At 65.4% G+C, this 113,706-nt stretch carries 108 protein-coding genes and 3 tRNA genes (1 of these 111 cut by a window edge); 81 read left to right on the top strand and 30 right to left on the bottom strand.

Annotated features, from left to right (window positions below; all coding sequences use genetic code 11):
* From pheA to cysM, 13 genes are all read left to right on the top strand, one after another.
* Positions 1-335 carry the 3' portion of a prephenate dehydratase gene (pheA, locus tag B3098_RS06545; protein ID WP_279973156.1) on the top strand. It extends 751 nt beyond the left edge of the window, so only the last 335 of its 1,086 coding nucleotides appear in the window; the start codon falls outside the window, past its left edge; it ends in the stop codon at positions 333-335.
* Positions 336-345: 10 nt separating this feature from the next.
* On the top strand, positions 346-1,467 hold the full coding sequence (gene hisC / locus B3098_RS06540; protein WP_191576641.1) for a histidinol-phosphate transaminase: 1,122 nt from the start codon (positions 346-348) through the stop codon (positions 1,465-1,467).
* Positions 1,464-2,366, top strand: coding sequence for a prephenate dehydrogenase (locus B3098_RS06535; protein WP_286893190.1), 903 nt, complete (start codon positions 1,464-1,466; stop codon positions 2,364-2,366). Before hisC ends, B3098_RS06535 begins: the two co-directional genes overlap by 4 nt.
* A 4-nt stretch (positions 2,367-2,370) precedes the next feature.
* Positions 2,371-3,693: a 3-phosphoshikimate 1-carboxyvinyltransferase gene (aroA, locus tag B3098_RS06530; protein ID WP_286893187.1), complete on the top strand. Its 1,323-nt coding sequence runs from the start codon at positions 2,371-2,373 to the stop codon at positions 3,691-3,693.
* A gap of 21 nt (positions 3,694-3,714) precedes the next feature.
* On the top strand, positions 3,715-4,395 hold the full coding sequence (gene cmk / locus B3098_RS06525) for a (d)CMP kinase (protein WP_414631265.1): 681 nt from the start codon (positions 3,715-3,717) through the stop codon (positions 4,393-4,395).
* 222 nt (positions 4,396-4,617) lie between these two features.
* Positions 4,618-6,330 (top strand): 30S ribosomal protein S1, encoded by a 1,713-nt coding sequence (rpsA, locus tag B3098_RS06520; protein ID WP_175122832.1) that lies wholly within the window; start codon positions 4,618-4,620, stop codon positions 6,328-6,330.
* Positions 6,331-6,333: 3 nt separating this feature from the next.
* Positions 6,334-6,696, top strand: coding sequence for an integration host factor subunit beta (locus tag B3098_RS06515; protein ID WP_056322254.1), 363 nt, complete (start codon positions 6,334-6,336; stop codon positions 6,694-6,696).
* 209 nt (positions 6,697-6,905) lie between these two features.
* Positions 6,906-7,220, top strand: coding sequence for a LapA family protein (locus B3098_RS06510; RefSeq protein WP_056567641.1), 315 nt, complete (start codon positions 6,906-6,908; stop codon positions 7,218-7,220).
* Positions 7,221-7,265: 45 nt separating this feature from the next.
* Positions 7,266-8,480 carry a lipopolysaccharide assembly protein LapB gene (lapB, locus tag B3098_RS06505; protein WP_175122831.1) on the top strand — a complete coding sequence of 405 codons (1,215 nt, stop codon included), beginning with the start codon at positions 7,266-7,268 and terminating at the stop codon, positions 8,478-8,480.
* On the top strand, positions 8,477-9,418 hold the full coding sequence (gene rfaE1, locus B3098_RS06500; RefSeq protein ID WP_286893176.1) for a D-glycero-beta-D-manno-heptose-7-phosphate kinase: 942 nt from the start codon (positions 8,477-8,479) through the stop codon (positions 9,416-9,418). Before lapB ends, rfaE1 begins: the two co-directional genes overlap by 4 nt.
* Positions 9,415-10,404: an ADP-glyceromanno-heptose 6-epimerase gene (gene rfaD / locus B3098_RS06495; protein ID WP_056567633.1), complete on the top strand. Its 990-nt coding sequence runs from the start codon at positions 9,415-9,417 to the stop codon at positions 10,402-10,404. Before rfaE1 ends, rfaD begins: the two co-directional genes overlap by 4 nt.
* Before the next feature lie 222 nt (positions 10,405-10,626).
* A complete protein-coding gene (locus B3098_RS06490; RefSeq protein ID WP_286893173.1) occupies positions 10,627-11,136 on the top strand; it encodes a ComEA family DNA-binding protein in 510 nt (169 codons plus the stop codon).
* Positions 11,137-11,212: 76 nt separating this feature from the next.
* Positions 11,213-12,121, top strand: a complete 909-nt coding sequence (gene cysM / locus B3098_RS06485; RefSeq protein ID WP_056569425.1) for a cysteine synthase CysM — start codon at positions 11,213-11,215, stop codon at positions 12,119-12,121.
* Positions 12,122-12,235: 114 nt separating this feature from the next.
* Here the strand turns inward: cysM and mltB are convergent, their stop codons facing one another.
* Positions 12,236-13,396, bottom strand: coding sequence for a lytic murein transglycosylase B (mltB, locus tag B3098_RS06480; protein WP_286893170.1), 1,161 nt, complete (start codon positions 13,394-13,396; stop codon positions 12,236-12,238).
* 10 nt (positions 13,397-13,406) lie between these two features.
* On the opposite strand from mltB, the gene B3098_RS06475 reads away from it, so the two are divergent.
* From B3098_RS06475 to B3098_RS06400, 16 genes are all read left to right on the top strand, one after another.
* The gene (locus tag B3098_RS06475; RefSeq protein WP_175124735.1) at positions 13,407-14,330 is read left to right on the top strand and encodes a histone deacetylase family protein; all 924 of its coding nucleotides are present in this window, start codon (positions 13,407-13,409) and stop codon (positions 14,328-14,330) included.
* A 72-nt stretch (positions 14,331-14,402) separates the two neighbouring features.
* Complete coding sequence (locus tag B3098_RS06470; protein WP_286893168.1) at positions 14,403-15,152, top strand: electron transfer flavoprotein subunit beta/FixA family protein; 750 nt, start codon at positions 14,403-14,405, stop codon at positions 15,150-15,152.
* 2 nt (positions 15,153-15,154) lie between these two features.
* The gene (locus B3098_RS06465; RefSeq protein ID WP_056567625.1) at positions 15,155-16,084 is read left to right on the top strand and encodes an electron transfer flavoprotein subunit alpha/FixB family protein; all 930 of its coding nucleotides are present in this window, start codon (positions 15,155-15,157) and stop codon (positions 16,082-16,084) included.
* A gap of 183 nt (positions 16,085-16,267) precedes the next feature.
* Positions 16,268-17,959: an aspartate-alanine antiporter gene (gene aspT, locus B3098_RS06460; RefSeq protein WP_286893165.1), complete on the top strand. Its 1,692-nt coding sequence runs from the start codon at positions 16,268-16,270 to the stop codon at positions 17,957-17,959.
* A 108-nt stretch (positions 17,960-18,067) separates the two neighbouring features.
* Positions 18,068-19,888 (top strand): bifunctional aspartate transaminase/aspartate 4-decarboxylase, encoded by a 1,821-nt coding sequence (locus B3098_RS06455; RefSeq protein ID WP_286893164.1) that lies wholly within the window; start codon positions 18,068-18,070, stop codon positions 19,886-19,888.
* 98 nt (positions 19,889-19,986) lie between these two features.
* Positions 19,987-21,687, top strand: coding sequence for an aspartate-alanine antiporter (gene aspT / locus B3098_RS06450; RefSeq protein ID WP_239212444.1), 1,701 nt, complete (start codon positions 19,987-19,989; stop codon positions 21,685-21,687).
* 220 nt (positions 21,688-21,907) lie between these two features.
* Entirely contained in the window at positions 21,908-22,549 is a 642-nt protein-coding gene (locus B3098_RS06445; RefSeq protein ID WP_175124722.1) for a peroxiredoxin, read from the top strand.
* Positions 22,550-22,762: 213 nt separating this feature from the next.
* Positions 22,763-23,791, top strand: coding sequence for a sulfate ABC transporter substrate-binding protein (locus B3098_RS06440; RefSeq protein WP_286893162.1), 1,029 nt, complete (start codon positions 22,763-22,765; stop codon positions 23,789-23,791).
* A gap of 24 nt (positions 23,792-23,815) precedes the next feature.
* The gene (cysT, locus tag B3098_RS06435) at positions 23,816-24,706 is read left to right on the top strand and encodes a sulfate ABC transporter permease subunit CysT (protein WP_279973142.1); all 891 of its coding nucleotides are present in this window, start codon (positions 23,816-23,818) and stop codon (positions 24,704-24,706) included.
* Positions 24,703-25,602: a sulfate ABC transporter permease subunit CysW gene (gene cysW / locus B3098_RS06430; protein WP_175124719.1), complete on the top strand. Its 900-nt coding sequence runs from the start codon at positions 24,703-24,705 to the stop codon at positions 25,600-25,602. Before cysT ends, cysW begins: the two co-directional genes overlap by 4 nt.
* A 27-nt stretch (positions 25,603-25,629) precedes the next feature.
* A complete protein-coding gene (locus tag B3098_RS06425; protein WP_286893159.1) occupies positions 25,630-26,694 on the top strand; it encodes a sulfate/molybdate ABC transporter ATP-binding protein in 1,065 nt (354 codons plus the stop codon).
* Positions 26,691-27,434, top strand: a complete 744-nt coding sequence (locus tag B3098_RS06420) for a phosphoadenylyl-sulfate reductase (protein WP_175137475.1) — start codon at positions 26,691-26,693, stop codon at positions 27,432-27,434. Before B3098_RS06425 ends, B3098_RS06420 begins: the two co-directional genes overlap by 4 nt.
* A gap of 39 nt (positions 27,435-27,473) precedes the next feature.
* On the top strand, positions 27,474-28,382 hold the full coding sequence (gene cysD, locus B3098_RS06415; RefSeq protein ID WP_175137476.1) for a sulfate adenylyltransferase subunit CysD: 909 nt from the start codon (positions 27,474-27,476) through the stop codon (positions 28,380-28,382).
* 42 nt (positions 28,383-28,424) lie between these two features.
* Positions 28,425-29,723 (top strand): sulfate adenylyltransferase subunit 1, encoded by a 1,299-nt coding sequence (locus B3098_RS06410; RefSeq protein ID WP_286893154.1) that lies wholly within the window; start codon positions 28,425-28,427, stop codon positions 29,721-29,723.
* 211 nt (positions 29,724-29,934) lie between these two features.
* Positions 29,935-31,473, top strand: coding sequence for a PA0069 family radical SAM protein (locus B3098_RS06405; protein ID WP_286893151.1), 1,539 nt, complete (start codon positions 29,935-29,937; stop codon positions 31,471-31,473).
* A 76-nt stretch (positions 31,474-31,549) separates the two neighbouring features.
* The gene (locus B3098_RS06400; protein ID WP_286893147.1) at positions 31,550-32,056 is read left to right on the top strand and encodes a hypothetical protein; all 507 of its coding nucleotides are present in this window, start codon (positions 31,550-31,552) and stop codon (positions 32,054-32,056) included.
* A 33-nt stretch (positions 32,057-32,089) separates the two neighbouring features.
* On the opposite strand, the gene B3098_RS06395 is transcribed toward B3098_RS06400, so the two are convergent.
* Complete coding sequence (locus B3098_RS06395) at positions 32,090-32,962, bottom strand: DMT family transporter (protein ID WP_175124716.1); 873 nt, start codon at positions 32,960-32,962, stop codon at positions 32,090-32,092.
* A 361-nt stretch (positions 32,963-33,323) separates the two neighbouring features.
* On the opposite strand from B3098_RS06395, the gene rplS reads away from it, so the two are divergent.
* Both rplS and B3098_RS06385 read left to right on the top strand, forming a co-directional pair.
* Positions 33,324-33,704, top strand: a complete 381-nt coding sequence (rplS, locus tag B3098_RS06390; protein ID WP_175124715.1) for a 50S ribosomal protein L19 — start codon at positions 33,324-33,326, stop codon at positions 33,702-33,704.
* Positions 33,705-33,827: 123 nt separating this feature from the next.
* The gene (locus B3098_RS06385; RefSeq protein ID WP_175137478.1) at positions 33,828-34,559 is read left to right on the top strand and encodes a CoA pyrophosphatase; all 732 of its coding nucleotides are present in this window, start codon (positions 33,828-33,830) and stop codon (positions 34,557-34,559) included.
* 96 nt (positions 34,560-34,655) lie between these two features.
* On the opposite strand, the gene rsgA is transcribed toward B3098_RS06385, so the two are convergent.
* On the bottom strand, positions 34,656-35,558 hold the full coding sequence (gene rsgA, locus B3098_RS06380; protein ID WP_175137479.1) for a ribosome small subunit-dependent GTPase A: 903 nt from the start codon (positions 35,556-35,558) through the stop codon (positions 34,656-34,658).
* Positions 35,555-36,805 carry a M48 family metallopeptidase gene (locus B3098_RS06375; protein ID WP_286893140.1) on the bottom strand — a complete coding sequence of 417 codons (1,251 nt, stop codon included), beginning with the start codon at positions 36,803-36,805 and terminating at the stop codon, positions 35,555-35,557. Before B3098_RS06375 ends, rsgA begins: the two co-directional genes overlap by 4 nt.
* Before the next feature lie 61 nt (positions 36,806-36,866).
* Here B3098_RS06375 and orn point away from each other — a divergent pair, with 61 nt between their 5' ends.
* Positions 36,867-37,412, top strand: a complete 546-nt coding sequence (gene orn, locus B3098_RS06370; RefSeq protein WP_105237948.1) for an oligoribonuclease — start codon at positions 36,867-36,869, stop codon at positions 37,410-37,412.
* A gap of 52 nt (positions 37,413-37,464) precedes the next feature.
* Positions 37,465-38,106, top strand: a complete 642-nt coding sequence (locus tag B3098_RS06365) for an NAD(P)H-hydrate epimerase (protein ID WP_286893137.1) — start codon at positions 37,465-37,467, stop codon at positions 38,104-38,106.
* A 19-nt stretch (positions 38,107-38,125) separates the two neighbouring features.
* On the opposite strand, the gene paaX is transcribed toward B3098_RS06365, so the two are convergent.
* The gene (gene paaX, locus B3098_RS06360) at positions 38,126-39,055 is read right to left on the bottom strand and encodes a phenylacetic acid degradation operon negative regulatory protein PaaX (protein ID WP_286893134.1); all 930 of its coding nucleotides are present in this window, start codon (positions 39,053-39,055) and stop codon (positions 38,126-38,128) included.
* 172 nt (positions 39,056-39,227) lie between these two features.
* On the opposite strand from paaX, the gene paaA reads away from it, so the two are divergent.
* The 9 genes from paaA to paaK all read left to right on the top strand — a co-directional run bounded on the left by paaA (position 39,228) and on the right by paaK (position 47,415).
* Entirely contained in the window at positions 39,228-40,217 is a 990-nt protein-coding gene (gene paaA / locus B3098_RS06355; RefSeq protein ID WP_175124709.1) for a 1,2-phenylacetyl-CoA epoxidase subunit PaaA, read from the top strand.
* Positions 40,218-40,407: 190 nt separating this feature from the next.
* On the top strand, positions 40,408-40,692 hold the full coding sequence (gene paaB / locus B3098_RS06350; protein ID WP_006388300.1) for a 1,2-phenylacetyl-CoA epoxidase subunit PaaB: 285 nt from the start codon (positions 40,408-40,410) through the stop codon (positions 40,690-40,692).
* Positions 40,693-40,708: 16 nt separating this feature from the next.
* Positions 40,709-41,473, top strand: a complete 765-nt coding sequence (paaC, locus tag B3098_RS06345; RefSeq protein WP_286893107.1) for a 1,2-phenylacetyl-CoA epoxidase subunit PaaC — start codon at positions 40,709-40,711, stop codon at positions 41,471-41,473.
* Positions 41,470-41,976: a 1,2-phenylacetyl-CoA epoxidase subunit PaaD gene (paaD, locus tag B3098_RS06340; protein WP_286893106.1), complete on the top strand. Its 507-nt coding sequence runs from the start codon at positions 41,470-41,472 to the stop codon at positions 41,974-41,976. The genes paaC and paaD overlap by 4 nt, the downstream gene beginning before the upstream one ends.
* Before the next feature lie 14 nt (positions 41,977-41,990).
* On the top strand, positions 41,991-43,079 hold the full coding sequence (paaE, locus tag B3098_RS06335; protein WP_175124707.1) for a 1,2-phenylacetyl-CoA epoxidase subunit PaaE: 1,089 nt from the start codon (positions 41,991-41,993) through the stop codon (positions 43,077-43,079).
* A gap of 47 nt (positions 43,080-43,126) precedes the next feature.
* Complete coding sequence (paaN, locus tag B3098_RS06330; RefSeq protein WP_175124706.1) at positions 43,127-44,791, top strand: phenylacetic acid degradation protein PaaN; 1,665 nt, start codon at positions 43,127-43,129, stop codon at positions 44,789-44,791.
* Positions 44,792-44,806: 15 nt separating this feature from the next.
* Positions 44,807-45,595 (top strand): 2-(1,2-epoxy-1,2-dihydrophenyl)acetyl-CoA isomerase PaaG, encoded by a 789-nt coding sequence (gene paaG, locus B3098_RS06325; RefSeq protein ID WP_239212411.1) that lies wholly within the window; start codon positions 44,807-44,809, stop codon positions 45,593-45,595.
* On the top strand, positions 45,595-46,065 hold the full coding sequence (paaI, locus tag B3098_RS06320) for a hydroxyphenylacetyl-CoA thioesterase PaaI (RefSeq protein WP_056569414.1): 471 nt from the start codon (positions 45,595-45,597) through the stop codon (positions 46,063-46,065). Before paaG ends, paaI begins: the two co-directional genes overlap by 1 nt.
* Before the next feature lie 36 nt (positions 46,066-46,101).
* Positions 46,102-47,415 carry a phenylacetate--CoA ligase PaaK gene (gene paaK / locus B3098_RS06315; RefSeq protein ID WP_175124704.1) on the top strand — a complete coding sequence of 438 codons (1,314 nt, stop codon included), beginning with the start codon at positions 46,102-46,104 and terminating at the stop codon, positions 47,413-47,415.
* 60 nt (positions 47,416-47,475) lie between these two features.
* Here the strand turns inward: paaK and B3098_RS06310 are convergent, their stop codons facing one another.
* The 6 genes from B3098_RS06310 to radC all read right to left on the bottom strand — a co-directional run bounded on the left by B3098_RS06310 (position 47,476) and on the right by radC (position 53,605).
* A complete protein-coding gene (locus tag B3098_RS06310; protein ID WP_286893083.1) occupies positions 47,476-48,876 on the bottom strand; it encodes an MATE family efflux transporter in 1,401 nt (466 codons plus the stop codon).
* On the bottom strand, positions 48,873-50,603 hold the full coding sequence (locus B3098_RS06305) for an ArnT family glycosyltransferase (protein WP_175124702.1): 1,731 nt from the start codon (positions 50,601-50,603) through the stop codon (positions 48,873-48,875). Before B3098_RS06305 ends, B3098_RS06310 begins: the two co-directional genes overlap by 4 nt.
* Positions 50,604-50,727: 124 nt before the next feature.
* Positions 50,728-50,994: a type B 50S ribosomal protein L31 gene (locus B3098_RS06300; protein WP_008164119.1), complete on the bottom strand. Its 267-nt coding sequence runs from the start codon at positions 50,992-50,994 to the stop codon at positions 50,728-50,730.
* A 221-nt stretch (positions 50,995-51,215) separates the two neighbouring features.
* On the bottom strand, positions 51,216-52,064 hold the full coding sequence (gene kynA, locus B3098_RS06295) for a tryptophan 2,3-dioxygenase (protein ID WP_286893073.1): 849 nt from the start codon (positions 52,062-52,064) through the stop codon (positions 51,216-51,218).
* 144 nt (positions 52,065-52,208) lie between these two features.
* Positions 52,209-52,835 carry an arylformamidase gene (gene kynB, locus B3098_RS06290; RefSeq protein ID WP_175124733.1) on the bottom strand — a complete coding sequence of 209 codons (627 nt, stop codon included), beginning with the start codon at positions 52,833-52,835 and terminating at the stop codon, positions 52,209-52,211.
* A 92-nt stretch (positions 52,836-52,927) separates the two neighbouring features.
* Positions 52,928-53,605, bottom strand: a complete 678-nt coding sequence (gene radC / locus B3098_RS06285; RefSeq protein WP_175124701.1) for a RadC family protein — start codon at positions 53,603-53,605, stop codon at positions 52,928-52,930.
* Between the two features lie 50 nt (positions 53,606-53,655).
* Here radC and B3098_RS06280 point away from each other — a divergent pair, with 50 nt between their 5' ends.
* From B3098_RS06280 to maiA, 3 genes are read left to right on the top strand one after another with little or no spacing between them, the layout of a single operon-like run.
* Positions 53,656-54,132: an FKBP-type peptidyl-prolyl cis-trans isomerase gene (locus B3098_RS06280; RefSeq protein ID WP_175184333.1), complete on the top strand. Its 477-nt coding sequence runs from the start codon at positions 53,656-53,658 to the stop codon at positions 54,130-54,132.
* Positions 54,132-55,109, top strand: coding sequence for a 4-hydroxy-3-methylbut-2-enyl diphosphate reductase (gene ispH / locus B3098_RS06275; RefSeq protein ID WP_175137485.1), 978 nt, complete (start codon positions 54,132-54,134; stop codon positions 55,107-55,109). Before B3098_RS06280 ends, ispH begins: the two co-directional genes overlap by 1 nt.
* 49 nt (positions 55,110-55,158) lie before the next feature.
* Positions 55,159-55,803, top strand: a complete 645-nt coding sequence (gene maiA / locus B3098_RS06270; protein ID WP_286893069.1) for a maleylacetoacetate isomerase — start codon at positions 55,159-55,161, stop codon at positions 55,801-55,803.
* An 11-nt stretch (positions 55,804-55,814) separates the two neighbouring features.
* On the opposite strand, the gene B3098_RS06265 is transcribed toward maiA, so the two are convergent.
* The 4 genes from B3098_RS06265 to B3098_RS06250 form a co-directional block, all read right to left on the bottom strand.
* Positions 55,815-57,260 carry a DegQ family serine endoprotease gene (locus B3098_RS06265; RefSeq protein WP_175124697.1) on the bottom strand — a complete coding sequence of 482 codons (1,446 nt, stop codon included), beginning with the start codon at positions 57,258-57,260 and terminating at the stop codon, positions 55,815-55,817.
* An 83-nt stretch (positions 57,261-57,343) separates the two neighbouring features.
* Positions 57,344-58,672, bottom strand: coding sequence for an ATP-binding protein (locus tag B3098_RS06260; protein WP_286893066.1), 1,329 nt, complete (start codon positions 58,670-58,672; stop codon positions 57,344-57,346).
* Positions 58,669-59,328, bottom strand: a complete 660-nt coding sequence (locus B3098_RS06255; protein ID WP_175124695.1) for a response regulator — start codon at positions 59,326-59,328, stop codon at positions 58,669-58,671. Before B3098_RS06255 ends, B3098_RS06260 begins: the two co-directional genes overlap by 4 nt.
* Positions 59,329-59,469: 141 nt before the next feature.
* A tRNA-Thr gene (locus tag B3098_RS06250) sits at positions 59,470-59,545 on the bottom strand.
* Between the two features lie 213 nt (positions 59,546-59,758).
* Here B3098_RS06250 and B3098_RS06245 point away from each other — a divergent pair.
* The 3 genes from B3098_RS06245 to B3098_RS06235 all read left to right on the top strand — a co-directional run bounded on the left by B3098_RS06245 (position 59,759) and on the right by B3098_RS06235 (position 62,019).
* A tRNA-Asn gene (locus B3098_RS06245) sits at positions 59,759-59,834 on the top strand.
* Positions 59,835-59,962: 128 nt separating this feature from the next.
* Complete coding sequence (locus B3098_RS06240; protein WP_286893062.1) at positions 59,963-61,012, top strand: CobW family GTP-binding protein; 1,050 nt, start codon at positions 59,963-59,965, stop codon at positions 61,010-61,012.
* Positions 61,013-61,113: 101 nt separating this feature from the next.
* Positions 61,114-62,019 (top strand): LysR family transcriptional regulator, encoded by a 906-nt coding sequence (locus tag B3098_RS06235; RefSeq protein WP_175124693.1) that lies wholly within the window; start codon positions 61,114-61,116, stop codon positions 62,017-62,019.
* A gap of 743 nt (positions 62,020-62,762) precedes the next feature.
* Here the strand turns inward: B3098_RS06235 and B3098_RS06230 are convergent.
* Positions 62,763-62,839, bottom strand: a tRNA-Met gene (locus tag B3098_RS06230).
* Between the two features lie 63 nt (positions 62,840-62,902).
* On the opposite strand from B3098_RS06230, the gene scpB reads away from it, so the two are divergent.
* The 8 genes from scpB to typA all read left to right on the top strand — a co-directional run bounded on the left by scpB (position 62,903) and on the right by typA (position 74,714).
* Positions 62,903-64,141 carry an SMC-Scp complex subunit ScpB gene (scpB, locus tag B3098_RS06225; protein ID WP_286893059.1) on the top strand — a complete coding sequence of 413 codons (1,239 nt, stop codon included), beginning with the start codon at positions 62,903-62,905 and terminating at the stop codon, positions 64,139-64,141.
* A 35-nt stretch (positions 64,142-64,176) separates the two neighbouring features.
* Positions 64,177-66,033: a pseudouridine synthase gene (locus tag B3098_RS06220; RefSeq protein ID WP_286893057.1), complete on the top strand. Its 1,857-nt coding sequence runs from the start codon at positions 64,177-64,179 to the stop codon at positions 66,031-66,033.
* Positions 66,034-66,546: 513 nt separating this feature from the next.
* A complete protein-coding gene (gene rimP / locus B3098_RS06215; RefSeq protein WP_175124690.1) occupies positions 66,547-67,047 on the top strand; it encodes a ribosome maturation factor RimP in 501 nt (166 codons plus the stop codon).
* Positions 67,044-68,522 carry a transcription termination factor NusA gene (gene nusA / locus B3098_RS06210; protein ID WP_286893054.1) on the top strand — a complete coding sequence of 493 codons (1,479 nt, stop codon included), beginning with the start codon at positions 67,044-67,046 and terminating at the stop codon, positions 68,520-68,522. The genes rimP and nusA overlap by 4 nt, the downstream gene beginning before the upstream one ends.
* A gap of 97 nt (positions 68,523-68,619) precedes the next feature.
* Complete coding sequence (gene infB / locus B3098_RS06205; protein ID WP_286893052.1) at positions 68,620-71,676, top strand: translation initiation factor IF-2; 3,057 nt, start codon at positions 68,620-68,622, stop codon at positions 71,674-71,676.
* Between the two features lie 21 nt (positions 71,677-71,697).
* Positions 71,698-72,099, top strand: coding sequence for a 30S ribosome-binding factor RbfA (gene rbfA / locus B3098_RS06200; RefSeq protein ID WP_175124688.1), 402 nt, complete (start codon positions 71,698-71,700; stop codon positions 72,097-72,099).
* 42 nt (positions 72,100-72,141) lie between these two features.
* The gene (gene truB / locus B3098_RS06195; RefSeq protein WP_286893050.1) at positions 72,142-72,894 is read left to right on the top strand and encodes a tRNA pseudouridine(55) synthase TruB; all 753 of its coding nucleotides are present in this window, start codon (positions 72,142-72,144) and stop codon (positions 72,892-72,894) included.
* Positions 72,891-74,714: a translational GTPase TypA gene (gene typA / locus B3098_RS06190; protein WP_175124686.1), complete on the top strand. Its 1,824-nt coding sequence runs from the start codon at positions 72,891-72,893 to the stop codon at positions 74,712-74,714. The genes truB and typA overlap by 4 nt, the downstream gene beginning before the upstream one ends.
* Positions 74,715-74,814: 100 nt before the next feature.
* Here the strand turns inward: typA and B3098_RS06185 are convergent, their stop codons facing one another.
* Positions 74,815-75,213 (bottom strand): tautomerase family protein, encoded by a 399-nt coding sequence (locus B3098_RS06185; protein WP_279973093.1) that lies wholly within the window; start codon positions 75,211-75,213, stop codon positions 74,815-74,817.
* Between the two features lie 106 nt (positions 75,214-75,319).
* On the opposite strand from B3098_RS06185, the gene B3098_RS06180 reads away from it, so the two are divergent.
* Complete coding sequence (locus B3098_RS06180; RefSeq protein WP_286893047.1) at positions 75,320-76,183, top strand: LysR family transcriptional regulator; 864 nt, start codon at positions 75,320-75,322, stop codon at positions 76,181-76,183.
* A 75-nt stretch (positions 76,184-76,258) separates the two neighbouring features.
* Here the strand turns inward: B3098_RS06180 and B3098_RS06175 are convergent, their stop codons facing one another.
* Positions 76,259-76,885, bottom strand: coding sequence for a TIGR00730 family Rossman fold protein (locus B3098_RS06175; RefSeq protein ID WP_175137516.1), 627 nt, complete (start codon positions 76,883-76,885; stop codon positions 76,259-76,261).
* Positions 76,886-76,937: 52 nt separating this feature from the next.
* On the opposite strand from B3098_RS06175, the gene polA reads away from it, so the two are divergent.
* From polA to B3098_RS06160, 3 genes are all read left to right on the top strand, one after another.
* A complete protein-coding gene (gene polA, locus B3098_RS06170) occupies positions 76,938-79,655 on the top strand; it encodes a DNA polymerase I (RefSeq protein ID WP_286893045.1) in 2,718 nt (905 codons plus the stop codon).
* A 107-nt stretch (positions 79,656-79,762) separates the two neighbouring features.
* Positions 79,763-80,599 carry a ZIP family metal transporter gene (locus tag B3098_RS06165; RefSeq protein ID WP_279973089.1) on the top strand — a complete coding sequence of 279 codons (837 nt, stop codon included), beginning with the start codon at positions 79,763-79,765 and terminating at the stop codon, positions 80,597-80,599.
* Between the two features lie 57 nt (positions 80,600-80,656).
* The gene (locus B3098_RS06160) at positions 80,657-81,445 is read left to right on the top strand and encodes a dienelactone hydrolase family protein (RefSeq protein ID WP_175124681.1); all 789 of its coding nucleotides are present in this window, start codon (positions 80,657-80,659) and stop codon (positions 81,443-81,445) included.
* A gap of 140 nt (positions 81,446-81,585) precedes the next feature.
* On the opposite strand, the gene B3098_RS06155 is transcribed toward B3098_RS06160, so the two are convergent.
* Positions 81,586-83,247, bottom strand: coding sequence for a Na/Pi cotransporter family protein (locus B3098_RS06155; RefSeq protein ID WP_286893042.1), 1,662 nt, complete (start codon positions 83,245-83,247; stop codon positions 81,586-81,588).
* Positions 83,248-83,422: 175 nt separating this feature from the next.
* On the opposite strand from B3098_RS06155, the gene B3098_RS06150 reads away from it, so the two are divergent.
* Positions 83,423-84,814, top strand: a complete 1,392-nt coding sequence (locus B3098_RS06150; RefSeq protein WP_175124679.1) for an L-serine ammonia-lyase — start codon at positions 83,423-83,425, stop codon at positions 84,812-84,814.
* Positions 84,815-84,916: 102 nt separating this feature from the next.
* Here the strand turns inward: B3098_RS06150 and htpX are convergent, their stop codons facing one another.
* On the bottom strand, positions 84,917-85,798 hold the full coding sequence (gene htpX, locus B3098_RS06145) for a protease HtpX (RefSeq protein WP_056567464.1): 882 nt from the start codon (positions 85,796-85,798) through the stop codon (positions 84,917-84,919).
* Positions 85,799-85,951: 153 nt separating this feature from the next.
* Here htpX and B3098_RS06140 point away from each other — a divergent pair, with 153 nt between their 5' ends.
* Positions 85,952-86,806, top strand: coding sequence for a DMT family transporter (locus tag B3098_RS06140; RefSeq protein ID WP_175124678.1), 855 nt, complete (start codon positions 85,952-85,954; stop codon positions 86,804-86,806).
* Between the two features lie 37 nt (positions 86,807-86,843).
* Entirely contained in the window at positions 86,844-87,695 is an 852-nt protein-coding gene (locus B3098_RS06135) for a sulfurtransferase (RefSeq protein ID WP_286893036.1), read from the top strand.
* A 55-nt stretch (positions 87,696-87,750) separates the two neighbouring features.
* Here the strand turns inward: B3098_RS06135 and B3098_RS06130 are convergent, their stop codons facing one another.
* The gene (locus B3098_RS06130; protein WP_175124676.1) at positions 87,751-88,320 is read right to left on the bottom strand and encodes a phosphonate degradation HD-domain oxygenase; all 570 of its coding nucleotides are present in this window, start codon (positions 88,318-88,320) and stop codon (positions 87,751-87,753) included.
* A gap of 52 nt (positions 88,321-88,372) precedes the next feature.
* Complete coding sequence (locus tag B3098_RS06125) at positions 88,373-89,236, bottom strand: LysR family transcriptional regulator (protein ID WP_279973079.1); 864 nt, start codon at positions 89,234-89,236, stop codon at positions 88,373-88,375.
* Positions 89,237-89,381: 145 nt separating this feature from the next.
* On the opposite strand from B3098_RS06125, the gene B3098_RS06120 reads away from it, so the two are divergent.
* The 5 genes from B3098_RS06120 to B3098_RS06100 all read left to right on the top strand — a co-directional run bounded on the left by B3098_RS06120 (position 89,382) and on the right by B3098_RS06100 (position 95,464).
* Positions 89,382-90,455, top strand: coding sequence for a putative 2-aminoethylphosphonate ABC transporter ATP-binding protein (locus B3098_RS06120; RefSeq protein ID WP_286893032.1), 1,074 nt, complete (start codon positions 89,382-89,384; stop codon positions 90,453-90,455).
* Positions 90,433-92,247, top strand: a complete 1,815-nt coding sequence (locus tag B3098_RS06115) for a putative 2-aminoethylphosphonate ABC transporter permease subunit (protein WP_286893029.1) — start codon at positions 90,433-90,435, stop codon at positions 92,245-92,247. Before B3098_RS06120 ends, B3098_RS06115 begins: the two co-directional genes overlap by 23 nt.
* Before the next feature lie 17 nt (positions 92,248-92,264).
* Entirely contained in the window at positions 92,265-93,095 is an 831-nt protein-coding gene (phnX, locus tag B3098_RS06110) for a phosphonoacetaldehyde hydrolase (protein WP_414631263.1), read from the top strand.
* Between the two features lie 127 nt (positions 93,096-93,222).
* Entirely contained in the window at positions 93,223-94,245 is a 1,023-nt protein-coding gene (locus tag B3098_RS06105) for a putative 2-aminoethylphosphonate ABC transporter substrate-binding protein (RefSeq protein WP_279973072.1), read from the top strand.
* 88 nt (positions 94,246-94,333) lie between these two features.
* Positions 94,334-95,464 (top strand): TIGR03364 family FAD-dependent oxidoreductase, encoded by a 1,131-nt coding sequence (locus B3098_RS06100; protein WP_279973070.1) that lies wholly within the window; start codon positions 94,334-94,336, stop codon positions 95,462-95,464.
* A 103-nt stretch (positions 95,465-95,567) separates the two neighbouring features.
* On the opposite strand, the gene B3098_RS06095 is transcribed toward B3098_RS06100, so the two are convergent.
* From B3098_RS06095 to B3098_RS06085, 3 genes are all read right to left on the bottom strand, one after another.
* A complete protein-coding gene (locus tag B3098_RS06095; RefSeq protein WP_286893023.1) occupies positions 95,568-96,713 on the bottom strand; it encodes an aromatic ring-hydroxylating oxygenase subunit alpha in 1,146 nt (381 codons plus the stop codon).
* Between the two features lie 290 nt (positions 96,714-97,003).
* Positions 97,004-98,014 carry an acyltransferase gene (locus B3098_RS06090; protein WP_175138797.1) on the bottom strand — a complete coding sequence of 337 codons (1,011 nt, stop codon included), beginning with the start codon at positions 98,012-98,014 and terminating at the stop codon, positions 97,004-97,006.
* A 213-nt stretch (positions 98,015-98,227) separates the two neighbouring features.
* Positions 98,228-99,196 (bottom strand): Bug family tripartite tricarboxylate transporter substrate binding protein, encoded by a 969-nt coding sequence (locus tag B3098_RS06085; RefSeq protein WP_175124668.1) that lies wholly within the window; start codon positions 99,194-99,196, stop codon positions 98,228-98,230.
* 168 nt (positions 99,197-99,364) lie between these two features.
* Here B3098_RS06085 and B3098_RS06080 point away from each other — a divergent pair, with 168 nt between their 5' ends.
* The 12 genes from B3098_RS06080 to B3098_RS06025 all read left to right on the top strand — a co-directional run bounded on the left by B3098_RS06080 (position 99,365) and on the right by B3098_RS06025 (position 109,468).
* Entirely contained in the window at positions 99,365-100,219 is an 855-nt protein-coding gene (locus B3098_RS06080) for an IclR family transcriptional regulator (protein ID WP_286893017.1), read from the top strand.
* A gap of 82 nt (positions 100,220-100,301) precedes the next feature.
* Entirely contained in the window at positions 100,302-100,568 is a 267-nt protein-coding gene (locus tag B3098_RS06075; protein ID WP_056567431.1) for an exodeoxyribonuclease VII small subunit, read from the top strand.
* Between the two features lie 7 nt (positions 100,569-100,575).
* Positions 100,576-101,487, top strand: a complete 912-nt coding sequence (locus tag B3098_RS06070) for a polyprenyl synthetase family protein (protein ID WP_286893012.1) — start codon at positions 100,576-100,578, stop codon at positions 101,485-101,487.
* 54 nt (positions 101,488-101,541) lie between these two features.
* Entirely contained in the window at positions 101,542-103,404 is a 1,863-nt protein-coding gene (gene dxs, locus B3098_RS06065; protein WP_218345111.1) for a 1-deoxy-D-xylulose-5-phosphate synthase, read from the top strand.
* Positions 103,405-103,613: 209 nt separating this feature from the next.
* Positions 103,614-104,411: a GTP cyclohydrolase FolE2 gene (gene folE2 / locus B3098_RS06060; RefSeq protein ID WP_175124663.1), complete on the top strand. Its 798-nt coding sequence runs from the start codon at positions 103,614-103,616 to the stop codon at positions 104,409-104,411.
* A 6-nt stretch (positions 104,412-104,417) separates the two neighbouring features.
* Entirely contained in the window at positions 104,418-105,341 is a 924-nt protein-coding gene (locus tag B3098_RS06055; RefSeq protein WP_175138793.1) for a DUF817 domain-containing protein, read from the top strand.
* A 186-nt stretch (positions 105,342-105,527) separates the two neighbouring features.
* Positions 105,528-105,902, top strand: coding sequence for a 30S ribosomal protein S6 (rpsF, locus tag B3098_RS06050; protein WP_056322467.1), 375 nt, complete (start codon positions 105,528-105,530; stop codon positions 105,900-105,902).
* 50 nt (positions 105,903-105,952) lie between these two features.
* Entirely contained in the window at positions 105,953-106,276 is a 324-nt protein-coding gene (priB, locus tag B3098_RS06045) for a primosomal replication protein N (protein ID WP_175124661.1), read from the top strand.
* 99 nt (positions 106,277-106,375) lie between these two features.
* Positions 106,376-106,648, top strand: coding sequence for a 30S ribosomal protein S18 (gene rpsR / locus B3098_RS06040; RefSeq protein WP_006218308.1), 273 nt, complete (start codon positions 106,376-106,378; stop codon positions 106,646-106,648).
* A gap of 14 nt (positions 106,649-106,662) precedes the next feature.
* Positions 106,663-107,118 carry a 50S ribosomal protein L9 gene (gene rplI, locus B3098_RS06035; protein ID WP_175124660.1) on the top strand — a complete coding sequence of 152 codons (456 nt, stop codon included), beginning with the start codon at positions 106,663-106,665 and terminating at the stop codon, positions 107,116-107,118.
* A gap of 131 nt (positions 107,119-107,249) precedes the next feature.
* Positions 107,250-108,089 carry an RIO1 family regulatory kinase/ATPase gene (locus tag B3098_RS06030; protein ID WP_175124659.1) on the top strand — a complete coding sequence of 280 codons (840 nt, stop codon included), beginning with the start codon at positions 107,250-107,252 and terminating at the stop codon, positions 108,087-108,089.
* A complete protein-coding gene (locus B3098_RS06025) occupies positions 108,086-109,468 on the top strand; it encodes a replicative DNA helicase (RefSeq protein ID WP_056322477.1) in 1,383 nt (460 codons plus the stop codon). The genes B3098_RS06030 and B3098_RS06025 overlap by 4 nt, the downstream gene beginning before the upstream one ends.
* Positions 109,469-109,531: 63 nt before the next feature.
* Here B3098_RS06025 and B3098_RS06020 read toward each other — a convergent pair whose 3' ends face one another.
* From B3098_RS06020 to B3098_RS06000, 5 genes are all read right to left on the bottom strand, one after another.
* Positions 109,532-110,509 (bottom strand): bile acid:sodium symporter family protein, encoded by a 978-nt coding sequence (locus B3098_RS06020; protein WP_175184354.1) that lies wholly within the window; start codon positions 110,507-110,509, stop codon positions 109,532-109,534.
* Positions 110,510-110,647: 138 nt separating this feature from the next.
* Positions 110,648-111,628, bottom strand: a complete 981-nt coding sequence (pdxA, locus tag B3098_RS06015) for a 4-hydroxythreonine-4-phosphate dehydrogenase PdxA (RefSeq protein ID WP_286892951.1) — start codon at positions 111,626-111,628, stop codon at positions 110,648-110,650.
* A gap of 18 nt (positions 111,629-111,646) precedes the next feature.
* A complete protein-coding gene (locus B3098_RS06010) occupies positions 111,647-111,955 on the bottom strand; it encodes a hypothetical protein (protein ID WP_175138789.1) in 309 nt (102 codons plus the stop codon).
* Positions 111,956-112,037: 82 nt separating this feature from the next.
* The gene (locus B3098_RS06005) at positions 112,038-112,496 is read right to left on the bottom strand and encodes an Lrp/AsnC family transcriptional regulator (protein ID WP_175124655.1); all 459 of its coding nucleotides are present in this window, start codon (positions 112,494-112,496) and stop codon (positions 112,038-112,040) included.
* Between the two features lie 79 nt (positions 112,497-112,575).
* Entirely contained in the window at positions 112,576-113,181 is a 606-nt protein-coding gene (locus B3098_RS06000) for a hypothetical protein (protein WP_279973055.1), read from the bottom strand.
* Between the two features lie 205 nt (positions 113,182-113,386).
* On the opposite strand from B3098_RS06000, the gene B3098_RS05995 reads away from it, so the two are divergent.
* On the top strand, positions 113,387-113,632 hold the full coding sequence (locus tag B3098_RS05995) for a hypothetical protein (protein WP_056567399.1): 246 nt from the start codon (positions 113,387-113,389) through the stop codon (positions 113,630-113,632).
* Positions 113,633-113,706 lie beyond the last annotated feature (74 nt).

Raw genomic sequence — 113,706 nt, 5'->3', positions numbered from 1 at the left:
TCGCCGCCGGCATCCAGGATGACCCGCACAACCGCACCCGCTTCCTGGCAATCGGCAACATCGAGCCCCTGGTCAGCGGCAAGGACAAGACCAGCCTGATCCTGGCGGTGCCGAACCGCGCGGGCGCCGTTTATGAAATGCTGGCGCCCCTGGCCGCCAACGGCGTGTCGATGACGCGCTTCGAGTCGCGCCCCGCGCGTACGGGCCAGTGGGAATACTATTTCTACGTCGACGTCCTGGGCCACCGGAACGACCCGAATGTCGAGCGCGCCCTGGCGGCCCTGCAGGCGCAGGTTGCCTACCTTAAAGTGCTGGGCTCGTACCCGGCGCAGTGAATCCCACATCATGACCCACGCATCCAAGCCCCTCGTTGCCCCCGCGCACGTCAGCGCCATCGCCCCGTACCAGGCAGGCAAGCCGATCGAAGAACTGGCCCGCGAATTCGGGCTGGATCCGGCGACCATCGTCAAGCTGGCGTCCAACGAAAACCCGTTGGGCATGCCCAAATCGGCGAAGGCGGCCATGCTGGCTGCGGCCGAATCGCTGGCACGCTACCCGGACCCCAACGGCTTTGACCTGAAGGCGGCGCTGGCTGAACGCTACGGCGTGCCGATGAACTGGATCACGCTCGGCAACGGCTCGAACGACATCCTGGAAATCGCCGCGCTGGCGCTGCTGGAGCCGGGCGCTTCCGCGGTGTACGCGCAGCACTCGTTTGCGGTCTACCGCCTGGCCACGCAGGCGCGCGGCGCGCGCCACATCGTGGTGCCGGCCGTGGACCACGGCCACGACCTGGATGCGATGTTCGACGCGATCGCCGACGACACGCGCCTGGTGTTCATCGCCAACCCGAACAACCCCACCGGCACCTTCGTGCCGGGCGACAAGGTCGCGGACTTCCTGGAACGCGTGCATGCCGCGCACGGCGACCGCGTCACGGTCGTGCTGGACGAGGCCTACAACGAATACCTGGATCCGGAGCTGCGCTTTGACAGCACCGCGCTGGCGCGCCAGTACCCGAACCTGATCGTGTCGCGCACGTTCTCCAAGGCTTACGGCCTGGCGGGCCTGCGCGTCGGTTTCTCGGTGGCGCAGCCCGGCCTGACCGACCTGCTCAACCGCGTGCGCCAGCCGTTCAACGTCAATACGCTGGCCCAAGCCGCAGCCATCGCAGCGCTCGGCGATGCCGAATACCTCGAGGAAGCCTACGCTTCCAACAAGGCAGGCAAGGCCCAGTTGTGCGCCGCGTTCGACAAGCTGAATCTGCGTTACGTGCCCAGCTATGGCAACTTCGTGCTGGTTCACGTGGGCGACGCGCCGCGCATCAATCTTGAACTCCTCAAGCGCGGCGTCATCGTGCGTCCCGTTGCGGGCGACGGTCTGCCGGAGTGGCTCCGCGTGTCCATCGGACTGCCTCAAGAGAACGCCCGATTCATCGACGCCTTGACTGCCATCCTGACCGCATGAACGACGCGTTACCTTCTTCAGATCAGGGGGCCGCGGGCCCCCTGATTCCTGTATTGGCAGTGGTTGGCGTCGGTTTGATCGGCGGATCGTTCGCGGCGGCCTTGCGGCAGGCAGGGCAGGTGGGCAAGGTGCTGGGCGTGGGGCGCAATGCGCAGTCGCTGGAACGCGCTGTCGCGCTGGGCCTCATCGACGAGGCCGTGACGGCCGAAGCCGCGGCGGCCCAGGCGGATCTCATCATGCTGGCCACGCCGGTCGGCGGCCTGACAAACGTGCTGTCGCAGATGCGGACGCACCTCTCGCCGCACGCCGTGCTGACCGACGGCGGCAGCACCAAGGCCGAAGTGGTCGAGGCGGCGCGCGATGCGCTGGGCGATCGCATCGGGCAGTTCGTGCCGGGCCATCCCATCGCGGGCGCCGAGCGCACCGGGCCGGAAGCCGCGGATGCGGACCTCTACCGCGGACGCACCGTCATCCTCACGCCCGTGCCTGAAAACGGCGCGGCGGCCATGGCGCTCGTGCGCCAGGCTTGGCAGGCTTGCGGCGCGCACGTGATCGACATGGACGCCGACGCGCACGATCGCGTGCTCGCGTCGGTCAGCCATCTTCCGCATCTGCTGTCGTCGGTGTATATGGAACAGGTGGCCACGGCCGCCGACGCCGCGACCCGGCTGGAACTGGCGGGCAGCGGCTTTCGTGATTTCACCCGTATTGCCGCCGGATCGCCCGAGATGTGGCGCGACATTTTTTTGTCCAATCGCGACGCGATGCTGGCCGAGCTGGCCGCTGTGCGCGGCGTGCTGGACCGAGCCGAGCGCGCCATTGCCGATGGCGACGGCGAGGCTTTGCTGACGCTGCTGGACACGGCGGCGCGCGCGCGCCGCGGCTGGCGCAAGGAGTAGTTCAATGGGCGCTTTGTCTTACCTCGATCTGCCGCGCGTGCGGCGTGCGCAGGGCGCGATGGCCTTGCCGGGATCCAAGAGCATTTCCAACCGCGTGCTGTTGCTGTCGGCCATTGCCGAAGGCACGACGGTCATCACCGGCCTGCTGGACTCCGACGACACTCGCGTCATGCTGGCGGCGTTGCGCCAGTTGGGCGTGCAGGTGTCCGACCTGGACGCCGGGCGCGTCACGGTGCAGGGCGTGCGCCGATTTGCGGTGGAAAGCGCCGACCTCTTCATGGGTAATGCGGGCACCGCAATCCGTCCCTTGACGGCGGCACTGGCCCTCATGGGCGGCGACTACCGCCTGTCCGGCGTGCCGCGCATGCACGAGCGCCCGATCGGCGACCTGGTCGATGCCCTGAACGCGCTGGGCGCGCGTATCGACTATCTGGGCCAGCCGGGCTATCCGCCGCTGCACATCGGCCGCGGCGACATCGCTGAAAACGCCGTGACCCGCGTGCAGGGTTCGGTCTCCAGCCAGTTCCTGACCGCCTTGCTGCTGGCCGCGCCTTTGCAGGCTGCTCGCAGCGGCAAGCCCGTCACGATCGAGGTCGTGGGAGAGCTGATTTCCAAGCCCTACATCGAGATCACGCTGAACCTGATGGCGCGCTTTGGCGTGCTGGTGCAACGGGACGGCTGGAGCCGATTCGTTGTGGACGCGGGCGCCGCCTATCGCAGTCCGGGGCAGGTCGCCGTGGAAGGGGACGCATCGACGGCGTCGTATTTCCTGGCGCTGGGCGCCATTGGCGGCGGCCCGGTGCGCGTGACCGGCGTCGGCGCCGACAGCATCCAGGGCGATGTGGGATTCGCGAGCACCCTGGCCGACATGGGCGCCAAGGTTACCTACGGTCCGGACTGGATCGAGGTGTCGGGCGTGCAGGTTGCCGACGGCGAGCGCCTCAAGGCCTTTGATACCGATTTCAACCTGATCCCCGACGCGGCGATGACAGCCGCGGCGCTGGCCCTGTATGCCGACGGTCCTTGCCGGCTGCGCAACATCGGCAGCTGGCGCGTCAAGGAGACGGACCGCATCCATGCCATGCAGACTGAGCTGGAAAAGCTGGGCGCGCAGGTGGAGTCCGGCCCCGATTGGCTGCGCGTGACGCCGCCGGCGCAGGACGCCTGGCGCGATGCCCACATCGGCACCTGGGACGACCACCGCATGGCGATGTGCTTTTCGCTGGCGGCATTCGGACCGGCGGCGGTCCGCATTCTTGATCCCGGATGTGTCAGCAAGACGTTCCCGGGTTACTTTGACGTCTACGCCGGCCTGGTTTCGGCCTAGCGCTGCATCGCATCCATGACTTTGACTGCTTCAACTTCCGCCTCCCTGGCCCCGGTCATCACGATCGACGGTCCCACCGCGTCCGGCAAGGGCACCGTGGCTCATCGCGTCGCCAAGGCGCTGGGCTGGGCGGTGCTGGACAGCGGCGCCCTCTACCGGCTGACTGCGCTGGCTGCCATCAACCGCGGCGTTGCCGCCGACGACGAGCCCGCCGTGGCGCGCGTGGCCGAGACGCTGGATGTAAGGTTCGACGGACCGCACGTTTACCTCGAGGGGGCCGATGCCGGCCATGACATCCGCCGCGAGGAAGTGGGCAATTTCGCATCTCGCGTGGCGGCTTTCCCGGGGGTGCGGCAGGCCTTGCTCGAGCGCCAGCGCGCCTTCCGGCTGCCGCCCGGCCTGGTTGCGGACGGCCGCGACATGGGCACCGTCGTGTTCCCGGACGCGTCCCTGAAGGTCTTCCTGGTCGCCGACGTGGTCGCCCGGGCGGAGAGGCGGCGTAAGCAGTTGATCGAAAAGGGAATTTCTGCTAATCTAGACGACCTTTTGCGGGATATGCGCGAGCGTGACGCGCGCGACACCGGGCGCGTCACTGCGCCGCTGGCTCCCGCAGCAGATGCACACGTGCTGGATTCGTCCAATCTGACGATCGCGGAAACGGTGCAGGCAATCCTGGATTTCTGGCAGCAAGCCAACCCGTGAAGTTAAGTGAAGTTAACTGAATTTACGGGCAGTGTTGCTACAGGCAGTATTGCTACCGGCAGTTTTTAGCATTTTTGATTAGGCCCTGCTCAAGCCAGGCGACTCCCCCACGGGCCACCCCGCAAGGGTCAGCCAGCCGGCAGGTATTTTGACTCCACTGTGGCGGGCAATCCGCTGCGGTGTGTTCTTAACGGCCATTTCGGCCCAATGGATTTCAACCCCATGTCTTCCGTTTCCACTACTGCCACCGGCGGCGAAAGCTTCGCCGACCTTTTCGCACAAAGCCTCAAGAGCCAGGACATGAAGTCCGGCGAGGTCATCAGCGCCGAAGTCGTGCGCGTCGACCACAATTTCGTCGTCGTCAACGCCGGCCTGAAGTCCGAAGCGCTGATCCCCCTGGAAGAGTTCCTGAACGACCAGGGCGAGCTCGAAGTGCAACCCGGCGATTTCGTCTCGGTGGCCATCGATTCCCTGGAAAACGGCTACGGCGACACCATCCTGTCGCGTGACCGCGCCAAGCGCCTGTCGGCCTGGCTGCAACTGGAAAAGGCCCTGGAGAACGGCGAACTGGTTACCGGCACCATCACCGGCAAGGTGAAGGGCGGCCTGACCGTCATGACCAACGGCATCCGCGCGTTCCTGCCGGGTTCGCTGGTGGACCTGCGTCCGGTCAAGGACACCACCCCGTACGAAGGCAAGACCCTCGAATTCAAGGTCATCAAGCTCGACCGCAAGCGCAACAACGTTGTGCTGTCGCGTCGCCAGGTGCTGGAAGCCAGCATGGGCGAAGAGCGTCAAAAGCTGCTCGAAACCCTGCACGAAGGTGCCGTGGTCAAGGGCGTGGTCAAGAACATCACCGACTACGGCGCGTTCGTCGACCTGGGCGGCATCGATGGTCTGCTGCACATCACCGACATGGCCTGGCGCCGTGTGCGTCACCCCTCCGAAGTCCTGCAAGTGGGTCAGGAAGTCGAAGCCAAGGTCCTCAAGTTCGACCAGGAAAAGAGCCGCGTCTCCCTGGGCGTCAAGCAGCTTGGCGAAGATCCGTGGGTGGGCCTGGCTCGCCGCTACCCGCAAGGCACCCGCCTGTTCGGCAAGGTCACGAACCTGACCGACTACGGCGCGTTCGTTGAAGTCGAAGCCGGCATCGAAGGTCTGGTCCACGTGTCCGAAATGGACTGGACCAACAAGAACGTCGACCCGCGCAAGGTTGTGACCCTGGGCGAAGAAGTCGAAGTCATGGTCCTGGAAATCGACGAAGACCGTCGCCGTATTTCGCTGGGCATGAAGCAGTGCCGCCAGAACCCGTGGGAAGAGTTCGCCACGAACTTCAAGCGTGGTGACAAGGTCCGCGGCGCCATCAAGTCGATCACCGACTTCGGCGTGTTCGTCGGCCTGCCCGGCGGCATCGACGGCCTGGTTCACCTGTCCGACCTGTCGTGGGCGGAATCTGGTGAAGAAGCCGTGCGCAACTTCAAGAAGGGTGACGAAATCGAAGCCGTGGTTCTGGGCATCGACACCGACAAGGAACGCATCTCGCTGGGTATCAAGCAGCTGGAAGGCGACCCCTTCAACAACTTCGTCGCCACGTTTGACAAGGGCGCCGTCGTTCCGGGCACCATCAAGTCCGTCGAAGCCAAGGGCGCCGTCGTGACGCTGTCCGTGGACGTCGAAGGCTACCTGCGCGCTTCCGAGATCTCCTCGGGCCGCGTCGAAGATGCCACCACCGTGCTGTCCGCCGGCGAAAACATCGAAGCCATGATCGTCAACATCGACCGCAAGACGCGTTCGATCCAACTGTCGATCAAGGCCCGTGACAACGCCGAAACCGCCGACACGATCCAGCGCATGTCCGATGCCAGCGCTTCGTCCGGCACCACCAACCTCGGCGCGCTGCTGAAGGCCAAGCTGGACCAACAGCGCAACGACGGTTAATTCGTGACCAAGTCGGAGCTGATCGCCGCCTTGGCGGCCCGCTATCCTCAGCTGGCCGCCCGCGACACCGATTACGCGGTCAAGACCGTACTGGATGCAATGACTCAGGCCCTGGCCTCGGGTCAGCGCATCGAGATCCGCGGTTTTGGCAGCTTCTCGTTGTCGCAACGGTCACCCCGTATCGGTCGCAATCCCAAATCCGGCGAGCAGGTGCTGGTGCCTGGTAAACAGGTGCCGCACTTCAAGGCAGGCAAGGAATTGCGCGAGCGGGTGGACCTGGTCGGCGGCAATGACGAGGACGCTCAATCCTCTGGGTCGAGCGAGTCGATGCCGTCTTCCATGGCAGGTTTGCACGCCATGCACTGACGGGTCGGCCAGGCAGGGCTGCCTTCGGGCAGATCGGACCGCGAGCAAAGCCCCTTGAGAAATCAAGGGGCTTTGTTTTTGTGGCGCCGATTCATGCGGGCGCTCGGCTTGCGCAAGGGCGTGCCGTGCTCCGCCTTGGGGCTTTTTTTTCTCTCGTCATGAAGACGTCGCTTACAATTGACGGTCTCGAATCATCTGGAGCATGCGCCATGCGCTATCTCGTCTGGGCCCTGCGATTGCTCGTCTTTGTTGCGGTGTTGATGTTCGCCTTGAAGAACACCGACCCCGTCGCCGTGAAGTTCTACGCCGACTACGTCGTCCAGGATGTCCCGCTGATCGTCGTCATGCTGGTCGTGTTCGTGCTTGGCGCGCTGTTCGGCCTGCTGCTGACCGTGCCCGCCGCGCTGCGCCGCCGCCGCGAGGCCATCCGCCTGCGCCGCGAACTGGATCGCATCCAGGCCGCCGCCAATGGCACGACGCCCGTCGTGCCCCCCGAAGCCGTCGCTCCCATGTCGCCGCTGTGACATCGCGCCGCCTTTTTGCACCGAATTACCGCATGAGTCCGAATAGTGGATTTTGAACCTTGGTGGTTGATATTCGTCCCGGTGCTGTTCGCGCTGGGCTGGCTGGCCGCGCGATTCGACATCCGGCAGATGCTGCGGGAAACGCGCAGCCTGCCCGACTCCTATTTTCGCGGGCTGAATTTCCTGCTCAATGAAGAGCCGGATCGCGCCATCGACGCCTTCGTCGAAGTCGCCAAGCTGGACCCGGAAACCACGGAGCTGCACTTTGCGTTGGGCAGTCTGTTCCGCCGCCGCGGCGAAATGGAGCGCGCCATCCGCGTGCACCAAAGCCTGCTGAACCGTTCCGACCTGCCGCAGGCCGAACGCGAACACGCGCAGCACGAGCTGGCGCAGGACTTCCTGAAGGCCGGGATGCTGGACCGCGCCGAAAGCGGTTTCGAGCAGCTCAAGGACACGCGCTACGCCTTGCCCGCGCTGCGCTCGCTGATCCGCATTTATGAATCCGAGCACGATTGGCCGCGTGCGATCGAGGCCGTGAAGACCCTGCAGGGCCTGGTCGACGAGCCCGTCCCGCAAATCGTGCATTACTACTGCGAACAGGCCCAGACCGCGTTGGCGGCCAAGCCCGCCGACGTCGAGGCTGCGCACAAGGCGCTGGACGCGGCGGACCATGCGCTGTCCACCACCGAAGCCGCCTCGAGCAAGGGCGCCAAGGTGCGCACCGCCATGTTGCGGGCGCGCCTGGCGCTGATCGAACAGGATCCGAAGCGCGAACGGCTGTATCTCGAGTCGGTCATGACCGACGCGTCCGAATACGCCGGGCTGGTGGCCGAACAGTTGCTGGCCAATTACCGCAATGCCAATCAGGTGGCGGAGGGCTTGGATTTCCTGCAAAAGCAGTATGGCCGCCATGCGTCCCTGGACCTTTTCAATGTGGTGTTCCGGGAGCTGCGGGTGCAGCAGGGCGCCGCGACCGCGTGGGCCTTTGCCCGCGGCGCGCTGCGCAGCCATCCTTCGCTGTTGGGGCTGGATCGCCTGCTGGAAGCCGAACTCGCCAACGGCGACAGCGACGGCGATCACGGTCCGGTGCCGGGCGCCGATCTGACGCTGCTGCGCAGCCTGATTCACAAGCACACGCAACGGCTCGATCGCTACGCATGCCGCAATTGCGGTTTTCAAGCGCGTCGTTTTTACTGGCAATGTCCCGGCTGCAACGCCTGGGAAACCTATGCGCCGCGCCGTCTGGAAGAACTTGAATGAACTCTTTTCCCGCCGAAGCCATTTCGCGTAGCCGCGTGCTCGTGGTTGGCGACGTCATGCTGGACCGCTACTGGTTCGGAGAAGTCGAACGTATCTCGCCCGAAGCGCCGGTGCCGGTCGTGCGGGTCGCGCGACGCGAAGACCGTCTGGGCGGCGCCGCCAACGTCGCGCGCAACGTCGCAGCCCTGGGTGGCCACGTGACCCTGGTCGGCGTGCTGGGCCAGGACGAAGCCGGCGACAGCGTCCGGCGCCTGGCCATCGAGGCCGGCATCCAGGGCGACCTGATTGCCGACAACGAACTGCACACCACCCTCAAGATGCGCGTGCTGGGCCGTCAGCAACAGCTGCTGCGTGTGGACTTCGAACAGCATCCCACCCAGCCATCGCTTGACGCGGTGGACGCCGCGCTGGCCCGGCATCTGGCCAACCACGACATCGTCGTTCTGTCGGACTATGCCAAAGGCGTGCTGACCCGGGTCGAGTCGCTGATTGCGCTGGCGCGCAGCGCGGGCATCCCGGTGCTGGTGGACCCCAAGGGCGACGACTATTCGCGTTATCGCGGCGCGACGCTGGTCACGCCCAACCGCTCGGAAATGCAGCAGGCAGTTGGCCGCTGGACGTCCGAAGCCGAATTGACCGATCGTGCGCAGCGCCTGCGCGCCGATCTGGACCTTGAAGCCTTGCTCGTGACGCGGTCCGAGCAGGGCATGACTTTGTTTTCCGACGCGGGACGCGACCACACCGACGCGCAAGCGCATGAGGTGTTCGATGTGTCCGGTGCGGGCGACACCGTGCTGGCCACGCTGGCGGTTACGCGCGCCATCGGCTTGCCGTGGGCCGAAGCCATGGGCTGGGCCAACAAGGCCGGCGGCATCGCCGTGGGCAAGCTGGGCACGTCCATCGTCACCGCCGCGGAACTGGCAGGAGAATCCTCATGATCGTCGTTACCGGAGCCGCGGGCTTCATTGGCAGCAACCTGGTTCGCGGACTCAACCGCCGCGGCATCGAAGACATCATTGCCGTCGATGACCTGACCGAAGGCGACAAGTTCGTCAATCTGGTCGATTGCAAGATCGCCGACTACATGGACAAGGACGACTTCCGCCGGCGCGTCGCCGATGGCAGCCTGCCCGAAATCCGCGCGGTGCTGCATCAGGGCGCGTGCTCGGACACGACCGAGCGCAACGGCCGCTACATGCTGGACAACAACTACCGCGTCACGCTGGAACTCTTCGAGTTCTGCCAGGCGCGCCGCGTGCCGTTCCTGTATGCGTCCTCGGCGGCCGTGTACGGCGGTTCGACGACCTACGTCGAGCATCCCGACAACGAAGGCCCGCTGAACGTCTACGGCTATTCCAAGCTTCTGTTCGACCAGGTGCTGCGCAAGCGCATGGACAGCCTGACGGCGCAGGTCGTCGGTCTGCGGTACTTCAACGTGTACGGTCCGCACGAGCAGCACAAGGGCCGCATGGCCTCGGTGGCGTTCCACAACATGAACCAGTTCCTGGAGCACGGGCACGTGCGCCTCTTTGCGGGCTGGGACGGCTACGTGGATGGCGGCCAGAGCCGTGACTTCATTTCGGTCGAGGACGTGGTGGCGGTGAATCTGCATTTCCTGGACCACCCTGAGCAATCGGGCATTTTCAATTGCGGCACCGGCAAGGCGCAGCCGTTCAACGACGTGGCGGCCGCGGTGGTGAACACGCTGCGCGCCGAGCGGGGCGAAGCCGAGCTGACGCTGGCTCAGTTGGCCGAACTGGACCTGATCCGCTACATCCCGTTCCCGGACGACCTCAAGGGGCGCTACCAGAGCTATACGCAGGCGGACGTCACGCAGCTTCGGGCCGCCGGTTTTGCTGCGCCGATGCGCGATGTGCAGACGGGCGTGGCCGAGTACGTGCGCTACTGGCGCGCCCGGAAGTAATCCGCCGCGCAGGCAAGGCGACAACGAAGGCCACCGCGACGCGGTGGCTTTTTTTTGCCCGCGACGTTGCCTGCCATTGGCCGGGGACATTGCCGGGGTATCTGCACGCGTAGTTGCCGGGGTGGATGTTTTGGTTCACCGGACCGGCGCTGCGAACCGCCCGCCCCGATGATGGCAACGGGGCGCGGCAACCGTCGCGTCCGTAACTGTCAGGAGAACCCCATGAATCCCTTCGTCCATCCCACCGTTGCCCGCAACCTGCCTCTGGCCTCGTGGCGCCGCGCGCGTCCCGCTGCCATGACCGCATGCCCCCGCGAGCGGCACCGCATCCTGCGGCGGGCGCTCGGCGCGTTGCTGCTGTCCGCTGGCCTGGGCGTGGCCGCGCCGCCCGCGCATGCGGTGGACATCAACCAGGCCACTGCAGCCCAGCTAGAGGGCGTGCGAGGCATCGGCCCGCGCACCGCTGAAATCATCGTCCGTGAACGCGAGCGCGGCGGCGGCTTTGAGTCGCTGGACGACCTGACCGAGCGCGTGCGGGGCATCGGTCAGAAAAAGGCTCAGGCGCTGCAGGCGGCGGGGCTGACAATCGGCGCGGCGGGTGCGGCCGCCAAGCCGTCGGCAGGCCAGTCCGGCGCGGCGCCCGGAGCCCGGCCCGCGCCCGGCAAGGCCGCTGCGCCAAAGCCGGCGCCGCCTGCCGCCAGTGCGCCGGCACAGGTCCGCGCAAAGCCCTGAGCCGGGTTCTGGCTAACCCTGGCGTGTGCGCGGCTTTTGCGGCCGCGCGGCGCCGGGCGGAGTTATGATCGACCGCATGACTACTACCTACCCCACTATCGAGCAGACCGTCGGCAACACGCCCCTGGTGCGCCTGCAGCGCATTCCTGGGGCGGCGGGCGACGCGCGCGGCAATGTCATCCTGGCTAAGCTGGAAGGCAACAACCCGGCGGGATCCGTCAAGGATCGTCCCGCCTTGTCGATGATCCAGCGCGCGGAAGAGCGCGGCGACATCAAGCCCGGCGACACCCTCATCGAGGCCACCAGCGGCAACACCGGCATTGCGCTGGCCATGGCGGCCGCCATGAAGGGCTACCGCATGATCCTGATCATGCCGGACAATCTTTCCGTCGAGCGGCGCGCGGCCATGGCCGCCTATGGCGCTGAGCTGATCCTGACGCCGGCCGACAAGGGCGGCATGGAATACGCCCGCGACCTGGCCACCGAGATGCAGGCCGATGGCCGTGGCGTGGTGCTGGACCAGTTTGCCAATCCCGACAATCCGCGCGCGCACATCGAAACGACGGGCCCGGAACTCTGGAATCAGACGGAAGGACGCATCACCCACTTCGTCAGCGCGATGGGCACTACGGGCACGATCATGGGCGTGTCCACCTACCTGAAGTCTCGCAATCCCGCCGTGCAGGTGGTGGGCGCGCAGCCGGCCGAAGGATCGCAGATTCCCGGCATCCGCAAGTGGCCCGAGGCCTACCTGCCCAAGATCTTCGACCGCAGCCGCGTGGACGCCTACGAGTCCATCCAGCAATCCGAGGCCGAAGTGATGGCACGGCGGCTGGCTGCCGAAGAAGGCATTTTCGGCGGCATTTCGTCGGCCGGTGCGCTGGTCGCGGCGCTGCGGGTTGCCGAACGCGTCAACGATGCGACCATCGTGTTCATCGTGTGCGACCGCGGCGATCGCTATCTGTCGACGGGCGTGTTCAACTGACACGCGGGGCCCCCGGCCGCCCCGGCCAGCAGGGCACCCAAATGAAAAACGCCCTGGCGGTTGAACCTGCCAGGGCGTTTGTCTTTCGGCGCGGGCGTGTCCGCGCGAGGGCGCTCACCGCGCGACGCGGGCCTCGATCTCCGTTGCCAGATCCGCCACCGACGTCGCATAGAAGTAGCTGCGGTTGTACTTGGTCAGTGCAAAGAAGTTGGGCGTGCCCACGCGATACTGCGCCGTGCCCCGCATTTCTTCGACCAGATCCACCACGCCCAGCGGCTGGCTGCTCCAGCCATCGCTGGTCGCGCCAGGCTTGAGCTGCGAGCCGGCCGCCGACAGCGTGGTCCAGCTTTGCTTGGGCTCCAGGCCGCCATCCACCAGCGCGGTGGGATCGGCGGGCAGCACCACGGGCGCGAACACCGGCAGGCCGCGCTGCCAGCCGTGCTGCGCCAGGAAGCTGCCCACGGACATGATCGCGTCCTGCGTGTTGTTGGTCAGGTCGATATGGCCGTTGCCGTCGCCGTCCACGGCGTAGTGCATTACGCTGGTCGGCATGAATTGCGGCATGCCGATGGCGCCGGCATAGGAGCCCTGCGTTTCCAGCTCGAGCTTGTCGTTCATGACCAGCGTCAGGAAGTCCGCCAATTGGGTGCGGAACATGGTGGCGCGCTCCGGCTTGGCGGGGTCGGGGTAGTCAAAGGCCAGCGTGGCCAGCGCGTCCAGGACGCGGAAGTTGCCCATGTTGCGGCCATACAGCGTTTCGACGCCGATGATGGAGGCAATGATGGGCGCGGGCACGCCGAACCGTTGCGCGGCCTGGTTCAGGAGATCGCGGTTTTCGTTGTAGAACTCGACGCCCCAGGCGATGCGCTTGGGCTCGACGAAGCGCGAGCGGTAGGTCAGCCAGCTGCGCCAGACCTTTTTGCCCGGCGGGGAGGGCGCAATCAGCCGCGCGACCGTCGCGTTGTAGCGCGAGCTTTCCAAGGCGGACACCATCGGCGCCAGCGGCAACTGCCGTTCGGTGGCCAGGTTCTCGACGAAGGTGCGGACCTCGGGGCGCAGCGCGCCCGACGGCGTCAGCGTGGCGGGCGCGTCGTCCGCCAGTTCGGGGCCGAGCGTCGGCGTGCTGGGCCCGATGCGGATGGGGGTTGTCCCTGAAGCCTGGGCCGTTTGGGGAGCGAGGGACGTGGAGGGTGCTGCGGTGGGAGTGGTGGTGGAGCACCCCGCCAGCAGGGCGGAAAGCGCGCCGAGTTGCAGTATTCGCCGACAGATGAACATAATCTTCCTTATGGAGACCATGTATCTTACCCACCCGGCATGCCGCTTGCATGAAATGGGAAGCTGGCATCCGGAAAGCCCCCAGAGGCTGGACGCCATCTCCGATCAGTTGCTCGCAAGCGGATTGATGCCTTATCTGGATGACCGGCAGGCGCCGCAGGCGTCCCGCAATGACCTCTTGCGCGTGCACACTGTCCAGTACCTGGACAGTTTGCAGAAACATACGCCGGACCAAGGGTATTACCCTATCGATCCCGACACCCTCATGAACCCGCACACCTACGAAGCCGCGCTGCATGCCGCGGGCGCCGGGGTGGCCGCGGTCGACGCGGTGCTGGGCGGCGAGGCGCGTACGGCCTTCTGCGCGGTGCGTCCGCCGGGGCATCATGCCTGCCGATCGCAGGCCATGGGATTCTGCTTTTTCAATAACGTCGCCATTGCGGCGCAGCACGCCATGGACTTCCACGGCCTGACGCGTGTGGCGATCGTCGATTTTGACGTTCACCATGGCAACGGCACGGAAGACGTCTTCGCCGGCGATGACCGGGTGCTGATGTGCAGCTTTTTCCAGCATCCGTTCTTCCCCAACAGCGGCGCGAATCACCCGGCCGCCAACATGCTGAATGTGCCCGTGCCTGCCTACACGGCGGGCGCCGCGGTCCGGACCATCGTCACGGACACGTGGCTGCCGCGGCTGGAAGCGCACCGCCCCGAACTGATCCTCGTGTCGGCGGGCTTTGACGCCCACCGCGAGGACGACATGGGGCAGATGGGGCTGGTCGAGGCGGACTATGCCTGGATCACCGAGCAGCTTGTCGACGTGGCTGACCGCCACTGTCAGGGCCGGATCGTGAGCACGCTCGAGGGCGGTTACAACTTGTCGGCCCTGGGCCGCAGCGTGGTCGCGCACATACGGGCGCTGGCGAAGCTGTAGAATCAGGAAAAAATTGTGCAATGCGATCCCGGCGCAAAGCCGGGTCATTATTTTCCAATTGGAGGCAGCGGGATGAAGGTGTTGGTACCTGTCAAGCGCGTCGTTGACTACAACGTCAAGGTGCGCGTCAAGTCTGATCAGACCGGCGTGGATATCGCCAACGTGAAGATGTCCATGAACCCCTTTGACGAAATCGCCGTCGAAGAAGCCACCCGCCTGAAGGAAAAGGGCGCGGTCGCTGAAGTCGTGGCGGTTTCTTGCGGCGTTGCGCAATGCCAGGAGACACTGCGCACCGCCATGGCCATCGGCGCCGATCGCGGCGTGCTGGTCCAGACCGATGCCGAGCTGCAACCGCTGGCCGTCGCCAAGCTGCTCAAGGCGCTGGTCGACAAGGAACAGCCCCAGCTCGTGATTCTGGGCAAGCAGGCCATCGACGACGACGCCAATCAAACCGGCCAGATGCTCGCCGCGCTGCTGGACTGGCCGCAAGCCACGTTCGCCAGCAAGGTCGACCTGGCCGACGGCAAGGTCACCGTGACGCGCGAAGTCGACGGCGGCCTGGAAACGCTGTCGCTCAAGCTGCCCGCCATCGTGACCACCGACCTGCGCCTGAACGAGCCGCGCTACGTCACGCTGCCGAACATCATGAAGGCCAAGAAAAAGCAGCTGGACACCGTCACGCCGCAAGACCTGGGCGTGGATCCCGCGCCCCGCCTGAAGACGCTGAAGGTCAGCGAGCCGCCCGCCCGCAAGGCCGGCATCAAGGTTGCCGACGTCGCGGCGCTGGTGGACAAACTCAAGAACGAAGCGAAGGTGGTCTGATCATGACGACGCTGGTTATTGCCGAACACGATAACGCCCAACTCAAGGGCGCAACCCTGAACGCCATCGCCGCCGCCGCCAAGATCGGAGGCGACGTGCACGTGCTGGTCGCCGGCGCCAACGCGCGCGCCGTGGCCGACCAGGCTGCCCAAGCCGCTGGCGTGGCGAAGGTGCTGTTGGCCGATGCCCCGCATCTGGCGGACGGTCTGGCCGAAAACGTCGCGGCGCAGGTGCTGGCCGTGGCCTCGAACTACAGCCACATCCTGTTCCCGGCCACCGCGTCGGGCAAGAACGTGGCGCCGCGCGTTGCCGCCAAGCTGGACGTGGCCCAGATCTCCGACATCATCGGTGTCGAATCCGCCGACACGTTCCAGCGCCCGATCTACGCCGGCAACGCCATTGCCACCGTGCAATCGGCCGACGCCGTCAAGGTCATCACCGTGCGCACGACCGGCTTTGACGCCGTCGCCGCCCAAGGCGGTTCCGCCTCGGTCGAAGACGCCGCTGCCGTGGCCGATTCCGGCCTGTCCACGTTCGTGGGCCGCGAAGTCGCCAAGAGCGATCGTCCCGAACTGGCCGGCGCGCGCGTCGTGGTCTCGGGCGGCCGTGGTCTGGGCAGCGCCGAGAACTTCAAGATCCTGGATCCGCTGGCCGACAAGCTGGGCGCCGCACTGGGCGCTTCGCGCGCCGCGGTCGACGCCGGCTACGCGCCGAACGACTGGCAGGTTGGCCAGACCGGCAAGATCGTCGCGCCGCAGCTGTACGTGGCCGTCGGCATCTCGGGCGCCATCCAGCATCTGGCCGGCATGAAGGATTCGAAGGTCATCGTTGCGATCAACAAGGACGCCGAAGCGCCGATTTTCGGCGTCGCCGATTACGGCCTGGTGGGCGACCTGTTCACGGTCGTTCCCGAGCTGACGAACGCGCTGTAAGTTTCAGCCGGTTCGATCAAAACCGCGGGCCTTCGGGTCCGCGGTTTTTTTTGTGCGGACGCGCCGCGCATTTATTTCAGATATTCGAAAATCTTTGATTTTCTGAAGGACTCTGATAACGTACTTCGCGCTACTCACCGTTTGCGATTGTGCTTGACCTGTACAGAACGAAGGAGATTCGTGATGGAATGGTTCTTTGACACGCTACGTAAGTACCCGGAGCTGGCGATTTTCTTGACCCTGGGCCTGGGTTATTGGATCGGGGCCAAGAAGATCTTCGGATTCAATCTGGGCGCAGTGACCGGGACATTGTTGGTGGGCGTGCTGGTCGGCCAGCTCAACATCTCGATTGCTCCCATTCTCAAGCAGGTGTTCTTCCTGCTTTTTCTTTTTGGTCTTGGCTACGGCGTCGGACCGCAATTCTTCCGCGGCATGAAAAGCGATGGCCTTCCGCAGGTCATCTTTGCCGTCATCATCTGCGTGCTCTGCCTGCTGGTCACGTGGGTGACCGCCATCGGATTCGGCTTTGATGCCGGCACCGGCGCGGGGCTGCTGTCCGGCGCGCAGACGATATCGGCGGTCATGGGCGTGGCGACCGACACGATCAACGGCCTGTCCGTCGACGCGGCGACCAAGAAACAGTGGATCGACAACATTCCCGTCGCGTACGCGGTCTGCTACATCTTCGGCACGGTCGGCAGCGCCTGGCTGCTGGCGTCCCTCGGTCCCAAGCTGATGCGCGTGGACATCGTGAAGGAATGCAAGGACTACGAGGCCAAGATGTCCGGCGGGGCCGATTCGATGGAATTGTCGGGCTACCGCAAGTTCACGGCGCGGGCCTACCGGCTGGACAACGCAGAATACGCCGGCAAGACGGTGGGCGAACTGGAAGCAAAGTTCGTGGACGCCCGGGTCTTTGTCGAGCGCATTCACCGCGGCGACCAGATCATCGACGCCGACTCGACCACGATGCTGCAGGCCGGCGACGTGCTCGGCGTGACGGGCCGCCATGACGCGCTGGTGCTGCAGGCCTCGGGCCTCATCGGCACCGAGGTCGAGGACCGCGACGTCATCAACCTGCCGGCTGAGATCGTCGAAGTCGTGCTGACCAACAAGAACGTGGCCGGCAAGACGCTCAAGGAACTTGCCGAAAACGAGACCGTGCGCCAACTGGGCCGCGGCGTGTTCCTGCGCAAGGTCGTGCGCGGCGGTCACGAGATGCCGGTCAACTGGGGTCTGAAACTGGACCGAGGCGACCGCCTCTTCATCCTTGGTGCCACACGCGACGTTGAACGGGCGGTCAGCAAGCTGGGCTATGTGGACCGCGCCACCAACCAGACCGACATGGTGTTCGTGGGCTTCGGCATCTTGCTGGGCGGCCTGTTCGGCACCCTGGTGCTGACGGTGGGCGGCATTCCGATCACGCTGTCGACGTCCGGCGGCGCGCTGATCTCCGGGCTGATCTTCGGATACCTGCGGTCCGTGCATCCGACTTTCGGGCGCGTGCCCGAGCCGGTGCACTGGTTCCTGACATCGGTGGGCCTGACCGCATTCGTGGCGGTGGTGGGCATCGTGTCGGGGCCGGGCTTTGTGCAGGGCTTCCAGCAGCTGGGCGCAAAGCTGTTCATTGCGGGCGTCATCGCCACCAGTATTCCGATGATCCTGGGCGTGCTCATTGCCCGCTACGTCTTCAAGTTCCACCCCGCCATCTCATTAGGCGTGTGCGCGGGGGCGCGGACCACCACCGCGGCGATCGGCCAGATCACCGAGACGGCAAAGAGCCAGGTCCCGGCGCTTGGCTACACGGTGCCTTACGCCATCGGCAATACCCTGCTCATCATCTGGGGCATTGTCATCGTCATGCTCATGGCTTAGCAGGATTGCCCGCAAGCGCCGGCTTGCGGGTGCTGGATAGAAGCGCGGCAATCGTATCGGCGCTCGACTTGATGGCGCCTGTCAACACGCACACCAGGAGTACACAAAATGGCTTCCACTGCGCCTGTCACCGTCAGCCTGGCCTCGGCCCTGAAGACCACGCGTTCCCACCAACGCGACCTGGAGCAACTCTCACCGTTCGAACTGAAGGACTACCTGATCACGTTGGCCAAGGACAGCCAGCAGTCTGCTGCGGCGTCCATGTTGAATGCGGGCCGCGGCAATCCCAACTGGATCGCCACGGAGCCGCGGGACGCCTTCTTCCTGATGGGCCGGTTCGCCATGAAAGAGGCGCGCCGGGTGCGCGACGAGGGCATCCTGGCGGGCATGCCGGCCAAGAAGGGATGCGCCGACCGGCTGCGCAAGTTTCTGTCCAAACACAAGAGCGAGGACGGCTACGATTTTCTGGTCGGGGTGCTGGAATACGGCGTCAAGATCAAGGGGTTCGATCCGGACGAGTGGATTCATGAATTGACCGACAGCATCATCGGCGACCACTATCCCGTGCCGCCGCGCGCGCTGGTGCACACCGAGCAGATCATCCACGACTACCTGATCAAGGAAATGTGCGACGGCCGCCCGCCCAAGGGCAAGTTCGACCTCTTCCCGGTGGAAGGCGGCACAGCCGCCATGTGCTACATCTTCGATTCGCTGATGGTCAACGGCCTTTTGAAGCAGGGCGACACCATTGCGCTGTTCCTGCCGACGTTCACGCCCTATATCGAAATCGCGCACCTGGAGCGTTTCCAGTTCAATATCGTCGGCATCAACGCCAGCAGCCTGCGCGCCGACGGCACGCACGATTGGCATTATCCGGCCTCGGAAATCGCCAAACTGGAAGATCCCAAGATCAAGCTGGCGGTCACGGTGAACCCCAGCAACCCGCCGTCCGTGGCGTTCAGCCCTGCCGAGATGAAGCAGATCGTGCGCATCATCCGCAAGAATCCCGACCTGGTGCTGGTGACCGACGACGTGTACGGCACCTTCGTGCCGAACTTCCGCTCGCTGATGGCGGAGGTGCCGCAGAACACCATCTGCGTGTACTCGTTCTCAAAGAACTTCGGCTGCACCGGCTGGCGCCTGGGCGTCATCGCCACGCACGAAAACAACACGATGGACCGGCGCATCGCCGAGCTGCCCGCGTCCTGGAAAAAGCGCCTGGACAAGCGCTACGGCGCCATGACGATGGAGCCCGAAAAGCTGAAGTTCATCGACCGCCTGGTTGCCGACAGCCGCGAGGTGGCGCTGAACCACACAGCGGGGCTGTCCTTGCCGCAGCAGGTGCAGATGGGCTTTTTTGCGCTGTCGCACCTGCTGGACCTGAAGGACGCCTACAAGCACCTGACCATGCAGATCGTGCGCAGCCGGCGCGACGCGTTGTGGCGCGGGCTGGGCATCCCGATGCCGCCGGAAGATCCGATGCGCGGCTGGTATTACGTCGAACTGGACTTCATGGTCTGGGCCAAGATCATGTACGGCGATGCGTTCTGCAAGTACATGATCGACAACTACGAGCCGGTGGACTTCCTGTTCCGCCTGGCGGAGAAGACGGGCGTGGTGCTGATGGACGGCGGCGGGTTTGGCGGGCCGCCGTGGTCGATCCGGATCTCGCTGGCGAACCTGGACGATGCGGACTACGCCAAGATCGGCAAGTACATGGTCGAATCCGCGACCGAGTACGTCGAAGCGTGGAAGGCGTCCGAGCTGGTGCGCTCCGGCCCGACCGCGGGCAAGGGCCAGACGGTCAAGGCATCGGCCGCCAAAAAACGCACGGCCGCCGGCAAGACTGCGGCCAAGAAGGCCGTGAAGAAGGCCGTGAAAAAGGCAGACACGGCAGCCAAGTCGGCCAAGAAGGCGACCGCGAAGTAGGAAGCCGTGCGGGGGGAACCGTGAAGCAGGAAACTGCGACGCGGTTGTTCGCAGCGCAGGCCATTGCACAATAGGCAACAACAGGGCGGCGTGGACTCATGACGTGTTCGGTCGGGTTTTTCAATAGCGTTCCCATCGCGGTGCTGTTCGTCACGGTGGGTTTGGGATACCTGATCGGCAAGCTGAAGGTCGGGCCGATACAGCTAGGCGGCGTGTGCGGCACGCTCATCGTCGCCCTGCTGATCGGCCAGACGGGCTGCCAGATGCGCGGCGACCTGAAGGAGGTCGCGTTTGCGCTGTTCATCTTTGCGATGGGCTACTCCGGTGGCCCGCAGTTCTTCGCGAACCTTAACCGGTCCAGCCTGCGCTATGTCGTCCTGCCGCTGATCGAGGCGGTGCTGGTGCTGACGATCGTGCTGGCGGCCGTGCCGCTGTTCGGGCTGGATGCCGGTACCGCCGCGGGCCTGGCGGCGGGCGCTGCGACCGAATCGGCCGTGGTGGGCACCGCCGCCGAGGCGCTCAAGCACCTGGGCCTGCCGGACGCGGAAGTGCAGCGCATGGAGGCCAACATCGCCACGGCCTACACGCTGACCTATCTGGTGGGCCTCATCAGCATCGTGTTCTTCACCAGCCAGGTGGCGCCCGCGTTGCTGCGCATCAATTTGCGCGAAGCGTCCAAGGCGCTGGAGGCCAAGCTGGGTGCGGCGCCCGGCGACAACGACGAGGCCAGCCTGCCGACGCTGCCGCGTCTGGTGGGACGCGCCCACGTGGTCAAGGACGTGGATGGCAAGCGGGTGGGCGACGTGGAGGCGCAACTGGGCGGGCGCACCGTGATCAGCCGCGTCCTGCGCAACGGCGAGGCCGTCGACGCCACGCCCGACTACGTGCTTGCGACGGGCGACATCGTGGTGGTGCTGGGGCTGCGCCGCTTTGCCCTGCGCGCCGGATCGGTGATCGGTCCGGAGATCCAGTTGCCCGAAGCGCACGCGGACGACCTGCAATTGAGCGAGCTGCAGGTCATCGTCAGCAAGAAGGCCGTGAACGGCCACACGGTGGGCGAGCTGGCTTTGCGGCCCAATGCCCGGCGCGCGCGAGGCGTGTTCCTGCAATCCATCTCGCGCTCCGGCCACGTGCTGCCCCTGACGCCGGCGACCGTGGTGCAGTTCGGCGATCTGGTCACCCTGGTGGGGGCGGAGCCCGAACTGTCCGAGGCGGGCGCCGCGCTGGGTTCCGAATTGCGCCGCAGCGGGGTGACGGACCTGGTGTTTCTGGCGTTTGGCATTCTGGCCGGGCTGATGATCGGCAGCCTGGGGGCAAGACTGTGGGGGATTCCGGTCTCGCTGGGCAGCGGGGGCGGGGCGCTGGTCAGCGGTCTGGTGTGCGGCTGGATCAACGCCAAGCGGCCGTCGATCGGGCACATGCCGGCCCATGCGGTGCAACTGCTCAAGGACCTGGGTCTGGCGATCTTCGTGGCCTGCGTGGGCTTGTCCGCCGGACCGGATGCGCTGTCGCTGATCCGCGAGCATGGGGCGGTGCTGCCGCTGATCGGTCTGCTGGTGTCGCTGGGGCCGGCGTGCCTGTCGCTGTGGGTGGGGCACAAGCTGTTGAAGATCGAGGGACCGCTGCTGGTGGGCGCCATTGCCGGGCAGCATGTCAGCACCCCGGCCATCAGCGCCATCCTGACCGCCAGCGGCAGCTCGGTGCCGCTGCTGGGCTACACGGTGACATACGCGATCGCCAATGTGCTGCTGCCCGTGCTGGGACCGATCATCGTGTCGCTGGCCTATCACCTGAGCTGACCCGGTGGCGGGGGCCGCCAGCGCTCGCCGTTAAGACGGCTGCGAATATTGCATAAGGTTATATGACTTGCGTATTTCCTCGCCTAAAGGTTTGATGGAAGAATCGTTTCACACGCGGTAACGTCACACGGCAACCTCCGCCACGAAACGCGATTGCCCGCTGCAGTCCATGCCGGACCGTCAGCCGGTCCCTACAACTGAATCCCGTACAGGAGACATCATGAGTCAACTACGCCTGGGCGACGTCGCCCCCGATTTCGAGCAGGAATCCTCGGCTGGCAAGATCCGCTTCCACGAGTACCTGGGCAACAGCTGGGGTGTGCTGTTCTCGCATCCGGCCGATTTCACGCCGGTTTGCACGACCGAACTGGGCTACACGGCCAAACTGGCCGACGAGTTTGCCAAGCGCAACGTGAAGGTCCTGGCCCTGTCGGTCGACGGCGCCGATTCGCACGCCAAGTGGATCGAAGACATCAACGACACGCAATCGACGACGGTCAACTTCCCGATCATCGCCGACAAGGATCGCAAGGTTTCCGAGCTTTACGACATGATCCACCCGAATGCCAGCGCCACGGCGACCGTGCGTTCGGTGTTCGTCATCGATCCGAACAAGAAGGTCCGCCTGACCATCACGTATCCCGCCAGCACGGGCCGCAACTTCAATGAAATCCTGCGCGTCATCGATTCGCTGCAGCTGACCGACAGCCACAGCGTGGCCACGCCGGTCAACTGGGAAGACGGCGACGACGTCATCATCGTTCCGTCCCTGCAGGACGAAGCGGTGATCAAGGAAAAATTCCCGAAGGGCTACAAGGCCGTGCGTCCGTACCTGCGCATCACGCCGCAACCGAATAAGTAAATTCGAAAAATGGGGGGTTGGCCCCCCGGCTTGAACGCGGTCCCGCGCCGCCCGAACCGCCGCGATCTTCATAGAGGATCGCGGCGGTTTTTCGTTGTTGGGATGCCTGTCCTATATGCCTCTTGGCGATGAGCAACCAAATAATGATTCGTTCCGTTCAGATCGGCCAACACGCAAACTTGCCTCCACATTGCAGATCACAGGGAGCAAGGGATGTCTTTCAGGAAAGCCGGTTGGTTGGCCGCCTTGGCCGCAGTGACGGTCTCATTTGCCGCGATCGCGCCGGCGCAGGCGCAGCAGAAACAGACGCTGCTGAACGTGTCCTACGATCCGACGCGCGAGCTCTACCGCGCGATCGATGATGCCTTCATCAAGCAGTACAAGGACAAGGCGAACGTCGATCTGACGATCCGCCAGTCGCACGGCGGTTCCGGCCGCCAGGCGCGCTCGGTGATCGATGGGCTGGAAGCCGATGTCGTGACGCTGGCGCTGGCCTACGACATCGACGCCATCGCCGACCGCGGTCTCTTGCCTAAAAACTGGCAGGCCCGCCTGCCGCAGAACAGCTCGCCGTACACGTCCACCATCGTGTTCCTGGTGCGCAAGGGCAACCCCAAGCAGATCAAGGACTGGGACGATCTGCTCAAGGACGGTGTGCAGGTCATCACGCCCAATCCCAAGACCTCGGGCGGCGCCCGTTGGAACTATCTGGCCGCCTGGGCGTATGCGCTGGAGAAGAACGGCGGCAGCGAGGACAAGGCGCGCGCCTTCGTCGGCGATCTGCTCAAGCACGTGCCGGTGTTGGATACCGGGGCGCGCGGCGCCACCACGACGTTCGTGGAACGCGGCGTGGGCGACGTGCTGCTGGCGTGGGAGAACGAGGCCTTCCTGGCGCTGGAAGAACTGGGTCCGGACAAGTTCGACATCGTTGTGCCGTCGCTGTCCATCCTGGCCGAGCCGCCGGTGGCAGTCGTTGACAAGGTCGTGGACAAAAAGGGCACCCGCGCCGCCGCGCAGGCCTATCTGGAATTCCTGTACACCCCGGCCGCGCAGGAAATCATCGCCAAGAACTACTACCGGCCGCTGGACAAGACGGTCGCCGCCAAATACGAAGCCAAGTTCCCCAAGGTCAAGCTCGTCACCATCGACGACAAGATCTTCGGCGGCTGGCGCAAGGCGCAGAAGGATCACTTCAGCGACGGCGGCACCTTTGACCAGATCTATCAGCCGCAGAATAAGTAACTGCATAACGTTCGGACGACGGCCATGACTTCAGCCTCGAACCCGGCGGCAATCGGCGCGCAAGCGCCTTTTGCCGTTCGGCGCAACAGCCCGGGCGTACTGCCCGGATTCGGCATTTCCATGGGCTACGCGGTGCTGTATCTCAGCGTGCTCGTGCTGATCCCGCTGGCCGCCTTGCCCATCAAGAGCGCCGGCCTGGGATGGCAGGGTTTCTGGGACGCGGTGACCGCCCCGCGCGTGGTGGCCTCATACAAGCTGACTTTCGGCGCGTCGTTCATCGCCGCGCTGGTGAACCTGGTGTTCGGCACGGTCGTCGCCTGGGTGCTGGTGCGCTATCGCTTTCCCGGCAAGAAGATCCTGGATGCGCTGGTCGACCTGCCGTTCGCGCTGCCGACGGCCGTGGCAGGCATCGCGCTGACCGCGCTGTATTCGCAGAAGGGCTGGCTGGGCGGGCCGCTGTCCGACTGGTTCGGGCTGAAGGTGGCGTTCACGCCGCTGGGCATCGTCATCGCGCTCATCTTCATCGGGGTGCCGTTCGTCGTGCGCACGGTGCAGCCGGTGCTCGAAGACGTGGAGCGCGAGATCGAAGAGGCCGCCGCCAGCCTGGGCGCGGACCGCTGGCAGACCTTCCGGCGCGTGTTGCTGCCGACGATCATGCCGGCCCTGATGACGGGCTTTGCGCTGGCGTTCGCGCGCGCGGTGGGCGAGTACGGCTCGGTCGTGTTCATCGCCGGCAACATGCCGATGGTGTCCGAGATCACGCCGCTGCTGATCATTTCCAAGCTGGAGCAGTTCGACTACGCCGGCGCGGCCGCCATCGCGACCGTGATGCTGGTGCTGTCGTTCGTGCTGCTCCTCATCATCAACCTGTTGCAGGGCTGGCAGGCGCGCCGCGGCCTGGGGAGGCAGTCATGAGCGCACCGGATCGTCCCGCGCATTTGACCGAGCCGCGCTGGGTGCGCGGCGTTTTGCTGTTCATCGCGCTGGGATTTCTGGCGCTGTTTCTGCTGGTGCCGCTGGCGGCCGTGTTTGCCGAGGCCTTCCGCAAGGGATGGGCGCTTTATCTTGAAGCGATCGTCGAGCCAGACGCCTGGGCGGCCATCCGGCTGACGTTGCTGGTCGCGGCCATCGCCTTGCCGGTGAACCTGGTGTTCGGCGTCGCCGCCGCGTGGGCCATCACCAAGTTCCAGTTCCGCGGAAAGCAGTTCCTCATCACGCTGATCGACCTGCCGTTCTCGGTGTCGCCGGTGGTGGCGGGCCTGGTGTTCGTGCTGCTGTTCGGCTCGCAGGGCTGGTTTGGCGAATGGCTGCAGGCCCATGACATCAAGATCGTCTATGCGGTGCCCGGCATCATTCTGGCGACGTTGTTCGTGACCTTTCCGTTCGTCGCGCGCGAGCTCATCCCGCTGATGCAGGCGCAGGGCAGCGAGGAAGAGCAGGCGGCGCTGACGCTGGGTGCGAGCGGCTGGCAGATCTTCTGGCGCGTGACGCTGCCGAACATCAAGTGGGGCCTCCTGTACGGCGCGATCCTGTGCAATGCGCGGGCCATGGGCGAGTTCGGCGCGGTGTCGGTCGTGTCGGGCCAGATCCGCGGGTTGACCAACACGATGACACTGCATGTCGAGATTCTCTACAACGAGTATCAGTATTCCGCGGCGTTCGCCGTCGCCTCGCTGCTCGCGCTGCTGGCGCTGGTGACGCTGGTGGCCAAGAACGTGGTCGAGTGGCGCAACGCGCGCCTGCAGCAGAACGCGGACCAGCCGGTGGAGTATCCCGGCGCCGCGGTAGCCATCAAGCCGGCGGTCGCCTGACGTGACCGGCCGGACAAGGAGACAGGCATGAGTATCGAAGTACGCAATCTATCCAAGCGGTTCGGACAGTTCCGCGCGCTGAACGACGTGTCGCTGCACATCGAAACCGGCGAACTCGTGGCGCTGCTGGGCCCGTCGGGCTGCGGCAAGACGACGCTGCTGCGCATCATCGCCGGGCTGGAATCGGCCGATTCGGGCAGCGTGCTGTTCGCCGGCGAGGACGCCACCGCGGTGGACGTGCGCCAGCGCCAGGTCGGATTCGTGTTCCAGCACTACGCGCTGTTCAAGCACATGACGGTGTTCGAGAACGTGGCGTTCGGCTTGCGCGTCAAGCACCGCTCGCAGCGCCCGTCAGAGGACCACATCAAGCGCAAGGTGCACGACCTGCTGGGCCTGGTGCAACTGGACTGGCTGGCCGACCGCTATCCGGCGCAATTGTCGGGCGGACAACGCCAACGCATTGCCCTGGCGCGTGCGCTGGCGGTCGAGCCGCGCGTGCTGCTGCTGGACGAACCGTTCGGCGCCCTGGACGCAAAGGTCCGCAAGGAATTGCGCCGTTGGCTGCGGCGGCTGCACGACGAGTTGCACGTGGCCAGCGTGTTCGTCACGCACGATCAGGAAGAGGCGCTGGAAGTCTCGGACCGCGTGGTGCTGATGAACGCCGGCCGCATTGAGCAGGTGGGCACGCCCCGCGAGGTCTGGGAAGGTCCGGCCACGCCGTTCGTCTACGGCTTCCTGGGGGACGTGAACCAGCTCCAAGGCACCGCCACGCGTGGCGTGTTTGAAGGCGCCGGCCTGTCGCTGCCCGCACCCGAGCTGGCGCAGGCCGATGCGCAGCGCGCCACCGCGTACGTGCGCCCGCACGAGTTCGAGGTCGAGCGTTATCGCGCTGGCGCGGATGGCATTCCGGTGCGCCTGTCGCACGCCTATCTGGCCGGTCCCAGCGCGTATCTGGAACTGGCGCGCCAGGACACGGACGCGATCATCGAAGCCGAGGTGCCCGAGTCGCTGTATCAGGAGCTGAATCTGCGGGACGGCGAAATCCTGCTCGCGCGTCCCCGCCGGGCGCGCATCTTTGCGGTGCAGCCATGACGACGACCGATACCTCCGTTGAACTGACCCCGGCGCTGGCGGCGCGCTGGCGCGACCTGACTGAGCGCCTGGCGGACATCCAGCGCCGTTATCCGGACGCCGCGCTGGCGTCGTCGCTGGCGGCCGAAGACATGGTGCTGACCCACGCCATCTACGACGGCGGCCTGGACCTGGAGGTCTTCACGCTGGACACGGGCCGCCTGCACGCCGAGACGCTGGGCGTGCTGGACGCCGTGCGGGAGCGCTATGGCCGTGAGGTCACCGTGTACCGGCCCGTTCAGGCGGCGGTCGACGAGCACGTCGCGGCGCACGGCGCTTATGCGTTCTACGAAAGCGTCGATCTGCGCAAGGCCTGTTGCCAGATCCGCAAGGTCGAGCCCTTGAAACGCGCCCTAGCCGGCCGCGGCGCCTGGATCACCGGGCAACGGCGCGCGCAGTCCACGACGCGCGGCGAGCTGCTGCTGGAAGAGGACGACGCGACCTTCGGCCTCTACAAGTTCAACCCGCTGGCCGAGTGGAGCGAGGACGACATCTGGTCCGCCATCCGCGCGCTCGGCATTCCCTACAACCCGCTGCACGACCAGGGCTACCCGTCCATCGGTTGCGAACCCTGTACGCGCGCCATCCGCCCCGGCGAAGACCTGCGGGCAGGGCGCTGGTGGTGGGAGTCGTCCGACTCGAAGGAATGCGGCCTGCATGCGGGCAACCGGGTCATCACCATTGCGGCGCGCGCCGATTGAGCGCGGCCATGAATTCAAAATTGTTTTAGGGGAATATCTATGTCTGCCGTGATCCAACGCAGCCACCTGGATTGGCTGGAATCGGAAGCGATCTTCATCCTGCGTGAAGTCGCCGCCGAATGCGAAAAGCCCGTCCTGCTCTTTTCGGGCGGCAAGGACTCCGTCGTGCTGCTGCGCCTGGCCGAAAAGGCTTTCCGGCCGGGACGCTTTCCGTTCCCGCTGATGCACATCGACACCGCTCACAACTTCGACGAGGTGATCGCCTTTCGCGATGCCCGCGCGGCCGAGCTGGGCGAAACCCTGATCGTGCGCAGCGTCGAAGACTCGATCAAGCGCGGCAGCGTCGTGCTGCGCCGCGAGACCGATTCGCGCAACGCGGCGCAGGCGGTGACGCTGCTGGAAGCCATCGAGGAATTCGGGTTCGACGCCTGCATCGGCGGCGCGCGCCGCGACGAGGAAAAGGCGCGCGCCAAGGAACGCATCTTTTCGTTCCGAGACGAGTTCGGGCAGTGGGATCCCAAGGCTCAACGCCCCGAACTCTGGAACCTGTTCAACACCCGCGTGCATCGCGGCGAGAACATGCGCGTCTTTCCGATCTCGAACTGGACCGAGCTGGATGTCTGGCAGTACATCCAGCGCGAACAGCTGGCGCTGCCGCCGATCTATTACGCGCACGAGCGCGAGGTGGTGCGCCGCAAGGGCCTGCTGGTGCCGGTCACCCGCCTGACGCCGCCGGCGGAAGGCGAACAGGTTGAGCGCCTGTCCGTCCGGTTCCGCACGGTGGGCGACATCTCGTGCACCTGCCCGGTCGCCTCCGACGCCGCCGACACCATGGCCATCATCGCCGAGACCGCCGTGACGGACATCACCGAGCGCGGCGCCACGCGTATGGACGACCAGACTTCCGAGGCCTCGATGGAGCGCCGCAAGAAGGAAGGCTATTTCTGAATGAGATGACGCGCCGGCGCAAGCCGGCGCCTGGGGAACCACATGAATGCACTGAACGATTCCTTTCTTTCCGGCGCCGACACCGGCGTGCTGCGGCTGATCACGGCGGGCTCCGTCGATGACGGCAAATCCACGCTGATTGGCCGCCTGCTGTACGACAGCAAGGGCGTCTTCGCCGACCAGCTCGACGCGATCTCGCGCGCCAAGCACAAGCGGGTGGCGGGCGACGGCATCGACTTTTCGCTGCTGACCGATGGCCTGGAAGCCGAACGGGAGCAGGGCATCACCATCGACGTCGCCTACCGCTACTTCTCGACGCCCACACGCAAGTTCATCATCGCCGACGCGCCGGGCCACGAGCAGTACACGCGCAACATGGTGACCGGCGCGTCGACTGCGGACGTTGCCGTGATCCTGATCGACGCGACCCGCGCCGCCGACGGCAAGCTGCTGCCGCAGACCAAGCGGCACAGCACCATCGCGCGTCTCTTGGGCATCCGCCACATCGTCGTGGCGGTCAACAAGATGGACCTGGTGGACTGGGACCGCGCGGTGTTCGAACGCATCCGCGATGCCTATGCGGACCTGGCGGTCAAGCTGGGCATCCCGCACTTCGACGCGCTGCCGCTGTCGGCGCTGAGCGGCGACAACGTCGTCACGTTGTCTGCCAAGACGCCTTGGTACGAAGGGCAACCGCTGCTTGCGCTACTGGAATCGCTGGACCTGTCGGGCGACGGCCGCACCTTGCCGCTGCGCTTTCCGGTGCAATGGGTGGCGCGTCATGGCGGCGATCGCGCGGATGATTTCCGCGGCTATGCCGGCCGCGTCGCCAGCGGCGTGCTGCGCCCCGGCGACGAAGTGACGGTGCAGCCGTCGGGCGTGACGGCGGTGGTGCAGGAAGTGCGTGCGTTTGATCGTGCGCTGGATGAAGCGGTGGCTGGCGATTCGATCACGCTGGTGCTGGACCGCGACGTCGACGTGTCGCGCGGTGACGTGATCGTGCACACCGCCGCGCCGGCGCAGGTCTCGCGCGAGTTCGAAGCCGAACTGTGCTGGCTGGATGCGCAGGCGTTGAATCCTGCGCGCAAGTATCTGCTGAAGTCGGGCACGCGGCTGACGTCGGCGAAGGTGCGCGCGGTGTTGTCGCATCGGGACATCCATGAACTGCAGGAGGTCGAGAACACAGAAGGCACCTTGCGCATGAACGACATCGGACGCGTGACGTTGACGACGCGCGAGTCGCTGGCGGTTGATCGTTATGACGATGTGGCGGCGACCGGCGCGTTCATTCTGATCGACGAAGCCACACATCAGACGGCTGCGGCGGGCATGCTGCGGTAAACCGCAATTTCGGATGAAAGGCGGGCCCGCGCGGCCCGTTTTTCGTGTTGTTTTTCGTCCAAACCCAATGCTGGCGCGGATTTCCGGGCCATATCGCAAGATGAAATCGAATTGTTCAGACGATGTCTTCTTCTTGCGGTAAAGTTGGGCTGTCTTACGAAAAGGCTTTTGGTGCTTGTCAAAACCACTGTGTTTTTGTACAGTGGTTTTTATGGCACGCACCGATCATTCTTTTCCCGCCGGTTCTGGGTCCCCGGCTGCCGCCCCCGCCGCCTTGCGCGGTCGGGGTGCGGTTACTAATGTTCGGCATCGCTTTCAGCGCGATGACCGCGTGCAGGTCGACGACGGCTGGTCCGCTTCCGGTCTGCCTGCCGACTTCGTCGATTCTGTCCCCGATTCCTTTCCCGATATTTCATCGTCTGCCGGGCAAGCCGCTGCGGTTGAACAGACTGCAGGCGCTGCTGCCCGCGCCACGGTCATCCCCATCCTGCCCGACACGCGCTCCACGCCGGCCGCCCCTAAAACCACGGTCACTGCAGAAGAGGCGCGCAAGATCCTGTCGCGCAACGATTCCCCTGACATTCCCTTTGAAGTGGCTGCCAATCCGTACCGCGGTTGCGAGCACGGTTGCGTGTACTGCTATGCCCGGCCCACGCATTCCTACCTGGGTTATTCACCCGGGCTGGACTTCGAAACCCGGCTGGTCGCCAAGGCCAATGCGGTCGAGGCCCTGCGCGCCGAACTGGCCCGCCCCGGCTACAAGCCGTCGCCCATCAATATCGGCTCGGCCACCGACGCCTACCAGCCCATCGAGCGCGACTGGCGCCTGACGCGCGGCATGCTCGAACTGGCGCTTGAAACCCGCCACCCGGTCACCATCGTCACCAAGAACGCGCTGGTTGCCCGCGACCTGGACCTGCTGGCGGCTCTGGCGCAGCAGAATCTCGTGGTGGTCTACATCAGCATCACCACGCTGGATGCCGGCATGGCGCGCACGCTGGAACCGCGCGCCGCCGCGCCGTGGCGCCGCCTGGAAGCGGTGCGCAGCCTCACCGACGCCGGCGTGCCGGTGGGCGTGCTGGTGGCTCCGGTCATTCCGTTCATCAACGACGAATCCATGGAACACATCCTCCAGGAGGCCAAGGCGGCCGGCGCGCATTACGCCAGCTACACGGTCCTGCGCCTGCCCTGGGAGGTCAAGACGCTGTTCGAGGACTGGCTCAACGCCCATTACCCGGACCGCGCGCAACGCGTCCTGCATCGCATCGAAGACCTGCGCAACGGCCGCCGCAACGATCCCAACTTCGGGTCGCGCATGAGCGGCACGGGCATCTGGGCTGACCTGCTGCGCCAGCGTTTTGCGGTTGCCACGCGCAAGCTGGGGCTGAACCGTACCCGCCTGTCGCTCGATTGCAGCCGGTTCGTGCCGCCCGCGGGGCCCGGTGCCTCAGCGTCGCTATTCGATGGCGCGGCGTCCGGAGCTGCAGGGGTTGACGCAGCGGGTGCTGCAACCGGCATAGCCGCAACGCCGTCGGGATCAACCAGCGTTGCTGGCGATGCCCGCTCGGCTGGCGCCGACAACGCGGCCGGCTCCGCCAATGCCGCTACCGATTTTCAATCCCCGGTTGGCGCGAAAGCGTCTTCAGGGGTCCCTTTTCCTGGCGGTTTGCCCGCGGTCAGCGGCGCATACGGGCGCGGGGCGCGCCAGTTGCGCGCCATGGCGGCCGGCCAATTGTCTTTGTTCGATTGACCGCAGGCTGCTGTTGCCTCGGGTGCATGCCAGGGCGATTTGCCTCGGCGCTGGAACGTTTATCCAAGGAGTTCCCATGAACACCGCTGATTTTTCCGTCCTGCCGGATGAGCTTGTCGTTTCCCTGAATCCGCTGCGCCGCGGCGCCAACCGCGCGCGCACCTTCTGCGCCCGGCTGACCGGCATGGACATGCCCTGGAGCGGCACGATGTCCGGCCAGCCCGCACGGGCGACGCGCATGCCCGCCCGCTGGCCGTTCCCGCCGGCGCCCACCCCCGAGGAAGTCTCGGGCGCGGCAGGGAAGGCCGTCGCGCCGGCGGCCAGTGCTCCAGCGGTTGGCGTCCCGGCGGCTGGCCTTCCGGCGGCTGGCGTACTGGCGGGTCTGCCCGTTGCCGACGCCGCCACTTCCACGCCGGCCGCGCCCGTCGCTGCGGCGCGCAATCACAGCATCGGAGACGCCAAGGCGCAGCCGGTGGCCAATCAGCTCACGATGAAAGCCATGATTACGGACGTAGTGCTGGTGTTGGCCTGGGGCGCGATGATTCCCGGCCTGATGTGGTTGGGCGTGGCTGGCGGCTTCTGATGGCCGCTGGCTTCTGACGACCCGCGGCGGCGGTCAGCTTGATCCCAGCAAGATCACGCCCGCCAGAATGGACACGCAACCAGCCAGACGGCCCACGCCCACTTTTTCGCGCAGCAGGAACATGCCGGCCAGGGTGCCGAGCATCATGGACATTTCCCGGGCAGGCGCCACCAGGCTTAGCGGCGCGCCGTTGCGCAGCGCATACAGCACCAGGATGTACCCCAGCGGCGACAGAAACCCCACGGCCAGTGCCAGATGCCAATGGCCGCGCATGGATTCCCAAGATTGGGTGGGGCGGCGCAGCATATGCGGGGTCATCATGGCGGTGCGGGTCACACAGGTAAACCAGTCGAACAGCACCGGACTGATTAGCAGCACTTTCACGCCGTACGCGTCCACCACCGTATAGGCCGCGATGAACAGGCCGATCACCACGCCCCAACGCACGCCGATCCACGCCTGCGCCTGCTTGAAGATGGCGAGCCGACCCTGGGTGGCGATCAGCAGGACGCCGGCCACGACGCACAGCATGCCGGCGATGCCGGTGCTGGTGGCGGGTTCGCCCAGCAGCAGGAAAGCGCCTGTCGTCGACAGCAGGGGGCCGGTGCCCCGCGCAATCGGATACACCACGGACAAATCGGCCACCTGATAGCCGCGCTGCAGGCACAGGCTGTAGCCCAGATGCAACAGGCTGGATGTCAGGATGGCGCCGACTACGGGCCAGGTCCAGTTCATGCCGTCGTGCATCAGCACCCAGATCACCCACGGCGCATACAGCACCGTCGCGCACAAGCCGTAGGCAAAGACGAACGGCGCGCCCACCATGGCCGCGCGTTTGGCAAGGAGGTTCCACGTGGCGTGGGCCATCGCCGCCAGGACGACCAATATCAGGGACGAGTACGACATGAGGGAACAGCGTCAGATGACGTGTTTGTTACAGTGAGTTGGAAGGGTACCGCAAACCGTGCTCAAGGCGCACATGTTACCCGAGGCTCTGGGGAATTTTTGGTGTAGAATCATCGGTTTGCCAAATCTCATCCTCTGCTTGCGGCATAGCATCGCAATACACGCCATCAGGAAAACCGCATTGCGGCTTACGCATTGCGGCTTACCTAGCGGACAGGTTGCCATGCACACGCACCAGGCCGGATGTGGCCGAAATCTTGATTCTTCAGTCTGGAATCCTGGGCCACGCGAAAGCCGGGCGTGAACAACATCGATCGGCAAAAGTTTTAGTCCGCAAAGACATGATGATCTAGGAGTTCACATGAACCTCATCGCTATCCTGGAACAGGAAGAAATTGCCCGTCTGACCGGCGGTCAAGCCAAGCCTGAATTTGCTCCTGGTGACACCGTCATCGTGAGCGTCAACGTCGTTGAAGGCACCCGCAAGCGCGTGCAGGCTTTCGAAGGCGTTGTTATCGCCAAGCGCAATCGCGGCCTGAACTCCGCGTTCACCGTGCGCAAGATTTCGTCGGGTGAAGCCGTGGAACGTACGTTCCAGCTGTACTCGCCGCAAATCGCCAGCATCGAAGTGAAGCGCCGCGGCGACGTGCGCCGCGCCAAGTTGTACTACCTGCGCTCGCGCTCGGGCAAGTCGGCTCGCATCAAGGAAAAGCTGGTCAGCAAGCAAGCCCCCGCGGCTTGATCGCTTATCGGTACACGGCCCTGACAGTGTCGGACGTTCACGCCAATCCGCGTTTCCGTCCGGCACGGTTTTCCGGGTTAAAAAGGCACCTGCGAGGGTGCCTTTTTTCTTACTTCTGAGCGTATGTCTGAAACCTCGTCCTCCGCGCGGCCTCGACGGCCGCTGGCGCGCCCCGGATTCGATCCGGCGACGCAACCGTGGGTGGTGGCCAACGAATCGCTGCCGCCCGTGCCCACCCGCCTGCTGACGCCGGATTCCCTGCGCGGCACGCTGAGCCAGCCGTCCACCTGGACGCTGGAGCTGTCGCGCGACAACGATCTTCGCTATCCCGGCCGCGAGGGCACGCCTGTGCCCGCTGCCGTGTTGATCCCGCTGGTGACGCGCGACGAGGGCGTGAACATCATGCTGACGCAGCGCGCGGCGCATCTGCACGACCACGCGGGCCAGATCAGCTTTCCCGGCGGTCGCATCGAGACCAGCGACGCCACGCCGGTGGACGCGGCGCTACGCGAAGCCCAAGAAGAAACGGGCCTGCCGGCCAATCATGTCGAAGTCCTGGGCAGCATGCCGCCGTACCTGACGGCGACCGGCTTTTCGATCATTCCCGTGGTGTCGCTGGTGCGGCCGGGTTTTGAACTGGCGCCCGACGCGTTCGAAGTGGCCGAGGTGTTCGAGGTTCCGTTGTCGTTCCTGATGGACCCGGCCAATCATCGCCTTTATGAAGCCCGGCTCGATGACGGACGGGTGCGCCAGTATTACGGCATGCCGTACGGCAAGCACTTCATCTGGGGCGCCACTGCGGGCATGCTGCGCAACCTCTATCATTTGCTGCGCCACGGATTCACGCCGCGCTGATTGGCCTTTGAATCCGCTTCGGAACGATCGGGCGTGCAGGCCCGCACAAGCAAACGGCCCCGATGGGGCCGTTTTCAATGGGGGGCGCGGCAAGCGTCAGTAGCGCTGCTGGCCCGCCAGGTTTTCTTCAAGGATGCGTTCGTACAGCGCGTAGCGCGCCGGATCGATCCTGCCGCTCTGCAGCGCCGCCACCACCCCGCACCCGGGTTCGTGGCGGTGCGTGCAGTTGTAGAAGCGGCATTCCTCGATGGGCTGCGTGAACTCCGGAAACCCGCGAATGATGTCATCCCGGGTCAGGTGATGCAGACCGAAAGCCTGGAACCCCGGTGAATCGATCAGGTCGCCCCCCGGCGCCGGCAAATGGTAGAGCCGGGTGCTGGTGGTCGTGTGCTTGCCCATGTCCAGCGCGGTGGAGTGCTCGCGCGTCGCTGCGGCGGCATCCGGCACCAGCGCGTTGAGCAGCGTGGATTTGCCCATGCCGCTCTGTCCCAGCAGCAGGTTCGTGCGGCCGGCCAGGCGCGGCGCCAGCAACGTGTGGACTTTCTCGGGCTCGAGCGCGCTTAGTTCGATGATATCCACGCCCAGCGCCGCGATGGGCGCGAGCCGCGCGCGCGCGGCCGGCAGCTCGTCGGTCAGGTCCGTCTTGTTCAGGATGATGAGGGGCGCGATGCCGGCGCTCCATGCGCCCGCCAGCGCGCGGCCGGTCAGGTCGTCCGAAAAGGTGGGCCGGACAGCCACGACGATCAGCAACTGGTCGACGTTGGATGCAAACTGCTTGGACCGCATTTCGTCGGAACGATAGAGCAGGTTGCTGCGGGGCAAAATGGCGTCGATGGCGCCTTCGTCCTTGCCTTGCGGCGTGATCTTGACCCGATCGCCCACTGCGGCGCCGGTTTTCTTGCCGCGCGGGAAGCACTTGCGTAGGGCCCCATCGGCCAATTCCACGGTGTAGTGGCGGCCATGCGCGGCGATGATGCGGCCTTCCATCGGCGCGCTCATGCGGCGGCCGCCATCAGGTGGCGGATGCGCACGGCGGCAGGAGGGTGACTGTCGTAAAAGGCGGAATGCACAGGGTCGGGCGTCAGGGTTGCAGCGTTGTCGTCGTACAGCTTGACCAGCGCCGAGACCAGACGGTCCGGCGAGCTTTGCTCGGCGGCATAGCGGTCCGCTTCGAATTCGTCGCGGCGCGAGTACCAGCTGGCCAGCGGCGTCAGCATGAAGGTGAATACAGGAATGACCAGGAAGAACAGCAGCAGCGCCATTGCGTCGTTGCGGCCGCCCAATTGCGGCATCACGCCCAGGCCCACATAGAACCACGGTTGCTGCGCGATCCAACCCAGGATGGCAAAGAACACCAGCGCGGCGGCAAAGCTGAAGATCACGCGCTTGATGATGTGGCGCTTGGCGAAATGCCCCAGCTCGTGCGCCAGCACGGCCTCGATTTCGTCGGCGTTCAGGCGGGCCAGCAGGGTATCGAAGAACACGATGCGGCGGGATTTTCCGAAGCCCGTGAAATACGCGTTGCCGTGGGCCGAGCGGCGCGAGCCGTCCATGACGAACAGGCCATTCAGGGCAAAGCCGCAGCGCTGCGCCAGACGCTGGATGCGGCCGGCCAGTTCAGGATCGGACAGCGGCGTGAACTTGTTGAAGAGCGGGGCGATGAACATCGGGTAGATGATCAGCAGGGCCAGGTTGAACACGGTCCATAGCGCCCAGGCCCAGATCCACCAGTAGGCGCCGGCGCTGCCCATCAGCCACAGCACCGCGGCGGCCAGCGGCAGGCCCAATACCGCCGCAACAAGGAGACCCTTGGCGGCGTCGGCGACGAACAGCCCCGGCGTCATGCGGTTGAAACCAAAACGCGCCTCCAGCTTGAACTGCCGCCAAAGCGTGAAGGGCAGACCGAGCAGGCCCAGCACCAGCGCAACCACCACCAGCAGCAGCATCTGCCGCACGAAGTCGTTGCTGGTAAGCTGGCTGACCGTCAGGTCGATGAACTGCAGGCCGCCGAGCAGCGTCAGGGCGACCAGCACCAGGGCGTCATAGGTGCGCTCGAGCATGCCCAGCCGAACCCGCGCCACGGTGTAATCCGCCGCCCGCTGATGGCTGGTCAGCCCGATGCGATGGGAGAATTCCGCAGGCACCTGGTCGCGATTGCGGGCGACATGGCGGATCTGGCGTGACGCCAGCCACATGCGCACGGCAATATCGGTCAGCAGGAAGGCAACGAACAGCAGTGTGAACATGGGCAAAGCGTTTTGCTCAAGAAGGGATGTGCGAAAATCGCGCGTTTTAAAGGCAAATTATATGGCTGCGAACGAAAACCGCCTGATCTGGCTCGACATGGAAATGACGGGGTTGGACCCCGAGAAAGAACGCATTATCGAGGTCGCCGTCGTGGTGACCGAACCCGACCTGACGGTCGTGGCCGAAGGTCCGGTGATCGTCGTGCACCAGTCCGACAGCCTGCTCGACGCGATGGACAACTGGAACAAGTCGACGCACGGAAAGAGCGGGCTGATCGACAAGGTCAAGGCGTCCACGGTGACCGAGGCAGAGGCAGAGGATACGCTGTTGGCGTTTCTTGCGCAGCATGTGCCGGCGGGCAAATCGCCCATGTGCGGCAACACCATCAGCCAGGACCGCCGCTTCATGTTTGCCTACATGCCGCGCCTGGAACAGTTCTTCCATTACCGCAACCTGGACGTCAGCACGCTCAAGGAGCTGGCGCGCCGTTGGGCCCCCGCCGTCTACAAGGGATTCGAGAAAAAGAGCCGCCACGAAGCGCTGGCCGACATCTACGAGTCCATCGACGAGCTCAAGTATTACCGCGAGCATTTCCTGAAGGTCTGAGACCGTCGGGGCACCGCCCGGTTCCCACGGACTTTGGCCGCACCCGACTGTCATGCCGTCCTACTCCGTCGCGCAGATCCGCCAAGCCGAACAGCGCGCCCTGGCAACGGGGCGTGCGCTGATGCCGATGGCCGGCGCGGCGGCGGCCGGCTTCGTCGCGGCGCGGGCGCCGGCCGGCACGTCGATTCTGGCGCTGGCCGGGCCCGGCAATAACGGCGGGGACGCATTGGAAGCGGCTGCGCTATTGCTGGCGCGCGGCCTGGATGTCCTCGTGGTGCTGCCGTCGGGGCCAGACAGGCTGCCTGCTGATGCAGCGCGCGCCTGGGACCGCTGGCTGGCCGAGGGCGGAGCATCCCGGACGCACGCCGTGTTGCCGGCCGGGCCGTTTCAGGGGCTGGTCATTGACGGGCTGTTCGGCATCGGCTTGAACCGTCCGCTCGATGCCGCGTGGCAATCCCTGATCGACACGGTCAATGCGTGGCAGGTTCCGGTGCTGGCGCTGGATGTGCCCAGCGGCATTGATGCCGACACCGGGGTGGCGCTGGGCCGCCCGATCCGGGCGCGATGGACGTTGTCGTTCATTGCGGCATGCCGTGGACTCACGCTCGCCGGCGCAGGACGCGAGGCGGCGGGCGAATGCCACATCGACACGCTGGGCGTCGTCATGGCCGGCGAGGACAGCCCGGGCCGCTAAACCCGCAACGCGCCGGCCGTCAGGCTGGCCGGCCGCCAAAGCGCGATTCGACTTCGGACGACAGGGGGCGGTAGCGTTCGTTGTCCTGCCCGGCCAGGGCATTCAGGTGGGTTTCGGAGGGATCGAACACCTTCCAGTAGAGCCGTCCGCACAATTCCCGCGCGGCGTGGCCGGGCCAGTTGTCGGGCAGCATGGGGGCGGGCAGTTGCGGATCGTGCAGCACGATCCGGCGCCAGTTGTGCAGCACCATGACGCGGACGGTGAACGCCTCGGCGGGCGAGGGCGCCTCGTCCAACAGCTTTTCAAGCGGTCCGAAGTTGCGCGAGAACTGGCGGTATTGCTCGGCCACGTCGTCCAGGTTCCAGCATTGCGTGGCCAGGCTGGCGATCGGCAGCCCGCCGGCGCCGGCCAGGTCGCGGGCCGACAGCACCAGCGCCCGGTCCGGGATACCCAGCTTTTCAAGAATGTCGTGCGCGGCGCGCGCCTCGGTATGCGGATGCGCAAACAGCCCCGGCGCGATCATGCCGAAGCCTTCCCACGTCAATTCGCGGCGCAGCTCGCCGCGTTCAGCCAGTCCGTTGCCTGTGCGCGGCAGCGCGACCAGCGTCCATTCCCCGTTCCATTCCTTGGCGCCGCCCACGTAAATGCGCTGCGACGCGTGCGACGTGTGGCGCAATCCCTGCTCGGAAATCAGGTAAAGGCTGCGCCGGCCATGGCGTTCGGATTGCAGCCAGTTCTGCGCCACCAGACGAAAGACGCTGGTGCGCAGCAGGCGTTCGTTGATCCCGAGCGGGGCCAGAAGTTCGATCAGGCTGCCCAGCCAGATGGCGCCGCCGTGCGGGGCCAATGCATCGCCCAGCACGCTGACGCAGAGCGATTTCGCGCGGGGCGGATCGCTTTTCAATAAGCGGGACAGAGCGCGTTCCAGGGTCGACTGAGGGTTTGCCATGAGGAGGGCCGCGGACGGCCGATATCGGGATGCCGGATATGATACATAAATCCAATGTGATACAGATTTGAGTTTGACAATGATTTTTTTGTATTAAATAATCGTCTCATGACATGACGGCACTGCGCAGCGTTTGCTTTGCGTTTTCGCAAACCGTCTCAAGGAGACAACTATGTACGCTCAACTCGTCGAAACCGGCGTCAAGCAGGTCAAGACCGCGGACCAGCTTGAAGGCCTGGAACAGACGTTCCAGCGGCGCATCGACGACGGCGTCCGCATCGAGGCCAAGGACTGGATGCCCGAGGCCTACCGCAAGACGCTGGTGCGGCAGATTTCGCAGCACGCGCACTCGGAAATCGTGGGCATGCTGCCGGAAGGCAACTGGATCACCCGCGCGCCGTCCCTCAAGCGCAAGGCCATCCTTCTGGCCAAGGTGCAGGACGAGGCGGGCCACGGGCTCTACCTGTACAGCGCCGCCGAAACCCTCGGCGTGTCGCGCGACGACCTGATCGACGACCTGCACGCCGGCCGCGCCAAGTACTCCAGCATCTTCAATTACCCCACGCTGAGTTGGGCCGACATCGGCATGATCGGCTGGCTGGTCGACGGCTCGGCGATCATCAACCAGATCCCGCTGTGCCGCTGTTCCTACGGCCCGTATGCGCGCGCCATGGTGCGCGTCTGTAAGGAAGAGTCCTTCCATCAGCGCCAGGGTTACGACCTGCTCATGCAGATGTGCCTGCACGGCACGCCCGAACAGAAGGCGATGGTCCAGGATTCGCTCAACCGCTGGTGGTGGCCCGCGCTGATGATGTTCGGTCCGTCGGATGCGGATTCGCCCAACAGCGCCCAATCGATGGCCTGGAAGATCAAGCTCTTCTCCAACGACGAGCTGCGCCAGAAGATGGTGGACCAGACCGTGCCGCAGGCCGAGTACCTGGGCCTGACCGTGCCGGATCCCGATCTGAAGTGGAACGCCGAGCGCGGTCACTACGACTTCGGCGAAATCGACTGGACGGAGTTCTACGCTGTGCTCAAGGGCAACGGTCCGTGCAACCGCGAACGGCTTGCCGCGCGCGTGAAGGCGCACGAGGACGGCGCCTGGGTGCGCGACGCGCTAGTCGCCTACGCCGACAAGCAGTCCGCCCGTAAAGCCGCCTAGAGGTCCCCCCCGGAGCGCTGCGCGCTTCCCCCCCAGGGGGGCGCCGCAGCGGACCGGCGGAGCCCGGATCCGCGCGGCCCCGCTGGCCCTCGCTGCGCTTCGGGATTGGGCACATCAGGCATTCGCAGTCCTAATTCATTTATTGCAGACCGGCCGTGCAATGCGCACCCGGCACTAGAGGAAATCCATCATGAGCAAAGACTGGCCTCTGTGGGAAGTCTTCATCCGCAGCCAGCACGGCCTGGCGCACAAGCACGTGGGCAGCCTGCACGCGCCGGATGCGGAAATGGCGATCAATCACGCCCGCGACGTGTACACGCGCCGCAACGAGGGTCTGAGCATCTGGGTGGTGCGTGCGTCGGATATTTCGGCCAGCAGCCCGGGCGACAAGGACCCGCTGTTCGAGCCGGCCAACAGCAAGGTCTACCGGCATCCGACCTTCTTCCCGATGCCCGAAGAAATCAAGCACATGTAAGGCGGGTGGGGGAGACATGGATAAAGCATTGTTTGAATACCTGCTGCGCCTGGGCGACACGTCGCTCATCCTGTCGCAGCGGCTGGGCGCCTGGACGGGCCACGGTCCTATCCTGGAAGAGGACCTGGCGCTGACCAATACCGCGCTCGACCTGCTGGGCCAGGCCCGCATGTGGCTGACGCTGGCCGGCGAGGTCGAAGGCGCGGGCCGCGACGAGGACGCGCTGGCCTACCTGCGCGACACGCACGAGTTCCGCAACGCGCTGCTGGTCGAGCGCGACAACGGCAACTACGCCGACACCATGGCGCGGCAGTTTCTGTTCGACGTCTGGCACTACTTCCTTCTGCAGCGCCTGGAGACGTCCACGGATGAGCGTGTCGCGGCCATCGCGGCCAAGTCGCTCAAGGAAGTGACCTATCACGTGCGCCGCTCCTCGGACATGGTGGTGCGCCTGGGCGATGGCACGGCGGAAAGCCACGCCAAGATGCAGGCCGCTATCGATGACGCGTGGCGTTTCACGGGCGAGCTCTTCACCGACGACGCCATCGACCAGGACCTCGCGGCGCGCGGTATCGGCTGTGCCCTGTCCGCGCTGCGCCAGCCGTGGCTTGCACACGTGCGCGAAGTGCTGGAAGAAGCCACGCTGACCGTTCCCGACGAAGCCGCCGGCAACCACGCCGCGCATCGCGGCGGCCGCCAGGGCAAGCACACCGAGGCGCTGGGCTACGTGCTGGCCGAGATGCAGCATCTGCACCGCGCCTACCCGGGAGCCACGTGGTGAACGCGCTGGCGCCCATTTCCGCCGACCAGGTCTTTGCCTGGCTGCAGGAGGTCCCGGACCCCGAGATCCCCGTGCTGTCCGTGGTGGACCTGGGCGTGGTGCGTGAAGTGTCGTGGGACGGCGAAGCATGCGTCGTCGTCATCACGCCCACCTATTCGGGCTGCCCAGCCATGCGCGAGATCACGCAGGACATCCGCCAGACGCTCGAACGCCACGGCGTGTCCGAGGTCCGGGTGGAGACGCGTCTTGCGCCCGCCTGGACGACCGACTGGATGAGCGAAAAAGGGCGCGAGGCGCTCAAGGGCTACGGCATCGCCGCGCCCGCTGAACGCGCCATCGACATTTCGGGCATCAGCCGCCGCACGGCGGCCCCGGCCATCGCCTGCCCGCGCTGCGGCTCGCGCGACACGCGGCTGGTCAGCAATTTCGGGTCAACGTCGTGCAAGGCGCTGTATCGCTGCGTTTCGTGCCGCGAGCCCTTCGATTATTTCAAGACTCACTAAAGAGTGGTTTCGAGATGAGCCAGAACCAATTCCATGCTTTGAAGGTGGCGTCCGTGGCGCGCAATACGCGCGATGCCGTGGTCGTGACCTTTGATCTGCCCGACACGCTGACGAACGAGTTCGCCTTCCTGCCCGGCCAATACCTGACGCTGCGCACCCAGCTCAATGGCGAAGAACTGCGCCGTTCGTATTCGATCTGTTCGGCGCCGCACGACAAGCTCTTGCGCGTGGCGATCAAGAAGGTCGACGAGGGCGTGTTCTCGAGCTGGGCCAATCACGAATTGCAGCCCGGCCAGACCCTGGAGGTCATGGCGCCGGCGGGCAACTTCACGGTGGACTTCTCGCCCGAGAACCAGCGCCACTATGTGGCGTTTGCCGTGGGCAGCGGCATCACCCCCGTGTTTTCGCTGGTCAAGACGGCGCTGTCGACCGAGCCGCGCAGCAAGTTCACGCTGTTCTTCGGCAATCGCGCCTCGTCCGCGGTGCTGTTCCGCGAGGAAATCGAGGACCTGAAGAACCTGTACATGGACCGCTTTTCGCTGGTCTACGTGATGAGCCGCGAAACGCAGGACATCGAGCTCTTCAACGGCCGCCTGGATGGCGACAAGGTCGACCAGCTGATGTCGGCCTGGATGAGCCCCGAGGATATCGATTACGCTTTTGTGTGCGGTCCGCAGACCATGACCGAGAGCGTGGTCGAACGGTTGCAGGCGCGCGGCATCCCCAAGTCGAACATCAAGTTCGAGCTCTTCGGCGCACCCAAGGGTCCGCGCGCGCTGCGCACCGGTCAGGACGCCCCCCAGGCGCCCGGCAAGGGACAGTGCGAAGTCACCGTGGTGCAGGACGGACACAGCCGCATGTTCGTCATCGACAAGAACAAGGACAGCGTGCTGGATTCGGCGCTGGCGCAGGGCATCGAACTGCCGTATTCGTGCAAGGGCGGGGTGTGTTCCACCTGCCGTTGCAAGGTGATCGAAGGCGAGGTGGACATGGACGCCAACTTTGCCCTTGAAGATTATGAAGTCGCGCGCGGGTTCATCCTGAGCTGCCAGAGCTTCCCGGTCAGCGACCGGCTGGTCATCGACTTCGACCAGGAAACCTGACCCGGCGCACGCCAGGCAAGCATTCAAAACTTATTGGAGAGACGAGCGTGTCCCAGAAATTCTTCGAACGTCACCAGCCCCTGCTGGAACAATCCCTGGCTGCCGCCGCGCTGCGCGGCTACTGGAGCCCGTTTGCCGAGTCGCCCAGTCCGCGCAACTACGGCGAGACCGCCAACGACGAAGGCCGCGCCGCCTTCGAAGCGCTTCAGGGCAAGCCCTTTCCGCTGAACCTGCATGATGCCGACGGCGTCGTGGGCGGCGAAAAATCTCCCTATGGTTTCGACCTGGGCATCACGTATCCCCGCGTGCCGGCGGACAAGCTGATCGCCGCCTCCAAGCGCGCGCTGGAAGACTGGCGCCGCGCCGGTCCCCACGCCTGGGTGGGCGTGTCGCTGGAAATCCTGGCGCGCCTGAACAAGCTCAGCTTCCAGATCGCCTACGCGGTCCAGCACACCACGGGCCAGGGCTTCATGATGGCCTTCCAGGCCGGCGGCCCGCACGCGCAGGACCGGGGCTTTGAAGCCGTGACCTACGCCTGGCAGGAAATGTCGCGCATCCCGGGCATCGCCGTCTGGGAAAAGCCGCAGGGCAAGAACGATCCCATTCGCATGGAAAAGCAGTTCACCGTCGTGCCGCGCGGCGTCGCGCTGGTGATCGGCTGCTCGACCTTCCCGACGTGGAACGGCTACCCGGGCCTGTTCGCCAGCCTGGCGACGGGCAACACCGTCATCGTCAAGCCGCACCCGGGCGCGATCCTGCCGCTGGCCATCACCGTGAAGGTGGCGCGCGAAGTGCTGCAGGAAGCGGGCTTCGATCCCGACGTCGTGCAACTGGCCGCCCACGAGGCAGGTGACGACACCGCGCAGAAGCTGGCGCTGGACCCGGCCGTCAAGATCGTTGACTTCACCGGCAGCACCGCCAACGGCGACTGGCTCGAAAACAATGCGCGCCAGGCTCAGGTCTACACCGAGAAGGCCGGCGTGAACCAGGTCATCATCGATTCGACGAACGACCTGAAGGGCGTGGCCCGCAACCTGGCGTTCTCGCTGGCCCTGTATTCCGGTCAGATGTGCACCGCGCCGCAGAACATCTACGTGCCGCGCGACGGCATCAACACGCCGGAAGGCCGTGTCAGCTTCGACGACGTGGCCGCCGCGCTGGGCGTGGCGCTGGAAAAGGTGGGCGCCGACGCCGCCAAGGCCGTCGAACTGACGGGCGCCATCCAGAACGAAGGCATCGTTGAGCGCATCGAGAAAGCCCGTGCGCTGGGTCTGCCCGTTGTGGCGGACAGCAAGACGCTGGCGCATCCCCAGTTCGAAAACGCCCGCGTGCGCACGCCGCTGCTGCTGCGCACCGAGGCCGGCAATGCGGCGCTGGGCCAAGAGTGGTTCGGCCCCATCGCGTTTGTCGTCGCCACGGATTCCACCGCGCACAGCATCCAGCTGGCGCGCGACAGCGTCATCAAGCACGGCGCGCTGTCGCTGTCGGCCTACACGACGGATGATCGCGTGGCCGAGCAGGTGCAGGACGCCGCCGAAGTCTCGGGCGTGTCGCTCTCGCTGAACCTGACCGGCGCGGTGTTCGTCAACCAGACCGCCGCCTTCAGCGACTTCCACGGCACCGGCGCCAATCCGGCGGCCAATGCCGCGCTGTCGGACACGGCGTTTGTCTCGAACCGCTTCCGCGTGGTGCAAACGCGCCGTCACATCTAAGCCGGGCGATCGCAGATGAGCTATCAGGATATTCAATTCGACCTGTCCGGCGGCGTTGCGCGCCTGACGCTGAACCGCCCGGACAAGCTGAACAGCTTCACGGCCAACATGCACGCCGAAGTGGCCGACGCGCTGACCCGCGTCGAAACCGAAGGCGCGCGCGTGCTGGTGCTGACCGGCGCGGGCCGCGGCTTCTGCGCCGGCCAGGACCTGAGCGAGCGCAAGCCCGCGCCGGACGGCACGCCGCCCGACCTGGGCGAGACCGTCGACAAGTTCTACGGCCCGCTGGTGCGCCGCCTCAATGCCCTGCCCATGCCGGTCGTGGTGGGCGTGAACGGCGTCGCGGCAGGCGCGGGCGCCAATCTGGCCTTCGCGGGCGACATCGTCATCGCCAAGGCCTCGGCCAGCTTCATCCAGTCGTTCTGCCGCCTGGGCCTCATCCCCGACACGGGCGGCACGTTCGTGCTGCCGCGTCTGGTGGGCCGCGCGCGGGCCATGGGTCTGGCGATGCTGGGCGACAAGCTCAGCGCCAAGCAGGCAGAAGAGTGGGGCCTGATCTGGCAATGCGTGGCTGACGAGGAATTCGACGCCACGCTCGATCGCCTGGCCACGCACTTCGCGGCCGCGCCCACCAAGGGCCTGGCGTTCACCAAGCGCGCCCTGCAGGCCAGCTTGTCCAATGATCTGTCCACGCAGCTCGACCTGGAACGCGACATGATGCGCGAACTGGGCCAGAGCGCGGATTACGCCGAAGGCGTCGCCGCGTTCCTTGGCAAGCGTGAACCGCAGTTCAAGGGGCAATGATGAGCGTGCACGTTCCCCCCGTTGAAGTGCCGACCGACCCGCAGGCGCTGGCGCAGGCCGTGGGCTCGGTGATGTATGCCGGCGACGCGGCCACGCAAGGCCTGGACATGAAGATCGAGGAAATGGCGCCGGGCTATGCGCGGCTGACCATGCGCGTTCGGCCCGACATGCTGAACGGCCACAAGACCTGCCACGGCGGTTTCATCTTCGCCCTGGCCGACAGCGCGTTCGCGTTTTCGTGCAATTCGCGCAACGTCAGCACCGTGGCGTCGGGCTGCACGATCGACTATCTGGCGCCGGGCTTCGAAGGCGACCTGCTGACCGCCGTCGCCCAGGAGCGTTCGCTGGCCGGCCGCACCGGCGTCTATGACGTCACCGTCACCAATCAGGATGGACGCAACGTGGCCTTGTTCAGGGGGCGCTCCTACCGCATCAAGGGCCAGATCGTCGGGACGCCCACGGACGCCTGACTGCTGCACCGTACCAAAGAGAAGAGAGACATCATCATGCCCAACACCATGAGCAAGCCGGGACTGGATCCTATCGAGCATGCCAGCCAGGACGAGCTGCGGGCCCTGCAGCTCGATCGCTTGAAGTGGACCCTCAAGCATGCGTACGAAAACGTCCCGCACTACAAGAAGGCGTTCGACGAAGCCGGCGTGCATCCCGACGACCTGAAGCAGTTGTCGGATATTTCGAAGTTCCCGTTCACGACCAAGAAGGAACTGCGCGAGAACTATCCGTTCGGCATGTTCGCCGTGCCGCGCGAGCGCATCTCGCGCATTCATGCGTCCAGCGGCACGACCGGCAAGCCGACCGTGGTCGGCTACACCCAGGGCGACCTGGACAACTGGGCCAACCTGGTGGCGCGTTCGATCCGTGCCGCAGGCGGCAAGCCCGGCGACACCGTGCACGTGGCCTATGGGTACGGGCTGTTCACCGGCGGCCTGGGCGCGCACTACGGCGCCGAGCGCCTGGGTTGCACGGTCATTCCGATGTCCGGCGGGCAAACCGAAAAGCAGGTGCAGCTGATCAATGATTTCCGTCCGGACATCATCATGGTCACGCCTTCCTATTTCTGCAACATCCTGGAAGAGCAGCGCCGTCAGGGCATCGACCCGCGTCAAAGCTCCCTGCGCATCGGCATCTTCGGCGCCGAGCCGTGGACCGGCCAGATGCGTGCCGACATCGAAGCCGAAGCGGGCATCGACGCGGTCGATATCTATGGGCTGTCTGAAGTGATGGGCCCGGGCGTGGCGAGCGAATGCGTCGAGACCAAGGACGGTCCGGTGGTCTGGGAAGACCACTTCTACGCCGAGATCATCAACCCGGATACCGGCGAACCGGTGGCCGACGGCGAACCGGGCGAACTGGTGTTCACGTCGCTGACCAAGGAAGCGATGCCCATCGTGCGCTACCGCACGCGCGATCTGACCCGCCTGTTGCCGCCCACCGCGCGCAGCATGCGCCGCATCGGCAAGATCACCGGCCGCAGCGACGACATGCTGATCGTGCGTGGGGTGAACATGTTCCCCACGCAGGTGGAAGAACTGGTCCTGAAGATCGCGCAGCTTGCGCCGCACTATCAGCTGGTGCTGTCCCGTTCGGGCAACATGGACGAACTGGAAATCCTGACTGAAGTGCGCGCCGAGTTCTCGGGCCTGTCCGACGCCGAGCGCGCCAATCTGGGCAAGCAGCTGCAGCATGCCGTGAAGACGCACATCGGCGTGAGCGCGCGGATCCAGGTGTCGGATGCCGGGCATGTCGAACGCACCTTGACCGGCAAGGCACGCCGGGTGATCGACAAGCGTCCGAAGTAGAGGGCGCGTCCCTACGCAAAAAAGGCAGCCAACCGGCTGCCTTTCTTCATTTCGCGACCTTTATCGCCCCACCGTCCGCAGTATGCGCCGATACCAGAGGTGCAGCAGGACCGCCGACAAAGCCAGCCCGAACATGGCCATCAGCCACATGCTGCCGGCCCCCTGCGGCGAGCCCGGCACCAGCACTTCGCGCAGACCGTCGATGCCGCCCCGGCCGGGACCAAACCCAAACCACCAGCCCCCAACCAGCCCCACGCCCGCCAGCGCGACCGTCTGCAGGATCAGCGGCACGACCGCGATCTTGTACGCGCGCAGCAGGTACGAGTTGATGCACTGCATCGAATCGAACAGGTGAAAGAGCGGCAGCACGGCGAGCAGCGTGGTTGCGACGGCGGCAACCGCGCCGTCGTCCGTGTACGCGGCCAGGATCAGCGGACGGCCGATCAGCAGCACCGCAGCCGTCATCAGCGCGCCGATCAGACCCAGCGCCAGACCGGCCATGCCGGTGCGATGGGCGTGCGCATAATTGCCCGCGCCGATGGCCTGCGCCGTCAGCGCAGCGGTCGCCACGCCCAGCGCCATCGGCATCATGTAGCAGAGCGCGGCCAGGTTCGACATGATCTGATGCCCGCCGGTCACGAAGGTGCCCTCGCGCGCCACCAGCAGCGCCATGAACGTGAACGCTGAGACCTCGACCAAGTACGAGCCGCCCATCGGGATGCCCAGGCGCAGCAGTTCCTTGAGCGCCTTCCAGTCCGGCTTGCCGATGCGAAGCTGGAAGCGGCGGTAATAGCGATCGTGCGTGATCACCCACAGACCCAGGCCCAGGCTCATCCACGACACCACGGCCGTCGCCAGCCCCGCGCCGGCTGCGCCCATCGCCGGCAGGCCCAGCTTGCCGTAGATGAAGAGCCAGTTGAACAGCGCCTTGAACCCGATGATGGACAGGTTGATGGCCATCACGAGCTTGGGCCGCGACACCGCGGTGCCCAGCGCGTAGATGGTGCGGAACACCAGCGCGGCGGGCAGGGCCAGCACCAGTGCCTGCAGGTACGACGCGATGCGGTCGCGCACGCCCGGGGCGACGTCCCCCGACATGAAGAGCCACATGTCCGGAAACAGCATCAGCGCGGCGCCCACGACCGACAGGCCGAGCGCCAGCCACACGCCTTGGCCCCAGCTCTTTCCGACTTCCGCGTTGTTGCCGGCGCCGAACTGCTGCGCCAGGATCGGGATCAGGGCGTGCACGACGCCCATCAGGCCGACGAAGACGGTGATGTAGATGGAAGCGGAAAGCGCCATCGCCGCCAGATCGTCGGGGCTGGAGTGTCCCGTCATGGCGGTGTCCAGCACCCCGAAAGAGATGCTGGCCCACTGGCTGATGAGGACGGGCCAGGCCTGCTTGGCGATGCCGCGCAGGGTGGCGCCGAAGGTCATCGGCGCCCCGATCGCGGCGGTCATGGCTTGACGCCGGTTCGCAGCAGGCGGAAGACTTCGGAACGGTCGGCGCGGCGGCCGCCTTGCCAGAGGACTTCGGCGCCTTCGCTGTACGCGGCCGTGCCGTCGCGCAGGCTCTGGTTGGTGGTCTGTTGCAGGACCAGCGTGCAGCGCGTGTCGAACGGGAACGACAGGTTATTGAAGATCAGGAACGAGGCGCGCTGCCCGCTGCCCAGGCTGAGCCCCCGGATGCACTCGCCCGGGCGCTTGTGCTGCGCGATGGCCTGGGCCAGTTGGCCGGACACCGTGCGATAGCTGCGTGCGTAGTCCACCGCGGGTTGCCACAACAGCACGAGCAGGATCCACGTCACGGTCAGGCCGCCGGCCGACAGCACGGTGCCGCGCCACAGCGCCTGGGGGCGCACGCGCAGCCGCCAGACGACCAGGACGATCCAGCCCAGAGTGAAGAGCACCGCCAGCGCAAAGGCGACCCACGAGATCACGGGTTCATAACCGGTGGTCTGGCGGGCGATGTTGCGGGAAATCTGCGCCGGCCAATGGAAGTGCAGCGCCACCCAGCCGAGCCAGGCGGTGGCCACCGTCAGCGAAAAACACATGACGGCAAACCAGTCCAGCGTGTTCACCACGCCGCGGCGCAGCGTGGGCAGCGAGAACGCGCCCAGCACCGCGCACGGCACGGCCAGCAGCACGAATTCGGAATCGCTGGCCTCATCCACGAAGAACAGGATCACTGCCGAGCACACCAGCAGCATCAGCGGCACCCAGATGTGCGGCGCGTAGATCCAGGCGCGCCACCGCCAGATCGCCAGCAGCGCCAGCGGCCAGGTCGGCCACAGGTACCACGGCAGGTCGCGTAGCGTGCGTGCGGCGTCGTGCAGGCCAGGGATGGCGAAGGACGACAGATTCCAGGTCTTCCAGTTGCGGATCCAGTACTCGCTGCCCTGGCTGGCGGGAATCCACCAGGCAAGGATCAGACCGGTAGCCAGCACCGCGGCCCACAGCATCCAGCGCTTGCACTTCCAGAGCTGGCTGCGCGGATAGAAGGCCAGCGCGACGCCGACCATGATGGGCAGGGCGCCCACCCAACCGCGCGTCAGGAAGCTGGCAGCCAGCGCAATGCCAAGCGTGGTCGAGCCGGTGACGGGACGATCCACCGTGCGCGCCAGCGAATAGAACGCAAGCGCCTGGCAGGCCATGATGGCGGGGATGACGGTGGTTTCGTGGGTGCGCTGCAGGATGCCGACCGTGGCAAGCAGCAAAAGGAGGGCGGCGTCGGCCAGCATGCGGCCGTAGTCGCGCGGTTCGGGTTCCCCGCCAAAGGGCAGCGCCAGCGGCTGGGCTTCGGCCCGGCGGCCGAGCAGATACGTGCCGTACCAGACGCTCGAGGCCGTGATGCCGAACCACAGCAGATTGGGCAGGCGGCCGGCAGTGATGTCCCCGATGAATGGCCCGAACAGCCAGATGCTGATGGCGCCCACCCAGGTGATCAGCGGACCTTCCTCGGCGTGGGCCAGGTGCCCCACCTGCGGCAGCAGCCAGGTCAGGCCGCCTTCGCGGATCGCGGTGATCATCGTCGCCAGTCCGACGGCGTCGTCGGTTTTCCACGGGTCGCGCATGAACAGCCCGGCCACGATGTAGGCCAGGGACAGGCCCAGCAGGATAAGGCGGGGCAGTTTTGCGGTGGCTACCGACGTAAGCCGGGCCGGCGTGGAAATGGAAAGTGGGGACACGGGCGTTAATGTAACCGAGTGGTCGGGATGCGCCACCCCCTGACCGGCCTTCTGGCGTCGAGGGGGGAAAAAAAAGCAGCCCGAAGGCTGCCTTTTTGCTGTGACTCCCGTAGGAGCAACAGGATCAGGAAGCGGACTTGACCGTGCCAGCCGTGCGGGCGAAACGGGCGCGGAACTTTTCCACGCGGCCGGTTTCGACGATGCGGGTCTGGGCGCCAGTGTAGAACGGGTGCGATTCGGAGGTCACGTCGCACTTGAAGAGCGGGTACGTCTTGCCGTCGAGTTCAACGGTTTCGCGCGTTTGGACGGTCGAACGGGTGATGAACTTGTTGCCCGTTTGCAGGTCGGCGAAGACGACTTCGCGGTATTCGGGGTGAATGCCTTCTTTCATGGTGCTTTCCTAGACTCGGTCGAGTCTTTTTCAAGTGTTAGGGTCGCCAGCTACAGCTGCCTGGTTCCGCTGCCGCGGTTCGCTACCAAATCTTGGCGCGACAGGCGCTAGCCACGTATCCAAAAAGTAACCCCGCATTCTAGCACGCGATCCCGCCTGCGGCCAGCCGCAAATGGGCGCCCGGGCTGTCATGCGGCCCGGGTTTCAGCGCGACGCAAATGTCAGAGATCCGTGCGCAGTTTCCAGATCTCCGGAAACAGCACCACTTCCAGCATGCGCCGCAGGTAATCCACGCCCGACGTGCCGCCCGTGCCCCGCTTGAAGCCGATGACGCGTTCTACCGTCGTAACGTGGCGGAATCGCCACAACCGGAAGGCGTCTTCCAGGTCGGTCAGCTTTTCACCAAGCTGGTAAAGCGCCCAATAACGGTCCGTGTCGCGGTAGACCGTCAGCCAGGCGGCTTCGACCGCCGCCGACGCCTGATACGGCTGGGTCCAGTCGCGTTCCAGGTGATTGGCTGGGATATCCAGGCCGTTGCGCGCCAGTAGCCGCAGTGCCTCGTCGTACAGCGACGGGGCCTCGTAGGCGCTCTGCACCTGGGCCAGCAGGTCGGCGCGGTGCGAATGCGGCTTGAGCATGGCCGCGTTCTTGTTGCCCAGCAGGAATTCGACCTGGCGGTACTGGTAGCTCTGGAATCCGCTGGAACGCGCCAGATAGGGACGCAGCGCAGAGTATTCAGGCGGCGTCATGGTTGCCAGCACGTCCCAGGCGTGGACGAGCTGCTCCATGATCTTGCTGACGCGCGCCAGCATCTTGAAGGCCGGCTGCAGGCGGTCCTCTGCGACGCTGGCGATCGCGGCCCGCAGCTCGTGCAGCATCAGCTTCATCCAGAGCTCGCTGGTCTGGTGCTGGATGATGAACAGCATCTCGTTGTGCTCGGGCGACATCGGGTGCTGGGCGCCAAGCAGTTCATCAAGATGCAGGTAATCGCCGTAGGTCATGTCGCGCGCGAAATCGAGTTGCGCCTTTTCCTGGTGGACGATGTCTTCGGGGCGTTCGTTCTGGCTCATGCGCGGCCTCCGTGGCAGGGCGGCGCAGCGCGGCGGGCGGATGCGGGCAGGGCGCGCCAGTGGGGCGCGAATAGGAATTGCATGGTCGATTCTCCAAGCGGGGCGGCTGCTGTCGGGCAGCCGCGCCCGGGCCGGCAAATCAGCCTACAGTTCGCGCAGGACCGCGCGGACCGGGCTGGCATCGGCCTGGATCAGCGCCAACGGCAAGGCGATCAACTCGTAATCGCCTTCCGGCACGTCATCGAGCACCAGGTTCTCCAGTACCCGCATGTCGTGCCGCAAGATCGTATGGTGGCTGTCCAGGGTCTTGCTGGAAGCGGGGTCGATGCTGGCGGTGTCCAGACCGATCAGCATGACGCCGCGTTCGGCCAGCCATTCGATGGTCTGGGGCGCGTAGGCGGAGAAGTCATCCGTCCACCAGTCCTGCGCGGCGTGCTTGGCGGTGCGCACCAGCACGCGGGGCGGCAGGTTGTGCGCCGCATGGGCTAGATGGTCGATCGTGATGAGATCGCCGCAGTCGATCGCATGGATTACGCGGCAAGGACCCAGGAAGGGTTCAAGCGAAACCGCGCCGATGGCTGCGGCCCCGTTCTGGTAGTGCAGCGGGGCGTCGGCATGCGCGCCGATGTGCGGCGACATCGTGATTTCGCTGACGTTGACCGGACAGCCGGGCGTGAGCGTCCACTTCCATTGCTGGCGGTACGGCGTGTCGCCCGGAAAGACGGGAGATGCCGTCGAGACGGGCGGGGAAATGTCCCACAGGCGTTTCATGGCGGGCAAGGAAAGGTCGCGAGGGCCGGAATTAGGTTAAGCCTAAAACAATATCGGGCGGTAGTCTAACGGAATTCCGGCGCTTGTAGCGGTCAGAGGCAGCCCAGTTCAGCCAGCGACACCGCCGAGCCTCCCGCGACGATCAGGTGGTCGATCAGTTTGATGTCCACGAGCGCCAGGGCTTCCTTCAGGTGCCGCGTGAAGCCGTGGTCTGCCGCGCTGGGCGAAGCCACGCCGGACGGGTGGTTGTGCGCCACGATGAGAGCCGCCGCGTGGTGGCGCAAGGCCTCGCGCACGACCTCCCGCGGGTAGACCGCCGCCTGCGAGAGCGTGCCCCGCGCCAGTTCGCCCGTGGCGATCAGGCGCAGTTGGGCGTCCAGGTACAGGGCGATGCAGTGCTCCACTTGCAGATGGCCGAGCGCCGCCTTGCAATATTGTTTCACTCGGGTGGGGTGGTTCATGGCGGTGTCCCGGACCAGGTCTTCTTCCATGGCGCGGCGGGCCAGTTCCAGCAGCGCCGCCAGGGTGCAGGCTTTGGACGCCCCTAATCCGGCGATGGACATCAGGTCCTGGGGCGAGGTGCTCAGCAACCCGCGCAGCCCGCCGAACCGGTCCAGCAATTGACGGCACAGATCCACTACATTCAGCCCTGGAATCCCCGTGCGCAGCGCGACGGCCAGCAGCTCGGCATCCTGGATCGATGCGGCCCCGTGACGGAGCAGACGCTCTCGGGGACGGTCTTGTTTTGGCAGCCGGACGGACAATTTCATAAGAGGCTCTAAAATCAGGGTTTACTCAAATACCCATACGGTGGCAGATCGTGAGCATCGCCTCTAATGAAGTGAACGTTTTGGTCCGTCCGGATTCCTACCTGACGCTGCATTACCGCATCACCCTGGCCTCGGGCCCGGGGGCGGGTTCCGTGTTCACCGACACCTTCGACGGCCGTCCCGGCACGTTGCAGATGGGCGGCGGGCAGTGGGCGCCTGGCCTGGAGGCCGCGTTGGTCGGCCGCGCCGAGGGCGACAAGTTCAGCGTCACCATCGAGCCGGCAGACGCCTACGGCGACCGCAATCCCGAACTGATCCAGCGCGTGACGCGCGCCATGCTGGCGCAGCACGCCGGCGAGGACGCCACGTTCGAACCCGGCGACCTCGTGGAATTCACCGCGCCCAACGGCGGCCGCTATTCGGGCGTCCTCAAGGAAATCAACGACGAATCCGCGCTATTCGATTTCAACCACCCGCTGGCAGGCATCAGCCTGAAAGTGGACGTGGCGCTGCTGGGAGTGCTTTGATGAGCCAGGCTGTCACCGCCTCCGACGCCGAAGTCCTGCTGGCGCAGCCGCGCGGCTTCTGTGCAGGCGTGGATCGCGCCATCGATATCGTCGAACGGGCCATCGAACTGCACGGCGCGCCCATCTATGTGCGTCACGAGATCGTTCACAACCGCTACGTCGTGGAAGACCTGCGCGCCAAGGGCGCCATCTTCATCGACGAGCTCGACGATGCGCCCGCGGGCGCCATCGTGGTGTTTTCGGCGCATGGCGTCTCCAAGGCCGTGCGCGCTGAAGCGGAAGCGCGCGGGCTGCAGGTCTTTGACGCCACCTGCCCGCTGGTCACCAAGGTTCACATCGAAGTCGCTCGCATGCGCGCCGCCGGCCGCGAGATCATCATGATCGGCCACAAGGGGCATCCCGAGGTCGAAGGCACCCTGGGCCAGGCGCAGGGCGGCATGTACCTCGTCGAAACCGTCGAAGACGTCGCCAGCCTCGAAGTCACCGATCCCGAAAACCTGGCCTACGTCACGCAGACCACGCTGTCGGTCGATGACGCGGCCGCGGTGTCGCAGGCGCTGAAGGCGCGCTTTCCCAGCATCGCCGAGCCCAAGAAAAGCGACATCTGCTACGCCACGCAGAACCGGCAGGATGCGGTCAAGATCCTGGCGCCGGAATGCGATCTGGTGCTGGTCGTGGGCAGCCCCAACAGCTCGAACTCCAATCGCCTGCGCGAAGTGGCCGAGCGCAAGGGCGTCGCGTCCTATCTTATCGACGGCGCGGAATCCATCGACCCCGCCTGGCTCGTCGACCGCAAGCGCATCGGCGTGACCGCGGGCGCCTCGGCGCCGGAAGTGCTGGTGCAGCAGGTGATCGCGCGCGTCAAGGAACTGGGCGCCGTCTCGGTGCGCAAGATGCCGGGGCTGGAAGAAAACGTCGCGTTCCCCCTGCCCAAGGGCTTGTCGCGCAAGGCGGCCCAGACCGAATCGCTGGAATGAACAAGCGCCGCCCACGCGGGCGGCGCCACAAGAATACCGAGGAGACACCATGCAGCTTTACAGCTACTTCCGCAGCTCGGCCGCGTATCGCGTACGCATTGCCCTGAACCTGAAGGGCCTGCCGTATGAGACCGTGCCCGTTCATCTTCTGAAGGAGGGCGGCCAGCAGTTGTCGGCCGGCTACCGCAAGGTGAACCCGACTGCGCTGGTTCCCACGCTGGTCGACGGCGATGCGGTCATCGGCCAATCGTTGGCGATCATCGAATACCTGGAAGAAACGCACCCGGAAACGCCGCTGCTGCCTGCCGACGCCATCGGCCGTGCGCGTGTGCGCGATCTGGCGCTGGGCATCGCCTGCGATACGCACCCGCTGAACAACCTGCGCGTGCTGAAGTATCTGAAGCACACGCTGGGCGTGGATGAAGCCGCCAAGACGGCCTGGTACAAGCACTGGGTGCATCAGGGGCTTGAAGCGTTGGAAACCCAACTGGCTGCTTCCCGCGCCACGGGTAAGTTCTGCCACGGCGACACGCCGACCATCGCTGACCTGTGCCTGGTGCCGCAAGTGGCGAATGCGCAGCGCTTCGAGTGTGACCTGTCGGCCATGCCCAATGTGCTGCGCATCGACGCGGCGTGCCGGGCCCTGCCGGCATTTGAAGCGGCCGCGCCGGGCAACCAGCCCGACGCGGAGTGATGCCCGGCTGATCAGCCGATCTGCACCGGCACGAAGATCTTGTCTTCGCCGCGTTGCACCAGCAAGGCTACGGTCTTGCCCGCCTTCGACAACTCGGCCTTCACCTGGCCGACGTTGTGTACCGGCACCCCATTGAGGGACAGCAGCACGTCGCCGGGCTGAATGCCAGCCTTGGCGGCGGGGCCTGCAGAACGCTCGATGAGCAGGCCTTCCGCACCCGACTCCTGCTGCTCCTGCGGGCTCAGGGGGCGCAGCGCCAGGCCAAGCTGGCCGCGCTGCACTTCCTGGCCGTCGGCCGACGCCTGGGTCTTGTCCTTGGGCACGCCACCCAGCGTTGCGACCATCTCCTTCTGCCCGCCGTTGCGCCATACGTCCAGCTTGATCTTCTCGCCGGGGGCGGCCATGGTGATCGTCGAAGCCAAGTCGCCGGAAGACACGATGGTCTTGCCGTCGATCTTGCGCACCACGTCGCCCGGCTGCAGGCCGGCCTTTTCGGCGGCGCTGCCCTTTTCGACGCTCGACACCAGTGCGCCCGACGGCGAATCCAGCTTGAACGAGTCGGCCAGGTCCTGATTCACTTCCTGCACCGTCACGCCCAGGCGCGCATGCTGCACCTTGCCGTGCTCAAGGATCTGGTCCTTGATCTTGTAGGCCAGGTCGATGGGAATCGAGAACGACAGGCCCTGGAAGCCGCCGGTGCGGCTGTAGATCTGCGAGTTGATGCCCACGACTTCGCCGCGGTCGTTGAACAGCGGACCGCCCGAGTTGCCGGGGTTCACGGCCACGTCGGTCTGGATGAACGGCACCGAGGTGTCGTCCGGGAGCGAACGGCCCTTGGCGCTGACGATGCCGGCGGTGGCGGTGTTCTCCAGGCCGTAGGGCGAGCCGATGGCCAGCACCCATTCGCCCACCTGCAGCTTGTTCACGTCGCCCACCTTGATGACCGGCAGGTTCTTCGCCTCGATCTTGATGACGGCGACGTCGGTCTGCGGGTCGGCGCCCAGGACCTTGGCCTTGTATTCGCGGCGGTCGGTCATCTTCACGGTCACTTCCTTGGCGTCCTGGACCACGTGCGCATTGGTCAGGATGATGCCGTCGGAACTGACGATGAAGCCCGAGCCTTCGCCGCGCATCGGGACTTCACGAGCCGGCGCGCGGCCACGAGCGCCGGGCACCTGGCCAAAGAACTGCGCGAACGGGTCGTCGCTTTCGGCGGCCGACACCTTGCGCGTGCCGCTGACGCTGATGTTGACGACGGCCGGACCGGACTCGCGCGTGATCTGCGCGAAGTTGGGCGGCACGGACGCGCTGATCGGCTGGGACGCAGCGGTGGCGGCGGGGGCTTCGGCAGCCATCGAAACGCTGCCGGTCAAGGCGGTTGCGCCTGCGCCGCCAATGGCGCCGGCTGCCAGCAGCGCCAGGACGAGGCGCGAGGGTTTGATTTGCGTGGTCTTCATGTCGGCTCCTGCGATCATGTTGGGAACATGGCGCTATCTTCGGGCCGCACACTTAGGGGAAACTTAAGCGCGAAAAATCCAGGCTAAGCGGGAAAATTGACGCGCGCCCGCAGGCCTTGGCCGGACGGCGCGTCTTCAAGGGTGATGGTTGCGCCGTGGCGGTCGGCAATGGTGCGTGCGATGGCCAGTCCCAATCCGCTGCCATGCGTCGTGTTGCCTTCGGCCCGGTAGAAGCGGTCGAACACGCGTTCGCGCTCATGGACCGGGATGCCGGGTCCCTCGTCGTCGATCATCAGCGAAATGCGGCCCGGGCCGTGTTCCAGACGCATCCCGATGCGGCCACCGGCAGGCGAGTGCTTGATCGCGTTGTCCAGCAGATTGCGCACCAGCAGCACCAGCGCATCGCGATTGCCCTGCATCTGCGCTTGCGTATCGCCGTCCAGCGCGACGTCGATGGATTTGGCGTTCGCCTCGGGTAGTGTCTCGGACAGGGCCTGGCGCAGCACGTCCGCCAGATCCACCGGCGCCAGCGGCGTCTGCTCCTGGGCGCCTTCCTGGCGCGCCATCGACAGCAACTGTTCGACCAGCCGCGTAGCGCGGTCGATGCCGGCAGTCAGGCGCTGTTCGGCAAGCTGGCGCGCGGCGGGGTCTGCTGCGCGCTGCAGCGCCTGCATCTGCAGGCGCAACGCCGCCAGCGGCGAGCGCAGTTCGTGCGCCGCGTCGCCCACGAATTGCTTCTGCTGCGCAAAAGCGCCGCGCATGCGTTCGAGCAGCAGATTCAGTTCCTGCACCAGCGGGCGGATTTCATCAGGCAGCCCGCGTACGCTGACGGGCGACAGATCTTCGGGCTGGCGCGCGGCCACCTGGGCGCGCGCGCGCTTGACCGGACGCAGCGACCAACTGACGACGCACCAGATGATCAGCATCAGCAGCGGCGCGGCGGCGGCGATCGGCGCGACGGTGCGCAGCGCAAGGGCGCTGGCCATGTTCTTGCGCACGCGCATGTCCTGCGCCACCTGAATCACCTGGAAGGGCGTGGCCAGCGAATACACGCGATAGGTTTCGCCTTCCAGCTTCGCGTCGGAAAATCCCAAGACGATCTGGCTGGGCAGGCGCAGGCGCGAGCGTGAGTTGAAGACGCGCAAGCCGTCCGGCGTCCAGATCTGGATGATGAGGTCATCGGCAACTGGCGATCCGGCGCCGCGCGCATGTGTGGGGCCGGTGCTCAGCAGCCCGTCGCCGGTGCCCAACGACAGGGCGGTGCGCTGCAGCAGCGAGTCGAAGATGTCGTCGGCCTGCGCCAGGGTGCTGCGGTAGGCGATTGCGCCTTGCACCAGCGCACCGACCGCGATGGCGGCCAGCAGAAAGAAAAGCAGCCGGGCTCTCAGCGAATAGCTAAGCGGAATGCTCATGTTTTGGGGATGACATAGCCGACGCCTCTGACGTTCTGGATCAGGTTGGGACCCAGTTTCTTGCGCAGGCCATGAATATAAACCTCAACGGCATTGCTGCTGATGCTGTCTTTCCAGCTATAGAGTTTTTCCTCGAGCTGTGCGCGCGAAAAAATCATGCCGGGCCGCGCGATCAGCGGTTCCAGCACCGCCCATTCGCGCGCGGTCAACGCCACCGGCGCGCCGTCGACCATGGCGGCGTGCGATTGCGGGTCGATGGTGACGCCGTCGTGCTCGAAAATGGGCTCGGCCCGGCCCGCGCTGCGGCGGATCAGTGCCCGCATGCGCGCCAGCAGTTCGTCCACGTCATAGGGTTTGACGATGTAGTCGTCGGCACCAGCGTCCAGCCCGGCGATCCGGTCGCTGACCGCGTCGCGCGCAGTGGCGATGAGCACCGGCGTGCGGTCCTTGCGGGTGCGCATGTCGCGCAGCAACGTCAGTCCGTCCCGCTTGGGCAGGCCCAGGTCGAGCAGTACAAGGTCGTAAGGATCGGTGCGCAGCGCAGAGTCCGCCGCGCTGCCGTCCCGAACCCAATCGACGGCGTAGTGTTCCGCGCGCAGGCAGTCCAGTACGCTTTCGCCGATCATCATGTCGTCTTCCACGAGAAGAATGCGCATGGTTTATTCCGCTGGGATGGTCCAAGGGGGTTGGACGCGCGGCGATCAGCGCGAGTTCCCGACCAGGGCGGCGGGGTGGGGGTGAGGGCGGGCAGGGGTGAAATGAAAAAAGCAGCCCGAGAGGGCTGCTTTTTGGAAATCTGGTGCCGGCAATAGGAGTCGAACCTACGACCTTCGCATTACGAATGCGCTGCTCTACCAACTGAGCTATGCCGGCAAGACCATTTGCTTTTGTTTCTGGACCAAGCCGGAAAGCGCTAGCAAAACATCTTTTTTCTTCCAGTTCGTCGGCTTTTTTAGGGCCCGATCTGGAAAGACCGAAACTATATCAGAGTTTTTTCGCGATGGGCAACAAGAAGCGCAAAAAATTCAGAAAAAAACGAGATTTGCATGCGCCGAATTTTTAGTTCATAATTTCGGTCTTGGCAGATCCCCGATAGCTCAGTCGGTAGAGCGACGGACTGTTAATCCGCAGGTCGCTGGTTCGAGCCCAGCTCGGGGAGCCAAAAGAATTTTGGGCCGCTCACGCAAGTGAGTGGCCCTTTTGGTTTTTGCGGTGGTGTTCGCGTCTCTGTGCGTGTAGGCCACAGCATGGGTATTTACCAAGTGCGCATCGACAACTAAGGCGATCGGCATGAATGACGACAAGCGCGGCCGCGATCAAGGCGGGCAGGGCGACCGGCCGGTGCAAGACAAGCGCATCGGTGTCACCGTCATCTCGGGCTTTCTGGGCGCCGGCAAGACGTCGCTCTTGAACCGGCTGCTGCAAGCGCCTGACTATGCCGACGCGGTGGTCATCGTCAATGAATATGGCGATATCGGCGTGGACCATCATCTGGTGCGTCTGGCGCCGGACAAGGTCGTGCTGGTCGAGGGTGGGTGCCTGTGCTGCGTGGTCAGCGGTTCGGTGGTCGACACCCTGCGTGATCTCTTCATGCAGGCGCTCGCGCGCAAGATCAAGCCGTTCCGGCACGTCATCATCGAAACCAGCGGTCTTGCCGATCCGGCGCCCATCCTCTTCACACTGAAGCACGAACGCTTTCTGGCCGAGCGCTACGCGTATCGCGGCGCAATCGTCGTGGTGTCGGCTGCGCACGGCGCGGAACAACTGCGTGCGCAGCCCGAGGCGGCCCGGCAGCTTGCGCTTGCTGATACCGTCGTAATCAGCAAATCCGATCTTGTCGATGCGGCGCAATTGCACGAAGTCGAACTGGCGATCGAGGCCATCAATCCTGGCGCGCGGCGCGACGTGCAACGCCCGGATGCCCCGTTGGCCGATGGCTTGCTCCAAGGGTCTGACCTGCTTGCTCGTCGCGACGGGAAGGCCGCGGCAAAGTGGCTTGGCGCATTCTCGTCATCGGCCGCTGTGCGGCATGCGGACGTAAGCAGTTTTTCGCTCACGCTGGAAACGCCGCTGAGTCGAGCGGCGTTTCTGGCAGGCATCGCGCGTATCCAGGAGCGCTATGGGCAGGGCGTGCTCCGGATGAAAGGCATCGTGTGTTTCGCCGGTGAATCAAGTCCATGTGAAGTGCATGGCGTGCATGGCGAGTTGTATCCGTTGCAGTCCTTGAACGAATGGCCGGATGATGTGCGCGTCTCGCGGCTGGTGTTCATCGTTCGCGGCTTGGTCGTGCCGGACGTGGCTGCCGCTGTGCGCCACGCATTAGGCCAATCGTCCGCGTGATCGCGCCGAAGGACCCCGTTTCATTGATCGATATTCCGTTGCGGATGCTGCACGGAAATACGGTATAACCGGTACGGTCTGATGCACTTGCCGAGACAGTGATGGATCGACTGAAAGCCATGCAGGTGTTCGTTGAGGTTGCCGATCGGGGCAGCCTGTCGGCGGCCGCCGTGCATCTGGACATGTCTCGCGCCATGGTGTCGCGTTACCTGGCCGAGATGGAGCAATGGGTTGGGGTGCGCCTGCTGCATCGCACGACGCGGCGCCTGAGCCTCACGCCGGCTGGCGCCGAAACCCTGCCGCGCTGCCGCCAGATGCTGGATATGGTCGGCGATCTGCACAGCGCCGTCGCCACGCCCGAGGATACGCCGCGCGGCCTGCTGCGCATCACGACGAGCATGTCGTTTGGCGCCCGCCATCTGGCGCCGGCTGTCACCGACTACGTCAAACGCCACCCCGGAACGTCCGTGGATCTGATGCTGGTCGAGCGCGCGGTCAATCTGGTGGAAGAGCGGGTCGACCTCGCGGTGCGCATCACCAATGATTTGGATCCCAATCTGATTGCGCGCAAGCTGGCGGTGTGCCGATCGGTGGTCTGCGCCTCCCCGGAATATCTCGCGCGCGAAGGTGTGCCTGCGCGCGTCGAGGATCTGTCGTTGCGCAACTGCCTGACCCATTCGTATTTCGGCAAGAGCCTGTGGCGTTTCGAGCGCGATGGCGAGCCGGTCGACGTGCCCGTGGGGGGAAGCATCAGTGCCAACGAAGTCTCGGTGTTGTGCAGTGCCGCTGTGGAAGGGGCGGGTATCGCGATGTTGCCCACGTACTATGCGGCCGAATACATCGCGTCGGGCAAGCTGCAGGTCATCCTGCCCCAATGCAAACCCCAGGAGCTAGGCATTTATGGTGTGTACGCCTCGCGCCGGCAGATGCCCCTGATTTTGCGTTCGATGATGGATTATCTAGCCGAGCGGCTGGGGTCGGCGCCGTGGGACAAGCCGGCGGGCTGAGCGGCGGACGGGTGAGGGGTAGGCTGGCGCGGCGGGTTGGCGGGCCGATAACGGGTACGCCGCAGCTTGAGGCCTGAATAGATGGCGGTATAATTTGCCAGCTTTTGACCCAAAAAATACCTAACAATCGTTCCGGCCTGGTGGCAGGCCGGCGCAATCCAGAGCCCGGCTCGGTTTGCGCAAGGGGGCGAGCCGGTCTGGCAGCGGCGTTCGGCCGCACGGCAATGGCCGATGCCCGTCGGTTCTAGTCTTTGCTATCAATCTTCGCGGAAAGGGTTGGTGCCGGAGGTTCCGGCGCGTTCCGCGGCCATATTGGCGACAGGCGTCAGCGTTGCTGGCGCCAGCTTTTCCAGAATTTGCTCAGACGTTTTGCCGCAGCCGCGCAGCCGCGCAGCCGCGGCAGGCATTCCGCCTTACGGGCGCTAGTGTGGTGGTTTTAGCGCAGGGCGGCGCCATGAGGTGTGGGCGTGGCGGTAAACAGGAACCCAGTGACAATTTCGCATGCCAACATTGACTGTTGCGTCGCCGCTTTTGCGGCGGCTCGGCGGTTTGCGGGCGAGCGTCGCGTTGGGATATCCGGTTTGAGCTGCGGTGCGGGATTGAATCGCGGCGTGCGTTTGAATCGCGGCACGAATTTGAACTGCCACGCGGGTTTGAATTGCCACGCCGATCGCTCGTTTATTTATTTTGAATCCGGCGCCGCAAATGAAAAAGGCCCGGCGAATGCCAGGCCTTCATCAAATTGGTTGCGGGGGCAGGATTTGAACCTACGACCTTCGGGTTATGAGCCCGACGAGCTGCCAGACTGCTCCACCCCGCGTCTGAGAAAAGAATATTAACCTTATTTCCAACCAAGCGCAAGTTAGCCCATTTTTGAATTTGGATGTCGATGAACGATAGCGAGGCAATACTCGTGCTGGAAACCGCGCTGCTGTGCGCGGTTCAGCCGATGCAGATTTCCGATATGCGCAAGCTGTTCGGGGATGATGAACAATTCGACAGCGGCACGGTGCGCCGGCTTCTGGAGACCTTGCAAGGCAACTGGGCCGACGGCGGGCTGGAGCTTGTACAGCTCGCCTCCGGCTGGCGTTTCCAGAGCCGCCCCAGCATGCAGCGCTACCTTGAGCGCCTCAGCCCTGAAAAGCCGCCCAAGTATTCGCGCGCCGTGATGGAAACGCTTGCCATCGTCGCCTGGCGCCAGCCCGTGACGCGCGGCGACATCGAAGATATCCGCGGCGTGACGGTTTCGTCGCAGATCGTGAAGGCCCTCGAGGACCGCGGCTGGATCGAAGTCATTGGCCACCGCGACGCGCCGGGTCGTCCCGCGCTGTTCGGCACTACGCGCCAGTTCCTTGACGATCTGGGGCTGCGTGCGCTGGACGAGCTGCCGCCGCTCGAAACCGCGCACGCTGCCGCCGCGCTCGCCGGGCTGGATCTGGGCGAGGTGCAGCAGGTGCTGGGCGAGACGCCGGAACCGGCTGATGGCGAGGGCGGTGCGGACGCGTTGCCGGCGGAAGATGGCGCGCAAGCGTCCGTTTCCGGGGCGGACGACATCGTCCAGGACGGGGCGGACGCCCCACAACAAGCGTCGCAAGAAGACGAAAATCCGCTTGCCGCCGATCCTGATGCTGAATCCTCCGAGATTTTCCCCGTTGCGGAATTGTCTGTTTCGGAAGACGATGTCCCCATAGCGGCCATCGATAGCGTAGAATCCCAGCTTTCGCGCACAGAAGAAGGCGCGGATCCCGCCGACGAATCCACCGTCCGGGAGCAAGCCGAAGGCTTGTCCAATACGCCGCTCTCGTCCGATCTTCCCGACGACAGAGCTGGCAACGACATTTCCGATATGGCCGCCGATGCCTCCGAGGCCGGTGCTGCAAAGGAAAGAGTCGAGAACGCAAAACACGCGGAACCGACTGACCCGACTGACAAGACCGATGCCGAGGCCCCTGGCGACGCCAGGCGTGAGCCCGTTCATGGTCTTGACGAGGCCGTTCAGCCCGAACCCGATGCTGCCGCCGCGGCCTCGGAACAGGCAGACCCCGACCGGTCCGGGTCTGAACCGGATTCGGCGTCCCCAGATGATGACGAGCCTGCTCCCGGCAGGCCTACCCAAGTTTGAAATTCGGAGCTGTCCCAGTGACAACGAATACAGCAATGCAGGACGACACCCCCCGTTCGGATGACGCCGCTGCCGGCGCGCAGCCGGAATCCTCCGCCGCGCGCGAACCGGCCGCCGAAGGCGAAGCCGGCGCCCGCAGCCGCGGCCGCAAGCTGAGGACCCCGTTCCGTCGCCGCCGTGGCGACGCTGCCGCCGAACAGGCGCCCGCCGCCGAAGGGCAGGCCACTGCGCCCGCCGCACCGGTCGAGTCCGTGGACTCCCGGGGTGGCGAGCAGGAAGCCGAGCAGGCGCTGTCCTACCTGGATACGGCTGACCGCATGGAGCAGCGTCTGGGCAAGTACCTGAACAGCGAAGCGGTCATGCCCAAGCTGCACAAGGTGCTGGCCGACGCAGGCATCGGGTCGCGCCGCGAAATGGAAGAGCTGATCGTCGCGGGCCGGGTGTCCGTCAACGGCGAACCTGCGCATATCGGTCAGCGCGTGGGGCCTAATGATCAGGTGCGTGTCAATGGCAAGCCCATCATGCGCACCAACACGAAAAAGCCGCCGCGCGTGATCCTGTATCACAAGCCCGCCGGCGAGATCGTCAGCCACGACGACCCCGGTGGCCGCGCCAGCGTGTTTGCCCGGCTGCCCAAGCTGCGTACCGGCAAGTGGCTCTCGGCGGGCCGCCTTGACCTGAACACCGAAGGCCTGCTGATTTTCACGACGTCGGGCGACATGGCCAACCGGATCATGCACCCCCGCTATGGCACGGAACGCGAGTACGCCGTTCGTGTCCTGGGCGAAATGGACGAGGCGCAGCGCCAATCGCTGGTCGACGGCATCGAACTCGAAGACGGCTTGGCCGCGTTCGGCGCGCTGGACTACCTGGGCGGAGACGGCAGCAACCGCTGGTACCGTGTCACGCTGCAGGAAGGCCGTAACCGCGAAGTCCGCCGCATGTTTGAAGCGGTCGGCGTCACTGTCAGCCGCCTGATCCGCACGCGCTTCGGAGATGTCGTGCTGCCGCGCACGCTGCGCCGTGGCCGCTGGGACGAACTGGACGCTTCGCTGGTGACCGCGCTGATGGTCCAGTTGGGACTGTTGCGCGATGACGACGATTCGTCGGGCAACCGTCGTCGCTCCAAGCAGCCGCAATCGCACGACAGCGCCTTGCCTCCCGGATTCGGCACGCTCGACCGCAATGGCATGAACGGCGCCCGCATCGGTCGCCGTGGCAAGTTGCAGGGCGGCGGCCTGGGCAGTGCAGGGCAGGCTGCGGCGTGTCCTTCTGATCCTTTCGGCACCGGGCTCATGATCGCCGGTGGTTACGCCAACGGCCACCCGCTTTCGGGCGAGCCCGGCCTGGGCAATCGCAAGGGCAAATCGGGTCCGCGCTCCGCGGGCGCCGGCAAGTCCGGTGGCAAGCAGGGCGGCAAGGCCGGCGGCAAGCCGGGTGGGCGCGCGGGCGGCAATGCGCGCGGTCCCCGCGCCGCAGCGAACGCCGCGGCCGGCCATCCGATGGCGAGCAGCCCGGTGGTCGGCAACCCCGCAGCGGGCGGCATGGGCGATGCGCCGGCTGGCGCTGGCCGCCGTCCTGGCGGCAAGTCCGGTGGCAAGCCCGGCGGCGGCAAGCCGGCTGGCGGCAAACCGGCAGGCGCGCGTAGCGGCAATCCGGGTCGTGGCGGCAAGCCCGCTGCGGGCGGTCGCGGCGGCAACAAGGCCGAAGGCGCGCGCACCGGCGGCAACAACAAGGGTCCGGGCGCCGGTGGCAAGCCGCGTGCGCCGCGTAGTGGCGGTCCCCGCGCCGACGGCGGCCAGCGTGGCGACGATTGGCAACCCCGCAGCGCTTCGGCTCACGAATCGCGGCTGGGCGTCATGGGCGGTGGCCGGGGACGTCAGGGTCGCTGATCCCCGCAGGGCGGCCCGCAGACTGCGCCGCCGCCCCGCATCCGTCCCATATAAACGTAAGCCCGTGACGAATCAGGCGATTTTCCCGTTTATCTGGTAAAATCAATGGTTTTCATGGCTTCGCGTCATGGCTTTTTGCTGGAAGCACTGGATTCTTTAAGTGCGCTTTACCGCAAAAAGCTCGTCGGCTGCGTGCTTGTTGGCTGCATTTGGGCCGATCGGGCGCACGGCCTTGTGCTGGCGTGTTGCTGGCTGGCGTGTGGCCGGGCGCTGTTTGCAGCAATCTCCTTGGCGCGTACCGCTATTCGCGGAAGGCGCACAGGCGCCTGAGTACCCAGCCAAGTCCGGCGAAAGCCGGGTCCGGCACCGGGTCGGGAATCAGGGCGGCGCAAGCCAAAAATTAGGTCGCAATATAGGGCACTGCCCAGCATTGCTCCTTACGTGTAGTAGGGAAGCGGCTGGGCTCTGTGCAATATCGGTGGGCTGGGCGTACAGCCCATTTTTTTTGAGTATATGGCTGATTTATTCGCATTGACCGAAGAGGCTCTGGCCGGCATGGACGTCGAACTTGTCGACGTGGAACGTGCCGCCCTGGGCCTTTTGCGCGTCACGATCGATCGGGTCGGCGGTGTGCGCATCGAAGACTGCGAGCAGGTGTCCCGCCAATTGTCGCGGGTCTATGAGGTCGAGAACATCGACTACAAGCGCCTCGAAGTGGGTTCGCCGGGTGTTGACCGCCCGCTGCGCACCGAGGCCGAGTTCCGCCGTTTCGCAGGCGAGCGCATCGAAATCAAGCTGCGTGAGGCATTGGACGGCCGCAAGGTCTTCTCGGGCACGTTGACCGTGCCGGAAGACGAGGCCGCAGCCGACGCAGCTGCTGGGATGCACAAGACCGTGTTCGGTCTCGAATTTGAGGCAAAAAAGAACGAAGTCCAGGTGTTGAATTTCACGGTCGAAGATATCGAGCGTGCAAAACTGGATCCCGTTCTGGATTTCAAGGGCAAAAAGCGATGAGTCGCGAAATTCTTCTGTTGGTCGATGCCTTGGCGCGTGAAAAAAACGTCACGCGTGACGTCGTGTTCGGCGCTCTCGAAAGTGCGCTGGCCTCGGCCATGAAAAAGCGCTTCAAGGATGATGCGGACATTCGTGTTTCCATCGATAGGGAAACGGGAGACCACGAAGGCTTCCGCCGCTGGCTGGTCGTGCCCGACGAGGCCGGTCTGCAAGAACCCGACAAGCAGGAAATGCTGTCGGATGCCGAGGAAATCGTCCCCGGCATCAAGGAAGGCGAGTACATCGAAGAGCCCCTCGAACCCATCGAGTTCGGCCGTATCGGCGCCCAGGCGGCCAAGCAGGCCATCCTGCAAAAGATCCGCGACGCCGAACGCGAACAGGTGCTGAACGACTTCCTGGACCGTGGTGAAACCATCGTGTCCGGAACGATCAAGCGCATGGACAAGGGCGACGCCATCGTCGAAACCGGCAAGATCGAAGCGCGCCTGCCGCGCTCCGAAATGATCCCCAAGGAAAACCTCCGGGTTGCCGACCGCGTCCGTGCCTTCGTGTTGCGTGTTGACCACGCCGCGCGTGGCCAGCAAGTGATCCTGTCGCGCACGTCGCCCGAGTTCATCCGTCAGCTGTTCGAGAATGAAGTGCCCGAAATCGAGCAGGGTCTGCTCGAGATCAAGGCTGCCGCCCGCGATGCCGGCGTGCGTGCGAAGATCGCCGTCGTGGCATACGATAAGCGTATCGATCCCATCGGGACGTGTGTGGGCATGCGCGGTTCGCGCGTGACCGCCGTGCGCAACGAACTCGGCGGCGAGCAGGTCGACATCGTGTTGTGGTCCGAAGACCCCGCGCAGTTCGTCATCGGCGCGCTGGCGCCGGCCAACGTCGAATCCATCGTCGTCGATGAAGACAAGCATGCGATGGACGTCGTGGTGGACGAGGAAAACCTGCCGAAGGCCATCGGCGCCAAGGGCCAGAACGTGCGCCTGGCGTCCGAACTGACCGGCTGGCAGATCAACATCATGACGCCGGAAGAAAGCCTGAACCGCCAGGAAGTCGAGCGTTCGGGTCTGCGCGCCACGTTCATGAGCAAGCTGGACGTCGACGAGGAAGTCGCTGACATCCTGATCGACGAAGGATTTACCGGTATCGAGGAAATCGCCTACGTTCCCATGCAGGAACTGCTGGAAATCGAGGCGTTTGACGAAGACACCATCAACGAGTTGCGCGCCCGTGCCCGCAATGCGCTGCTGACCGAGGCAATCGCCCAGGAAGAGCGCCTTGAGACCGCACAGGATTTGCTTGAACTCGAAGGCATGACGCCGGAACTGGCCGCCAAGCTGGCCGAGCGTCAAGTGCATACGCGTGATGATCTGGCCGAATTGGCAACGGACGAACTGGCGGAAATCGCCGGTCTGACCGAACAGGAAGCCAGCGATCTCATCATGCGTGCCCGCGCCCATTGGTTCGACGAAGAATAACCAAAAGGACACGGGTCTGCGGTGGGCGCTGCAGCCGCTTCATCCGCCGCAAGTTCACGTTGTTTGTAATAGCTGCCTATAGGGAAGAGAGAGCCTAATGTCGAGTAATACCGTCGCCCAGTTCGCTACCGAGCTGAAAATGCCTGCCAACGTGCTGCTGGATCAGCTGCGTTCGGCTGGCGTTGACCTCAAATCGGTCGACGACTCCGTCACCGACAGCGACAAGGCGAAATTGCTCGAATCGCTGCGTCGCGCACACGGCGCAACCGAAGGCAAGAAGATCACGCTGACGCGCCGCCAGACTTCCGAGATCCGGCAAGCCGACGCCACCGGGCGTTCGCGCACGATCCAGGTCGAAGTGCGCAAGAAGCGCGTCTTCGTCAAGCGCGACCCGTCCGAACTCGCCGCCGAACAGGCCGCCTCGGCCCGTCCCGAAGAAGAAGTCGCGGCAGACGCCGCTCCGCAGGTTTCCGCACCGGCTGCACCCGCAGCTCCCGCGGCGCCTGTCGCCGCAGAAGCTCGCGAAACGGCGCCTGTAGAGGCCGAAGCTCCCGCCCAGGCCGAAGCGCCGCAGCAGGAGCCCGTCGCAGCCGAAGCCGCCGCCCCGGCAGAAGCGCCCGCGGCAACCGAACCCGTCGCGGCCGAAGCGCCCGCCCCCGTCGAGGCCCAAGCGCCTGAAGTCCAGGCTCAGCCTGAACCCGAACCGACGCCGGCGCCTGCTCCTGCCGAGCCCGTGGCCGAAGAGGCCAAGCCCGAAATCAAGACTGAAACCACCGAGCCTCTGGCTGAAGAAGCCAAGCCGGAACCTGCTGTGCTAGCCAATAAGTCCGAAACATCTTCCTCCCAGGCCGCCGCGCCTGTCGCCCAGGCGCAGCCTGCCGCGAAACCCGAATCCGTGAAGCCCGCCGCCGCCGCGCCCGCCGCTGCGCCCAAGGTGGGTGGTCGCGTCGACAACCGCCGTGCCGCGCCGCCGCTGGCCGCTTCCGCCACGACCGCAGGCCGCGACGAAGCCCGCCGCGCCGCCGAGGCCGAGGCCGCCGCGCTGCGCGAAATGCTGAACCGTCCCCGCAAGGTGCTGCGCGCGCCCGAGCCCGAGGCGCCTGCCGCCGCACCGATCTCCGGCACGCTGCACAAGCCCGCCGGCAAGCCCGGCGCCGCACCCGCGGCCAAGAAGGACGCCAAGCCGGCCGCCCCTGGCGCCAAGAAAACCATCAAGACCGCCGAAGTCGCTTCGACCTGGTCCGATGATTCGTCGCGCAAGAAGCCGGCCGACAAGCCGGCAGCCCCGGCCAGCCGTGACGGCTGGCGTGCGGGTGGCAAGGGCGGTGGCAAGTCGGGCGGCCGTGGTGGCCGCAACCAGCAGAACGACCGCCGCAACGAGCCGGCGCCGCAGGAATTCATCGCACGTGAAGTTCACGTCCCGGAAACCATCAGCGTGGCCGACCTGGCTCACAAGATGTCCGTCAAGGCCGCCGAAGTCATCAAGCAATTGATGAAGCTGGGCCAGATGGTCACCATCAACCAGGTGCTGGATCAGGAAACGGCCATGATCGTGGTCGAGGAACTGGGCCACGTGGCCATCGCCGCCAAGCTGGACGACCCGGAAGCCTTCCTGGACGAATCCGCCACCCAATCCGAAGCCGAGCAACTGCCGCGCGCGCCGGTCGTGACCGTCATGGGCCACGTCGACCACGGCAAGACCTCGCTGCTGGACTACATCCGCCGCGCCAAGGTTGCCGCGGGCGAAGCCGGCGGCATCACGCAGCACATCGGCGCCTACCACGTCCGCACCGAGCGCGGCATGGTGACCTTCCTTGACACCCCGGGGCACGAGGCGTTTACCGCCATGCGTGCCCGCGGCGCCAAGGCGACCGACATCGTGATTCTGGTGGTTGCCGCCGACGACGGCGTGATGCCGCAGACGCGTGAAGCCATCCACCATGCCAAGGCCGCAGGCGTGCCCATCGTGGTGGCCGTGACCAAGATCGACAAGCCCGCCGCCAACCCGGAACGCGTCAAGCAGGAACTGGTTGCCGAACAGGTCGTGCCGGAAGAATACGGTGGCGACGTGCCGTTCGTGGGCGTGTCCGCCAAGACCGGCCAGGGCATCGACGACCTTCTCGAAAACGTGCTGCTGCAAGCCGAAGTGCTGGAACTGAAGGCGCCCGAAGACGCACCCGCCAAGGGTCTGGTCATCGAAGCCCGTCTGGACAAGGGCCGCGGCCCGGTCGCGACGATTCTCGTGCAAAGCGGCACGCTCAAGCGCGGCGACGTCGTGCTGGCCGGCGCAAGCTTTGGCCGTGTGCGCGCCATGCTCGACGAAAACGGCAAGCCGATCCAGACGGCCGGTCCCTCGATCCCCGTTGAGATCCAGGGCCTGACTGAAGTGCCGGCCGCCGGTGACGAACTGATGGCACTGTCCGACGAGCGCAAGGCGCGCGAAATCGCGCTGTTCCGCCAAGGCAAGTTCCGCGACGTCAAGCTGGCCCGCCAACAGGCTGCCAAGCTGGAATCGATGTTCGACAACCTCGGCGAAGGCACCCAGACCCTCACCCTCATCGTCAAGACCGACGTGCAGGGTTCGCAGGAAGCCCTGGTGCAGTCGCTGGTCAAGCTGTCCACCGACGAAGTGCGTGTGCAAGTCGTGCACGCCGCGGTTGGCGGCATCTCGGAAACCGACATCAACCTGGCCATCGCCTCGCACGCCGTCGTCATCGGCTTCAACGTGCGTGCCGATGCCAGCGCCAAGAAGCTTGCCGAGAACAACGGCATCGACGTGCGCTACTACAACATCATCTACGACGCCGTGGATGAGGTTAAGGCCGCCATGTCGGGCATGCTGGCGCCCGAGAAGAAGGAAGAAATCATCGGCCTGGTCGAGATCCGCGAGGTGTACAGCATCTCCCGCCTCGGCAACATCGCCGGTTGTATGGTGCTCGACGGCATCGTGCGCCGCGATTCCCAGGTCCGCCTGCTGCGCAACAACGTGGTTCACTGGACGGGGCACCTCGAGTCGCTGCGCCGCTTCAAGGACGACGTCAAGGAAGTCAAGTCGGGCTTCGATTGCGGTCTGACGCTGCGCGGCAACAATGACATCCAGGTGGGCGACCAGCTGGAAGTCTTTGAAATCAAGGAAATTGCGCGCACGCTGTAAAGCACGCGCCAGGCATTGTTAATGAGCCGTCACAAGTCCAAAGCCATTCCCGGCCGCAATCTGCGGCTGGCCGACCAGATCCAGAAGGATCTGGCCGGGATCATCCAGCGCGAAATCGACACGAAACGCGCTGGACTGATCACGATTTCGGGTGTGGAACTGTCGACCGACTACGCGCATGCCAAGGTGTGGTTCACGGTTTTGGGCGCCGAGCCCGAAGCCGCCACCACCTTGCTGAACGAGAAGGCCGGCTGGCTGCATTCGCAGCTCTACAAGCTTCTGCACATCCACACCGTCCCCACTTTGCGCTTCTTCCACGACGAGCAAGTCGCCCGTGGCATCGAAATGTCGATCCTCATCGACCGCGCAAACCGCCCTGGCCCGCACTCGGGCGTACCCGACGAGCCTGAAGACAAGTCCTGATCGGGCTGTCGTCACTGCTTCATTTTTTTCCGGATTTCGACGATGGCTAAACGACGCGGGCTTGCGCTCGACGGTGTGCTGTTGCTTGATAAACCTGTGGGTTTGTCGAGCAATCACGCCTTGCAGCGCGCCAAACGCGCCATGGACGCGGCCAAGGCCGGCCACACCGGCACGCTGGACCCTTTTGCCACCGGCCTGCTGGTGTGCTGCATGGGCCGCGCCACCAAAATTTCCGGCGCGATGCTTGACGCCGACAAGGCATATCGCGCTACGCTGCAATTTGGATCGGAAACCGATTCCGGCGACCTGACGGGCAACGTAACGGCGACTGCCGAACCCGGTTTTGCTGTCGAGGAACAGGCGCTGCGCGATGCACTGTCACGTTTCTCGGGCACCATCGAGCAGATTCCGCCGATGTACTCGGCGCTCAAGCGCGACGGCAAGCCGCTGTACGAGTACGCCCGCGCGGGCATCGAGCTGGAACGCCCGCCGCGCACGATCACGATATACCGCATCGAGCTGTTGTCCCTGACCGGGACGCAGGCAGAGATCGATGTGGCTTGCAGTAAAGGCACATACATCCGAACACTGGCCCAGGACATCGGGCGCGTGCTGGGCTGTTTCGCCCACCTGACGGCGCTGCGGCGCACGCACGTCGGGCCCTTCTCTCTGGAACGCGCCGTTGAACTGGAAGCCTTGCAGGCCATGCCAGACCCCAAGCAGGCATTGCTTGCACTGAACGAATTGCCGGAGGGCTTGCTGCCCTCCACCCTGACCTTAAAGGACTCGCTATGACTCGCGCCTTGCGCAACGTCGCCATCATCGCCCACGTTGACCACGGAAAAACCACCCTGGTCGACCAGCTGCTGCGCCAATCCGGCACCTTCCGCGAAAACCAGGCGCTGACCGAACGGGTCATGGACTCGAACGACCTGGAAAAGGAACGTGGCATCACGATTCTGGCCAAGAACTGTGCCGTTGAGTACGAAGGCACCCACATCAACATCGTCGACACCCCGGGCCACGCCGACTTCGGTGGCGAGGTCGAGCGCGTGCTGTCCATGGTCGACGGCGTGCTGCTGCTGGTTGACGCGGTCGAAGGCCCGATGCCCCAGACCATTTTTGTGACCCGCAAGGCACTGGCCCTGGGCCTGAAGCCGATCGTCGTGGTCAACAAGGTCGACCGTCCGGGCGCCCGCACCGATTTCGTCATCAACGCCACGTTCGACCTGTTCGACAAGCTGGGCGCCACCGACGAGCAGCTGGACTTCCCGGTCGTGTACGCATCGGGTCTGTCTGGTTACGCCGGCCTGACGCCGGATGTGCGCGAAGGCGACATGCGTCCCTTGTTCGAAGCCATCCTGCAACACGTGCCGCAGCGCGAGGACGATCCCAACGGCCCGCTGCAGATGCAGATCATTTCGCTGGACTACAACAGCTACGTCGGCAAGATCGGCGTGGGCCGCATCAACCGTGGCCGTATGCGCCCGGGCATGGAAGTGGCCTACAAGTTCGGTCCCGATGGTCAAGGCGGCCGCGGCCGCATCAACCAGGTGCTGAAGTTCCATGGCCTGGAGCGCGTCGTGGTGGACGAAGCCGAAGCCGGCGACATCGTGCTGATCAACGGCATTGAAGACCTGGGCATCGGTTGCACGGTGATGGATCCGGTCAACCAGGAACCGCTGCCGATGCTGCGCATCGACGAACCGACGCTGACCATGAACTTCATGGTGAACACGTCGCCGCTGGCCGGCCGCGAAGGCAAGTTCGTGACCAGCCGCCAGGTGCGCGACCGTCTGGATCGCGAACTGAAGTCCAACGTGGCGCTGCGTGTGCGCGACACGGGCGACGACACGGTTTTCGAAGTGTCGGGCCGTGGCGAACTGCACCTGACCATTCTGCTTGAAACGATGCGCCGCGAAGGCTACGAGTTGGCCGTGTCGCGTCCGCGCGTGGTGTTCAAGGAAATCGACGGCGTGAAGTGCGAGCCGTTCGAGTCGCTGACCGTTGACGTCGAAGACGCGCACCAGGGTGGCGTCATGGAAGAGCTGGGCCGCCGTAAGGGCGACCTGCAGGACATGCAGCCGGACGGCCGTGGCCGTACGCGTCTGGAATACCTGATCCCGGCCCGCGGCCTGATCGGTTTCCAGAACGAATTCCTGACGCTGACGCGCGGCACGGGCCTGATGAGCCACATCTTCCACGAATACGCGCCGATCAAGGAAGGCTCCATCGGCGAACGCCGCAACGGCGTGCTGATCAGCCAGGACAACGGCGACGCCGTGGCCTACGCGCTGTGGAAGCTGCAGGATCGCGGCCGCATGTTCGTCAACCCGGGCGATGCGCTGTACGAAGGCATGATCATCGGCATCCACAGCCGTGACAACGACCTGGTCGTGAACCCGATCAAGGGCAAGCAGCTGACCAACGTGCGCGCGTCGGGCACCGACGAAGCCGTGCGCCTGGTTCCGCCGATCCAGATGTCGCTGGAATACGCCGTGGAATTCATCGACGACGACGAACTGGTGGAAATCACCCCGAAGTCGATCCGTCTGCGCAAGCGCTACCTGCTCGAAAACGAGCGCAAGCGCGCCGCGCGCGAAGCCGCGGTCTGAGCTTGAAGGCGGCAGTCGCCGCCTTGTTGCCAGATCAATGAAAAGCCGCGCACCTTCGGGTGGGCGGCTTTTTTTGTTTTGCAACCCGTGCGGCCGCCGGCTACACCGCGCCGTGCTGGTGCCGGTATTCTTGCGTCCGCCCGCCATAGCCGTAGGCCGCAGCGCGCGCGTCGATCACATGGACGTACGAGCACTCGTGCAGTTCGCCCATGATCTCCTGGAACGCGGCATAGACGTCCTTGATGAAGCGCGCCTTCTCGGCCTTGGTGTTGGTCTCGTCCGTGACGCTGATGTCCAGGTGGAATGCGTTTTTACCTTGTTCGGACAAGGGGCGTCCGCCGATGAACCAGAGTTCGTGCGGAATGTGCTGCAGCGTGATGGCGATGACGGGCAGCTTTTTGCCGAGCACGGACTGGGTCAGCCCGGCGACGGATTCGACGATGCGTTGGTCAATGGCGGCATCGGGTGTGCCGGAACGATGGATGACGATGTGGGGCATGACGGCTCTCCGGTTGGGTAGGTACAGGGCCAGTGTAGAAAGCGCGTTGACATCGGAAAAGCGGGAAATTACGATTCCATCCATCGACTTAGCCGTTGGATAAATCATGAGCGGATTCGACCTGGACCAGCTTCGCACGCTGGTTGCGGTGCTGGACGCAGGCAGCCTGACCGCCGCGGCGCCCAAGGTGTTCCTGTCGCAATCGTCCGTCAGTGAACAGATGCGCAAGCTGGAGGACAGGGCGGGTCAGCCGTTGCTGGTGCGCGGCAAGGCGGGCGTGCGCGCTACGCCGGCCGGTCAGCGCCTCCTAGCGCATGCGCGCACGATCCTGGCCCTGAGCGACGAGGCCTACCGCGACCTGCGCGGCGTGGCGCTTCGGGGCGAACTGCGCCTGTGCATCACCGATTACTTCCGGCCGGGGGACGTCGCCCGTCTGCTGCGCCGCCTGAACGAGCAGTATCCGCAGGTGCGGCTGCACGTCACCATCATGAAAAGCGGCGCGATCGAAGCGGCTTACGAGCGCGGCGAGATCGACGTCGGCATATCGATGGTCATCCAGGAGCGGGGCGCGACGCGCGGCCGGGCGGACGGCGCGCTGCTGCGGCGTGAACCGCTGCTGTGGATGGCGGCCGAGGGCGTGACGCCGCCGCTGGCGGAACCCTTGCCGTTGCTGGCGCTGCCGGAAACCTGCGCGCTGCGCCAATACGTTGAGCGGATGTTGTCGCGCCGCGGCGTACCGTATGCGGTATCGCACGTGGCGTCCGGCGTCGCGGGACTGCAGTTGGCCGTCGCCGCGGGATTGGGCGTTGCGTGTCTGAACGAATCGGCGCTGGGTGCGGGCATGACGCGGCTGCATGCGCCCGGCTTGCCGGCGTTGCCATCGGTGGAATTCAGGTTGCTCGCTGCCCGCCCCGGCGAAAGCGAGTTCGTGGGGCTGGCGCGCGAGGCGATCGTCAAGGCGATGATGTAGGCAGCGCCTTGACTGAGGGTTGCGGTGCGTGCGGACAAGCGCGGGCGACGCCCTGTCCGCAGCACGGCCGCCGTGTCAGGCGGGCAGGGAAGGGGCGTACTGTTCGGCGGACATCACCCGTTCGTGGAATTCCACGACCTTTCGCACCACCTTGACGGGGTCGTCTTCGATGATGAAAAGATCCAGGTCGTGGGCGGCGATCATGCCGTTGCCGAGCACCTGGTCGCCCAGCCATTCGGCCAGTCCCGACCAGTACTCGCTGCCGACCAGCACGATCGGCGCCGGCGGCACCTTGCCCGTCTGGATGAGCGTCAACGCTTCGAAGAGCTCGTCCAGCGTGCCAAAGCCGCCGGGCATCGCCACGTAGGCGAAGCTGTGCATGAAGAACGCTGCCTTGCGAGGAAAGAAGTACTCGAAGGACAGGCTGATGGTCTGGAATTCGTTGTTGTGGGCTTCGTGCGGCAGGCTGATGTTCAACCCGATGCTCGTGCCTCCTGCTTCAAATGCACCTTTGTTGGCGGCTTCCATGATGCCGGGGCCGCCGCCCGCGATGACTGCGAAGCCAGCTTCTGCCAGCGCCGCGGAGATCGCGATGGTGGTTTCATAGTACGGGGAATTACGGCTGACTCGTGCGCTACCGAAAACGCTGACTGCGGGCCCGATGTGAGCGAGCTTGTCTGCCGCCGTCCTTATCTCTGACATAATCAGCGGAATTTGTTTGCCGGCGGGTGTATCCATATCTGCCTTTGTAACCATGAAAAAAACGCTATTACTGGTCGACGGTTCAAGTTACTTGTACCGCGCTTTCCACGCTATGCCCGATTTGCGCAACGCGCAAGGCGAACCGACAGGTGCGCTTTACGGCGTGGTCAATATGCTGCGCAAGCTTGTATCTGACCATAAGGCAGAGTATGCCGCATGTATCTTCGATGCTCGCGGCAAGACGTTTCGGGACGATCTGTATCCGGAATACAAGTCGCACCGTCCCCCTATGCCTGAGGACCTAGCAGCACAAATCGATCCCATCCACCGCGCGGTGCGCGCCCTGGGTTGGCCTGTGCTGGCGATCGAAGGCGTCGAGGCGGATGACGTCATTGGCACGTTGGCACATCGTGCCGCGCAGCATGACGTTCACACCATCGTCTCTACGGGCGACAAGGACCTGGCGCAACTGGTCAACAGCCACGTCACGCTCGTCAACACCATGAGCGGCGAGGTCCTGGACGAAGCCGGCGTCGTGAACAAGTTTGGCGTGCCTCCCGAGCGTATCGTCGACTACCTGATGCTGGTGGGCGACACGGTCGACAACGTGCCGGGCGTCACCAAGGTCGGGCCCAAGACGGCCGCCAAATGGATTACGGAATTTGGCTCGATTGACAAGCTGATCGAAGGCGCCGATGGCATCAAGGGCGTGGCCGGCAACAACCTGCGCGAAGCCATCCCCAATTTCCCGTTGACGCGCCAACTGCTCACGGTCAAGTGCGATTGCGATCTGACCGGCCACATCGACAGCGTGGACGACCTGACGCCGCGTCCGCGCGACGACGCCGCGCTGACCGAGCTGTACGAACGCTACGGCTTCCGCACGTGGCTGCGCGACCTGACCGGTGACGTCGAGCGCGTGCCCGCGGGCGATGCGCGCGTCGCGCACGAGGCGCCCGCGGCGCCCGCCACGCTGGATTACCGCATCATTTCCGACTGGGCGGCGTTCGACGCCTGGATGGAACTGATGCAGCAGGCATCGCTGGTTGCGCTGGACACCGAGACAACGTCGCTGGACGAGATGCAGGCCCGGCTGGTGGGCTTGTCGATGTCGGTGGCGCCCGGCGTGGCCTGCTACATCCCGGTCGCGCACCGGGGACCCGACGGTGCGGTCCAGTTGCCCAAGGATGAAGTGCTGGCCCGTTTGAAGCCCTGGCTGGAAGACCCGGCGCGCGCCAAGCTGCTGCACCATGCCAAGTACGACACGCACGTGTTCGCCAACGAAGGCATCCGCCTGGCCGGCGCCGCCGAAGACACCATGCTGCAGGCCTACGTGCTGGAATCGCATCGCGGCGTGGGCCTGAACGATCTGGCGCAGCGTTATCTGGGACGCAGCGGCGTGTCCTACGAGGACCTCTGCGGCAAGGGCGCCAAGCAGATCGGGTTTGACGAAGTGGCGGTGGACAAGGCCGGGCATTACGCGGCCGAAGACGCCGATTTCACGCTGCAACTGCATCAGGTGCTGCGTCCGATGGTCGCTGCCGACGAAGGGCTGGAACGCATCTATCGCCTGGAAATGCAGGTGTCCGGCGTGCTGACCACCATCGAACGCAACGGCGTGAAGGTCGATGCCGCCGAACTGGGCCGCCAGAGCAACAAGCTGGGCCAGGAGATGCTGCAGCTCGAGCAGAAGGCCTATGAACTCGCCGGCCAGCCGTTCAACCTGAATTCCCCCAAGCAGCTTGGCGAAATCCTGTTCGGCCGCATGCAGCTGCCGGTGGTGCGCAAGACCGCGAGCGGCGCGCCCTCCACGGACGAGGAAGTGCTGAGCAAGCTGGCGCTGGACTATCCGTTGCCGCAGGTGCTGCTGGACTACCGCGGGCTGTCCAAGCTGAAGTCCACCTACACGGACAAGCTGCCGCGCATGATCAACCCGGCGACCGGGCGGGTGCACACGCACTATTCGCAGGCCGCCGTCATCACCGGACGTCTGGCGTCGTCGGATCCCAACCTGCAGAACATTCCGGTCCGCACCGAGGCCGGGCGTCGGGTGCGCGAGGCGTTCATCGCCGAGCGCGGCCTGCTGTTGTCCGCAGACTATTCGCAGATCGAGTTGCGCATCATGGCGCACGTCTCGGACGACGCGAATCTGCAAAGCGCCTTCGCGGCGGGCGAGGACATCCACCGCGCCACCGCATCCGAAGTGTTCGGTGTGCCGCTGGACGCCGTGACCACCGATCAGCGCCGTGCCGCCAAAGCCATCAACTTCGGCCTGATCTACGGCATGGGCGTGTTCGGCCTGGCGTCCAACCTGGGCATCACGCGCGACGCCGCGCAGGCTTACATCGACCGCTACTTTGCGCGCTATCCCGGCGTGGCCATGTACATGGACGACACGCGGCGCCTGGCGCGCGAGCAGGGCTACGTGGAAACCGTCTTTGGACGGCGGCTGCAGTTGCCGGAAATCCGCGGCGCCTCGGGGCCGCGCAGGCAGGGCGCCGAGCGGGCGGCCATCAATGCGCCCATGCAGGGCACCGCGGCCGATCTCATCAAAATGGCCATGGTGGCGGTGCAGGACTGGATCGACACCGAGAAGCTGCAGACGCGCATGATCATGCAGGTGCACGACGAACTGGTGATGGAAGCGCCGGACGAGGAGCTGGAACTGGTCAAGGAGGCGCTGCCGCGTCTGATGTGCAACGTGGCGACGCTGCGTGTGCCGCTGGTCGCGGAAGTGGGCATGGGCAAGAACTGGGAACAGGCGCACTAAAGGGACAGAGCGCCCCGGGCCGTCTTCGGACGGCCCATTTCCGGTTTTTGGATTGCAACAATATAATGTTGCGCTTCCCCCCCCCCGCCTGATCTTTTCCCCCCTCCATGTTGCTGCTCTGGGTTTTGCTCGCCACCATTACCGGCGGCCTTATTGCTGTCCTCGTCGCGAGCTGGCTCGCGTACAAGGTCTTTGCCAAATACCTGCATCACATGGTGAGCCTGTCGGTGGGCGTGCTGCTGTCGGTCGCGCTGCTGCACCTGCTGCCCGAAGCATTCGAGACCGGCGTCGGCAACGCGCATGTGCTCTTCGGGCTGATGCTGGCGTCGCTGATCGGGTTTTTCGTGCTGGAGAAGATTGCGCTGCTGCGCCACAGCCATCACCACGAAGGCGACGGCCATCACCACCACAAGGGACACGACCGGCACGAGGCGGGGCGCGGCGGGATGCTCATCCTGATCGGCAGCTCGCTGCACAACCTGTGCGATGGCGTGCTGATCGCCGCGGCGTTTCTCACCGATCCGCTGTTGGGTGTGCTGACCGCGGCGTCGATCATCATCCACGAGATACCGCACAAGCTGGGCGACTTCGTCGTTCTGATCAATGCCGGCCTGCGCCGCCGCCGGGCCTTCGCACTGATTCTCTTTACCAGCTTGTGTTCAGCGGTCGGCGGCATAATAGGCTACTTCGTGCTGCAGCAGGCGCAGGACTGGACGCCGTACATTCTGGTGGTTGCCGCCAGCAGCTTCCTGTATATCTCGGTGGCCGACCTGATGCCGCAGATGCACGAGCGGGTATCCCTGTCCGATGCCGTCCCGCAATTGCTGCTGGTCGGTGTGGGTGTGGCGCTGATCTACAGCGTGACGACCCTGATGCACCACGGGCACGACCATGGCGGCCATGACCATGGCGCGCCGCATGCGGAGCACGGCCACCAGCACTAGCGCTGGCACGGCGGTGGGGATGGCCGGCTTTCGTCGACCCCAACCAAGGAGTTCTCCATGAGTTTTTCCACCGCCGCAGGCAATGTCGCCCCCACCGTGATCCACACGGACACGCAGGGCCTCGTCCACGGGGATTTCCAGCTGCCCGTTACGGGTGGCCCCATCGACGCCTACTACGCGGCGCCCGAGGGCAAGCGCGATCTGCCGATCGTGCTGGTGATCCAGGAAATCTTTGGCGTGCATGAACACATCAAGGACATCTGCCGCCGGGTCGCCAAGGCCGGCTATCTGGCCGTCGCTTGCGATCTGTATCAGCGCCAGGGCGACGCATCCTCCTACACCGACATCCCGAAGCTCATTTCCGAACTTGTCAGCAAGGTCCCGGACGAACAGGTGTTTGGCGACTTGGACGCCAGCGTCGCCTGGGCCGCCGCCAACGGCGGGGACCCGCGCCGGGTGGCGGTGACGGGTTTCTGCTGGGGCGGGCGCCTGACGTGGATGTACGCCGCGCACAATCCCGACGTGAAGGCGGGCGTCGCTTGGTACGGCAAGCTCAGCGTGGGCCACGGGCCGCTCATCAAGCGCGTGGCGCTGGATGTGACGAACGAGCTGCACGGTCCCGTCCTGGGCCTGTACGGCGGGCGCGACGCCAGCATTCCGCTGTCTGATGTGGAAGCCATGAAGACGAAGCTGGCCGCCGGCAACGCTGCGGCGAAGCAGTCCGACATCGTGGTGTATCCCGAGGCCGATCATGCGTTCCTGGCGGATTACCGCGCTAGTTATCACCCGGAGGCCGCGAAGGATGGCTGGGCGCGGATGCTGGAGTGGTTCAAGCGGTATTTGTGAGGCGGGGCAGGCTAGCCACGAAAGTGGCCCACCGGATGTGACCTTCGCAGAAGAAAGCCGACCCGCGGGTCGGCTTTTTCATGCAGGGCCGCCCCTTCGGGCGGCAGCAAACGTGCGAAGCGCGCGCGGCGTGGGGGCTATTAATTCCCCGCCTCGCGCAAGCGGCTGGGCAAGAGCTCGCCGTGGCGTGCCAGCAAGGGGTACGCCGCCGCGCCCACCAGATGCGAGTTGATGCCCTTCATATCCCGCAGGATGTCCAGATACAACGCACCGACTTCCGCCGCGTCGACCTGGCCCGACTTGATCTTCTGCAGGTGCGTGTCGGCCGCCTGGGTTTCGATCGTGCGGAAACGCGCCTTTTCGCCGGCCAGGGAACGCGCCTGGCGCAGGTCGTCGTTCACGAAAAGGGCGGCGGCCGTGCGCTGGTTGGCGATGAGCTGGCCCAGCGTGTCGTCCAGGCTGGCGCGTTGCTCGGGCGAGAACGTCCATCCCTGCTTACGCAACTTGGCGACGTGGCTGAGCAGCCCGTGATGAGCGATATCGCCAGCGTGTCCGATGTTGCTGGTGAAGGCCAGGATGTCATCGAGCCGCTGGATGTCGTCGCGGGTCATGTTTTCCTGGTCCAGCGTCGCCAGATACGTCGTGATGGCGTTTTCCAGCTTGTCCAGCGCGCCGTCGAGCTGGCGCGCCTGCACCATGCGGTGGCGGTTGTCGCGCTTGAAGCCCGCCCGCGCGTAGAGCAGCAGCGTCTGCAGCATGTCGGCCATCCGCAGGGCTTCGCGCGCGGCGTTGCCCAGCGCCACGGCCGGCACGTCGTGCGCCCATTCATCCAGGTATTGGGGCCGCGACGGGTCGTTCGGGTCGGCGCGCTTGGGCAGCCAGCGGGTGAGGAGGGCGGCGTACGGGGTCAGGGTCGGCAGGAAGACCAGCGCGATGACCACATTGAACAAGGTGTGGAAGTTGGCGACCGCGCGGGCGGGGTCGCGTGCCAGGTCGCTCATCCAAGGCTGCAGGAGCGGTAGCAGCAGCAGGCCGGCCAGCACGCCCAGCACCCGTGTCAGCAGATTGCCCAGCGGCAGGCGGCGGGCGGCGGGGTCGTCGCCGGTCACGCCTTCGATCATCGGGTTGATTGCCGTGCCCAGGTTGGCGCCCAGCACCAGCGCAAATGCCACATGCGGCGCCACCATGTTGTGGCTGGCCAGCGACATCACCAGCACCACCACGGCCACGCTGGAGTGCGCCGCCCAGGTGAATGCCGCGGACAGCAGCACCGCAGCGACGGGCTGGGTCGCCAGCGCGTCCAGGACCATGCCCAGCATGGGCGCGGTCTGGAAAGGGGCAAAGAGTTCGACGAGCTGGTGCAGCGACAGCAGCAAAAGGCCCAGGCCGATGAAGACCCGGCCCAGGTCGCGGGTGCGGCCCGGCGGGTAGCGCCGGAACATCCAGACGCCGGCAAGGATCAGGATCGGCGCAAGCTCGGTCAGGTCGAAGGACAGCAGCTGGACGATCAGCGTGGTGCCGACGTTGGCGCCCAGCATGGCCGCCAGCGCGGGCACCAGCCCGACGACGCCGCCCGCGGCAAAGCCGGTGATCATCAAGCCGGTGGCGGTGCTGCTCTGCAATGCGGCCGTGATGCCCAGGCCGGCAAAGAATGCCCGCAGCCGCGTGCCAAGGGCGCGCCCCAGCGCCGCGCCCAGTGCCGCACCAAACGCGCGTTGAACGCCCGTTTGCACCATGTGCACGCCCCAAAGCAGCAGCGCCACGTAGCCGGCGAAGTCAAGCAGGGTAATGAGTCCAGACATCCAGGCGTTTTTCCGTTCTTTTTATGACAAGTAATAATTCTGTAATGATCGCATGCCCCGCCGGGCTTTGACACCCGGCGCGAAGATACAGGATACGCCCGGCGGGGCTTTGCTGCGTGCGCCCGGGGCTACGCGTATCATTGCCTGATCATTTGTGGATGTCTTGGAGTTTGGCGTGGCCGTTTCCGTTTTCGATCTGTTCAAGGTGGGTATCGGCCCGTCAAGTTCCCATACCGTGGGTCCGATGCGGGCGGCGCTGCTGTTCGCCCAGGGGCTGGAGCGTGACGGCCTGATTCCGCGGGTCGCCAGCGTGCGGGCCGAACTGTACGGATCGTTGGGCGCCACCGGCAAGGGCCACGGCACCGACAAGGGCGTGCTGCTGGGCCTGATGGGCGAGGCGCCCGACACCGTCGATCCGGCTGCCATCGCCGGCATGGTCGCGTCCGTACGCGCCAGCCGCCAACTGCCGTTGCTGGGCAAGTACCCGCTGCCCTTCGTGGAAAAGGAACACCTGATGTTCTACCGCCGCGAAGCCATGGCCGAACACCCCAACGGCATGAAGTTCCACGCCTTCGACGCCGACGGCCAGAGCCTGCGCGAGGCGCGCTACCTGTCGGTGGGCGGTGGCTTCGTCGTCACGGCGGGCGCGTCCAACAGCCAGGTCATCGCCGCGCACGACCAGTTGCCGTACCCGTTCCGCATGGGACGCGAGCTCTTGGCCATGTGCCAGGAAAACGGCATGACCGTCGCGCAGATCATGATGCAGAACGAGCTGACCTGGCGCGAAGCCTCGGAAGTCAATGCCGGTCTGGACCGGATCTGGCAGGTGATGCAGGACTGCGTGGCGCGCGGCTGTGGCATCAACTATCCGGAGGCGGACGGCGAGCTGCCCGGTCCGCTGCGCGTGCGCCGCCGCGCCCCGGAGCTGTACCGCAATCTCACGCAGCGCGCCGAGCGCACGCTGTCCGACCCGCTGTCCGTCATGGACTGGGTGAATCTGTACGCGATGGCCGTCAACGAAGAGAACGCCGCGGGCGGCCGCGTGGTCACCGCGCCGACCAACGGCGCGGCGGGCATCATCCCGGCGGTGCTGCACTATTACGACCGCTTCGTGCCGGGCGCCAACCGCGATGGCGTGCGCGACTTCCTGCTGACCGCGGCCGCGATCGGGCTGCTGTACAAGTACAACGCGTCGCTGTCGGGCGCGGAAGTGGGCTGTCAGGGTGAGGTCGGCGTGGCCTGTTCCATGGCGGCCGGCGGATTGGCGGCGGCGCTGGGCGGGTCGGTAGAGCAGGTGGAAAACGCGGCCGAGATCGGCATGGAGCACAACCTGGGCCTGACCTGCGACCCGGTCGGCGGACTGGTGCAGATTCCCTGTATCGAGCGCAACGCCATGGCCTCGGTCAAGGCCGTCAACGCCGCCCGCATGGCGCTGCGCGGCGACGGCCAGCACTACGTGTCGCTGGACTCGGTCATCAAGACCATGCGCGAAACCGGCGCCGACATGAAGACCAAGTACAAGGAAACGGCGCGGGGCGGTCTGGCGGTGAATATCGTCGAGTGCTGAGCGCGGCCTGGGTGGCGACCTCCCATCCACGCGCTTGTGCTTGATACGTACGCAAAAAAGCCCGCCGAAGCGGGCTTTTTTGCGGCCAAGGGCCGGGGCCGGTCAGATCACGCGCGCATTCTGCAGCGCGGCGATGCGGGCCGGGATCGGCGGGTGCGAGGCGAACATGGCTGCCAGGCCGCCCTTGCCGGTGATGCCGGACGCTTCGAAGGACTTGGGCAGTTCGCCCGGTTCCAGGCCGCCCAGGCGGGCCAGGGCGCGGATCATCGGTTCGCGGGCGCCCATCAGGTGGGCCGAGCCGGCGTCTGCGCGGTACTCGCGCTGGCGCGAGAACCAGGCCACGATGATCGAGGCCAGGACGCCGAAGATGATTTCACAGACCAGCACCGTGACGAAGTAGCCCGGGCCGATGCCGCGTTCGTTCTTGAACACGACGCGGTCGATGAAGTAGCCGACCACGCGCGCCAGGAAGATGACGAAGGTGTTCACCACGCCCTGGATCAGGGTCAGGGTGACCATGTCGCCGTTGGCGATGTGCGCGACTTCGTGCGCCAGCACGGCTGCGACTTCCTCTTCGGACATGCTTTCCAGGAGGCCCGTCGACACGGCGACCAGCGAGTCGTTCTTGAACGCGCCGGTGGCAAACGCGTTGGGGGCGCCTTCGTAGATGGCGACTTCGGGGCGGCCGATGCCGGCGCGGTCGGCCAGTTGGTGGACCGTGTCGACCAGCCAGGCTTCGCGCTGGTTGCGGGGCGCGTTGGGGTCCAGCACCTGCGCGCCGGTGCTCCACTTGGCCATCGGCTTGCTCATGAGGAGCGAGATGATGGCGCCGGTGAAGCCAACCACGACCGAGAAGATCAGGAGCGCGTTGAAGTTGATCCCGTTGGCCGTGATGACACGGTCCACGCCCAGGATGCGCAGCGTGGCCGACAGCACGAGCATGACGGCCAGGTTGGTGATGACGAACAGAACAATGCGTTTCATGTTTTTTTATTCCTCTGCGAGCGGCAAATACCCGGATTTCGACATCGCGGGGCCTCGCCAGTTCCCCGACTCGCCGGCTCCGCTCCGGGTGACGGAGAGTATAGTATCGCTTTCCCTTATTCCATCCCCCCTTTTCCCTTAGCGTAGACCCGCATGCAGGCACTTTGGATGTTGGTGGCGTCCGCCATGTTCGCCATCATGGGGTCGTTCGTGAAGCTCGGCACCGAACACGGCGCGTCGCTGCCGCAGGTCGTGCTCTTTCGCGGCCTGCCGTCGGTGATCCTTCTGCTGATCTGGGCGCGCGCCGGCCGTCAGTCCATCATTCCCACGAGCTGGAAGCTGCACATCTGGCGCAATCTGTCCGGCGTAACGTCGATGTGGCTGGGCTTTTTTGCCATCTCCCATCTGCCGCTGGCCACGGCCACCAGCCTGAACTACACGGCGCCGCTGTTCATCGCCTGTTGGATGCTGGGGTGGGGCGGGGCGCAGCGTGATCCGGTGCGGATCCTGGCCGTGGCGCTGGGGTTCATGGGCGTCATTGCCGTGCTGCGGCCCAGCATCAACGAAGACCAGTGGCTTGCCGCCCTGCTCGGCATGGGGGCGGGCGCCATGTCCGCCATCGCGATGATGCAGATCCGCCAGCTGGGCCGCATCGGCGAACCCGAATGGCGCACTGTGCTGTTCTTCTCGGTCGCGGTGTGCGCGTCCAGCGGCGCCGGACTGGCGTTTGAAGGCTGGGGCTATGCGGACTGGACCGGTTATCTTTCGCTGCTGGGCGTGGGCGTCGCGGGGCTGTTTGGCCAGTTGGCCATGACCCGGGCGTTCGGCATGGGGTCGGCGCTGCTGACCGCCGCCCTGCAGTACAGCACCATCATCTTCGCGGCGCTGATCGGCATGGGCTTCTGGGGCGACCATCTGGACGTCGTGGCCTGGGCCGGCATGGGCCTCATCATCTTCGCGGGCCTGCTGTCGGTGTGGCGCACCATGCGCGATCCCAAGCCGGTCTGATCCCAGCATCCGCCGAATTCCACAGGAGCCCCCTCGCATGACGACGACCCTGATCTCCGCCGCTGACCTGGCCTCGCGTTTGGATACGCCCGACGTGCGCGTGTTCGACGTGCGGCACGATTTGACCAACCACGCGGCGGGCCGCCAGGCCTACGACGCGGGCCACATTCCCGGCGCCCGCTACCTGGATCATGAAACCGAGTTGGCCGCCGCGAAGACGGGCAAGAACGGCCGCCATCCGCTGCCGGACCGTGCCCAGTTCGGCGCGCTGATGGCCGCCCACGGCGTGACCCCCAGCACGCTGGTCGTGGCGTACGACGCCAGCGGCGGCATGTATGCGGCGCATCTGTGGTGGATGCTGCGCTGGCTGGGCCATGACCAGGTCGCCGTGCTGGACGGCGGATGGCAAGCCTGGACGGCCGCTGGCCTGCCCGTCAGCCACGACGCGGCGCCCGCCGTGCAGCCGGGCAAGCCGGTCGAGCCAGGCGCGCCGCTGGCCGGCACGGTGGACGCCCAGACGGTGCTGGCCAACATCGCCCAGCCGGCCTTCACCGTGATCGACGCGCGCGCCGCCAATCGCTATCGCGGCGAAGTGGAACCGATGGACCCGGTGGCCGGCCATATCCCCGGCGCGCTGAACCGCCCGAACGGCGAAAATCTGCAGCCGGACGGCCGCTTCAAGTCAGCCGACGCGCTGCGCGCGGAATTCGGGGCGCTTCTGGCGGGGCGCGATCCGGCGTCCATCGTCCACCAGTGCGGCTCGGGCATCACCGCCTGCCACAACCTGCTGTCGATGGAAATCGCCGGCCTGTCCGGTTCCCGCCTGTATCCGGGTTCCTGGAGCGAATGGTGCAGCGATCCCGCCCGGCCGGTGGCCAAGGGCGAATGAACGACAAAAAGCCAGGGCCTATACCCTGGCTTTTTTCATGGTCGCGGGCGGGCAGTTACCAGACCGCGGCCAGCTTGACGCGTCCGGACACGCTTTCGGCGATTTCCAGGAAGTGATCGAGCGGCGGCGTCGCCAGCCCCGGCACCTTGGCCATGTCGTCCCACCGCCGCAGGCGGATCGCGTCGGGCGCGCCGGGCATGCTGGCGAAGTCCACCGCCTGGCCGGCGTCGAAACTGCCGCCCTGCAGTGCCAGGCTGCGGCGGGAATCCTCGGATAGCCTCGCTTCGTACTGCGGTTCGACATAGCAGAGGTAGCGCTTGGCCTCGACGTGCAGGCGGATGGGATCCAGCACGGCGGCGCTGAACAAGCCGCGCAGGAAGGGCAGCACGAAATACTGATGCTTGTCGTCGATGCCGCGCAGCGTCGGCGTGCCGGGCCGATCGGCGATCAGGTGGCCCAGGTCATGCAGCAGGCACGCCGTGATGAGATGGGCGTTGGCGCCGTTCTGTTCGGCCAGCGTCGCCGTCTGCAGCGCGTGCCGCAGATGGCTGACGGATTCGCCATGATAGGAACGGTGCCCGCGTTCCAGGAAAAGCTGTTCGATATCCTGCAGGGTCAAGGCCATGGTTGTCTCCTGAGTGGCCGCAAGGGGAAGAGGCGGGCAGTGACCGCAACGGTCAGCCGGCTGCCGGCGCCATCTCCAGAAAGCGCGCGATAAGCTGCACCGGTTGGCGCTCGCGCAGGCAGTACAGGTACTCATTCATCACGATGCCGGCGTCTTCGATGTCGAGGGCCGCCAGATCGGGGTGGGACGGGATTTCGCGCGACGGGATCAGGCTGATGCCCAGCTCGCACAGGATGGCTTGGCGAATCGATTCGCGGCTGCCGATTTCCAGCGTGCGGCGCACGGTGACGCCGGCGGCCTGCAGCGCCTCTTCGGTCAGCTGGCGCGTCATGGAGCCCGGCTCGCGCAGCAGCAGCGCATAGTCCGCCAGATCGGCAAGGCGCACCTGCCCGCGCCGGGCCAGCGGATGTGTCCGGTGCACCACCACGCGGATCGGGTCCGCGGCGATCTTGCGCCGGTACAGATGCTTGTCATCCATCAGAAAGGAAGACGTGGCAATCTCGATGCGGTAATCCTGCAGCGCCCGGAGCATCGACTGCGAATTGCCGATCGTGACGGTCAGGTCGATGCCGGGATAGCGCTGGTTGTAGCGCCGCACGGTGTCCATGATGTAGTACGGGCCGGTCGCGCCGATGCGCAGGTTGCCCTCGCGCAGATCGCTCGCGTCGCGCAGCCGGAAGTCGATCTCGGTCTCCTGCTGCACCAGCTTCTCGACCATCGGCATCAGGTTCTGCCCGGCGTCCGACAGCCGCATGCCGCGCCCCTGCCGGTGGAACAGTTCGATGCCGTAGCGCGATTCGAGCTGACGCAACTGCCCGGTCACCGTGGGCTGGCTCACGCCCAGTTGGGCGGCGGCCTTGGTGACGGTTCCGCAGCGGGCCACGGCATAGAAGGATTTGAGTTCGGCGACGAGCACGATCGGGGGCGAGGATTGGACGCAATGCGCAAGACCGCCAGTACACCAAAATAATTTGATGTTTTTATTACTGCATTTGCGCGAAGTGTCATAAACGCTCAATACGCCGATTCCATACTGCCTTCGTTCCCAGACCGGAGGCCTCATGCCCCAACGCGATACCGCCTTTCTCTCCGTGCAGAATCTCGTCAAGCGATTCGGCACCCACACGGCGCTGGCCGATGTGTCGCTGGATATCCGCGCCGGAGAGCTGGTGTGTCTGCTGGGGCCGTCGGGTTGCGGCAAGACGACGCTGCTGCGCGCGATTGCCGGGCTGGAGCGCCAGGACAGCGGCACCATCGTGCTGTCGGGCCGCGACATCTCCCATGCCGAGCCGCAGGCGCGCGACTACGGGATCCTGTTCCAGTCGTATGCGCTGTTTCCGAACCTGACCGTGGCCCAGAACGTGGCTTACGGCTTGAGCGGCAAGCGCGCCCACCGCAGCCACGTCGCCAGCCGCGTCGAGGAGATGCTGACGCTGGTCGGCCTGGCGGGCGCGTCGCACAAATACCCTGGCCAGATTTCGGGCGGCCAGCAGCAGCGCGTGGCGCTGGCGCGCGCATTGGCGCCGTCGCCGTCCCTGCTGTTGCTGGACGAACCCATGTCCGCGCTGGATGCGCGGGTGCGTGAACACCTGCGCATCGAACTGCGCGCGTTGCAAAAGCGCCTGTCCATCACCACGCTCATGGTGACGCATGACCAGGAAGAGGCCATGGTGATGGCCGACCGCATCGCCGTGATGAACGGCGGCATCATCGAACAGTACGGCACGCCGCGCGAACTGTATCGTCAGCCGGGATCGGCCTTCATCGCCGATTTCGTGGGCGAGGCCAACTGGCTGCCGTTCGAACGCATCGACACTCACCGCGCCCGCGTGGGCCGCCAGGAGCTGGCCGTGGACGCCGCCCTGGACGCCGGGTCGGGCAAGCTATTCGTGCGGCCCGAGGCCGTGCGCGTCAGCATGGCCAAGCCGGAAGCGCCGAACGCCATGCTGGCCGACGTGCTGGACGGCGTGTTTCTGGGCCGCAATTATCGGCTCGCCCTGCGTCTGGAAGGCGTGCCCGGCGCCACGGTCCATTCCATCGTGTCCCCTGAAACCGGAGACGCCCTGCTGGGCGCTCACGCTGCCGGCCGCTGCTGGGTGGAGCTGCCGCGCCATGCGATACGCGCCTACGCTTGATCCGGCCGTGAACAATTCCCGAGCCATCGGCCAGGCCGCTGCGGTTTCCGCTGCGCCTGCGATTCCCACATCCGCCGCCGCGCCGCTGCCCGCCTTGGGACGCCGTCCGTTGCCCGCGTGGATCGGCGCGCTGGGCTTGGCGCTAGGGCAGGGCGGCCTGGCGCTTGGCCTTCTCCTTTTCCTGGCGTTGCCCTTGGCGGCGATCCTGCTCAAATCGGTCACGGACGCTGACGGCGGCTGGGCGGGCCTGTCGGTCATCGCCAGCATCATCAGCGCCGAAGGCTTCATGGACATGGTCGGGCGCAGCCTGGCCGTGGGCGTCGTGACGACCCTGCTGGTGGTGCCGTGCGCGTACGGTTTTGCCTATGGCCTCACCCGCACCCGACTGCCGGGCAAGGGTCTGCTGCGCACGATCGCGCTGCTGCCGTTGCTGGCGCCGTCGCTGCTGCCCGGCATTGCGCTGGTCTACCTGCTTGGCAATCAGGGCCTGCTCAAGGGCCTGACCGGCGGCGCCACCATCTACGGCTTCTGGGGCATCGTCGTCGGCGAGGCCTTCTACACGTTTCCGCATGCGCTCATGATTTTGCTGACCGGCCTCGCGCTGGCAGACGGGCGCCTGTATGACGCGGCGCGCGCCATGGGCGCGGGTCCGTGGCGCACCTTCATGACGGTCACGCTGCCCGGCACGCGCTATGCGGTGTTCTCGGCCTGCTGCGTGGTGTTCACGCTGACCGTCACGGACTTCGGCGTGCCCAAGGTGGTGGGCGGCGATTACAACGTGCTGGCGATGGAAGCCTACAAGGCGGTGGTGGGGCAGCAGAATTTTCCGAAGGGGGCGGCGATTGGCATCCTGCTCCTGCTGCCGGCGCTGCTGACCTTCGTGCTGGACCGCCGCTTGCGTGCCCGTCAGGGCGCCCAGATGAGCGGCCGCGCGCAGCCATACGCGGCCGGCGTGAACGGCCGCCGCGACGCGGCGTTCCTGGCGCTGGCGGGCGTGATGGCGGCCTTCCTGCTGCTGATCATCGGCGTGGCGGTCTGGGCCTCGTTCGTGAAGATGTGGCCGTACAACCTGTCGATGTCGCTGCGTTCGTACGACTTCGACAACATGGACGGCGGCGGCTGGCTCGCCTGGCGCAACAGCCTGCAACTCGCGTTCTGCACCGCGCTCGTCGGAACCCTGGTGGTCTTTGTCGGCGCGTGGATGATGGAGAAGGTGCCGGCCCGCAACACGATGGCGCGCGGCCTGCGCGGCATGGCCGGCATGCTGGCGCTGATGCCGATGGCCGTGCCGGGGCTGGTGCTGGGCCTGGGCTACATCTTCTTCTTCAACAGCGTGTCGAACCCGCTGAACGTGCTGTACGGCACGATGCCGCTGCTCGTGCTGTGCACGGTGGTGCACTTCTATACCAGCGCCCACCTGACGGCCGCCACCGCGCTCAATGCGCTGGACCCGGAGTTCGAGGCCGCCTCCGCATCGCTGAAGGTGCCGCGCCTGACGACCTTTTTGCGCGTGACGCTGCCGATGTGCCTGCCCGCGGCGCTGGACGTGGCCCGCTACCTGTTCGTGTCCGCCATGACGACCGTGTCGGCGGTGGTGTTTCTGTACAGCCCGTCCACGGTGCTGGCTGCCGTTGCCGTGCTGAACATGGACGACGCCGGCTTCATCGGCCCGGCCGCCGCCATGTGCACGGTCATCATGGCCAGTTCCGCCGTCGCCGCGCTGGTCCTGCACCTGGCGAGCCGCGCCCTGGTGGCGCGCACCCAGGCCTGGCGGCGCCCGGCGTCCCGCTGACCGATCATTTTTCCAGGATGACTTTCATGACTGCTCAACCTTTGCCCGTCCGCCTAGAAGCCGTGATCTTCGACTGGGCCGGCACGCTGGTCGACTTCGGTTCCTTTGCCCCCACCAAGGTGTTCGTGGATGCGTTTGCGCAGTTCGGCATGGACGTGTCGCTGAAAGAAGCGCGCGGCCCGATGGGCATGGGCAAGTGGGATCACATCCGCACGCTGTGCGACCAGCCCGCCATTGCCAGCCAGTACCAGGCCCGCTTCGGCCGCCTGCCGAGCGACGACGACGTCACCGCCATCTACGAGCGTTTTCTGCCGATGCAGCTGGAAAAAGTGGCGCAGTACTCGGCCGCCATTCCGGGCGCCGCGGACGTGATGCGCGCCTTGCGCGCGCGCGGACTGAAGATCGGATCGTGCTCCGGCTATCCCGCCAGCGTGATGGGCCGCGTGGTCGAACGCGCCGCCACCGAGGACCTGACGCCCGACTGCATCGTCGCCAGCGATGAAGTGCCGCGTGCGCGTCCCGCGCCCGCCATGGCCTTGAAGAATGTGGTGGAGCTTGGCCTGTCCGACGTGGCCGGCTGCATCAAGGTCGACGACACCACGCCCGGCATCGAAGAGGGCCGCCGCGCCGGCATGTGGACCGTGGGGCTGCTGCTGTCGGGCAACGCCGCGGGCCTGACGCTGGACGAATACAAATGCCTTTCCGAACCCGCCCGCGACGCGGCGCGCGATGCCGCCCGCGCTGAGCTGGATCCGGCCGGCCCGCACTACCTGATCGACACGGTGGCCGACCTGCCCGCGGTGGTCGACGACATCGAAGCCCGACTGTCGCGAGGCGACCGCCCCTGAACTAGACGCTGCCGCCCGGCGTCCCGGGCCATCCATAGACCTTTGACTCACCTCCATCCGCAGCCGGCAGCCGCCGGCCGTGGGGACCTCGTTCACCCTGCTTTTCCGCTCACTCACGGAGTTGTTCATGAATCGCTACAAGCTGCTTGCACTGGCCGCCGCCCTGACGGGCGTGATGGGCGCCGCCTCGGCCGAGACCACGCTGACCGTCTACACGGCGCTGGAAGCCGACCAGATCAAGGCCTATCAGGCCGCCTTCGAAAAGGCCAACCCCGACATCAAGATCCAGTGGGTGCGCGACTCCACCGGCATCATCGCCGCCAAGCTGTTGGCCGAAAAGAACAACCCCAAGGCCGACGTGATCTGGGGTCTGGCCGGCACGGCGCTGGGCCTGATGGACAAGGAAGGCATGCTCCAGCCCTACGCCCCGAAGGGCCTGGACCAGATCGCCGCCAACATGCGCGACGCCAAGGCCGAACCGGCCTGGGTCGGCATGGACGGCTACGCCGCCGCCATCTGCTTCAATACGATCGAAGCCGAAAAGCAGAAGCTGCCCAAGCCCACGTCGTGGCAGGACCTTACCAAGCCGGTGTACGCCGGCAAGATCGTCATGCCGAACCCGGCCTCGTCCGGCACGGGCTTCCTGGACGTCAGCGCCTGGCTGCAGATCTTCGGTGAAGACAAGGGCTGGGCCTATATGGACGCCCTGCACAAGAACATCGGCTCGTACACGCACTCGGGTTCCAAGCCGTGCAACATGGCTGCCGCCGGCGAATTCCCGATCGGCATCTCGTTCGACTACCGCGCCGCCAAGCTGAAGGCCGACGGCGCGCCGGTCGAAGCCGTGTTCCCGTCGGAAGGCCTGGGCTGGGAAGTCGAAGCCACCGCCATCATGAAGGGCACCAAGAACCTCGACGCCGCCCGCAAGCTGGCTGACTTCTCGGCAAGCCGCGAAGCCAACGAGCTGTACAAGGCCAACTTCGCAGTGCTGGCGATCCCGTCGATTGCGACCGCCAATCCCAACCTGCCGGCCGATCTGACCTCGCGCATGATCAAGAACGACTTCACGTGGGCTGCAACGAACCGCGACCGCATCATTGCCGAGTGGACGAAGCGCTACGACGGCAAGTCCGAGCCGAAGAAGAAGTGATCCTTGACCCACCGCGGCGGCAGCGCGCCGCCGCGCATCGGGAGACCCGCGGGGGTCTCCCCGACATTCCTCTCGCAGTAGTTCAAAAATGAAGACTTACGACGTAATCGTGGTGGGCGCGGGCATGCTCGGCATCGCGCATGCCTGGGCCGCCGCCAAGCGCGGCCTGTCCGTGGCCGTCATCGAGCGCAGCCGCCAGGCGCACGGCGCGACGATCCGCAACTTCGGCCAGGTCATCGTGACGGGCCAGGCGCCCGGCACGATGCTGTCGCACGCGCAGCAGTCCCGCGAGCTGTGGCTCGATCTGGCGGACAAGGCGGGTTTTCATGTGCGTGCCAATGGCGCGCTGGTGCTGGCGCGTAATGCCGACGAGGCCGACGTGTTGCGGGAATTCGCGGACATGCGGCTGCGGCAGGAAGGGTACCGTGCCGACCTGCTGTCGGCTCGCGAGGTGGGGGCGCTGTACAACGGCCAGTTGGCCCACCACTGCCTGGCGCTGCGCGGCCACGATGACCTGCAGATCTATTCGCGCGAGGCGCTGCCGGCCATCACGCACTATCTGCAGTCCTCGCTGGACATCGACTTCATCACGGGGACCCTGGCGCGCGCCGTGGAAAACGGCGAAGTCAGCACCTCGGCGGGCGACTTCAAGGCGTCGCATGTGTTCGTGTGTCCCGGCCACGATTACCTGACCCTGTTGCCCGAACAATTCGCGCCGCTGAACCTGGAGGTCACGCGCCTGCAGATGCTGCGTGCGGTGTTCGACGGCCCGCCCATCGCGCTGGACCGGCCGCTGCTCACCGGCCTGTCCTGCGTGCATTACGGCGCGTTCTCGGACCTGCCGACGGCGCAGACGCTGCGCGGCGTGATCCAGGCGCGTACGCCGATGCTGCTGGAAAACGGCATCCACCTGCTGATCAGTCCCACGCCGTACGGCGAACTGATCATCGGCGACTCGCACCAGTACGGGCAGGACGCGTTGCCATTCAACGACGAAGCCGTCGACAACGCCATGCTCGATCTGGCCTCGCAGGCGCTGGGCGCGCGGCTGCGCGTGGTCGAGCGGTGGCAAGGCGTCTACGGCGCGCACGGACCGGCGCCGTTTTCCGTGATGCCGGTGGACGCGGCCACCACGGTGGCGGTCATGCACTCTGGCGTCGGCATGACGGTGGGGTTGGCGATCGGCGAACGGACGGTGGCGGGCGTTATTGGACGTTAAACTCGGACGCTGAACCGCACAACGCCCCTGGACGAAAAAAGGGCCTTACGATCCGTAAAGGATGTCGCAAGGCCCTTTGTCATGCGGGCTGAGGCGGTTGGGACTACACCGACTGCATGATGCGGCGGTACCACTCGTGGAAGTGCTGCATGCCGTCTTCCATGGGCGACTGGTAGGGACCGGTCTCGTTCACGCCGCGCAGCATCAACGCCTTGCGGCCGGCATCCATGCGTTCGGCGATCTCGTCGTCCTCGATGGCCGTTTCCATGTAGGCCGCGCGCTGCGCCTCGACGAACTCGCGCTCAAACGCAGCGATTTCCTCGGGGTAGTAGAACTCGACCACGTTGACCGTTTCCTGCGGGCCCTTCGGGTACAGCGTGGACAGCACCAGCACGTGCGGATAGAGCTCGATCATGTGGGTCGGGAAGTACGTGACCCACACGGCGCCGAAGTCGGGGGCGTCGCCTTCGCGGAACGACAGCAGGCGGTCGTGCCACTGCTTGTACACGTCCGAACCCGGCTGCGCCAGCGCGTTGTGCACGCCCACCTTCTGCAGGCTGTACCAGTCGTTGAACTCCCAGGTCAGGTCGTCGCAGGTGACGAAACGCCCCAGTCCGGGATGGAACGGGCCGACGTGGTAGTCCTCGAGGTAGACCTCGATGAAGGTCTTCCAGTTGTAGTTGCACTGATGCACTTCAACGTGGTCCAGCACGTAGTCGCCGAAGTCGAACTCGGGGCGCCCGAACAGCGGCGCCATGTCGGCAGCCGGGTCGCGCGGGCCTTCGAAGAGCAGCCCGTGGCAATCGCGCAGGCGGAACTTCTGCAGGTTCATGCAGGGCGTGGTTTCGAACTGCGGCGCGCCCAACAACTCGCCTTGGTTGTTGTACGTCCAGCGGTGCAGCGGGCAGACGATGTTGCCGCCGGTTGCCTTCAGGTTGCCGTGCGTGTTGCAGTTGCCGGCCACGTTGCCGGCTTCGCCACCAAGCATCAATGCCTGACGGTGACGGCAGACATTTGAGATGAGTTCGACGCCATGCTGGTTGCGAACCAGCGAGCGCCCTCCGTTTTCCTGGACCAACGTACGCCAATCCCCGATTTCGGGCACCAATTTCTGGTGGCCGACGTACAGCGAGGATTGCTCGAAAATGAGTTCTTGCTCGCGGGCAAAGAGGGCTTCGTCAAAATAAGCGCTGACGGGTAGCTGGGTGCGAGCTGGCACGACATGTGCCATCCGACCGATGTCGGTCATGATTCCCTCCGCTCGGATAAAAAAGCCAGGACGGTTTGAGCCTTGCCAGGCGCTTTTGTTCAAGTCCAGGTCCCTCGCGGTGTGCGCCGGGGGCCTTGTTCGTGAATTCAAGCCTGGTTGAATCCGTACTGGCGCGAAGAAAAATCGGTGTCTGGCCGATCAAATAAGCCGTGAATTGTACCCCAAGGGCTTGTACGACGCCCGTGGCAAAAGGGCAGGCCATTCGCGTGAATCCCGGGGCGGGTTTGACCGCGCGCAAACCGCGATTAACCCTTTATTCCGTAGGTCTTTCAGACGAGCCGGCGGGTGGCCGGATGACGCCTGAGCAACCAGCTGCTGGCGGCCGACAAGGCGAACACCATCATCGTCAGGAGCGGCACCACCCACGCATCGCGGTCCTGGCCCGAAAAAGCCCCGACTCGGCGCGCGACATCCAGGAAGACGGGATGGATGAGATAAACGCCAAACGTCAACGGGGCCAGCGCTGCAAGCCTTGGCAATCGCGGCGAGGACACGATCCATTGGAACGCAGCCAGCGACATGAACGGCACCGTCAGGCTGAAGTAGTCGTAGAAGTAGGTGTCCAGCACGTGGCCGTTGGACATGACGGTCACGCCCAACGCGGTCGCGGCCACGGTGGCGGCCAGCATCAGGCCCGGGCGCGGAACGCGCATCTCGCCATCGAAGATCAGACGGCCCGCGACGAAGTAGCCCAGGTAAGGCAGGAACCACGTCAGGAAAAAGCCATGCGGCGCGCCGAGCGCACGGCGGTACAGGGCGTCAAGAATCGCCACGCCCAGGATGCCGACGACCCACAGCGCGCGCGCCTTCGGCGTGCTGCGCACATACAGCACGCGGACCAGCGGCGCGAACAGGTACAGGCCCACGATCATGTACAGGTACCAGAGGTGGTAGTAAGGCTCGCCCTGCGCGACCTTGCGCGGCCAGAACGAAAAATCGATGCGGCCGTCGTCCCACCAGTCCAGCCCCGTGCGCCATGCCAGGTAGAAGAGCGTCCAGAAGAGCAGCGGGGCCAGGATGCGCGCAAGACGGCGGCTGTAGAAGCGCCGCGCGTCCTGGGGCTTGTCGGGGTCGAGCAGCAGGGCGCCGCTCACCATCACGAAGACGGGCACGCACCAGCGTGCGGCGGAGTCGTACAGATTGGCGGCCAGCCATGCGCCGCGGCCGTGGGCGGCGGGATCGCTGACGATGAGTGCGGCGCTGTGGAGCAGAACGACGGCCAGCGCAGCCAGCCAGCGGGCTGAGTCCAGGCGGGCGTATCGGTCTTCGGTCTGAGGCATCGGGCTCCCGGAATGGTTCGGCGACTGCGCCTTACCTTAGCAGCGACGTGACGCCGATTTCTGTATCCAGGGGTTAGACCGCGCGTAAAAAACCGACAGGGCCGTGACGGCGCTGTCGGGGGGAAAGGCATGCTCGCGGCAGGGCCGCGGGCACACCGGTCGCGGGCCGGCACTCCGCGAACGTTTTGTCACGAAACCGGCATGAAGGCAGGCTTACTGCAGGACGATGTTGGCCTGCTTGATGAGCTGCGACACGATGGGCTGCTCGGTCTTGATCTGCTTGTCCAGCTCGGCCGCCGTGCCCGAACGCGGGTCGATGCCCATGTCCAGCAGGCGCTTTTTCACCGCTTCGTCCTTCAGCGTTTCGGTCAGCGCGGCCTGCAGGCGCTCGACAACGGGTGCCGGCGTGCCCTTGGGGGCAACGAAGCTGAACCACGCGGTCATGTCGAACGCGGGATAGCCTTGCTCGGCCAGCGTGCTCACGTTGGGCTCGGTCGCCAGGCGCGTGGGGCTCGTGATCGCAAAGACCTTGACCTTGCCGGCGTCAGCCTGCGGCATGCCGGTCGCCACCATGTCGAAGAACAGGTCCACGTCGCCGCTGATCAGGGCGGGCAGGGCCTGCGTCGCGCCCTTGAAGGGCACGTGCAGGATGTCGATGCCGGCGCGTTCCTTGAAGAGTTCGCCGGCCAAGTGCGACGACGTGCCCGGGCCGAAGGTTGCGAACGTCAGCTTGCCCGGATTCTGCTTGGCGTACGCAACGACGTCCTGCGTGCTGTTGAACGGCCGCTTGGGCGAGGACAGCAGAACCAGCGGGCCGACGCCCACCATGCCGATCTTGGCGAAGCTGTCCGGGTCGTAGGGCAGTTCCTTGTAGAGATAGCGGTTGGTCACCAGCGTCGAGTTGGTGGCCATGAGGATGGTGTAGCCGTCCGGCGCTTCGCGTGAGACATAGGCCGCCCCAATCGACGTGCCTGCGCCGGCCTTGTTTTCCACGATCATGGATTGGCCCAGGTTCTTGGCCATCCGCTCGGCCAGGACGCGCGTCAGCACGTCGGTGGCGCCGCCCGCCGGGAAGGGCGAGATCACCTTGATCGGGCGGGACGGATACGTATCGGCCTGGGCGCCCAGCGCGGCGGCGCTGAGCACCAGGGTGGCGAGCAGTTTGAAGCTGTTGCGAATCATGTTTTCCCCTTGAAGTCGCATGGTCAGAGTGGATCGCCGGGCCTGGCTTGGCTGACGCGCATATCGTTCACGACGTCGCTTGCCAGGTCTCCTTGGATGTTTTAAATTCCGTAATATGGAATTTAATTCTGTCTTTCGAAATAAACTATAAAAACGAAGCGTATATAAATGCAACCGTTTTCTGGCGCCAAGCGCATCACCCTCCCGCCGTCAAAGCCGGACCAGAAGCTTGAACTGAGCCTGCCCGCCCGCCGCAAGCGGGCCGCCGGCGCGGGCGAGGGCGCCAGTTCCCCTGACTTCATCACGGCTCTGGCGCGCGGCCTGGATGTGCTGCGTTGCTTCCGCCACGGCGTGGCTGCGCTGGGCAACCTGGATCTGGCGCGCCTGACCGGCCTGCCCAAACCCACCATCAGCCGCATCACCTACACGCTGACGGAACTGGGTTACCTGCGCTATCACCCCGACACCGGCAAGTATTCGCCCGGCTATGGCGTGCTGGCGCTGGGATTCGGCCTGCTTGCCGGCCTGGAAGTGCGCGAACTGGCCAAGGCGTCCATGACCGATCTGGCGCGCGAGACCGGCGGCGCGGTGGCGCTGGGCGCTTTCGACGGCGACGCCATGACCTATGTCGAGGCGATCCACGGCTCGTCCGCGCTGTACCTGCGCCTGCCCGTCGGCTATCGCGCCACGCTGGACAGCGCCATGGGGCGTGCGTACCTGGCCAGCCTGCCCGAAGACGAGTGCGACGCCGTCCTCGCGCGCCTGGACCAGGCGGCGCCGGCGCCCGAGGCCATCGCGCGGGCGCGCGCCGAACTGGCGCAGGCCGGCTGCTGCTGCGCCATCGGCGAATGGCAATCCGGCATCAATGCCGTGGCCGTGCCGTTCACGTCCATCACGGGCGAAGGCGTCTTCGTCATGAGCTGCGGCGGGCCGGCCAGCTTGCTGGAGGCTTCGCATCTTCGGGATCACGTCGCCCCGGCGCTCCTGGCGGCGGTGGCGGGCCTGGCGGGCACGCAGGCCTAGGGCATGGGACGCATCCGGGCCGCGCCTGGCTATCTCGTACAATTCACGGATTAATCCACCCCCAAGTGCCCCGGAGGCCCGTTTGGCCAAACCCACTCAAGCTGATCCGCAGAACGACGATCGTCCCTTGCCCCAGGATTTCGAAACGGCGCTGGCCGAACTGGAATCACTGGTCGCGGCCATGGAAGACGGATCGCTGCCGCTCGAGCAATCGCTGGCTGCCTACCGGCGCGGCGTGGCGCTCACGCGGGTGTGCCAGGATCGCCTGGCGCAGGCCGAGCAGCAGGTCAAGGTCCTCGAAGGCGGCCTGCTGCGGCCGCTGGATCCCGCGGCGCTGGACGACGAATAAGACACCAATGAAGCAAACTCAACTCGCATTTTCCGAGTGGTTGCAAGGCCGTGCGCGCCACGTCGAAGACGTGCTCGATGACCTGCTTCCCTCGGCGGATCAGGCGCCTGCCCGCTTGCATGAAGCCATGCGCTACGCCGTGCTCGGCGGCGGCAAGCGCGTGCGCGCCGCCCTGGTCTATGCCGCCGGGCAGGCCTGCCCCGTCAGCGGCAGCGTGCTTGCCATCGAGGCCTCGCTGGACCGCGCGGCCGCCGCCGTCGAACTGATCCACGCCTACTCGCTGATCCACGACGATCTGCCCTGCATGGACGACGACACGCTGCGCCGTGGCCGTCCCACCACGCACGTGCAGTTCGACGAAGCCACCGCCATGCTGGCGGGCGACGCGCTGCAGCCGCTGGCATTCGAACTGATCGCGTCCATGCCGATCGCCCCGGCGTTGATCGTCCAGGCCACCCAGTCGCTAGCCCGCTCGGCCGGCAGCCAGGGCATGGCAGGCGGGCAGGCGATCGACCTGTTCAGCGTCGGCCGCTCGCTGTCGCGCGATGAACTGCAGATGATGCACGGCATGAAGACCGGCGCCATGCTGGCGTGCAGCGTGGCGTTGGGCGGCATCGTGGCGGGCGCCAGCTCGGCATCGCGCCAGGCGCTGGACGCCTACGCGCAGGCCATGGGCCTGGCGTTCCAGGTGGTCGACGATATTCTTGACGTCACCGCGGACAGCGCCAGCCTGGGCAAGACACCGGGCAAGGACGCCGCCGAAAACAAGCCTACGTACGTGTCCCTGCTGGGCCTGGACGAAGCCCGGGCGTTTGCCGAGGAACTGCGCGTGGCGGCGCTGGCCGCCCTGGCGCCGCTGGGCGACGCCGGCGCGCGTCTGGCCCAGCTTGCCGACTTCATCGTTCTTCGAGACCGCTGATCCGAGATCAGCCCGGCCTTCTTGGTAGGCCGGGCCAACGAACCCCATAAAAGCATGACGACAGATTTACTGGACCGTATTCAATCGCCGGCTGACCTAAAGCGCCTGGATCGCCGCGAACTGAAAAAGCTTGCCGATGAACTGCGCGGCTTTGTGCTGGAGTCGGTGTCCAAAACGGGCGGACACCTGTCGTCCAACCTGGGCACCGTCGAACTCACGCTGGCGCTGCACCAGGTGTTCGACACGCCGCACGACCGCATCGTGTGGGACGTGGGTCATCAGTCCTATCCACACAAGATCCTGACGGGACGCCGCGCCGGCATGGCCAAGCTGCGCCAGCAAGGTGGCATTTCGGGCTTCCCGAAGCGCAGCGAATCCGAGTACGACGCCTTCGGCACCGCGCATTCGTCCACGTCGATCTCCGCGGCCCTGGGCATGGCGGTGGCCTCGCGCAATGCGGGCGAACAGCGCCAGCACATTGCCGTGATCGGCGACGGCGCCATGTCCGCGGGCATGGCGTTCGAGGCCATGAACAACGCGGGCGTCACGCCCGACATCAACCTGCTGGTGATCCTGAACGACAACGACATGTCGATCTCGCCGCCGGTGGGGGCGCTGAACCGCTATCTGGCGCGCCTGATGTCCGGACGCTTCTACGCCACGGCCAAGAACGTGGGGCGGGCGGTGCTGCAGCACGTGCCGCCGGTGCTTGAGCTGGCGCGCCGCTTCGAGGAGCACGCCAAGGGCATGGTCACGCCCGCCACGCTGTTCGAAGAGTTCGGCTTCAACTACGTTGGCCCCATCGATGGCCATGACCTGGACGCGCTGGTTCCCACGCTGCAGAACCTGAAAGCCCTCGAAGGCCTGCAGTTCCTGCACGTCGTCACGCGCAAGGGCCAGGGCTACAAGCTGGCCGAAGCCGATCCCGTGCTTTATCACGGTCCCGGCAAGTTCGATCCGGCGGTCGGCATCCAGCAATCGAAGGCGCCGGGCAAGCGCACCTTCACGCAGGTGTTCGGCACGTGGCTGTGCGACACGGCGCAGCAGGATGCGCGCCTTGTGGCCGTCACGCCCGCCATGCGCGAAGGCAGCGGCCTGGTCGAATTCGAACAGCGCTTCCCGCAGCGGTATTTCGACGTGGGCATTGCCGAACAGCATGCCGTCACGTTCGCCGCGGGCGTGGCGTGCGAAGGCCAGAAGCCGGTCGTCGCCATCTATTCCACCTTCATGCAACGCGGCTACGATCAGTTCATCCATGACGTCGCCCTGCAGAACCTGGACGTCACGTTTGCGCTTGACCGCGCCGGCATCGTGGGCGCCGACGGCGCCACACACGCCGGCAATTACGACATCGCCTTCCTGCGCTGCGTGCCGAATATGGTGGTGGCCACGCCTTCCGACGAAAACGAAACTCGCCTGCTTCTGTCGACCTGTTATCAGCACCCCGGTCCGGCATCGGTGCGTTACCCGCGCGGCGCGGGCTGCGGCGCGGCTGAAAGTCAGAGTCTCGATACCGTTGAACTGGGCAAGGGCGTCGTCCGCCGCGAAGGCAAGAAAATCGCCATTCTGGGCTTTGGCACGCTGGTGCAGGCTGCGCTGGGCGCCGCCGGCAAGCTGGATGCCACCGTCGCCGACATGCGCTTCGCCAAGCCGATCGACCGCGACCTGATCCTGGATCTGGCCAGCCGCCACGACGCGCTCGTCACCCTGGAAGACGCCTGCATCATGGGCGGCGCAGGCAGCGCGGTACTCGAGGTGCTGAGCGCCGCCGGCGTGCTGATTCCGGTGCTGCAGCTTGGCCTGCCGGATGAATTCATCGACCACGGCGAGCAATCGGCCCTGCTGGTGGGGCTCGGCCTGGATGCCGCGGGCATCGAGCAGTCGATCCGCACGCGCTACGCCGACCTGTTGAAGTGATCCGGCCGGCCTGATTCCGGCTGATCTTTGCGTCCGAGGACATTCGTCTTCGGACGCAAGGATGAAACACACTGTTCCGGCCCCGCCCGCATGGCGCCGTGGGGTTACCCCTTCTCATTGCGCGTGGCTGGGCGATAATTAGCCCCTTCTCAAGACAACTGGGCCAGCACGTTGCGCCATGGCGGACCGGCCCGGACAGGTAAGCCGAAATGAATTCTCCGATCGACCCCGCCATCGTGATGCCCGACGTCCAGAGCGCCACCGACACGCGGCATATCCCGATCCAGCGCGTTGGCATCCGCGGCGTGCGTCATCCCATGCTGGTCCAGAGCGGCGACGGCTCGGCGCAAGGCACGGTGGCCAGCTGGACGCTGACCGTGGCCCTGCCGCCCGAAGAAAAGGGCACGCACATGTCCCGCTTTGTGGCCCTGCTCGAAAAATACCGCACCACGGCCATGACGCCGGCGCTGTTCCGCACCATGGCGGCCGACATGCTGCCGCTGCTGCATGCCGAACGCGGCGACATCACGGCATCGTTCCCGTACTTCATCAACAAGTCCGCGCCGATCTCCGGCGTGCAGAGCCTGCTGGATTACGAGGTCCAGTGGATCGCGCGCGCGCAGGCCGACCGCGTCGAATTCGAGCTCGTGGTCCAGGTGCCGGTCACCAGCCTGTGCCCGTGTTCGAAGGCCATCTCCGAATACGGCGCGCACAACCAGCGTTCGCACGTTACGGTGTCGGCCATCCTGAATGAAGACATCTCGATGGACGGCGTGATCCGTCTGATCGAAGACGAAGGCTCTTGCGAACTGTGGGGCCTGCTCAAGCGCCCCGACGAAAAGTTCGTCACTGAACGCGCCTACGACAATCCCAAGTTCGTCGAGGACCTGGTGCGTGACGTGGCGGCCCGCCTGAACGCGCACCCCGGCATTGCGCGCTATCGCGTCGAGGCCGAAAACTTCGAGTCGATTCACAACCACTCGGCCTACGCCGTCGTCGAAGGCTGAACGCCCGTGCGCCACCCGGCGGCCAGCGACTGGCCGCTCATCGCCGACCTGCAGCAATGGGAAGCGCGGCTGGCCAGCAATCTGGCGAGCCGCGGCCGCTTTGGCGTGGCGCTTTACGAGTTCTTCCGCTTCGGCGTGAAGCAGGCCTGGGCGTGTCTGTTCGGCGGCCTGATGTGCGCGCTGCTGCTGGGCACGCACTGGTGGTATCCCAAGGATGCCGCGCTGGCGCGCTACGACTTCCTGACGCTCGCCGCGCTCGGCATCCAGGCCGCGCTGCTCGCGCTGCGCATGGAAACCTGGAGCGAAGCGCGCGTGATCCTGATGTTCCATGTGGTCGGCACCTGCATGGAAATCTTCAAGACCGCCGCCGGCTCGTGGATCTATCCCGAGGCCAGCGTGCTGCGCATCGGCGGTGTGCCGCTTTTCACGGGCTTCATGTACGCCGCGGTGGGCAGCTACCTGGCACGCGTGTGGCGGCTATTCGATTTCCGCTTTCGCGCGCATCCGCCGCTGGCCGCGACCGCCGTGTTGTCGGTGCTGATCTACGTGAACTTCTTCGCGCACCATTACGTGATGGACTTCCGATGGGCGCTGTTCGCCATGACCGCCGTCCTGTTCGCGCGCACGTGGGTGTATTTCCGGATCTGGCAGGTCTACCGGCGCATGCCGCTGCTGCTGGGCTTCGTGCTGGTGGCGCTTTTCATCTGGTTTGCCGAAAACATCGGCACCTTCGCCAATGCGTGGCGCTATCCCAACCAGGCGCAGGTCTGGCAGGCCGTGTCCATCGCCAAGCTGGGTTCCTGGTTCCTGCTCATGATCATCAGCTACGTCATGGTCAGTGCCGTCAACCGGCCGCGGGCGATCACCGCCGCCGACCTGCCTGCAACTGGCGGGCAGGAACCTGCCCGAAACGCGTCCCTTATTTCTTAAGCCTACGCCGGCTTGCAAGCGACCGCCCAATCGGTGATAATCGAGAGCTTTCTTGCTCGACCACCCATGGTTTTTGGGTAGCGGGCTGCCCCTTGCGGCGAAACGTCAACGATGTTGATCCACCCATGATGGAAAGCGCGGGTGCAAGACGTTTGGCCAGCAAGACATCCTCAAGGAGTTTTACTCATGCGTCACTACGAAGTAGTGTTTATTGTTCACCCCGACCAAAGCGAGCAAGTGCCCGCCATGGTCGAGCGTTACCAAGCGCTGGTCACGGGCCAAGGCGGCTCGATCCATCGCCTGGAAGACTGGGGCCGCCGTCAACTGGCCTACCCGATCCAGAAGCTCGTCAAGGCTCACTACGTCTGCCTGAACATCGAGTGCGGCCAAGCCACGCTGGATGAGCTGGAACACTCGTTCCGCTACAACGACGCCGTGCTGCGCCACCTGGTCATCAAGACCAAGAAGGCCCAGACCACCCCGTCGATCATGATGAAGTCGGTCGAGCGCGAAGAAGCCCGCAAGGCTTCGGCGGAAGCTGCTCCGGCTCAGGCCGAGTAATCAGGCTCACGCAGAGCTCATTGCATCAAGTCCCCTCGGTACCAGGCAGGATGAACAAGCTGGAACTCAGCGCCCGCGTTCTCGAATGCGAGCCTTTGCGCCACACACCCGCCGGTTTGCCAGCGCTGGAAATGCTGCTGGCGCACGAGTCGGAAGTCATCGAAGCCGGCCACCCGCGCCGTGTCGAACTGACGATTTCCGCCGTGGCACTGGGAGATCTGGCGCTGCTCTTGAGAAACACCGCTTTAGGGTCTGAATTGCTGGTGCAGGGGTTTTTGGCTCCCGCCCGCAAGGACTCGGTGAAGATCAAGCTGCATCTGCAGCAGGCGCGCAAGATCAGCGGAAGCGCTGGACGCGATCCGCAGGTGGCCTGAAGGCAATGAGAGACAGGGTGCGAGAGCGCCTTCTGAATTCGGATAGGTTATGGGGAAGTGGGCATTGACCCAGTCCCCTCAAACATAAAGGCACATATCATGGCTTTCTTCGGAAAACGCAAAGAAAAACGCAAATTCACGCAGCAGAACCCGCTCTTCAAGCGTCGTAAGTTCTGCCGCTTCACCGCAGCCGGCGTCGAAGAGATCGACTACAAGGATCTGGACACCCTGCGCGACTTCGTGCAAGAAAACGGCAAGATCATCCCGGCTCGCCTGACCGGCACCAAGGCAATCTACCAGCGCCAGCTGGACACCGCCATCAAGCGCGCGCGCTTCCTGGCTCTGTTGCCTTACACCGACAACCACAACTAATCCGGGGCACTGAAATGCAAGTTATTCTGCTCGAAAAAGTCGTCAACCTGGGCAACCTGGGTGAAGTCGTGCGTGTGCGTGATGGCTACGCCCGCAACTTCCTGATTCCCCAGAAGAAGGCCCGTCGCGCAACCGACGCCGCCCTGAAGGAATTCGAAGCCCGCCGCGCCGAGCTGGAAAAGGTCCAGGCTGAAAAGCTGGCCGCTTCCCAAGCCCTGGGCGAGCGCCTGAACGGCTATCAGCTCAAGATCGTTCAGAAGGCCGGCGTTGACGGTCGTCTGTTCGGTTCGGTCACCAACGCCGACATCGCCGAAGGTCTGAAGAAGGCTTCGTTCGAAGCCGTCGAAAAGGCCCAAGTGCGTCTGCCCAATGGCCAACTGAAGGCTATCGGCGAGTACCCGGTCCAGGTCGCCCTGCACGCCGACGTCGTGGTCGACATCACGGTTCTGGTCGAAGGCGAACTGTCCTGATCCGGCAGTCGCGGTAAAAAGAAGCCGGCCCGCGTGCCGGCTTTTTTTCTTTTTTCAGCCCTGTGCCGATGTCGTGCTGAATGGTGCGCGGCGACGCACCCTCGTTTTACGCTGTCATTCCAGAGGACCTCTTGACTCATCCGCCTGTCCATCACAACGCGCCGCCCGGCCTGAGAGCCTGGCTCGACAGCGTGGATGCGTCGCGTGAACCTTCGGTGCGGGATGTGACGATAGATGGCGTGCGCTGCATCATCAAGCGGCGCCGGCCCGGCATCCTGCAGAGCGTGAGCTATGTGCTGCGCTACGTGCGCGCCTTGTTCCTCGCCGTGGGCTGCAAGGTCTTCCTGGGCGAGTTTCCGCGTCCCAGCGTGCTGTTGCGCAATGGTCTGGCCCACGAAGGGCAGCGCCTGGCGCAGTTGCTGGAAGCAGGGTCGCGCGTCCCCGAGGTGTGGTGGCGGGAGCAAAACCTGCTAGTGCTGGAGTTCGTAGGGGAAGACCTGGCGGACCTCATCCGCAACGAAGACTCCACCTCGCGCATGTGGCTCGCGCGCGCCGCGGCGGCCGATCTGGCCGCTTTCCATGCCCGCGGCATGTGGCATGGCGGGGCGCAGATCCGCAACGTTACGCTGCGCGATGGCGAGATCTGGCGCATCGACTTCGAGGAAAACATCGGCGCGACGCTGTCGCGGCCGCTGGCGCAGGCCTATGACCTGTTCCAGATGCTGGCCTCGCTGGTGTCCCTGCGCAAGTTGGGCGATGCAGATGCGCGCACGCTGGGCAAGCTGGCCCTCGATGTCTACCTGGACTGCAATCCCGACCCCGAGGTCAGGGCCCGCTTGAAGCGCCTGGCGCGCGTGCTGTGCGGCATCGCCATGCCGCTGCGTCCCATCCTTGCCCGATTCCCCTCGCGCGACATCCAAGGGTTTTTCCGCGTCGCGGATATCCTGCAGCCGTTACTATTGAAGCCATGAACACACCCGCCGATTCCCAGCTCGAGTACCTGCGCGTCCCCCCGCATTCCATCGAGGCGGAGCAGTCGGTCCTGGGCGGACTGCTGCTGGACAACGCTGCCTGGGACCGTATCGCGGATGTGCTTCTCGAAGAAGACTTCTACCGTCACGACCACCGGCTGATCTGGCACCACATTGCGCGCTTGATTGGTCTGGCGCGCCCGGCCGACGTCATCACCGTGCACGAGTCCCTCGTCAGCGCGGGCAAGGCCGAAGAGTCCGGCGGGCTGGCTTACCTGAATGCCCTGGCGCACAACACGCCGTCGGCCGCCAACATCCGCCGGTACGGCGAGATCGTGCGCGAGCGCGCGATGCTGCGCAAGCTGGTGTCGATCGCGGACGAAATCTCGTCGGCCGCCATGAACCCGCAGGGCAAGGAAGCGCGCCAGCTGCTGGACGAGGCCGAATCCAAGGTGTTCAAGATCGCCCAGGAAGGCGCGCGCGGCGCGGCCGGCTTCCAGGAGATCCAACCGCTTCTGACGCAGGTGGTCGAGCGCATTGACGAGCTCTACCACCGCGAGAGCACGTCCGACGTGACGGGCGTGCCCACGGGCTTCACCGATCTGGACAAGATGACGTCGGGCATGCAGGGTGGCGACCTGATCATCGTGGCCGGCCGCCCGTCCATGGGCAAGACTTCGTTCTCCATGAACATCGGAGAGCACGTCGCCATCGAAGAGGGCCTGCCCGTGGCGGTGTTCTCCATGGAAATGGGCGCGGTGCAGCTCGCCATGCGTATGCTGGGTTCCGTGGGACTCCTGGACCAGCACCGCATGCGTACGGGCAAGCTGATCGCCGAAGACTGGCCGCGCGTCACGCACGCCGTGCAGCTCATGCAGGATGCGCAGGTCTACATCGACGAATCGCCGGCGCTCAGTCCCATGGAAGTGCGCGCCCGCGCGCGTCGTCTGGCGCGCCAGTGCGGCCAGCTTGGCCTCATCATCATCGACTACCTGCAGCTCATGTCCGGCAACGGTTCCGGCGAAAACCGGGCCACCGAAGTGTCGGAAATCAGCCGCTCGCTCAAGGGTCTGGCCAAAGAACTGAATTGCCCGCTGATCGCGCTGTCGCAGCTCAACCGAAGCCTGGAACAGCGTCCCAACAAGCGCCCCGTCATGAGCGACCTGCGCGAATCGGGCGCAATCGAACAGGATGCGGACGTGATCCTCTTCATTTACCGCGACGAGGTCTACAACCCCGATTCGCCAGACAAGGGCACGGCCGAGATCATCATCGGCAAGCAGCGTAACGGCCCGATCGGCACGGTGCGCCTGACGTTCCAGGGTTCCAGCACACGCTTTTTGAACTTCTCCGGCGCGCAGCCGCGGGACATGTACTGATTCCGCACATCGCCACATCAAAAAAAAACCGCGCAGCAGCGCGGTTTTTTTACGAGACGGCGATCAGTGCGTGGCGTCGGGGCGCTTGCCGTAGCGCGCCGCCAGTACGCCGCAGACCATGAGCTGGATCTGGTGGAACAGCATCAGCGGCAGCACCACAGCACCCACGGCGTGACCGGCGAACAGCACCTGGGCCATCGGAATACCGCTGGCCAAGCTTTTCTTCGAGCCGCAGAAGAGCAGCGTGATGCGGTCTTCGATGCTGAAGCCGAAGATGCGGCCGGCCAGTGCGGACAGGCCCAGCGCCAGCGCCAGGATCACGCCGCAGCTCACGACCAGGCCGACCAGCGCGGGAATCGGGGTGCTGCTCCACAGGCCTTCATTGATGGCCTCGGAGAAGGCCGTGTAGACCACCAGCAGGATCGAGCCCTGGTCCACGAACTTCAGCATGGCCTTGCGCTTGTGCACCCACGCGCCGATCCATCGCCGCGCGAACTGGCCCAGCACGAACGGCAGGAGCAGTTGCAGCATGATCTTGCCGACGGCGTCGAACGAGATCGGCGCGCTGCCGGCGTTGGCGACGACCGTACCGACCAGCAGGGGCGTGAGGAAGATGCCCAGCAGGCTGGAGGCCGACGCGCTGCACACCGCGGCGGGCACGTTGCCGCGCGCCATGGAGGTGAACGCGATGGCCGATTGCACGGTGGCAGGCAGGCAGCACAGGAACAGGATGCCCAGGTAAAGCTCCGGGGTGACCAGCGGCTCCAGCACGGGTTGCAGCGCCAGCCCCAGCAGCGGGAACATCAGGAACGTGGCCGAGAAGATGGTCAGATGCAGCTTCCAGTGCGTAAGGCCGGCGATGATGGCCTCGCGCGAAAGGCGCGCCCCGTGCAGGAAGAACAGCAGGCCGACGGCCACGTTGGTAATCCAGCCGAACACCACCACGCCTTGCCCATGGGCGGGCAGGAAGCTGGCGATGATGACGGTGCAGATCAGGTAGAGGGTGAAGCGGTCGGGCAGAAGTCGAACGAGGCGGGACATGGGAAGGGAGGAAGAACGGAAAAGCGGCGGCGCGGGGCGCCGGAAACGGGGCGTATTGTAGACCCGCACCGTCGCGGACCCATCGCGAGATGGCCGCAAGCGTCCGCGCGCTGAGGCAGTCTGCGGATCTTTACGCGCTCAAGGCGTCATCGCCAGCGCCAGATCGAACGCTTCCACCAGCGACGCGTGGTCGGCCACGCCCTGGCCGGCGATGTCGAATGCGGTGCCGTGGTCCACGCTGGTGCGCACGAACGGCAGGCCGACGGTGACGTTCACGCCGTGGTCCAGGCCCAGATACTTCACCGGGATGAGGCCCTGGTCGTGGTACTGCGCCACCACGATGTCGAACTCTCCGCGGCGGGCGCGCATGAAGACGGTATCGCCCGGCCAGGGGCCGCTGGCATCGATGCCTTCCGCGCGGGCGGCAGCGATGGCCGGTTCGATGATGTCCATGTCTTCGCGGCCGAACTTGCCGCCTTCGCCCGCATGCGGATTCAGACCCGCGACGGCGACGCGCGGCTGCGCGATGCCCATCTGGCGGCAGGCGCGGTCCGCAAGCCGCATCGCGGTCAATTCGGCCTGGGGCGTGATGCGCGCCATGACGTCGGCCAATGCGACGTGGATGGTCACGAGCAGCACGCGCAGCTCATTGTTGGCCAGCATCATCGCAAAGTCCTGCGTGCCGGAGCGGTCCGCCAGGATTTCGGTGTGGCCCGGATAGTCGATGCCGGCCTCGTGCATGGACTTCTTGTTCAGCGGGGCGGTCACGATGGCGCGGATGTGTCCGGCAAGCGCGTCGTCGATGGCCGCGCACACATAATCGTAGGCGCCGCGGCCCGCCAGGGCGCTGACTTTACCCAGCGGCAGGCCCACGGGCAGGGGGGGGCTGCAGGCCACCACCTGGATGCCAGCCGCGTCCGGCCGGGCCTGGCTGATGTCCGCGATCTCGGTGATATCCAGGCGGGCGCCCAATTGCGTCGCCGCGCGGCGCAGCGCACCAGCATCGCCATACACCACACAGGGCGCGCCCAATCCGTGCGCACAGGCCTTGACGACGATTTCGGGACCGATGCCGGCGGCATCGCCCATGGTGATGCCCACAGGCAGGAGAGTGTTCACGATGGTGGCCGTGGGCGCTTACTGAGCGGTGTTCTTGGGAGGATCGATGGGCGCGCATTCGAACGTGACCGTGGCGCGCTTGGAACCCAGCCCGGTGGCGTGGTTGGACGTCACGCTGGGCTTGACCAGCTTGCGGCCAAGCGACTGGCAGTGCTGGTCGGCGCGCTGCAATGCCTGGTTCTTGATCTCGACCCAGCTCAGCAATTGCGTGCCGGAACTATAGGTGACGCTGTATTGGTCCTTGTTGACGGACGTGACCTCGCTCATGCTGGAACACGCGGTCAACAGGACGAGGAGGGCGGCGGCAGGGGCAAGGCGAGCAAGCATGAAAAATCCAGGATTCGCGACAGGCCCCATTACACCACCATGTGGCGTCCGCCGGAAAGACGCGCGAGGGGCGCGCGGCGGCTCAGGGAGCGGCAACCGCGCTGCGCCGATCAACCTTGCGGCTGAGCACGATCGAGGTCTGCGTCTGCTTCACGCCGTCGATGAGTCCGATACGGTCCAGCAGCGCGTCCAGTTGTTCGTGGGTCTCGCAGCGCAGGAAGATCAGGTAGTCGTAGGGACCGCTGACCGAGGACACTTCCTCGACCTCCGGCATCCGCTCCAGTTCACGGATCACGGCGGCCGGCGTCTTGGGCAGCACGCTGATGAAGCAATAGGCGCGCACCGCCGCCTCTTCGAGCAGCCGGCCCAGGCGCACGCCGTAGCCGGAAACGATGCTTTCACGTTCCAGCCGCGCGATGCGCGCCACCACGGTGGTGCGCGCCAGCCCGAGCTTGCGCGCGAGGATGGCGGCGGGTTCGCGCGCATTGGCCTGCAGGAGGCTCAGCAGTTGCCGGTCGATGGCGTCGAGTCGTTCGTTCATGCGATGAGCGATGGCGTTGAGCAGGAAGGCGAAGTGGCGACGGTACAGGCGCCTGCCTGCCCGCGTCAATGCGGCGCCGCTACCCGTCGGACTCGGGCGGAATGCCGCCGTGATAGATGCGGCCGTCGAACTCGAAGCGCGTGATGGTCTTGTGCGCGGCATCGAAGATGCGGTCCCGGCTGGCGGCGTCCAGGCCGTCGTGGTCCGCAAAGCTGAAACGGCACAGGTCGATGTCGCTGTCATAGAACGCGCTGTGCACGAAGCGGCTGACATCCGATTCGTGCGCAAAATGGGCGAACTCGCGCAGTTGCTCCATTTCGTGGAACGAGCCGTTGCGGCTGACCAGCAGCATGCCGAACTTGCGCTCTTCGTCCGCCATCGGTTCGGGCGGCGGCGCCGCGCCATCGCCGTGCGGATCCTGGCAATCGAAGTGCGCGCCGGCCTCACGCATGGCGGCCAGCACGCGTTGCCATTCCGGTTCTTCCAGCGTCAGACGGGCCATCATGTAGAACAGCCGCTGCCGGCCCAGCGTGCGCGGTTCCGGCCCGCCCACATAACCGGGCCAGGGTGTCGAGGCGTCCAGTCCGGCCAGCTCGGCCATTCTGCTGTCGGGATAGCCCAGCCTGTCCTGCAGCCGTTGCAGCGACTGGGCGCTTGGCGGGACATAGTTCTGGATTGTTTTCATGTGCGCGCTCCGGTTGAGCCGGGCGCCCGGAGACAGCGCCGGCGGCGTGCGCCGCGGTGCCTCTTGCGGCTACGCTTCATGCTAGCGCCGCGTCCGGTGCTTGCCTAGCCGCGGCAGGGGAGGCGCGCCACTTGCTGTCAGCCCTGGCGCGCCCGGCCACCATGCTAGGATTCGCGCCAGATTTCATCGCCAGGAGGCTTACATCATGGACATCCAGGAACAGATCGCCGTTGTCGTGCACACCATCTCGCATCAGGGTGGGCGCATCGACGCGCTCAATACCACGCTGCTCTCGATGCTGCATCTGGCGAAGAATTCGCCGGGCCTGCGCGAGGCCATCGAGGCGCAACTGGAGCAGAATTACTCCGGCCTGCTGGCGCGTTCCGAGAATCCGCAATACGTCGCGGGTTTCGAAAGCGTGCGTGACATGGTCCTGACCGCCCTGAAGTGATGCGCCCGGCCGCAGTTACCCACAGGTTCTGTGGACAAGCCTTGGGATAGCGCGGGCATAGATTCACAAACTCC

It is taken from the genome of Achromobacter sp. UBA2119, assembly GCF_002331005.1.
Classification (GTDB): Bacteria; Pseudomonadota; Gammaproteobacteria; order Burkholderiales; family Burkholderiaceae_B; genus Achromobacter; species Achromobacter animicus.
Note: the sequence above shows the minus strand (reverse complement) of the source record. Positions and strands in the feature narration are given on the sequence as shown.

Bases quoted from the DNA above. Each gene is read 5' to 3' on its own strand.
- B3098_RS06375 (WP_286893140.1), bottom strand. From the start codon at position 36,805: ATGTTCACACTGCTGTTCGTTGCCTTCCTGCTGACCGATATTGCCGTG.
- B3098_RS06255 (WP_175124695.1), bottom strand. From the start codon at position 59,328: ATGCGCATTCTTCTCGTGGAAGACGACATGATGATCGGCGAAAGCGTA.
- dxs (WP_218345111.1), top strand. From the start codon at position 101,542: ATGACGACAGATTTACTGGACCGTATTCAATCGCCGGCTGACCTAAAG.
- B3098_RS06365 (WP_286893137.1), top strand. From the start codon at position 37,465: ATGCCGTCCTACTCCGTCGCGCAGATCCGCCAAGCCGAACAGCGCGCC.
- B3098_RS06020 (WP_175184354.1), bottom strand. From the start codon at position 110,509: ATGTCCCGCCTCGTTCGACTTCTGCCCGACCGCTTCACCCTCTACCTG.
- B3098_RS06310 (WP_286893083.1), bottom strand. From the start codon at position 48,876: ATGACCGCCGCGATCGGGGCGCCGATGACCTTCGGCGCCACCCTGCGC.
- folE2 (WP_175124663.1), top strand. From the start codon at position 103,614: ATGAATTCTCCGATCGACCCCGCCATCGTGATGCCCGACGTCCAGAGC.
- B3098_RS06410 (WP_286893154.1), top strand. From the start codon at position 28,425: ATGAATGCACTGAACGATTCCTTTCTTTCCGGCGCCGACACCGGCGTG.
- paaK (WP_175124704.1), top strand. From the start codon at position 46,102: ATGCCCAACACCATGAGCAAGCCGGGACTGGATCCTATCGAGCATGCC.
- B3098_RS06025 (WP_056322477.1), top strand. From the start codon at position 108,086: ATGAACACACCCGCCGATTCCCAGCTCGAGTACCTGCGCGTCCCCCCG.
- priB (WP_175124661.1), top strand. From the start codon at position 105,953: ATGAACAAGCTGGAACTCAGCGCCCGCGTTCTCGAATGCGAGCCTTTG.
- B3098_RS06095 (WP_286893023.1), bottom strand. From the start codon at position 96,713: ATGACCGACATCGGTCGGATGGCACATGTCGTGCCAGCTCGCACCCAG.
- typA (WP_175124686.1), top strand. From the start codon at position 72,891: ATGACTCGCGCCTTGCGCAACGTCGCCATCATCGCCCACGTTGACCAC.
- rimP (WP_175124690.1), top strand. From the start codon at position 66,547: ATGGCTGATTTATTCGCATTGACCGAAGAGGCTCTGGCCGGCATGGAC.
- orn (WP_105237948.1), top strand. From the start codon at position 36,867: ATGGCTGCGAACGAAAACCGCCTGATCTGGCTCGACATGGAAATGACG.
- cysM (WP_056569425.1), top strand. From the start codon at position 11,213: ATGACTACTACCTACCCCACTATCGAGCAGACCGTCGGCAACACGCCC.
- B3098_RS06440 (WP_286893162.1), top strand. From the start codon at position 22,763: ATGTCTTTCAGGAAAGCCGGTTGGTTGGCCGCCTTGGCCGCAGTGACG.
- B3098_RS06475 (WP_175124735.1), top strand. From the start codon at position 13,407: ATGGAGACCATGTATCTTACCCACCCGGCATGCCGCTTGCATGAAATG.
- rpsR (WP_006218308.1), top strand. From the start codon at position 106,376: ATGGCTTTCTTCGGAAAACGCAAAGAAAAACGCAAATTCACGCAGCAG.
- B3098_RS06185 (WP_279973093.1), bottom strand. From the start codon at position 75,213: ATGCCCCACATCGTCATCCATCGTTCCGGCACACCCGATGCCGCCATT.
- aspT (WP_239212444.1), top strand. From the start codon at position 19,987: ATGACGTGTTCGGTCGGGTTTTTCAATAGCGTTCCCATCGCGGTGCTG.
- rbfA (WP_175124688.1), top strand. From the start codon at position 71,698: ATGAGCCGTCACAAGTCCAAAGCCATTCCCGGCCGCAATCTGCGGCTG.
- kynB (WP_175124733.1), bottom strand. From the start codon at position 52,835: ATGAAACGCCTGTGGGACATTTCCCCGCCCGTCTCGACGGCATCTCCC.
- B3098_RS06400 (WP_286893147.1), top strand. From the start codon at position 31,550: ATGAACACCGCTGATTTTTCCGTCCTGCCGGATGAGCTTGTCGTTTCC.
- hisC (WP_191576641.1), top strand. From the start codon at position 346: ATGACCCACGCATCCAAGCCCCTCGTTGCCCCCGCGCACGTCAGCGCC.
- B3098_RS06080 (WP_286893017.1), top strand. From the start codon at position 99,365: ATGCAACCGTTTTCTGGCGCCAAGCGCATCACCCTCCCGCCGTCAAAG.
- cysD (WP_175137476.1), top strand. From the start codon at position 27,474: ATGTCTGCCGTGATCCAACGCAGCCACCTGGATTGGCTGGAATCGGAA.
- paaI (WP_056569414.1), top strand. From the start codon at position 45,595: ATGAGCGTGCACGTTCCCCCCGTTGAAGTGCCGACCGACCCGCAGGCG.
- cysW (WP_175124719.1), top strand. From the start codon at position 24,703: ATGAGCGCACCGGATCGTCCCGCGCATTTGACCGAGCCGCGCTGGGTG.
- B3098_RS06510 (WP_056567641.1), top strand. From the start codon at position 6,906: ATGCGCTATCTCGTCTGGGCCCTGCGATTGCTCGTCTTTGTTGCGGTG.
- B3098_RS06160 (WP_175124681.1), top strand. From the start codon at position 80,657: ATGAGTTTTTCCACCGCCGCAGGCAATGTCGCCCCCACCGTGATCCAC.
- rplI (WP_175124660.1), top strand. From the start codon at position 106,663: ATGCAAGTTATTCTGCTCGAAAAAGTCGTCAACCTGGGCAACCTGGGT.
- B3098_RS06470 (WP_286893168.1), top strand. From the start codon at position 14,403: ATGAAGGTGTTGGTACCTGTCAAGCGCGTCGTTGACTACAACGTCAAG.
- rsgA (WP_175137479.1), bottom strand. From the start codon at position 35,558: ATGAGCGCGCCGATGGAAGGCCGCATCATCGCCGCGCATGGCCGCCAC.
- nusA (WP_286893054.1), top strand. From the start codon at position 67,044: ATGAGTCGCGAAATTCTTCTGTTGGTCGATGCCTTGGCGCGTGAAAAA.
- paaG (WP_239212411.1), top strand. From the start codon at position 44,807: ATGAGCTATCAGGATATTCAATTCGACCTGTCCGGCGGCGTTGCGCGC.
- B3098_RS06235 (WP_175124693.1), top strand. From the start codon at position 61,114: ATGGATCGACTGAAAGCCATGCAGGTGTTCGTTGAGGTTGCCGATCGG.
- B3098_RS06000 (WP_279973055.1), bottom strand. From the start codon at position 113,181: ATGAAAACAATCCAGAACTATGTCCCGCCAAGCGCCCAGTCGCTGCAA.
- B3098_RS06130 (WP_175124676.1), bottom strand. From the start codon at position 88,320: ATGGCCTTGACCCTGCAGGATATCGAACAGCTTTTCCTGGAACGCGGG.
- B3098_RS06465 (WP_056567625.1), top strand. From the start codon at position 15,155: ATGACGACGCTGGTTATTGCCGAACACGATAACGCCCAACTCAAGGGC.
- polA (WP_286893045.1), top strand. From the start codon at position 76,938: ATGAAAAAAACGCTATTACTGGTCGACGGTTCAAGTTACTTGTACCGC.
- B3098_RS06115 (WP_286893029.1), top strand. From the start codon at position 90,433: ATGCGATACGCGCCTACGCTTGATCCGGCCGTGAACAATTCCCGAGCC.
- paaX (WP_286893134.1), bottom strand. From the start codon at position 39,055: ATGGCAAACCCTCAGTCGACCCTGGAACGCGCTCTGTCCCGCTTATTG.
- B3098_RS06445 (WP_175124722.1), top strand. From the start codon at position 21,908: ATGAGTCAACTACGCCTGGGCGACGTCGCCCCCGATTTCGAGCAGGAA.
- B3098_RS06300 (WP_008164119.1), bottom strand. From the start codon at position 50,994: ATGAAAGAAGGCATTCACCCCGAATACCGCGAAGTCGTCTTCGCCGAC.
- B3098_RS06490 (WP_286893173.1), top strand. From the start codon at position 10,627: ATGAATCCCTTCGTCCATCCCACCGTTGCCCGCAACCTGCCTCTGGCC.
- scpB (WP_286893059.1), top strand. From the start codon at position 62,903: ATGTCGATGAACGATAGCGAGGCAATACTCGTGCTGGAAACCGCGCTG.
- B3098_RS06385 (WP_175137478.1), top strand. From the start codon at position 33,828: ATGTCTGAAACCTCGTCCTCCGCGCGGCCTCGACGGCCGCTGGCGCGC.
- B3098_RS06085 (WP_175124668.1), bottom strand. From the start codon at position 99,196: ATGATTCGCAACAGCTTCAAACTGCTCGCCACCCTGGTGCTCAGCGCC.
- B3098_RS06090 (WP_175138797.1), bottom strand. From the start codon at position 98,014: ATGCCTCAGACCGAAGACCGATACGCCCGCCTGGACTCAGCCCGCTGG.
- B3098_RS06455 (WP_286893164.1), top strand. From the start codon at position 18,068: ATGGCTTCCACTGCGCCTGTCACCGTCAGCCTGGCCTCGGCCCTGAAG.
- B3098_RS06535 (WP_286893190.1), top strand. From the start codon at position 1,464: ATGAACGACGCGTTACCTTCTTCAGATCAGGGGGCCGCGGGCCCCCTG.
- infB (WP_286893052.1), top strand. From the start codon at position 68,620: ATGTCGAGTAATACCGTCGCCCAGTTCGCTACCGAGCTGAAAATGCCT.
- paaE (WP_175124707.1), top strand. From the start codon at position 41,991: ATGAGCCAGAACCAATTCCATGCTTTGAAGGTGGCGTCCGTGGCGCGC.
- B3098_RS06105 (WP_279973072.1), top strand. From the start codon at position 93,223: ATGAATCGCTACAAGCTGCTTGCACTGGCCGCCGCCCTGACGGGCGTG.
- paaC (WP_286893107.1), top strand. From the start codon at position 40,709: ATGGATAAAGCATTGTTTGAATACCTGCTGCGCCTGGGCGACACGTCG.
- rfaE1 (WP_286893176.1), top strand. From the start codon at position 8,477: ATGAACTCTTTTCCCGCCGAAGCCATTTCGCGTAGCCGCGTGCTCGTG.
- B3098_RS06005 (WP_175124655.1), bottom strand. From the start codon at position 112,496: ATGAACGAACGACTCGACGCCATCGACCGGCAACTGCTGAGCCTCCTG.
- B3098_RS06175 (WP_175137516.1), bottom strand. From the start codon at position 76,885: ATGTCAGAGATAAGGACGGCGGCAGACAAGCTCGCTCACATCGGGCCC.
- rfaD (WP_056567633.1), top strand. From the start codon at position 9,415: ATGATCGTCGTTACCGGAGCCGCGGGCTTCATTGGCAGCAACCTGGTT.
- B3098_RS05995 (WP_056567399.1), top strand. From the start codon at position 113,387: ATGGACATCCAGGAACAGATCGCCGTTGTCGTGCACACCATCTCGCAT.
- B3098_RS06420 (WP_175137475.1), top strand. From the start codon at position 26,691: ATGACGACGACCGATACCTCCGTTGAACTGACCCCGGCGCTGGCGGCG.
- B3098_RS06070 (WP_286893012.1), top strand. From the start codon at position 100,576: ATGAAGCAAACTCAACTCGCATTTTCCGAGTGGTTGCAAGGCCGTGCG.
- B3098_RS06155 (WP_286893042.1), bottom strand. From the start codon at position 83,247: ATGTCTGGACTCATTACCCTGCTTGACTTCGCCGGCTACGTGGCGCTG.
- rplS (WP_175124715.1), top strand. From the start codon at position 33,324: ATGAACCTCATCGCTATCCTGGAACAGGAAGAAATTGCCCGTCTGACC.
- B3098_RS06100 (WP_279973070.1), top strand. From the start codon at position 94,334: ATGAAGACTTACGACGTAATCGTGGTGGGCGCGGGCATGCTCGGCATC.
- radC (WP_175124701.1), bottom strand. From the start codon at position 53,605: ATGAAATTGTCCGTCCGGCTGCCAAAACAAGACCGTCCCCGAGAGCGT.
- rpsF (WP_056322467.1), top strand. From the start codon at position 105,528: ATGCGTCACTACGAAGTAGTGTTTATTGTTCACCCCGACCAAAGCGAG.
- B3098_RS06010 (WP_175138789.1), bottom strand. From the start codon at position 111,955: ATGCTTGCTCGCCTTGCCCCTGCCGCCGCCCTCCTCGTCCTGTTGACC.
- aspT (WP_286893165.1), top strand. From the start codon at position 16,268: ATGGAATGGTTCTTTGACACGCTACGTAAGTACCCGGAGCTGGCGATT.
- B3098_RS06260 (WP_286893066.1), bottom strand. From the start codon at position 58,672: ATGAGCATTCCGCTTAGCTATTCGCTGAGAGCCCGGCTGCTTTTCTTT.
- B3098_RS06220 (WP_286893057.1), top strand. From the start codon at position 64,177: ATGCAGGACGACACCCCCCGTTCGGATGACGCCGCTGCCGGCGCGCAG.
- truB (WP_286893050.1), top strand. From the start codon at position 72,142: ATGGCTAAACGACGCGGGCTTGCGCTCGACGGTGTGCTGTTGCTTGAT.
- B3098_RS06180 (WP_286893047.1), top strand. From the start codon at position 75,320: ATGAGCGGATTCGACCTGGACCAGCTTCGCACGCTGGTTGCGGTGCTG.
- B3098_RS06425 (WP_286893159.1), top strand. From the start codon at position 25,630: ATGAGTATCGAAGTACGCAATCTATCCAAGCGGTTCGGACAGTTCCGC.
- maiA (WP_286893069.1), top strand. From the start codon at position 55,159: ATGCAGCTTTACAGCTACTTCCGCAGCTCGGCCGCGTATCGCGTACGC.
- aroA (WP_286893187.1), top strand. From the start codon at position 2,371: ATGGGCGCTTTGTCTTACCTCGATCTGCCGCGCGTGCGGCGTGCGCAG.
- B3098_RS06140 (WP_175124678.1), top strand. From the start codon at position 85,952: ATGCAGGCACTTTGGATGTTGGTGGCGTCCGCCATGTTCGCCATCATG.
- ispH (WP_175137485.1), top strand. From the start codon at position 54,132: ATGAGCCAGGCTGTCACCGCCTCCGACGCCGAAGTCCTGCTGGCGCAG.
- B3098_RS06395 (WP_175124716.1), bottom strand. From the start codon at position 32,962: ATGTCGTACTCGTCCCTGATATTGGTCGTCCTGGCGGCGATGGCCCAC.
- rpsA (WP_175122832.1), top strand. From the start codon at position 4,618: ATGTCTTCCGTTTCCACTACTGCCACCGGCGGCGAAAGCTTCGCCGAC.
- phnX (WP_414631263.1), top strand. From the start codon at position 92,265: ATGACTTTCATGACTGCTCAACCTTTGCCCGTCCGCCTAGAAGCCGTG.
- B3098_RS06120 (WP_286893032.1), top strand. From the start codon at position 89,382: ATGCCCCAACGCGATACCGCCTTTCTCTCCGTGCAGAATCTCGTCAAG.
- B3098_RS06165 (WP_279973089.1), top strand. From the start codon at position 79,763: ATGTTGCTGCTCTGGGTTTTGCTCGCCACCATTACCGGCGGCCTTATT.
- kynA (WP_286893073.1), bottom strand. From the start codon at position 52,064: ATGAGCCAGAACGAACGCCCCGAAGACATCGTCCACCAGGAAAAGGCG.
- cysT (WP_279973142.1), top strand. From the start codon at position 23,816: ATGACTTCAGCCTCGAACCCGGCGGCAATCGGCGCGCAAGCGCCTTTT.
- B3098_RS06135 (WP_286893036.1), top strand. From the start codon at position 86,844: ATGACGACGACCCTGATCTCCGCCGCTGACCTGGCCTCGCGTTTGGAT.
- htpX (WP_056567464.1), bottom strand. From the start codon at position 85,798: ATGAAACGCATTGTTCTGTTCGTCATCACCAACCTGGCCGTCATGCTC.
- B3098_RS06240 (WP_286893062.1), top strand. From the start codon at position 59,963: ATGAATGACGACAAGCGCGGCCGCGATCAAGGCGGGCAGGGCGACCGG.
- paaA (WP_175124709.1), top strand. From the start codon at position 39,228: ATGTACGCTCAACTCGTCGAAACCGGCGTCAAGCAGGTCAAGACCGCG.
- paaB (WP_006388300.1), top strand. From the start codon at position 40,408: ATGAGCAAAGACTGGCCTCTGTGGGAAGTCTTCATCCGCAGCCAGCAC.
- B3098_RS06405 (WP_286893151.1), top strand. From the start codon at position 29,935: ATGGCACGCACCGATCATTCTTTTCCCGCCGGTTCTGGGTCCCCGGCT.
- B3098_RS06265 (WP_175124697.1), bottom strand. From the start codon at position 57,260: ATGAAGACCACGCAAATCAAACCCTCGCGCCTCGTCCTGGCGCTGCTG.
- mltB (WP_286893170.1), bottom strand. From the start codon at position 13,396: ATGTTCATCTGTCGGCGAATACTGCAACTCGGCGCGCTTTCCGCCCTG.